112 protein-coding genes, 1 tRNA gene and 1 riboswitch (1 of these 114 cut by a window edge) are annotated in these 114,095 nt (G+C 68.5%); of the genes, 74 read left to right on the plus strand and 39 right to left on the minus strand.

Features of this window, described 5'->3' with window-relative positions; genetic code table 11:
• Window positions 1–270: 270 nt before the first annotated feature.
• Entirely contained in the window at window positions 271–2,667 is a 2,397-nt protein-coding gene (locus GLP40_RS05655; RefSeq protein WP_154786705.1) for a DEAD/DEAH box helicase, read from the minus strand.
• 435 nt (window positions 2,668–3,102) lie between these two features.
• Here GLP40_RS05655 and GLP40_RS05660 point away from each other — a divergent pair, with 435 nt between their 5' ends.
• From GLP40_RS05660 to GLP40_RS05680, 5 genes are all read left to right on the plus strand, one after another.
• Window positions 3,103–3,306, plus strand: coding sequence for a cold-shock protein (locus GLP40_RS05660; protein WP_033089373.1), 204 nt, complete (start codon window positions 3,103–3,105; stop codon window positions 3,304–3,306).
• A gap of 316 nt (window positions 3,307–3,622) precedes the next feature.
• Entirely contained in the window at window positions 3,623–6,499 is a 2,877-nt protein-coding gene (gene topA / locus GLP40_RS05665; protein WP_328289776.1) for a type I DNA topoisomerase, read from the plus strand.
• A gap of 117 nt (window positions 6,500–6,616) precedes the next feature.
• Window positions 6,617–7,123, plus strand: coding sequence for a DinB family protein (locus GLP40_RS05670; protein ID WP_154786706.1), 507 nt, complete (start codon window positions 6,617–6,619; stop codon window positions 7,121–7,123).
• A gap of 42 nt (window positions 7,124–7,165) precedes the next feature.
• Window positions 7,166–8,380 (plus strand): DNA polymerase III subunit delta', encoded by a 1,215-nt coding sequence (locus tag GLP40_RS05675; protein ID WP_328289732.1) that lies wholly within the window; start codon window positions 7,166–7,168, stop codon window positions 8,378–8,380.
• Between the two features lie 82 nt (window positions 8,381–8,462).
• Window positions 8,463–8,535, plus strand: a tRNA-Thr gene (locus tag GLP40_RS05680).
• Window positions 8,536–8,587: 52 nt separating this feature from the next.
• Here the strand turns inward: GLP40_RS05680 and GLP40_RS05685 are convergent.
• Complete coding sequence (locus GLP40_RS05685; protein ID WP_154786708.1) at window positions 8,588–9,652, minus strand: NAD(P)H-dependent amine dehydrogenase family protein; 1,065 nt, start codon at window positions 9,650–9,652, stop codon at window positions 8,588–8,590.
• A 23-nt stretch (window positions 9,653–9,675) separates the two neighbouring features.
• Window positions 9,676–10,464, minus strand: a complete 789-nt coding sequence (locus tag GLP40_RS05690) for an SDR family oxidoreductase (protein WP_154786709.1) — start codon at window positions 10,462–10,464, stop codon at window positions 9,676–9,678.
• Window positions 10,465–10,612: 148 nt separating this feature from the next.
• Between GLP40_RS05690 and GLP40_RS05695 the strand changes: the two genes are divergently transcribed.
• Window positions 10,613–11,242, plus strand: a complete 630-nt coding sequence (locus GLP40_RS05695; RefSeq protein ID WP_196054530.1) for a TetR family transcriptional regulator — start codon at window positions 10,613–10,615, stop codon at window positions 11,240–11,242.
• A 69-nt stretch (window positions 11,243–11,311) separates the two neighbouring features.
• On the opposite strand, the gene GLP40_RS05700 is transcribed toward GLP40_RS05695, so the two are convergent.
• Window positions 11,312–11,935, minus strand: coding sequence for a hypothetical protein (locus tag GLP40_RS05700; protein ID WP_154786711.1), 624 nt, complete (start codon window positions 11,933–11,935; stop codon window positions 11,312–11,314).
• 121 nt (window positions 11,936–12,056) lie between these two features.
• On the opposite strand from GLP40_RS05700, the gene GLP40_RS05705 reads away from it, so the two are divergent.
• Window positions 12,057–12,512, plus strand: a complete 456-nt coding sequence (locus GLP40_RS05705) for a DUF2752 domain-containing protein (protein ID WP_407671540.1) — start codon at window positions 12,057–12,059, stop codon at window positions 12,510–12,512.
• Window positions 12,513–12,530: 18 nt separating this feature from the next.
• Window positions 12,531–12,719 (plus strand): hypothetical protein, encoded by a 189-nt coding sequence (locus GLP40_RS05710; RefSeq protein WP_154786712.1) that lies wholly within the window; start codon window positions 12,531–12,533, stop codon window positions 12,717–12,719.
• 48 nt (window positions 12,720–12,767) lie between these two features.
• On the opposite strand, the gene GLP40_RS05715 is transcribed toward GLP40_RS05710, so the two are convergent.
• The gene (locus tag GLP40_RS05715) at window positions 12,768–14,081 is read right to left on the minus strand and encodes an aminotransferase class V-fold PLP-dependent enzyme (RefSeq protein WP_154786713.1); all 1,314 of its coding nucleotides are present in this window, start codon (window positions 14,079–14,081) and stop codon (window positions 12,768–12,770) included.
• 52 nt (window positions 14,082–14,133) lie between these two features.
• Window positions 14,134–14,247, minus strand: a riboswitch (SAM riboswitch).
• A 214-nt stretch (window positions 14,248–14,461) separates the two neighbouring features.
• Window positions 14,462–14,749 (minus strand): class I SAM-dependent methyltransferase, encoded by a 288-nt coding sequence (locus GLP40_RS05720; RefSeq protein WP_154786714.1) that lies wholly within the window; start codon window positions 14,747–14,749, stop codon window positions 14,462–14,464.
• 287 nt (window positions 14,750–15,036) lie between these two features.
• Between GLP40_RS05720 and GLP40_RS05725 the strand changes: the two genes are divergently transcribed.
• The gene (locus GLP40_RS05725) at window positions 15,037–15,705 is read left to right on the plus strand and encodes a biliverdin-producing heme oxygenase (protein WP_196054531.1); all 669 of its coding nucleotides are present in this window, start codon (window positions 15,037–15,039) and stop codon (window positions 15,703–15,705) included.
• Between the two features lie 233 nt (window positions 15,706–15,938).
• On the plus strand, window positions 15,939–16,577 hold the full coding sequence (locus tag GLP40_RS05730) for a LysE family translocator (protein WP_154786715.1): 639 nt from the start codon (window positions 15,939–15,941) through the stop codon (window positions 16,575–16,577).
• Window positions 16,578–16,583: 6 nt separating this feature from the next.
• Here the strand turns inward: GLP40_RS05730 and GLP40_RS05735 are convergent, their stop codons facing one another.
• The 3 genes from GLP40_RS05735 to GLP40_RS05745 form a co-directional block, all read right to left on the minus strand.
• Window positions 16,584–17,132: a flavin reductase family protein gene (locus GLP40_RS05735; RefSeq protein ID WP_328289734.1), complete on the minus strand. Its 549-nt coding sequence runs from the start codon at window positions 17,130–17,132 to the stop codon at window positions 16,584–16,586.
• 76 nt (window positions 17,133–17,208) lie between these two features.
• Window positions 17,209–17,682, minus strand: coding sequence for a YbaK/EbsC family protein (locus GLP40_RS05740; protein ID WP_154786716.1), 474 nt, complete (start codon window positions 17,680–17,682; stop codon window positions 17,209–17,211).
• Between the two features lie 41 nt (window positions 17,683–17,723).
• Window positions 17,724–18,038 (minus strand): 2-oxo-4-hydroxy-4-carboxy-5-ureidoimidazoline decarboxylase, encoded by a 315-nt coding sequence (locus GLP40_RS05745; protein WP_230329250.1) that lies wholly within the window; start codon window positions 18,036–18,038, stop codon window positions 17,724–17,726.
• Between the two features lie 152 nt (window positions 18,039–18,190).
• On the opposite strand from GLP40_RS05745, the gene GLP40_RS05750 reads away from it, so the two are divergent.
• From GLP40_RS05750 to GLP40_RS05760, 3 genes are all read left to right on the plus strand, one after another.
• A complete protein-coding gene (locus GLP40_RS05750; protein WP_154786718.1) occupies window positions 18,191–19,012 on the plus strand; it encodes a crotonase/enoyl-CoA hydratase family protein in 822 nt (273 codons plus the stop codon).
• A gap of 189 nt (window positions 19,013–19,201) precedes the next feature.
• The gene (locus GLP40_RS05755) at window positions 19,202–19,363 is read left to right on the plus strand and encodes a hypothetical protein (protein ID WP_154786719.1); all 162 of its coding nucleotides are present in this window, start codon (window positions 19,202–19,204) and stop codon (window positions 19,361–19,363) included.
• Between the two features lie 69 nt (window positions 19,364–19,432).
• Entirely contained in the window at window positions 19,433–19,603 is a 171-nt protein-coding gene (locus GLP40_RS05760) for a hypothetical protein (RefSeq protein ID WP_154786720.1), read from the plus strand.
• A 142-nt stretch (window positions 19,604–19,745) separates the two neighbouring features.
• On the opposite strand, the gene ppa is transcribed toward GLP40_RS05760, so the two are convergent.
• Complete coding sequence (ppa, locus tag GLP40_RS05765) at window positions 19,746–20,237, minus strand: inorganic diphosphatase (protein WP_328289735.1); 492 nt, start codon at window positions 20,235–20,237, stop codon at window positions 19,746–19,748.
• A 231-nt stretch (window positions 20,238–20,468) separates the two neighbouring features.
• Here ppa and dacB point away from each other — a divergent pair, with 231 nt between their 5' ends.
• The 5 genes from dacB to GLP40_RS05790 all read left to right on the plus strand — a co-directional run bounded on the left by dacB (window position 20,469) and on the right by GLP40_RS05790 (window position 25,924).
• Window positions 20,469–21,929 (plus strand): D-alanyl-D-alanine carboxypeptidase/D-alanyl-D-alanine endopeptidase, encoded by a 1,461-nt coding sequence (gene dacB / locus GLP40_RS05770; protein ID WP_328289736.1) that lies wholly within the window; start codon window positions 20,469–20,471, stop codon window positions 21,927–21,929.
• A gap of 12 nt (window positions 21,930–21,941) precedes the next feature.
• Window positions 21,942–23,015: a zinc-dependent metalloprotease gene (locus tag GLP40_RS05775; protein ID WP_154786722.1), complete on the plus strand. Its 1,074-nt coding sequence runs from the start codon at window positions 21,942–21,944 to the stop codon at window positions 23,013–23,015.
• A 47-nt stretch (window positions 23,016–23,062) separates the two neighbouring features.
• On the plus strand, window positions 23,063–24,037 hold the full coding sequence (gene tilS, locus GLP40_RS05780; protein ID WP_328289737.1) for a tRNA lysidine(34) synthetase TilS: 975 nt from the start codon (window positions 23,063–23,065) through the stop codon (window positions 24,035–24,037).
• Window positions 24,038–24,079: 42 nt separating this feature from the next.
• The gene (gene hpt / locus GLP40_RS05785; protein WP_328289738.1) at window positions 24,080–24,637 is read left to right on the plus strand and encodes a hypoxanthine phosphoribosyltransferase; all 558 of its coding nucleotides are present in this window, start codon (window positions 24,080–24,082) and stop codon (window positions 24,635–24,637) included.
• A 399-nt stretch (window positions 24,638–25,036) separates the two neighbouring features.
• Window positions 25,037–25,924, plus strand: a complete 888-nt coding sequence (locus GLP40_RS05790; RefSeq protein WP_154786723.1) for a LysR family transcriptional regulator — start codon at window positions 25,037–25,039, stop codon at window positions 25,922–25,924.
• 155 nt (window positions 25,925–26,079) lie between these two features.
• Here GLP40_RS05790 and GLP40_RS05795 read toward each other — a convergent pair whose 3' ends face one another.
• On the minus strand, window positions 26,080–27,531 hold the full coding sequence (locus tag GLP40_RS05795; RefSeq protein WP_154786724.1) for an amidase: 1,452 nt from the start codon (window positions 27,529–27,531) through the stop codon (window positions 26,080–26,082).
• A gap of 192 nt (window positions 27,532–27,723) precedes the next feature.
• On the opposite strand from GLP40_RS05795, the gene GLP40_RS05800 reads away from it, so the two are divergent.
• The 3 genes from GLP40_RS05800 to GLP40_RS05810 are packed head-to-tail and all read left to right on the plus strand — an operon-like array spanning window position 27,724 to window position 33,147.
• Window positions 27,724–30,237: a serine/threonine-protein kinase gene (locus GLP40_RS05800; protein WP_154786725.1), complete on the plus strand. Its 2,514-nt coding sequence runs from the start codon at window positions 27,724–27,726 to the stop codon at window positions 30,235–30,237.
• Complete coding sequence (locus tag GLP40_RS05805; RefSeq protein ID WP_328289739.1) at window positions 30,234–32,441, plus strand: protein kinase domain-containing protein; 2,208 nt, start codon at window positions 30,234–30,236, stop codon at window positions 32,439–32,441. The genes GLP40_RS05800 and GLP40_RS05805 overlap by 4 nt, the downstream gene beginning before the upstream one ends.
• A gap of 19 nt (window positions 32,442–32,460) precedes the next feature.
• Entirely contained in the window at window positions 32,461–33,147 is a 687-nt protein-coding gene (locus tag GLP40_RS05810) for a nucleoside/nucleotide kinase family protein (RefSeq protein ID WP_328289740.1), read from the plus strand.
• Here GLP40_RS05810 and GLP40_RS05815 read toward each other — a convergent pair.
• From GLP40_RS05815 to GLP40_RS05825, 3 genes are read right to left on the minus strand one after another with little or no spacing between them, the layout of a single operon-like run.
• Window positions 33,132–34,025: a PfkB family carbohydrate kinase gene (locus GLP40_RS05815; protein WP_154786726.1), complete on the minus strand. Its 894-nt coding sequence runs from the start codon at window positions 34,023–34,025 to the stop codon at window positions 33,132–33,134. The two genes, GLP40_RS05810 and GLP40_RS05815, sit on opposite strands and share 16 nt — an antisense overlap.
• A gap of 17 nt (window positions 34,026–34,042) precedes the next feature.
• Window positions 34,043–34,873 carry an SDR family oxidoreductase gene (locus GLP40_RS05820; protein WP_154786727.1) on the minus strand — a complete coding sequence of 277 codons (831 nt, stop codon included), beginning with the start codon at window positions 34,871–34,873 and terminating at the stop codon, window positions 34,043–34,045.
• Window positions 34,873–36,510 (minus strand): aldehyde dehydrogenase family protein, encoded by a 1,638-nt coding sequence (locus GLP40_RS05825; protein WP_407671535.1) that lies wholly within the window; start codon window positions 36,508–36,510, stop codon window positions 34,873–34,875. Before GLP40_RS05825 ends, GLP40_RS05820 begins: the two co-directional genes overlap by 1 nt.
• Before the next feature lie 154 nt (window positions 36,511–36,664).
• Between GLP40_RS05825 and GLP40_RS34700 the strand changes: the two genes are divergently transcribed.
• Entirely contained in the window at window positions 36,665–37,912 is a 1,248-nt protein-coding gene (locus GLP40_RS34700) for a PucR family transcriptional regulator (RefSeq protein ID WP_328289741.1), read from the plus strand.
• On the opposite strand, the gene GLP40_RS05835 is transcribed toward GLP40_RS34700, so the two are convergent.
• Window positions 37,855–38,193, minus strand: coding sequence for a DUF2277 domain-containing protein (locus GLP40_RS05835; protein WP_154786728.1), 339 nt, complete (start codon window positions 38,191–38,193; stop codon window positions 37,855–37,857). The genes GLP40_RS34700 and GLP40_RS05835 overlap by 58 nt on opposite strands.
• Before the next feature lie 322 nt (window positions 38,194–38,515).
• Between GLP40_RS05835 and GLP40_RS05840 the strand changes: the two genes are divergently transcribed.
• Entirely contained in the window at window positions 38,516–39,340 is an 825-nt protein-coding gene (locus GLP40_RS05840; protein WP_154786729.1) for a DUF1266 domain-containing protein, read from the plus strand.
• An 83-nt stretch (window positions 39,341–39,423) separates the two neighbouring features.
• Here the strand turns inward: GLP40_RS05840 and GLP40_RS05845 are convergent, their stop codons facing one another.
• On the minus strand, window positions 39,424–40,293 hold the full coding sequence (locus GLP40_RS05845; protein ID WP_230329251.1) for a hypothetical protein: 870 nt from the start codon (window positions 40,291–40,293) through the stop codon (window positions 39,424–39,426).
• Window positions 40,294–40,657: 364 nt separating this feature from the next.
• Here GLP40_RS05845 and ftsH point away from each other — a divergent pair, with 364 nt between their 5' ends.
• From ftsH to GLP40_RS05955, 21 genes are all read left to right on the plus strand, one after another.
• Entirely contained in the window at window positions 40,658–43,018 is a 2,361-nt protein-coding gene (ftsH, locus tag GLP40_RS05850) for an ATP-dependent zinc metalloprotease FtsH (protein WP_154786731.1), read from the plus strand.
• A 150-nt stretch (window positions 43,019–43,168) separates the two neighbouring features.
• Complete coding sequence (folE, locus tag GLP40_RS05855) at window positions 43,169–43,792, plus strand: GTP cyclohydrolase I FolE (protein WP_154786732.1); 624 nt, start codon at window positions 43,169–43,171, stop codon at window positions 43,790–43,792.
• 313 nt (window positions 43,793–44,105) lie between these two features.
• Window positions 44,106–44,966, plus strand: coding sequence for a dihydropteroate synthase (folP, locus tag GLP40_RS05860; RefSeq protein WP_154786897.1), 861 nt, complete (start codon window positions 44,106–44,108; stop codon window positions 44,964–44,966).
• Complete coding sequence (folB, locus tag GLP40_RS05865) at window positions 44,963–45,358, plus strand: dihydroneopterin aldolase (RefSeq protein WP_328289742.1); 396 nt, start codon at window positions 44,963–44,965, stop codon at window positions 45,356–45,358. Before folP ends, folB begins: the two co-directional genes overlap by 4 nt.
• 2 nt (window positions 45,359–45,360) lie before the next feature.
• A complete protein-coding gene (folK, locus tag GLP40_RS05870) occupies window positions 45,361–45,894 on the plus strand; it encodes a 2-amino-4-hydroxy-6-hydroxymethyldihydropteridine diphosphokinase (RefSeq protein ID WP_328289743.1) in 534 nt (177 codons plus the stop codon).
• Window positions 45,895–45,910: 16 nt separating this feature from the next.
• Window positions 45,911–46,381 carry a DUF3180 domain-containing protein gene (locus GLP40_RS05875; protein ID WP_328289744.1) on the plus strand — a complete coding sequence of 157 codons (471 nt, stop codon included), beginning with the start codon at window positions 45,911–45,913 and terminating at the stop codon, window positions 46,379–46,381.
• A gap of 69 nt (window positions 46,382–46,450) precedes the next feature.
• Entirely contained in the window at window positions 46,451–47,470 is a 1,020-nt protein-coding gene (locus GLP40_RS05880; RefSeq protein ID WP_154786733.1) for a DUF6779 domain-containing protein, read from the plus strand.
• A 410-nt stretch (window positions 47,471–47,880) separates the two neighbouring features.
• On the plus strand, window positions 47,881–48,810 hold the full coding sequence (locus tag GLP40_RS05885) for a Rossmann-like and DUF2520 domain-containing protein (protein ID WP_328289745.1): 930 nt from the start codon (window positions 47,881–47,883) through the stop codon (window positions 48,808–48,810).
• 5 nt (window positions 48,811–48,815) lie between these two features.
• The gene (gene panC, locus GLP40_RS05890; protein WP_154786735.1) at window positions 48,816–49,742 is read left to right on the plus strand and encodes a pantoate--beta-alanine ligase; all 927 of its coding nucleotides are present in this window, start codon (window positions 48,816–48,818) and stop codon (window positions 49,740–49,742) included.
• Between the two features lie 13 nt (window positions 49,743–49,755).
• Window positions 49,756–50,175, plus strand: a complete 420-nt coding sequence (gene panD, locus GLP40_RS05895) for an aspartate 1-decarboxylase (RefSeq protein WP_154786736.1) — start codon at window positions 49,756–49,758, stop codon at window positions 50,173–50,175.
• 10 nt (window positions 50,176–50,185) lie between these two features.
• A complete protein-coding gene (locus tag GLP40_RS05900) occupies window positions 50,186–51,010 on the plus strand; it encodes a type III pantothenate kinase (RefSeq protein ID WP_154786737.1) in 825 nt (274 codons plus the stop codon).
• A gap of 249 nt (window positions 51,011–51,259) precedes the next feature.
• The gene (locus GLP40_RS05910) at window positions 51,260–51,829 is read left to right on the plus strand and encodes a cysteine dioxygenase (RefSeq protein WP_154786739.1); all 570 of its coding nucleotides are present in this window, start codon (window positions 51,260–51,262) and stop codon (window positions 51,827–51,829) included.
• Window positions 51,826–52,257: a rhodanese-like domain-containing protein gene (locus tag GLP40_RS05915; protein ID WP_196054532.1), complete on the plus strand. Its 432-nt coding sequence runs from the start codon at window positions 51,826–51,828 to the stop codon at window positions 52,255–52,257. The genes GLP40_RS05910 and GLP40_RS05915 overlap by 4 nt, the downstream gene beginning before the upstream one ends.
• A 299-nt stretch (window positions 52,258–52,556) precedes the next feature.
• On the plus strand, window positions 52,557–54,023 hold the full coding sequence (lysS, locus tag GLP40_RS05920) for a lysine--tRNA ligase (RefSeq protein ID WP_154786902.1): 1,467 nt from the start codon (window positions 52,557–52,559) through the stop codon (window positions 54,021–54,023).
• A 116-nt stretch (window positions 54,024–54,139) separates the two neighbouring features.
• Window positions 54,140–54,502 carry a histone-like nucleoid-structuring protein Lsr2 gene (locus GLP40_RS05925; RefSeq protein WP_154786740.1) on the plus strand — a complete coding sequence of 121 codons (363 nt, stop codon included), beginning with the start codon at window positions 54,140–54,142 and terminating at the stop codon, window positions 54,500–54,502.
• Window positions 54,503–54,718: 216 nt separating this feature from the next.
• Window positions 54,719–55,342 (plus strand): FHA domain-containing protein, encoded by a 624-nt coding sequence (locus tag GLP40_RS05930; RefSeq protein WP_407671536.1) that lies wholly within the window; start codon window positions 54,719–54,721, stop codon window positions 55,340–55,342.
• 210 nt (window positions 55,343–55,552) lie between these two features.
• The gene (locus GLP40_RS05935; protein WP_154786742.1) at window positions 55,553–56,209 is read left to right on the plus strand and encodes an anthrone oxygenase family protein; all 657 of its coding nucleotides are present in this window, start codon (window positions 55,553–55,555) and stop codon (window positions 56,207–56,209) included.
• Between the two features lie 189 nt (window positions 56,210–56,398).
• On the plus strand, window positions 56,399–57,349 hold the full coding sequence (locus GLP40_RS05940) for an esterase/lipase family protein (RefSeq protein ID WP_230329252.1): 951 nt from the start codon (window positions 56,399–56,401) through the stop codon (window positions 57,347–57,349).
• Between the two features lie 448 nt (window positions 57,350–57,797).
• On the plus strand, window positions 57,798–60,353 hold the full coding sequence (locus GLP40_RS05945; RefSeq protein WP_154786743.1) for an ATP-dependent Clp protease ATP-binding subunit: 2,556 nt from the start codon (window positions 57,798–57,800) through the stop codon (window positions 60,351–60,353).
• A 128-nt stretch (window positions 60,354–60,481) separates the two neighbouring features.
• Window positions 60,482–61,270, plus strand: a complete 789-nt coding sequence (locus tag GLP40_RS05950) for a phytanoyl-CoA dioxygenase family protein (protein ID WP_154786744.1) — start codon at window positions 60,482–60,484, stop codon at window positions 61,268–61,270.
• Window positions 61,271–61,344: 74 nt separating this feature from the next.
• Window positions 61,345–62,253, plus strand: coding sequence for an LLM class flavin-dependent oxidoreductase (locus tag GLP40_RS05955; RefSeq protein WP_154786745.1), 909 nt, complete (start codon window positions 61,345–61,347; stop codon window positions 62,251–62,253).
• 175 nt (window positions 62,254–62,428) lie between these two features.
• On the opposite strand, the gene GLP40_RS05960 is transcribed toward GLP40_RS05955, so the two are convergent.
• Window positions 62,429–63,091 carry a response regulator transcription factor gene (locus GLP40_RS05960; protein ID WP_154786746.1) on the minus strand — a complete coding sequence of 221 codons (663 nt, stop codon included), beginning with the start codon at window positions 63,089–63,091 and terminating at the stop codon, window positions 62,429–62,431.
• A gap of 22 nt (window positions 63,092–63,113) precedes the next feature.
• A complete protein-coding gene (locus tag GLP40_RS05965) occupies window positions 63,114–64,340 on the minus strand; it encodes a sensor histidine kinase (protein WP_154786747.1) in 1,227 nt (408 codons plus the stop codon).
• A gap of 125 nt (window positions 64,341–64,465) precedes the next feature.
• Here GLP40_RS05965 and GLP40_RS05970 point away from each other — a divergent pair, with 125 nt between their 5' ends.
• The 4 genes from GLP40_RS05970 to GLP40_RS05985 all read left to right on the plus strand — a co-directional run bounded on the left by GLP40_RS05970 (window position 64,466) and on the right by GLP40_RS05985 (window position 67,324).
• Window positions 64,466–65,362: an ABC transporter ATP-binding protein gene (locus GLP40_RS05970; RefSeq protein WP_154786748.1), complete on the plus strand. Its 897-nt coding sequence runs from the start codon at window positions 64,466–64,468 to the stop codon at window positions 65,360–65,362.
• A complete protein-coding gene (locus GLP40_RS05975; RefSeq protein WP_154786749.1) occupies window positions 65,359–66,207 on the plus strand; it encodes an ABC transporter permease subunit in 849 nt (282 codons plus the stop codon). The genes GLP40_RS05970 and GLP40_RS05975 overlap by 4 nt, the downstream gene beginning before the upstream one ends.
• Before the next feature lie 44 nt (window positions 66,208–66,251).
• Window positions 66,252–66,692, plus strand: a complete 441-nt coding sequence (locus GLP40_RS05980) for an SRPBCC family protein (RefSeq protein ID WP_154786750.1) — start codon at window positions 66,252–66,254, stop codon at window positions 66,690–66,692.
• A gap of 188 nt (window positions 66,693–66,880) precedes the next feature.
• Window positions 66,881–67,324 (plus strand): OsmC family peroxiredoxin, encoded by a 444-nt coding sequence (locus tag GLP40_RS05985; protein WP_154786751.1) that lies wholly within the window; start codon window positions 66,881–66,883, stop codon window positions 67,322–67,324.
• A gap of 92 nt (window positions 67,325–67,416) precedes the next feature.
• Here GLP40_RS05985 and GLP40_RS05990 read toward each other — a convergent pair whose 3' ends face one another.
• The 3 genes from GLP40_RS05990 to GLP40_RS06000 form a co-directional block, all read right to left on the minus strand.
• Complete coding sequence (locus GLP40_RS05990) at window positions 67,417–68,169, minus strand: CbtA family protein (RefSeq protein ID WP_328289746.1); 753 nt, start codon at window positions 68,167–68,169, stop codon at window positions 67,417–67,419.
• Between the two features lie 38 nt (window positions 68,170–68,207).
• Entirely contained in the window at window positions 68,208–68,402 is a 195-nt protein-coding gene (locus tag GLP40_RS05995) for a CbtB domain-containing protein (RefSeq protein ID WP_154786752.1), read from the minus strand.
• Between the two features lie 224 nt (window positions 68,403–68,626).
• Window positions 68,627–68,938 carry an antibiotic biosynthesis monooxygenase family protein gene (locus GLP40_RS06000; protein WP_154786753.1) on the minus strand — a complete coding sequence of 104 codons (312 nt, stop codon included), beginning with the start codon at window positions 68,936–68,938 and terminating at the stop codon, window positions 68,627–68,629.
• 105 nt (window positions 68,939–69,043) lie between these two features.
• Between GLP40_RS06000 and GLP40_RS06005 the strand changes: the two genes are divergently transcribed.
• The 3 genes from GLP40_RS06005 (at window position 69,044) to GLP40_RS06015 (ending at window position 72,290) form a co-directional block, all read left to right on the plus strand.
• Window positions 69,044–69,784 carry an alpha/beta fold hydrolase gene (locus GLP40_RS06005; RefSeq protein ID WP_154786754.1) on the plus strand — a complete coding sequence of 247 codons (741 nt, stop codon included), beginning with the start codon at window positions 69,044–69,046 and terminating at the stop codon, window positions 69,782–69,784.
• A 146-nt stretch (window positions 69,785–69,930) separates the two neighbouring features.
• Window positions 69,931–71,103, plus strand: coding sequence for an acyl-CoA dehydrogenase family protein (locus GLP40_RS06010; RefSeq protein WP_154786755.1), 1,173 nt, complete (start codon window positions 69,931–69,933; stop codon window positions 71,101–71,103).
• A 374-nt stretch (window positions 71,104–71,477) separates the two neighbouring features.
• Window positions 71,478–72,290 carry an enoyl-CoA hydratase/isomerase family protein gene (locus tag GLP40_RS06015; protein ID WP_154786756.1) on the plus strand — a complete coding sequence of 271 codons (813 nt, stop codon included), beginning with the start codon at window positions 71,478–71,480 and terminating at the stop codon, window positions 72,288–72,290.
• A gap of 59 nt (window positions 72,291–72,349) precedes the next feature.
• On the opposite strand, the gene GLP40_RS06020 is transcribed toward GLP40_RS06015, so the two are convergent.
• From GLP40_RS06020 to carD, 6 genes are all read right to left on the minus strand, one after another.
• Window positions 72,350–72,628, minus strand: a complete 279-nt coding sequence (locus GLP40_RS06020) for a DUF4190 domain-containing protein (RefSeq protein ID WP_328289747.1) — start codon at window positions 72,626–72,628, stop codon at window positions 72,350–72,352.
• 135 nt (window positions 72,629–72,763) lie between these two features.
• Complete coding sequence (gene rlmB, locus GLP40_RS06025) at window positions 72,764–73,747, minus strand: 23S rRNA (guanosine(2251)-2'-O)-methyltransferase RlmB (RefSeq protein ID WP_154786757.1); 984 nt, start codon at window positions 73,745–73,747, stop codon at window positions 72,764–72,766.
• 318 nt (window positions 73,748–74,065) lie between these two features.
• The gene (gene cysS, locus GLP40_RS06030) at window positions 74,066–75,466 is read right to left on the minus strand and encodes a cysteine--tRNA ligase (RefSeq protein WP_328289748.1); all 1,401 of its coding nucleotides are present in this window, start codon (window positions 75,464–75,466) and stop codon (window positions 74,066–74,068) included.
• A 44-nt stretch (window positions 75,467–75,510) separates the two neighbouring features.
• Window positions 75,511–75,978: a 2-C-methyl-D-erythritol 2,4-cyclodiphosphate synthase gene (ispF, locus tag GLP40_RS06035; protein ID WP_154786907.1), complete on the minus strand. Its 468-nt coding sequence runs from the start codon at window positions 75,976–75,978 to the stop codon at window positions 75,511–75,513.
• A 14-nt stretch (window positions 75,979–75,992) separates the two neighbouring features.
• Window positions 75,993–76,715 carry a 2-C-methyl-D-erythritol 4-phosphate cytidylyltransferase gene (gene ispD / locus GLP40_RS06040; RefSeq protein ID WP_328289778.1) on the minus strand — a complete coding sequence of 241 codons (723 nt, stop codon included), beginning with the start codon at window positions 76,713–76,715 and terminating at the stop codon, window positions 75,993–75,995.
• Between the two features lie 26 nt (window positions 76,716–76,741).
• Complete coding sequence (gene carD, locus GLP40_RS06045; protein ID WP_019931623.1) at window positions 76,742–77,230, minus strand: RNA polymerase-binding transcription factor CarD; 489 nt, start codon at window positions 77,228–77,230, stop codon at window positions 76,742–76,744.
• A 478-nt stretch (window positions 77,231–77,708) separates the two neighbouring features.
• Between carD and GLP40_RS06050 the strand changes: the two genes are divergently transcribed.
• Both GLP40_RS06050 and radA read left to right on the plus strand, forming a co-directional pair.
• Window positions 77,709–78,332: a copper chaperone PCu(A)C gene (locus GLP40_RS06050; RefSeq protein WP_328289749.1), complete on the plus strand. Its 624-nt coding sequence runs from the start codon at window positions 77,709–77,711 to the stop codon at window positions 78,330–78,332.
• Window positions 78,333–78,653: 321 nt separating this feature from the next.
• Window positions 78,654–80,054, plus strand: coding sequence for a DNA repair protein RadA (gene radA, locus GLP40_RS06055; RefSeq protein ID WP_328289750.1), 1,401 nt, complete (start codon window positions 78,654–78,656; stop codon window positions 80,052–80,054).
• A 138-nt stretch (window positions 80,055–80,192) separates the two neighbouring features.
• Here the strand turns inward: radA and GLP40_RS06060 are convergent, their stop codons facing one another.
• Both GLP40_RS06060 and GLP40_RS06065 read right to left on the minus strand, forming a co-directional pair.
• The gene (locus tag GLP40_RS06060; protein WP_328289751.1) at window positions 80,193–80,846 is read right to left on the minus strand and encodes a hypothetical protein; all 654 of its coding nucleotides are present in this window, start codon (window positions 80,844–80,846) and stop codon (window positions 80,193–80,195) included.
• Window positions 80,847–80,967: 121 nt separating this feature from the next.
• Entirely contained in the window at window positions 80,968–81,591 is a 624-nt protein-coding gene (locus tag GLP40_RS06065; protein WP_154786758.1) for a carbonic anhydrase, read from the minus strand.
• A 177-nt stretch (window positions 81,592–81,768) separates the two neighbouring features.
• Between GLP40_RS06065 and GLP40_RS06070 the strand changes: the two genes are divergently transcribed.
• The gene (locus GLP40_RS06070; RefSeq protein WP_154786759.1) at window positions 81,769–82,635 is read left to right on the plus strand and encodes an HhH-GPD family protein; all 867 of its coding nucleotides are present in this window, start codon (window positions 81,769–81,771) and stop codon (window positions 82,633–82,635) included.
• Window positions 82,636–82,757: 122 nt separating this feature from the next.
• Here the strand turns inward: GLP40_RS06070 and GLP40_RS06075 are convergent, their stop codons facing one another.
• From GLP40_RS06075 to kstR, 5 genes are all read right to left on the minus strand, one after another.
• Window positions 82,758–83,636 (minus strand): metal ABC transporter permease, encoded by an 879-nt coding sequence (locus GLP40_RS06075; protein ID WP_154786760.1) that lies wholly within the window; start codon window positions 83,634–83,636, stop codon window positions 82,758–82,760.
• Window positions 83,633–84,502 (minus strand): metal ABC transporter ATP-binding protein, encoded by an 870-nt coding sequence (locus GLP40_RS06080; protein ID WP_328289779.1) that lies wholly within the window; start codon window positions 84,500–84,502, stop codon window positions 83,633–83,635. Before GLP40_RS06080 ends, GLP40_RS06075 begins: the two co-directional genes overlap by 4 nt.
• Window positions 84,503–84,954: 452 nt before the next feature.
• Complete coding sequence (locus tag GLP40_RS06085) at window positions 84,955–85,902, minus strand: metal ABC transporter solute-binding protein, Zn/Mn family (protein ID WP_328289752.1); 948 nt, start codon at window positions 85,900–85,902, stop codon at window positions 84,955–84,957.
• A 201-nt stretch (window positions 85,903–86,103) separates the two neighbouring features.
• Window positions 86,104–88,674 (minus strand): trehalose-phosphatase, encoded by a 2,571-nt coding sequence (gene otsB, locus GLP40_RS06090; RefSeq protein ID WP_328289753.1) that lies wholly within the window; start codon window positions 88,672–88,674, stop codon window positions 86,104–86,106.
• 271 nt (window positions 88,675–88,945) lie between these two features.
• Window positions 88,946–89,596 (minus strand): cholesterol catabolism transcriptional regulator KstR, encoded by a 651-nt coding sequence (kstR, locus tag GLP40_RS06095; RefSeq protein ID WP_154786761.1) that lies wholly within the window; start codon window positions 89,594–89,596, stop codon window positions 88,946–88,948.
• Between the two features lie 162 nt (window positions 89,597–89,758).
• Here kstR and GLP40_RS06100 point away from each other — a divergent pair, with 162 nt between their 5' ends.
• The 9 genes from GLP40_RS06100 (at window position 89,759) to GLP40_RS06140 (ending at window position 99,217) form a co-directional block, all read left to right on the plus strand.
• A complete protein-coding gene (locus tag GLP40_RS06100) occupies window positions 89,759–91,939 on the plus strand; it encodes an acyl-CoA dehydrogenase (RefSeq protein ID WP_328289754.1) in 2,181 nt (726 codons plus the stop codon).
• Between the two features lie 26 nt (window positions 91,940–91,965).
• Window positions 91,966–93,033 carry an acyl-CoA dehydrogenase family protein gene (locus tag GLP40_RS06105; protein WP_154786762.1) on the plus strand — a complete coding sequence of 356 codons (1,068 nt, stop codon included), beginning with the start codon at window positions 91,966–91,968 and terminating at the stop codon, window positions 93,031–93,033.
• Entirely contained in the window at window positions 93,018–94,187 is a 1,170-nt protein-coding gene (locus GLP40_RS06110) for an acyl-CoA dehydrogenase family protein (RefSeq protein WP_154786763.1), read from the plus strand. The genes GLP40_RS06105 and GLP40_RS06110 overlap by 16 nt, the downstream gene beginning before the upstream one ends.
• Window positions 94,188–94,204: 17 nt before the next feature.
• Window positions 94,205–95,170: a bifunctional MaoC family dehydratase N-terminal/OB-fold nucleic acid binding domain-containing protein gene (locus GLP40_RS06115; protein WP_328289755.1), complete on the plus strand. Its 966-nt coding sequence runs from the start codon at window positions 94,205–94,207 to the stop codon at window positions 95,168–95,170.
• Window positions 95,167–95,631: a MaoC family dehydratase gene (locus GLP40_RS06120; protein WP_230329253.1), complete on the plus strand. Its 465-nt coding sequence runs from the start codon at window positions 95,167–95,169 to the stop codon at window positions 95,629–95,631. Before GLP40_RS06115 ends, GLP40_RS06120 begins: the two co-directional genes overlap by 4 nt.
• On the plus strand, window positions 95,628–96,803 hold the full coding sequence (locus GLP40_RS06125) for a lipid-transfer protein (protein WP_328289756.1): 1,176 nt from the start codon (window positions 95,628–95,630) through the stop codon (window positions 96,801–96,803). Before GLP40_RS06120 ends, GLP40_RS06125 begins: the two co-directional genes overlap by 4 nt.
• Window positions 96,804–97,081: 278 nt before the next feature.
• Window positions 97,082–97,921, plus strand: coding sequence for an alpha/beta fold hydrolase (locus GLP40_RS06130; RefSeq protein WP_154786918.1), 840 nt, complete (start codon window positions 97,082–97,084; stop codon window positions 97,919–97,921).
• Between the two features lie 491 nt (window positions 97,922–98,412).
• Window positions 98,413–98,712 carry a hypothetical protein gene (locus tag GLP40_RS06135; protein ID WP_154786764.1) on the plus strand — a complete coding sequence of 100 codons (300 nt, stop codon included), beginning with the start codon at window positions 98,413–98,415 and terminating at the stop codon, window positions 98,710–98,712.
• A gap of 196 nt (window positions 98,713–98,908) precedes the next feature.
• Window positions 98,909–99,217, plus strand: coding sequence for a hypothetical protein (locus GLP40_RS06140; protein ID WP_154786765.1), 309 nt, complete (start codon window positions 98,909–98,911; stop codon window positions 99,215–99,217).
• Here the strand turns inward: GLP40_RS06140 and GLP40_RS06145 are convergent.
• A complete protein-coding gene (locus tag GLP40_RS06145) occupies window positions 99,195–99,380 on the minus strand; it encodes a hypothetical protein (RefSeq protein WP_196054534.1) in 186 nt (61 codons plus the stop codon). The two genes, GLP40_RS06140 and GLP40_RS06145, sit on opposite strands and share 23 nt — an antisense overlap.
• A gap of 116 nt (window positions 99,381–99,496) precedes the next feature.
• On the minus strand, window positions 99,497–99,751 hold the full coding sequence (locus GLP40_RS34705) for a hypothetical protein (protein ID WP_328289780.1): 255 nt from the start codon (window positions 99,749–99,751) through the stop codon (window positions 99,497–99,499).
• Between the two features lie 167 nt (window positions 99,752–99,918).
• Here GLP40_RS34705 and GLP40_RS06155 point away from each other — a divergent pair, with 167 nt between their 5' ends.
• The 8 genes from GLP40_RS06155 to GLP40_RS06190 all read left to right on the plus strand — a co-directional run bounded on the left by GLP40_RS06155 (window position 99,919) and on the right by GLP40_RS06190 (window position 107,608).
• A complete protein-coding gene (locus GLP40_RS06155; RefSeq protein ID WP_230329255.1) occupies window positions 99,919–101,067 on the plus strand; it encodes a glycosyltransferase family 4 protein in 1,149 nt (382 codons plus the stop codon).
• Window positions 101,067–102,512 carry a UDP-glucose dehydrogenase family protein gene (locus GLP40_RS06160; RefSeq protein ID WP_230329256.1) on the plus strand — a complete coding sequence of 482 codons (1,446 nt, stop codon included), beginning with the start codon at window positions 101,067–101,069 and terminating at the stop codon, window positions 102,510–102,512. The genes GLP40_RS06155 and GLP40_RS06160 overlap by 1 nt, the downstream gene beginning before the upstream one ends.
• A 312-nt stretch (window positions 102,513–102,824) precedes the next feature.
• Entirely contained in the window at window positions 102,825–103,766 is a 942-nt protein-coding gene (locus tag GLP40_RS06165) for a DUF4129 domain-containing protein (RefSeq protein WP_328289757.1), read from the plus strand.
• 49 nt (window positions 103,767–103,815) lie between these two features.
• Entirely contained in the window at window positions 103,816–104,319 is a 504-nt protein-coding gene (locus tag GLP40_RS06170) for a hypothetical protein (RefSeq protein ID WP_154786768.1), read from the plus strand.
• A gap of 20 nt (window positions 104,320–104,339) precedes the next feature.
• A complete protein-coding gene (locus GLP40_RS06175) occupies window positions 104,340–105,305 on the plus strand; it encodes an AAA family ATPase (protein ID WP_154786769.1) in 966 nt (321 codons plus the stop codon).
• Window positions 105,306–105,312: 7 nt separating this feature from the next.
• Window positions 105,313–106,587, plus strand: a complete 1,275-nt coding sequence (locus GLP40_RS06180) for a DUF58 domain-containing protein (protein WP_154786770.1) — start codon at window positions 105,313–105,315, stop codon at window positions 106,585–106,587.
• Window positions 106,584–107,015, plus strand: coding sequence for a hypothetical protein (locus GLP40_RS06185; protein WP_154786771.1), 432 nt, complete (start codon window positions 106,584–106,586; stop codon window positions 107,013–107,015). The genes GLP40_RS06180 and GLP40_RS06185 overlap by 4 nt, the downstream gene beginning before the upstream one ends.
• A gap of 47 nt (window positions 107,016–107,062) precedes the next feature.
• Window positions 107,063–107,608 carry an RNA 2'-phosphotransferase gene (locus GLP40_RS06190; protein ID WP_154786772.1) on the plus strand — a complete coding sequence of 182 codons (546 nt, stop codon included), beginning with the start codon at window positions 107,063–107,065 and terminating at the stop codon, window positions 107,606–107,608.
• A gap of 28 nt (window positions 107,609–107,636) precedes the next feature.
• Here the strand turns inward: GLP40_RS06190 and GLP40_RS06195 are convergent, their stop codons facing one another.
• The 3 genes from GLP40_RS06195 to kstD all read right to left on the minus strand — a co-directional run bounded on the left by GLP40_RS06195 (window position 107,637) and on the right by kstD (window position 111,304).
• On the minus strand, window positions 107,637–107,984 hold the full coding sequence (locus GLP40_RS06195; protein ID WP_154786773.1) for a hypothetical protein: 348 nt from the start codon (window positions 107,982–107,984) through the stop codon (window positions 107,637–107,639).
• A gap of 455 nt (window positions 107,985–108,439) precedes the next feature.
• Window positions 108,440–109,300 carry a MaoC family dehydratase gene (locus GLP40_RS06200; RefSeq protein ID WP_154786774.1) on the minus strand — a complete coding sequence of 287 codons (861 nt, stop codon included), beginning with the start codon at window positions 109,298–109,300 and terminating at the stop codon, window positions 108,440–108,442.
• 276 nt (window positions 109,301–109,576) lie between these two features.
• The gene (gene kstD, locus GLP40_RS06205) at window positions 109,577–111,304 is read right to left on the minus strand and encodes a 3-oxosteroid 1-dehydrogenase (RefSeq protein WP_328289758.1); all 1,728 of its coding nucleotides are present in this window, start codon (window positions 111,302–111,304) and stop codon (window positions 109,577–109,579) included.
• A 143-nt stretch (window positions 111,305–111,447) separates the two neighbouring features.
• Between kstD and GLP40_RS06210 the strand changes: the two genes are divergently transcribed.
• The 3 genes in view from GLP40_RS06210 to dmpG are tightly spaced (at most 58 nt apart) and all read left to right on the plus strand, a layout consistent with a single transcriptional unit that may run on beyond the window.
• Window positions 111,448–112,233 (plus strand): 2-keto-4-pentenoate hydratase, encoded by a 786-nt coding sequence (locus GLP40_RS06210; protein WP_328289759.1) that lies wholly within the window; start codon window positions 111,448–111,450, stop codon window positions 112,231–112,233.
• Window positions 112,234–112,291: 58 nt separating this feature from the next.
• The gene (locus tag GLP40_RS06215) at window positions 112,292–113,200 is read left to right on the plus strand and encodes an acetaldehyde dehydrogenase (acetylating) (protein ID WP_328289760.1); all 909 of its coding nucleotides are present in this window, start codon (window positions 112,292–112,294) and stop codon (window positions 113,198–113,200) included.
• Window positions 113,201–113,212: 12 nt separating this feature from the next.
• Window positions 113,213–114,095, plus strand: the 5' portion of a protein-coding gene (dmpG, locus tag GLP40_RS06220; RefSeq protein WP_328289761.1) for a 4-hydroxy-2-oxovalerate aldolase. 182 nt of this gene lie beyond the right edge of the window; 883 of the gene's 1,065 nt are visible here — the first part of the coding sequence; the start codon lies at window positions 113,213–113,215; its stop codon lies off the right edge, out of view.

The following is a 114,095-nucleotide window of genomic DNA, read 5'->3' on the forward strand; positions in this document are numbered from 1 at the left end:
ATGAAAGAGATCGGCGAATCGATTGCGTATCGATCGCTTTCCTATTCGTTCGGGAGCCTCATTCGAATGAATACACAGGTAAATCCGCCAGCGGCATTATCGATCAGAGCAATCTATCGGTTAACAGGATTGCATCCCTTTTTATTCGACGTGGGCTCTCGGCGTGTCGCCGCCAACCCTGGGCATCCGGATTCCGCCCGATATCAACCAGTTGACGACGCCGACCGGTTGGTCGGATGGCGCTCCGATGTCGTTGCGGCGACGGCGGCGTCACGGTTCGGAACGGTCGTCGTCACCTTCCCCGAGTTCGGCCAGCACGGCCCGCAAAAGCCGTGCGGCACCGGCCTTGTCCAGCGGGTTGTTGCCGTTCCCGCACTTGGGTGACTGCACGCAGGACGGGCATCCGTTCGCGCATGCGCACGAGTCGATGGCGCCCAGTGTGGCGGTCAACCAGTGCCGCAGCTGGAGGAAACCGCGCTCGGCGAAGCCCGCCCCGCCCGGATGCCCGTCGTAGACGAACACCGTGGGCAGCCCGGTATCGGTGTGCTCGGCGGTCGACACGCCGCCGATATCCCATCGATCGCAGGTCGCCACCAGCGGGAGCATGCCGATCGCCGCGTGTTCGGCCGCGTGCAGGGCGCCCCCGGCCCGTCCCGCGTCGATACCCGCTCGGGCCAGGAGATCCGGGGTGACCGTGTAGAAGACGGCCCGGGTGGGCAGGATCTGCGCCGGCAGGTCCAGCGGCACCATGTCCAGCACCTCGCCGCTGGGCAGTCGGCGCAGGTAGCCGACCACCTGGCGGGTGACCAGCACCTGCGCCAAAGCCGTCGTCACCGAGCCGTAACGGCGTTCCTCGGTCACCGCCTCGATTTCCAGCGAGGTGACCGCCCGCGCGCTGGTGCTCCACCCCGGTGTGTCGGCGTGCACCAGCGCGACGCCCTCCTCCAGATCCAGCTCGTCGACCACATAGCTCTCGCCCTGATGAAGGTGCACCGCGCCGGGATGCAGCGTGGCGGGGGCGCGCCCGGCATCGGTGGTGCCCAGCATGCGGCCCGACTCGCCGTCCACCACGGCCACCGCCGTGCCGATGCCGCCGCGCACGTCCACCGCGTCGTGCGGATGCGCGTCGGCGGTCACGAACCAGCGCGCCGACCCGTCCCGCGCCACGCCCGCGCGCCGCCGGATCAGACCCTGTTCGGCCAGGTCGGACAGCAGTTCCCAGGCTTGGAAGGCATGCACCTCGGTATCGCTGAGCGGCTGTTCCAGGGCCGCGCACAGCAGGTGTGGCCCGAGCACGTAGGGGTTGTGCGGGTCGGTGATGGTGGCCTCGAGCGGCCGCCCGAGCAGCGCCTCCGGATGGTGCACGAGGTAGGTGTCCAGCGGATCGTCCCGCGCGATGAGCAGCACCAACGATCCCTGCGTGCGTCGCCCGGCGCGCCCGGCCTGCTGCCAGAACGAGGCCACCGTCCCCGGATATCCCGCCACCACAACGGCATCCAGCCCCGCGATGTCCACGCCCAGCTCCAGGGCGTTCGTGGTGGCCGCGCCCAGCAGCGAGCCCTCCGACAGCGCCGCCTCCAGCGCCCTCCGGTCCTCGGCCAGATACCCGGCCCGATAGGCCGCGACACGCCCGGGCAGCTCGGTATTCACGTCCGCCAGCAGCCGCCGCGTGTCCATGGCGACCAGCTCGGCGCCGCGTCGCGACCGCACGAAGGTCAGCGTGCGGGCGCCCTGGACCACGAGATCCGCCATGACGGTAGCGGCCTCGGCCCCGGCCGAACGCCGCACGGCCGCACCGTTTTCCCCGGTCACGCCGCCGCCGAGGAGCGGCGGCTCCCATAGCGCCACGGTCCGCGCGCCCTGTGGCGACCCGTCGTCGGTGACCGCGATGCACGGCGCGCCGATCAGCTTTTCGGCGGTGGCGGCCGGTTCGGCCGTGGTCGCCGAGCACAGCACGAACACCGGATCCGCCCCGTACCGCTCGGCGAGTCGCCGTAGCCGTCGCAGTACCAGCGCCACGTGTGAGCCGAAAACACCGCGGTAGACATGACATTCGTCGACCACGACGTATTTGAGCTGCCGCAGCAGCCGTGCCCAGCGCTGATGCGACCGCAGCATTCCGACGTGCAGCATGTCCGGGTTGGTGAACACCCACCGTGCGTGCGCCCGCACCCACTGCCGGATCTCCGCCGGCGTGTCGCCGTCATAGGGCGCGGGATAAATATTGCGCAGCGGGTCCTCGCTGGTCAGCTCGTTGACCGTGCGCAGCTGATCGGCCCCGAGCGCCTTGGTCGGCGACAGATACAGCGCCGTGGCCCGCGGATCCGCTTGCAGCGCAGTCAAAACCGGCAGCTGATATGCCAGCGACTTCCCCGACGCCGTCCCCGTCGACACCACCACGTGCCGCCCCGCCGCGGCCAGGTCCGCGGCCCGGCTCTGGTGGCTCCAGGGCTCTGTGATTCCGGCCGCCTGAACTGCGGCGATGACATCCGGAGATGTCCATTCGGGCCATTTCGTGACCTGCGCCGCGCGGGGCGGTAGCTCGCTGACATGGGTGAGGCGGGAATCACCTGAAATAGGGCTGTTTAGGACACGATTCAGCAACGATCTCCCGTAGCGGATGTCGCTGTTGTCTCCGGATCGCCGCGCCGGATCTCCGCCATTCATCGAAGCGTCACCGCGACACGCCCAAGGGGTGCGAAACGTGTGTGCGCTTGGTGCTCTACCTGCCATTTCACTACCGAGTAGCGACCCGGCTCACACCCGGTTTGCCAGATGCTCGCTCTGTTATCTGGAAGCAAACCAACTTCAAGTACGGATTTGGGCATTATGCCCCTCACCTGCGCATTCGCAAGATCAAGTTTTTTGCAAATTGTGGGTAACTTCGCTGTTGAATTGCCGGAAGACATGGTTCACTGGTTCCTGGTCGCAAGCTTCTGTGTTCGAGGGAACGGATCGAAAGTCCAAACCATCAGCAGGATCGATGTTGCGAACGGTGTACTGGGTGCTTTCCTGCAGGGGGAACAGAGTACAGCGGTCGGAACGGACCCGGTGGACGAACCTCGTTGTCCGCCGTTCCGGTATGGAAAGAGAAGGAACAGAATGGCACAGGGAACTGTGAAGTGGTTCAACGCGGAGAAGGGGTTCGGCTTCATCGCGCCCGAGGACGGCTCCGCTGACGTCTTCGTCCACTACTCCGAGATCCAGGGCACGGGCTTCCGTACCCTCGAGGAGAACCAGAAGGTCGAGTTCGAGGTTGGCCAGGGCACCAAGGGCCCGCAGGCCACCGGTGTTCGGGCGCTCTGAGCGAGCCCTCCCGAAGGTATCCGTCCCCCACCGCCCATGGCGGTGGGGGACGACCCATATCTTGACCCATTACACTCGATCACGATCAGGGGCTACATCGTCGCCGCGCACGAGCCGCGGCCTTCGAACACGGTATAAACGTTGCTGGCAGCGATATCGGACATCGCAGCCGTTTGCCCCAGCCGCGTATAGCGCGTAACACCAGCGCCGACGCGGATCGAGACGAAAGGTGTGTTCGCCGGTGGCAACACGAGACCGCGGTGCAGCGCCGAACTCCCAGGCAGCGCCCGACCAGGGCCGTTCCCTGCGTCGTCTCGTGATTGTCGAGTCGCCGACGAAGGCCAAGAAGATCGCCCCTTACCTGGGCCGCGGCTATGTCGTGGAGGCGTCGGTCGGCCATATTCGGGACCTGCCGCGCGGCGCGGCGGATGTGCCCGCCAAATACAAAGGACAGCAGTGGGCCAGGCTCGGCGTGGATGTCGATCACGATTTCGAGCCCATCTATGTGGTCAGCCCCGATAAGAAGGGGAAGGTCAGCGAGCTGAAGACCCTGCTGGCCGACGCCGACGAGCTCTACCTCGCCACCGACCCCGACCGCGAGGGCGAGGCCATCGCCTGGCACCTGCTGGAAACGCTCAAGCCCAAGGTGCCGGTGCGGCGCATGGTGTTCCATGAGATCACCGAGCCCGCCATCCAGGCCGCCGCGGCCGATACCCGTGAGCTGGACAAGGACCTGGTCGATGCGCAGGAGACGCGGCGCATCCTGGACCGGCTCTACGGCTACGAGGTGTCGCCGGTGCTGTGGAAGAAGGTCATGCCGCGGCTGTCGGCGGGCCGGGTGCAGTCGGTCGCGACGCGCGTCATCGTGCAGCGGGAGCGGGAGCGCATGGCGTTCCGGTCCGCGGAGTACTGGGATATCGCGGCGAAGCTGGATGCCGGCGGTGAGGAGAACGGCGGGAATCCGCGGATTTTCGGTGCACGGCTGGTCAGCGTCGAGGGTGCTCGTGTCGCGACCGGTCGGGATTTCGGATCCGATGGCCAGCTGAAATCGCAGGGTGTTGTCGTACTGGATTCCGGATATGCGCAGCGGCTGGCGGAATCGCTGCACGGGGTGGATCTCACGGTTACCTCGGTGGAATCCAAGCCGTACACGCGAAAGCCGTACGCACCGTTCATGACCTCGACGCTGCAGCAGGAGGCGGGACGCAAGCTGCGTTTCACCTCCGAGCGCACCATGCGGGTGGCGCAGCGGTTGTACGAGAACGGCTACATCACTTATATGCGTACCGACTCCACGACCCTGTCGGAGTCGGCGATTCGCGCGGCGCGGGCGCAGGCCACGCAGTTGTACGGCGCGGAATATGTGAGCCCCACGCCACGGCAGTACAACCGCAAGGTCAAGAATGCGCAGGAGGCGCACGAGGCCATTCGTCCCGCGGGTGACACCTTCGCCACGCCGGGACAGTTGCATTCCAAGCTCGATGGCGACGAATTCCGTTTGTACGAGCTGATCTGGCAGCGCACGGTGGCCTCGCAGATGGCCGACGCCCGCGGCACCACGCTGACGGTGCGCATTACCGGTATCGCGAATACCGGTGAGGAATGTGTGTTCTCGGCATCGGGCCGGACCATCACCTTCGCGGGCTTTCTCAAGGCGTATGTGGAGAGTGTCGACGAGGAGGCGGGCGGCCAGTCCGATGACGCCGAATCGCGGCTGCCGGCGCTGACCGAGGGCCAGGGCGTGACGGCCATCGAACTGGCGCCGGATGGGCACACCACCAATCCGCCCGCGCGATTCACCGAAGCCTCGCTCATCAAGGCACTGGAAGACCTCGGCATCGGCCGTCCTTCCACCTACTCCTCGATCATCAAGACGATCCTCGACCGGGGATACGTGTACAAGCGCGGCAGTGCGCTGGTGCCATCGTGGGTGGCTTTCGCGGTGATCGGGCTGCTGGAGGACCACTTCGGGCGGCTGGTGGACTTCGACTTCACCGCGGCCATGGAGGACGACCTCGATGCCATCGCCGGTGGCCGCGAGCAGCGCGGAAACTGGCTGTCCTCCTTCTATTTCGGCGGCGATCACGGCGCCGAGGGTTCAGTGGCGCGATCGGGCGGCCTGAAAAGAATGGTGGGCGAACGGCTCGACGATATCGACGCGCGAGAAGTCAACTCCATCAAGCTGTTCAGCGATGCCGATGGTCGCGATGTGGTGGTGCGGGTCGGCAAGTTCGGGCCGTACCTGGAGCGCATGGTCGCCAATCCCGATGATCCGGAAGGCAATCCGGTATCGCAGCGTGCCAACCTGCCCGACGATCTGCCGCCGGATGAGCTGACCCCAGAGGTCGCGGAGAAGCTGTTCGCGACGCCGCAGGAGGGCCGCTCGCTGGGCATCGATCCGGCGACCGGACACGAAATCGTCGCCAAGGAAGGGCGTTTCGGGCCATACGTCACCGAGGTGCTGCCGGAGCCGGTGGAAGAGGTGGACACCGGCGCGAAGAAGACCACGAAGAAGGCGGCCGACAAGCCGAAGCCGCGCACGGGCTCGCTGTTCAAGTCCATGAGCGTGGAGTCGGTGACGCTCGAGGAGGCGCTGAGGCTGCTGTCGCTGCCGCGTGTGGTGGGTGTGGACCCCACCTCCGGGGACGAGATCACCGCGCAGAACGGGCGGTACGGGCCGTACCTGAAGAAGGGCACGGATTCGCGCTCGCTCGCCGACGAGGAGCAGATCTTCACGGTGTCGCTCGAGGACGCGCTCAAGATCTACGCCGAGCCCAAGCGGCGCGGCGGGCAGTCGGCGAGCGCGCCGCCGCTGCGCGAGCTGGGTGTGGACCCGGTGTCGGAGAAGCCGATGGTGATCAAGGATGGGCGGTTCGGCCCGTATGTCACCGACGGTGAGACCAATGCCAGCCTGCGCAAGGGTGACGAGGTCGAGTCCATCACCGATGCGCGGGCCTCGGAACTGCTGGCGGATCGGCGGGCGCGCGGGCCGGTGAAGAAGGCCGCGAAGAAGACGGCCAAGAAGGCCGCCGCGAAGAAGACCGCGGTGGCCAAGACCGTGGTCAAGAAGGCGGCCGCGAAGAAGGCGGCGGCAAAGACGGCCGACGGCGTCACGACCAAGAAGGCCGCGGCGAAGAAGACCCCGGTCAAGAAGACGGCGGCCAAGAAGTCCACCGCGTCGGCACAGTCCTGATCGACGCACGTGGAGCGCTCCCGCCGCGGCGGGAGCGCTCCACGTTTCAGGCAGTGTTCGTGTCGGTGCCCTGCCGTAGCGTGTAATCCGGAACACGCACCAGCGGAAGGACATTCGATGACCGTCGATCACGAGCGTGAAGAATTGATCAAGATCCTCGACAGCCAGCGCGAGCTCTTCCGGATCACCGTCCGCGGTATCGACGACGAGCAGGCGCGCCAGCGCACCACGGTCAGTGAACTCACCCTCGGCGGTCTGCTCAATCACGCCGTGAATGTCGAGCGGCACTGGACCACCATCCTCGTCGAGCGCGATCCGAACTCCGAATTCGATGTCTCCCGAATGGATTCGGAGTACCGGCTGGACCCCGAGCAGACGGTCGCGGGGCTGCTGGCCGAGTGGGAGACGGTGGCCGAGCACACCACCAAGCTGATCCGCGAGCTACCCAACCTGGAGGATTCGGTGCCGACACCGACCGCGCCGTGGGCGCCGGAGCGGCAGTGGCTGACCGTGCGCTACATCCTGCTGCACATCCTGCGGGAGATCGCGCACCACTCGGGGCACGCGGACATCATTCGCGAGGCTTTGGACGGCGCGAACACGACCTATCAGCGCGCGAACTGACTCTCGGCCGGGCTGTCGCGCCCGGCGGCTAAGGTGGTCGGCGTGGCGGGTGTCTTCGATCGGCTGGTCGGCCAGGGTGCGGTCGAGTCCGAGCTGACGGCTGCGGCGGTGGCGGCGCGGGGTGGGGCCGGGTCGTCGTCGGCCATGACGCATTCGTGGTTGTTCACCGGGCCGCCCGGATCGGGGCGGTCGGTGGCGGCGCTGTGCTTCGCGGCGGCCTTGCAGTGCACGGCCGAGGGGACGCCCGGGTGCGGGCGGTGTCACGCGTGCACGACCACCATGGCCGGGACGCACGGCGACGTGCGACGCGTGGTGCCGGAGGGGTTGAGCATCGGCACCAAGGAGATGCGTGAGATCGTGCAGGTGGCGTCGCGGCGACCCAGCACCGGGCGTTGGCAGGTGGTCGTGGTCGAGGACGCCGACCGGTTGACCGAGGCTGCGGGCAATGTGCTGCTCAAGGTGGTGGAGGAGCCGCCGGAACGGACCGTATTCCTGCTGTGCGCGCCCTCGGTGGATCCCGAGGATATCTCGGTGACGCTGCGATCGCGGTGCCGGCACGTGCACTTGGCGACGCCGTCGGTGGATTCCATTGCCCGGGTGCTGCATGAACGTGATGGGCTGGACCAGAAGACCGCGGGGTGGGCGGCTTCGATCAGCGGCGGACATGTCGGCCGGGCCCGGCGGCTGGCCACCGACGATCAGGCCCGGGCCCGGCGCAAGCGAGCGCTGGCACTGGTCGCGGCGACGGCACGGCCCGCGGCGGCCTACGCGGCCGCCGACGAATTGGTGAAGTCGGCCGATGACGAAGCCAAGCAGGTCAGCGCCGAGCGCGATGAAAAAGAACGCGAGGAACTGGCCACCGCGCTGGGCGCGGGCGGTACCGGTAAGGGCACCGCCTCGGCCACCCGTGGTTCCGCTGGTGCGCTGAAAGATCTGGAGAAACGCCAGAAGTCGCGAGCCACCCGCACCGGACGCGACGCCCTGGACCGGGCCTTGATCGATGTCGCGGGCCTGTACCGGGACGCGCTCGCGGTCCGCTTCGGCGCGGCCACCACGGATTCGTCGTCGGGTGTCCCCCTCACTCACCCGGATATGGCCGACCAGATCCGCGAACTCGCGAGCGACGTTCGCCCCGAAGGCCTGCTGCTCTCCATCCAAGCGGTCCTCGACTGCCGCGAGGCCCTCGAGACCAATGTGAAGCCCCGCTTCGCCCTGGCCGCCATGGTCGCGGCCCTGATGGCGGCCCGTTCCGCCTGACCACGGCGTGTCCCCGGTCACCGCGAGCTCCCGTTTTCGCGATTCGGGCGCGAGACGATAGACTCGCACCGCCGGAAGGCACGCCGCCTTAGCTCAGTCGGTAGAGCGCTTCACTCGTAATGAAAAGGTCGGGGGTTCGATTCCCCCAGGCGGCTCAAAGGGAAAGGTGAGGACCGTTGACGGTCCTCACCTTTTGTCGTCGCTGGATCAGGAGACCAGGCCGCGGCCGGTGGTCAGGGGGAGATCCATGGCGGTCAGGAGGCCGGGGCGGGATTGGACCACCGCGGGGATGGCGCTGACCAGGCGGGCGGCCGTGCCGACGACGCCGGCTTCGGCATGGTCGCCGTTGCTGTAGAGCTGGAGGTCGAGGAGGTAGTCGGGTTCGCCCTTGACTTCCACTCGGTAGCAACCCTTTCCGGCCGGTTGGGGCCAGTCGGGGGCCAGGTCGGGGTGCAGGCGGGTGACGTGTTCGAGGGTGAGGACCTCGCGGCCCGCGCTGATGCCGTGAACTTGGAAGCGCAGAGCCGCCGCGGTGCCCTCGGCGATGGTCCGGCTGCCGACGGTGAGCGGTCCGGGCGCCGGGAGTCGCTCGAAATGCTGTGTCACGGAGTCGAGCTCGATGTCGAGGGCCGCGGCCAGCTGGCGGATGACGCTGCCCCAGGCCAGGGTGAGGACGCCGGGCTGGAGCAGTAGCGGCAGGTCGTCGAGGGCGCTGCCGAAGCCCATGATGTCGAACAGGACCTTCGGATTGTCGTAGGTCGAGTAGTCCATGATCTCCGAGCAGACGATGGCGTCGATGCGCTCGGAGCCGCTGGACAGCAGCAGCGGCAGCCAATCATTGGCCCAGCCGGGGTCGATGCCGTTGACCCACAGGGAGGCTCCGCCCTCTTCGGCCGCCTCCACGATCGGGGCGATGGCCTCATCGGGGAGGGTGCCGTAGGGGTACTGCAGGAAGACGGGGCTGGAGGAGACGACATTGATGCCGGCGCGGAGGAATGTCTTCAGATCCTCCACCGCCTCCATCAGGCGGTCGTCGGCCATAGCGGTGTGGACGATGCAGTCGGGCTTCAGGGCCAGCAGCGCCTGGGCGTCCTGGGTTGCGGTGACGCCGATCTCGCGATCGAGACCGGCAAGCTCGCCCGCGTCCTTGCCCTCTTTCGCGGCGCTGGAAACCCAGACGCCGACCAGATCGAGCTCGGGGCGGGCGATGATGGAGCGCAGGGCGCGGCGGCCGACATTGCCGGTGCTCCACTGGACTACGCGGTATTTCATGGAAACTCCTGCGGCGTGGTGGATTACAGGTCGGGGATGGGCAGGTCCAGGTTGGGTGCGACGATGCCGCCGTCCACCTCGAGCACCTTGCCGGTGATGTAGCCGCCCGCGCGGGAGCTCAGATAGACGATGGCGGCGGCGATCTCCCAGGGCTCGCCGAGCCGGTGCAGGGGAGTGGCGTCCTCCATCTGCTTCTTCATCTCCGGTTGCTGCGCAACGACTTCCAGTGCGGAGGTGAGCACCGAGCCGACCGCGATGGCGTTCACCCGGATGCGCGGGGACAGATCGGCGGCGGCCAGCCGGGTCCAGTGCGCGAGGGCCGCCTTGGCGGTGCCGTAGGCGAGAAAGCCGCGGCCGGGAGAGCGGCCCATCATCGAGGAGATATTGACGACCGAGCCGCCGTCGTTCTTCAGCATGTGCGGCACCGCGGCCCGGGTGAGGACGTGTGCGGTGGAGACATTGAAGCGGAATGCCTCTTCGAGGAATTCGGGGGTGGTGGTGAGGAAGGTGTTCGGCATGGTGCCGCCGACATTGTTGACCACGATGTCGATGCGGCCGAGTTCGGCGGCGGCGGTCTCGGCCAGAGCGGTGACGGCGGAGAGGTCCGACAGGTCCGCCGGGACGGTGATGGCGCGGCGGCCCAGCGCGTGGATCTTGCCCGCCACCTCGTCGAGCTGGGCGGAGGTGCGGGCCGAGATGGCTACGTCCGCGCCTGCCTCGGCGAGGGCGAGCGCGGTGGCTGCGCCGATGCCGCGGCCCGCGCCGGTCACGACGGCGACGCGGCCGTCCAGTCGGAAGGTGTCCAGGATCATCGCGAATTCAGTCCTTCTGGGGTGATGGTAGTCACAAGCAGCTTTAAGCATTATTTCTTAACCGTCAAGGATTAGTTCTTTATCCGCTGGTGAGTGACTACAGTGCACACTGTGGCAAGGAGGAGCGGGTAGCGGTGACGGAGTGCGGGTGGCAGTGACGGACGCGCGCGAGCGCATCATTCTCGCGGCCGAACAGTTGATAGCCGAGCGCGGTCAGGCGGTGCCACTGCGCGATATCGCCGCGGCGGCGGGCCAGCGGAACAATTCGGCGATCCAGTACCACTTCGGCTCTCGCGACGGGCTCATCGAGGCTGTGGTCGAACACCGGCTGGCCACCCTGGAAGTGCGACGGCTGGAACTGCTGGCCGAACAGGCGGCCGCCGGCGCGACGAGCGTGCACGACCTGTTGGAGGCGCTGGTCATTCCGATGCTCGAACTCGGCGAACGGTACGGAATCAACCATTACGCACGGTTTCTCGAACAGATCCACACCCATAGGGCCGTCACCGACGCCGCCAATCTGGAATCCGAACGCCGCACCTCGGTGCGGGTGATCATGCAGCAGCTCGAACGGGAACTCACCGAGCTGCCGAAACGCTTGCGGCTGCGGCGGTTGCGCGCGCTGCCGACGGTGCTCTTCGCACTGCTCGCCGATCATGAGCGGGCTGTGGAGGCAGGGCGGGTGACCGCGGGGGATACGGTGGCGTGGGGAGAAATCGTGGACATGCTCGCGGGTGTACTCATCGCGCCGGCCGTGGAGCGCGCGCCGGTTCGCTGATGCCGGAACGCGCAGGGCCCGCGCCGGATCGAATCCGGAACGGGCCCTGCGACGAGCGAACGCGGTGGACTACCGCTGGTGGTAACCGCCCTGCTGCGGATAGCCCTGCTGCTGGTAGCCGCCCGACGGAGGCGGGTACCCCTGCGGCGCATATGGATTCGAGGGCCGGCCGTAACCCGGCTGGTTCGGTGCGGGGTGATCCTGCTGTGGCGCCGGATTGTTCGGCGCGGACGGGTAACCTTGAGGTGCGGGCGTGAAGCCCGGGACCATACCCGGTGTGATGCCGGAATGGCTTTGGGACGGAACGGTATTCGCTGCGGGCGGATAGGACAGCGGCGCCGCGTAGCCCGGCGCGGCGGGACCGCTCGGCGGCGGCAGGTAGTCGGGCCCGGGTGCACCCGCCGGCGGCGGGAAGGAGGCACTCGGGGCCGGGTAGGCCTGGCCAGGGCTGTTCGCCTGGTCGTAGGGGCTCGGCGCCGGCGTATAGGCGGGCGCGGCGGCCGGTGCGTTCTCCCGCTTCTTCCTGAGGGCGGCATAGACGCCGACGCCCACGAGAACGATGGCGAGCAGACCGACGAGGCCGAAGGCGTGATCGACGAGGCGGACGCCGACCCTGATGACGATGATCATCAGTATGGCGCCGACCACGGCCACCGCGCCGCGTGCCTTGCCGCCACCTTGCTGCTGTGACATGAGTGAATTCCCCCGAACTCGAAAACGATTGCCGGGGCAGCATACCCAAGCGCACAGGACTTCTCCCGGGGTGCGAAGTCCGATGCGACCTGGCAGGTGGGCGGTGGTGCGGCTACCGTTGATGGTCGTGGACACCACGGCAGCAGTCATGGAAACGCCCGCGCGCCCGCGGTGGCTCGGCGTCGGGCTACCGCTGCTGAGCGGTGGGGCGGTGGCCGGCGGGCTGGCCCTGCTGCATTTCCGGGATCCGCATGTGCAGGGTGCCTATGGAGTGTGTCCGTTCTATGAGCTGACCGGGTGGTGGTGTCCGGGCTGCGGTGGACTGCGCGGGCTGCACAACCTCACCGATGGCCGGATCCTCGACGCTGTGCACAGCAATGTGCTGTTGCTTCCGTTGACGCTGGGCTTCATCGCCTGGTGGGCCACGTGGCTGGTGCGCGGGTGGCGAGGCAATCCGGTGCCGCCGCGCCTACCGCAGGTGCTGCCCCGATATGCGCTGTGGGTGGCGCTGGCCTTTCTCGTCGTCTTCACGGTGGTGCGGAACACGCCGTGGGGTAGTTGGATCGCGCCGGTTTAGTCGGGGGATGCTCTGCATATGAGCGATTCGCTGAAGGAACGCGTGCGGGAGAAGCTGCTCCGGCAGCTCGAGGAGGACGGGCCCCTGGATCGGGAGCAGGAGGACACCCGGCAGCTCTCGGTCCAGGACGATCTGGACGCCCTCGACGCGGTGGCCGAGGACGATCCGCTCGTCGAGGAGCTCGCGGCCCGCTACCTGGTGCCCTGACCGACCAGGGATTCCCGGGTGCGTCGCCCTGAACTTCCGCGGGCCTGTTCAGAAACCGCAGGGCGCCGCGCCCTCGGCCGAGGTGCCGAAGGGGCGGGTTTCGGGAACCGGGTTCCAATGTCCTTCGGTGCGGGCGTAATTCCAGGCAGGGCCGCGCTCGACCAGGGTGGCGATGGCGTCGATGAGACGGTCCACATCGGCGGTGGTGGTGCCCAGTCCGATACTGGCGCGCAGGGCGGCGTCCACGCCGAGGCGGGCCAGCAGCGGGTGGGCGCAGAAGCGGCCGTCGCGCACCCCGATGCCGTGCTCGGCGGAGAGATAGGCGGCCACCTGACCGGGCTCGAAGCCGTCGACGGTGAAGGCGACAATGCCGACCGCGTCGGCGCTGTCCCGCCACACGCGCAGGAAGTGCACGCCCGGAACGGTTTTCAGGCCATAGCGCAGACGGTGCGTGAGGTACTGCTCATGCTCGATGAGGGTGGTCTCGTCCAGCTCGGCGAGCGCGTCGCAGGCGGCGGCCAAGGCGGCCACACCCAGCACGTTCGGGGATCCGGCCTCGTGGCGCTGCGGGGCGGGAGCCCACTCGACGCCGTCGGCGGCGACCGAGCGCACCGCGCCGCCGCCGGCCAGGTACGGCTCGGCCGCGTCCAGCCAGTCCAGGCGGCCGACCAGCACGCCCGCGCCGAACGGGGCGTACGCCTTGTGGCCGGAGAAGGCCAGATAGTCGATGCCGGTGGTACGCAGGTCGATGCGGCGGTGCGGGGCCAGCTGGGCGGCGTCCACCAGGATGCGGGTTCCGCACTGGTGCGCGATCCAGGCCAGCCGCTCCAGCGGCAGCAACTCACCGGTCACATTGGAGGCACCCGTAACCGCCAGCAGCGCAGCGGGTTTCGAGCACAGCTCGGCGACCACGCGCTGGATGGTCTCCTCGATGGTGTCCGCGATCGGCACCACCCGGCGGCCGTGCCGGGTCCAGGGCAGGAGGTTGGCGTGGTGCTCGACATCGAGCACCACGGTGTCGCCGGGCACGCAGGAGGCGAGCAGGTTCAGCGAGTCGGTGGTGTTGCGGGTGAAGACCACCACCTGGTCGTCGGCCGCGTTCAGGAAGCGGGCGACAGAGCCGCGGGCCGACTCGTAACAGTCGGTGGAGATCCGGGAGGCGTAGCCCGCGCCGCGGTGCACGCTGGCGTAGTACGGCAGCAGGTCCGCGACCCGGTCGGTGACCTGCTGCAATGCCGGTGCGCTGGCGGCGTAGTCGAAGTTGGCGTAGGTGGTGGTGCCGCCCTGGACCAGCGGGACCCGGAGGTCACAGCCGGACACGGTGGCGAACGGAGCGCAGGTCTGGTCGGCGAAAGCGGCCATCATGAAATCCCGTCAGAATCAAGGACACACGATCGGCAGAGAATCGATCGAGGGTCCGCGCTTGCCGGGCCCGGTTGGGCGTCGGCCTGGTAGTCACCCGGAGCACCCCGCCGCGGTGGAGGGTTGCCGACCAGCTAGCCGGGGCTTGACGCTGATACTCATTACCTGGTTGCAGAGATTGGCAGACGCATCGCGCGCTTGTCAAGCCTCCCGGACCGGACTGTCAGGCTCAGGCTTTCGTTGCCCGGACGCATCGTTCCAGGTCCGGGACCCGCTCGCCGCCTCGCGCCGCGGGTGCGAGGAAGCGCTCGGCGTACTGCGTGCCGCCGACCTTTTCCAGCGCGCGCCGGCCGTATTCGGCGAGCAGTCCGGACGCCTGATCAGGTGGAGCTTGAGGCGCCAGATGCTTTGCCCGGCAACGAATCTGCGGCGGGCAGACGGCAATCGTCCAGGTTCGAACCGTCGAGAAAGTCCGGCCGGACGTAGCAGATCACGGCGCCGGCGGGCGCGGTGGCGAGAGTTTCGAAGGTGGCGCGCACGGCCTGCTCGGTCGGGCGCCGGGGCACGACCTCCCAGAGGAACAGCGTCTTCGACTCGGCGCGGTAGCCGGATTCGGCCGGCGCGGTCGCGAGGTCTTCGCGCTCGAAGTCGATCGATGCCGGAATCACAATGCCGGGCAGCGAGATTCGAGGTTGCTCGAGGGCCGCGACAGCTCGAGGTGCTCTTCGACTACTTCGCCCGTGCCGCCGCCGCGCTGCGGCGGACCGCACACGATCTTCAGGGCCGCTGAGAGGGTGTGACGAACGGCACGACCGTATCGGAAAAATCGTCCGAAAGTTGGATCGGGTGGGCCGCAAAGTTGGAATCGCGAGATCGTTGCTGGGGCGTATGGTCGACGTCGAAGTTAGGGTAGCCAAAGTGGGGTGCCCCTGGAGTTGACCATGAGGAGCCGACCATGTTGGACACCAGCGCCCCGTTCTCGACGCTCATTCGCGCCGCGACCGAGCAGCAGCACAACGAGGCGGAACACTCCACGTTCATGCGTGACCTGCTGACCGGGCAACTCGGCGTCGAGGCCTTCTATCGGTACACCGCCCAGCTCTGGTTCGTCTATGCCGCCCTCGAAAAGCACTCCGCCGCACTGGCTTCCGACGCCATCGCGGGTCCGTTCGTCAAGCCCGAGCTGGCCCGGCTGGCCTCGCTCGAGGCCGACCTGGCTCACCTCGGCGGTGAGAACTGGCGCGATGAACTGACCGCGTTGCCCGCCACCGCCGCCTACGCCGCCCGCATCGAGGAGTGCGCCGGCGACTGGCCGGCCGGCTACGTCGTCCACCATTACACCCGCTACCTGGGCGATCTCTCCGGCGGCCAGGTCATTCGCGGCACCGCCGAGAAACTGTGGAATCTGCCCAAGAAAGGCGATGGCGTCCGGTTCTACGTCTTCGAGGGCATCGCCAATCCGGCCGCGTTCAAGCGCGAGTACCGCGCGGCCCTCGACCAGCTTCCTCTCGACGGCCCCGAGGTCGATCGCGTGCTCGATGAGGCGCGACGGGCCTTCACCATGAACACCGACATGTTCCGTGAGCTGGCTGCGGAGCACTCTCCCGCCTCCTCGCGTACTTAGCGGGCGGCGCAGAGCCGTCGGTGTTGGCCACCCGTGCCGCCGATTGGGTGCCGAAACGCTTTCGGACCTACCCGGTGAGTTTGCCCGGGCCGCGCGAAATCATTTGTCACCTTGGGGTATGTGGGCGGCGTCGGACGCCGCGGTCCTGACCTGTCTGTCGGGGGCTGGTCAGCGGCCTTGCTCACGGCAATCGGGCTTGCGCCGATGTAGCGCCGTGGGTTGCCATGGAGGGTATGAGTTTTCCGCTGCTGTTGAGTTTCGTGGGGTTGTGTGTGCTGCTCGCACTCACGCCGGGGCCGGATACCTTTCTGGTGCTGCGCTTCTCGATGGCCGGATCCCGGCCCGGGATCGCGGCGGCGGTGGGATCGGCGTTCGGCGGGATCGTGTGGGCGACCGTGGTCGCGGCCGGAGTCGCGGCGCTGCTGGAGCAGTCGGCGACCGCGTATCGCACACTGAAGGTGATCGGCGGAATCTACCTGATGTACCTGGGGGTTCGAGCGCTGCTGGCGCATCGGCGCGGGCGGGCCGAGGCGGCTGACGAGGCGGATGCCGCGGTGGTGCAGGGCAAGGCGGCGTCCATTCGCTCCGCGTTCGCTGCCGGATTGCTGTCATGTGTCTTCAACCCGAAGGTGGGGTTGTTCTATCTCGCGGTGCTACCCCAGTTCCTGACCCAGGTGACGTTCCTGAACACGCTCACGCTCGGGGCCATCGAATCCAGTGTCGCGGCAATCGAAATGATCCTGCTGGCGCTGGCGGCCGCGCGGGCGGTGGCGCTGCTGCGACGGCCGCGCATTCGGGCGCGGATGGAACAGGCCAGCGCGGCGATCCTGGCGGCACTGGGCATCGGCACCGCGGCTTCCGCGGCGGCCTGAGCGCTGTCAGTCAGCGATCTCGGCGCGGTGGTAGGCGCCGTTGTAGTAGACCAGCGGGCCGACCGCGGGGGAGTTCTCCGTGTTGTCGTGCACCTGGGTGACCAGGCCGATGACCAGGGTGTGATCCCCGATCGGAATGAGCTGGTGGACCGTGGCGCGGACCCAGATGGGGGTGCCGTGCAGGACGGGCTCGCCGCTGCCGAGGGTCGTCCACAGCGACCGATCCGTGAAGCGCTCCTCGGCCGTCCTGCTGAAACGCTGCGCCAGATGCTTCTGATGCTCGCCCAGGAAATGCACGACCAGCGATTCGGCCCGCAGCATGGGCTCGATGCTGGACGAGGTCTCGGCGATATTGAACGAGATGAGCGGCGGCTGCGCCGAGAGCGAGGCGAACGAGGTGGCGGTGAAACCGACGGGACCCTGCTCGGAGTTCAGCGTGACGATGGTGACGCCGGCCGGATAGTGCCGCATGGCGGCGCGATACTGCTGTGCGGTAATGCCGCTCAGATCGTCGGGCACATGCAACTCCGTGCCGGGAGTCGGGGAATCGCTCACCTCACGAACCTACGTGGTCGGGCGCCCGGTTATTCCGCCCGGCAAGAAATCGCTCGATCCATGTGAATCCCGCTGCTCAATCCACATCGATGGCGAGGCCCGCGGTGATTCGCACCAGTTCCCCGAAGGTCGTGCGGAACAGCGTGTTCGGATGTCCGGCCGCCGCCCACAGCTCCTGATACTGCGCCAGCGCCCGGTCGACGAAGGTGGGCAGGTTGGTGGGATGGCCGAGCGGGGCGATGCCGCCGATGGGCTGACCCGTCACCTCCCGGACCATGTCCGCCGGCGCGCGGGTGAGGGTGCCTTCGAGGCGTTCGCCGGTGCGGTTCACGTGCACCTGGTGCGCTCCGGACACCAGCAGCAGGACCGGGTCGTCGTCGAGCAGGAACACCAGCGACTTCGTGATGGCGCCGACCGTGACGCCGAGGGCGTCGGCGGCTTCCTGCGCGGTGTGGGTGGGACTGGGCTGAGTGATGATCACTCCGTGATGGCCGCGCGCGATCAAGGTGTCGGAAACCTTCGACGCGACCGGTGGCAGGGACCTGCGCATGGCAACCAGGGTAGAGCGATCGCGGTCGATGTGCGGGGGGATCAGTAATCGGGGTAACCCTCCTCCGGGCCCAGCATGTCGGTCAGGCGGGCGCGCACGATCGGGGCGAGCTCCTCGACGGTGCGCGGTGAAACCCACTGGTGCGCACAGGAATCGAAGACCCGCTCCAGATCGATGGCGGACAGGGCGTGCAACTCGGCGGCGGCGGCCGTCTGCAATGCGGAGTGGCCCGGGTACGGGCGGCCGTCGGCGATCTTCTGGGCCCAGGTGACATTGCAGCAGCATTCGTACAGGGCGTGAATCGCGCGGCGGCGCGGAAGTGTGTTGAAGCGGTCGAGGCCGATTCCGTGATGCATCAACATCGTGACCTCACACACGGGACGAGCGGGTTGTGCGGACCCGTCCATCGTGCGTCCGCAAGCGGTTCGAAAACACTGGGACGCAGCAGATTTAGCACAGGGTTTACACCGCCCTGCCGGGCCCTCGGCACCCCCGTTACGCTGGACCGATGACCGATTGGAAGGCTTTCGAGGTCGAAAGCAAGGACCACATCGCCCAGGTGACGCTCACCGGTCCCGGCAAGGGCAATGCCATGGGCCCCGACTTCTGGCGCGAGCTGCCGCTCATCTTCGGCGAACTCGACGCCGACCCGGACGTTCGCGCCATCGTGCTCACCGGATCCGGCAAGCATTTCTCCTACGGCCTCGACCTCCCGGCCATGAGCCCGCTGTTCGGGCCGCTGCTGGCCGATAAGGCACTGGCCGGGCCGCGCACCGACTTCCTCAAGCACGTGCGCAGCATGCAGGACTCGGTCACCGCGGTCGCCGACTGCGTCAAGCCGGTCATCGCGGCCATCTCGGGCTGGTGCATCGGCGGCGGGCTGGACCTCGTCGCCGCCGCCGACGTCCGCCTGGCCAGCGCCGACGCCAAGTTCAGCCTGCGCGAGGCCAAGGTGGCCATCGTCGCCGACATCGGCTCGCTGCACCGCCTGCCCGGCATCATCGGCGAGGGGCACGTGCGTGAGCTCGCCTTCACCGGCAAGGACATCGACGCGACCCGCGCCGAGAAGATCGGGCTGATCAACGACGTGTACGCCGACCAGCAGGCCGTGCTGGACGCCGCCCATGCCATGGCTCGCGAGATCGCCGCCAACCCGCCGCTGGTGGTGCAGGGCATCAAGGATGTGCTGGACCAGCCCAAGCGCGGCAAGATCGCCGACGGGTTGCGGTACGTGTCGGCGTGGAACTCCGCGTTCCTGCCGTCCGAGGACCTCACCGAGGCCATCCAGGCCGTCTTCGAGAAGCGGCCGCCCGAGTTCAAGGGGAAGTAGCCCCCGCGGGCTTCGGCCCCGAAAGAGGACCGCAAGCCTCCGGTTTCCCGGTCTATCGGTTTGGACGGGGACCCGGAGGTTCGGCCATGGCTACATCCGAGTCGACCGGCGAGGGCGGCTTCACCCCCCGGGCTGTTCGCGGGGCAGCACAGCATTCTCGGGATCGCGGGCGGGCGGTGGGTGTTCCTGGTGAACGCGCCCATCGGACCGTCCACCCTGATCGTGGTGACGCGGGTGCTGCACCTGCCTCTGCGCGAGAAAACCCGTGACCGCGTGGACTATTGGGGCGCGCCGGCGCTCATCGTCGCCATGAGCCCGCTACTGATCGTGGCCCAGCAGGATCACGAATGAAACTGGGACAGTTCGAGATCCATCGCCTGCTATCTCATCGGTGCGCTCGGGGCGATCGCCGTCGTACTGGTGGAGGCGGCGCTGGGGGAGGCCGCGCCGATACCGCTGCGCATCTTCGCCAACCGCACCCTCACGCTGGGTGTGGTCATCTCGTTCGTGGTGGGCGCGGGCATGTTCGGCGAAATCCTGCTGCTGCCACAATATTTGCAGCGAGCCCGATGCTGGGCGGTCTGCAGCTGACCCCCGTGATGCTGAGGACGATGACCGGATCCGTACTGTCCGGCGGCCGAATGAGAGGACACGGCACAGCGAGGACGCGCAGGGCCGGGCGAAAGCGAAAGGGGCGACACGGAATCCGTGCCGCCCCTCACCGGAGGGAAGCTCAGTGGCCGCCCTGCTCCTTCAGCCGGGCGTAGGCCTCGTCGACCAGCTTCTCGGCCTTCTCGCGGCCCTCCCAGCCCTCGACCTTGACCCACTTGCCGGGCTCCAGGTCCTTGTAGCGCTCGAAGAAGTGCGCGATCTCCTTGCGCTGGAACTCCGGGATGTCCTCGACGTCCTGGATGTGGGCCCAGCGCTTGTCGGAGGCGGGCACCGCCACGACCTTCTCGTCGCCGCCGGCCTCGTCGGACATGATCAGCACCCCGACCGGGCGGGCCTCCACCAGAACGCCCGGGAACACCGGCTCGGGCAGCAGCACCATGCAGTCCAGCGGATCGCCGTCGGAGCCCAGGGTGTCCTCGATGTAGCCGTAGTCGGCCGGGTACATCATCGGCGTGTACAGGTAGCGGTCCAGCCGCACGCGCCCGGTCTTGTGATCTACCTCGTACTTGTTGCGCTGACCCCGGGGGATCTCGATGGTGACGTCGAACTCCACGTCATCTCCTTCTTCGGTAGGCGGTATGACTGCCGACTCGCCAGCTCGTTCGGGGGAACGACTGCGCAACGAGGATAGTGTGTGAACGCGGGGCGGTTCGCGGCCCGGCTCGGTTCCACGGCGACTGAGCGCAGGAGCGAAGAACCGAGCTTCCGGCTCCGTCGGCTCGCGCCTCGGCCTCGAACCCGCGACGCCGGAGGCGGCGCAACCAGATACAGGAGACAGCGGCAGGTGTTTGGTCGGAACAAGCAGAGCATCGGTGGTCTGGAGGCCAAGCGGCGGCGCAGAACCTGGATCGTGGTGTCATCCTTGCTGGTCGTCGTGCTGGCGGCGGCCGCGACGGTGGCGGTGATCCTGAAACCGTGGACTGAGGAATTTCGGCACGGGGGCTTGACGATCGCCGACCCGCCCGCACCCGTCAAGCCGATTCCACAGGTCGCACCCGCGCCGGTGACCGCCCCCGCAGCCACCGCCGCCGGGCTGGCCGCCGCGCTCGCGCCCGTGGTCGGCAACCCGGACCTGGGGATATTCGCCGCCTCGGTCTCCGACGGGGACACCGGCAAGGTGCTGTGGACCATGGACCCGGACAAGGGCATGATCCCGTCCTCCACCGCCAAGATCCTCACCACCGCGGCCGGACTGCTGGCCCTGCCCGACGACCACCGGATCACCACCAAGGTGGTGGCGGGCTCGGCGCCGGGGGAGATCGTGCTGGTCGGCGGCGGCGACCCGACCATCACCGCGCAGCCCGACGGCAAGGGCTACTACCCGGACGCGCCGAAGCTGCAGGACCTGGTCGCGCAGATCAAGGTGTCCGGGCAGCGGGTGGACTCCATCGTGGTCGACACCTCCGCCTACGCCGGTCCGAACTTCGCGCCCGGCTGGGACAACGCCGACATCGCGGGCGGCTCCATCGCACCGTTGGACCCCGTGATGATCGATGGTGGCCGGCTGGATCCACTGGTCGAATACTCGCCGCGCACCCCCACACCCGCTCTCGACGCGGGCAAGCGGCTGGCCATCGAACTGGGCGCGGATCCCGCGAAGGTGCGGATCGGTACCGCCCCGGCGGGCGCGAATCAGCTGGCCGCCGTGCAGTCCGCGCCGCTGCGCGAACGCATGCTGCAGGCCATGGTGCATTCCGACAATGTGCTGGCCGAGGCCATCGGGCGCGAGGTCGCCGTGGCCAGCGGGCAGGAAGCCTCCTTCACGGGCGCGGTGACCGCCATGTCGACCGTGCTGCAAGCCGCCGGATTCGACCTGACCGGCCTGAAGATGGCCGACAACAGCGGACTCTCGACCGACGACCACATTCCCCCGCGCCTGCTCAACCGGGTGCTGACCGTGGCCACGCTGTCCAACGACGCCGGTTCGCAAACCAATTCGACCGCCGAACCGGCCTCGGCTACCACCGCCGGATCCCCGCTCGCGCCGCTGCTGGACTTCCTGCCGGTGGCGGGCGGCACCGGCTCGCTGGTGAGCCGTTATGTCGACCGGGATCGCGAAGGAGCGGGTTGGATTCGGGCCAAAACAGGAACTCTGTCCGTATCGAGTGCGTTGGTGGGTTATGTGCTGGACCGCGACGGACGGGTCCTGACGTTCGCACTGATGTCGAACGATCGGCCGCCGGAGGTGAGCCGACCCGCGCTGGATGCCGTCGCCAACGCACTGCGCAACTGTGGCTGCTCCTGACGGGTGGATGAAATGACCGGATCCGAAACCGCTTCGGCCCCTGCTCGCGCCCGGACCACTCTGGCCGGTGTGGTCGACTGGAACGTGGCCGCCCGCACGGGCGCCGCGCTGGTGCCCGCGGGGCCGCGCACCTCCCGGTACTCGGCCGAGCACGCGGTAGCCGAACTCGCCGCCGCTTCGATGCGCGCCGAGGGACCGGTCCGCGAGGTCAGCGGTCTCGACGACGGTTCGGTGGTGCCGGACGCGCTGATCGTGGACCGCCCGGGCTGGATCCGCGCCGCCGCCGACTCCATGGCCCAGCTCACCGGCAGCGGTGTCGGGCCCGGGGAGAAGGGCAAGTTCGTCGGCAAACCGGCCGGATTGCAGGCCGGGGCCATGCTGGCCTTCCTGTCCACGGCCATCCTCGGCCAGTACGACCCGTTCAGCGGGCCCGACGGTACCCTGCTGCTGGTCGCGCCCAACATCATGGCGGTGGAACGCGCACTCAATGTGCCGCCCAGCGACTTCCGGCTTTGGGTATGCCTGCACGAGGTCACCCATCGCGTCCAATTCTCTTCCGCCCCTTGGATCGCCGATTACATGCGCCGCAATGTCAAGGTGCTCGGCGAGGCCGGCGACGAACCCTTGGCCGACATGCTGGCCCGGCTCGTCGCCGCGGTGAAGGAGCGCCGCCGCGGCGTCGAGGACCCCGCGGGCGGCGTGATCGGGCTGCTGCGGGCCACCCAGGCCGCACCGCAGCGAGAGGCGCTCGACCGCCTGCTCATGCTCGGCACCCTGCTGGAGGGCCATGCGGACCACGTCATGGACGCCGTCGGACCGGCCGTGGTGCCCTCGGTGGCCCAGATCCGTGCCGCCTTCGATCAGCGTCGCAAGCGCCCCGCCAATCCGATCCAGCGGCTGCTGCGCGCCTTGCTGGGCATGGACGCCAAGGTGGCACAGTACGTACGCGGCAAGGCGTTCGTCGACGAGGTCGTCGAGACCGTCGGCATGGAACACTTCAACACCGTCTGGACCGACGCCGAAACCCTGCCCCGCACAGACGAAATCGGCGAACCGCGGCGCTGGGTGGCGCGCGTCCTCGGCTGATCGGCCTGCCCCGCCGCCGGATCGCCGGTCCGTGCGACGATCAGGACGTGAACGATCGGCCTCGGCTGCCCGAGACGCGTGCCGCACTGGAGCTGCGGCATGCGGTACGGGAGTGGCTGGGCCGGTACGCGCCCGCGGGCGTGATCGCGGTGGCCCTGTCGGGCGGGGCGGACTCGCTGGCGCTGACCGCCGCCGCGTGCGCCGAGGCGGATGTGGTCGACGCGCTGATCGTGGATCACGGCTTGCAGGCCGGGTCGGGCGACGTGGCCGCCGAGGCGGCGGCTCTGGCCAAGCGGTTGGGGTGCCGGTCGGCTCGGGTGCTGACGGTATCGGTCGGTAGCGAGGGCGGGCTCGAGGCCGCCGCGCGGCGGGCCCGATATGCCGCCCTGGCCGAGGCCCGCGCGGGGTCGCCGGTGCTGCTCGGGCACACGCTCGACGATCAAGCCGAGACCGTGCTGCTCGGACTGGGCCGCGGCTCGGGGGCCCGATCGATCTGGGGGATGGCGGAATTCGACGACCCGTGGGGGCGGCCGCTACTCGGAGTACGGCGGAGCGTCACCCGGGAGCTGTGCGCGGACCTGAGCATCACGGCCTGGGAGGATCCACACAATAGCGCGCCGGAATTCACCCGGGTACGGCTGCGGAACGAAGTGCTGCCGTTGCTCGAGGACGTGCTCGGCGGCGGGGTGGCGCCCGCGCTGGCCCGTACCGCCGCGCAGTTGCGCGAGGACGGGGCGGTGCTGGACGCGCTCGCCGGTGAGTTGCTGGCGGTTGCCCGGGACGGCGCCGCGCTGCGAATCGAGATACTCGCCACTGCCGCGCCCGCCGTCCGCCGCCGCGTCATTCGTGCGTGGTTGCTCGAGCGTGGCGCGAAATCGTTGACGGACAACAACTTACGGGCCGCCGAAGCGCTGGTCACACGGTGGCGCGGGCAGGGCGGTGTCGCGGTGGGCGGTTCGCCCGGTGGGACCAGGTTGGTTGCCGCGCGTGAACATGGCAGGCTCATACTCAGTTCTGAGTGAACCCGATTCGGGTCGAACATCACTGAAGGGAAACCAGCGGACGTGTACGGGGACGACATCGCGTCGGTGCTGATCAGCGAGGAACAGATCGCCGAAAAGGTCGAGGAACTGGCCGAACTGGTCGCCAAGCGGTATCCGGCCGATGCCCCCGAGGGCGACCTGCTGCTGGTGGGCGTGCTCAAGGGCGCGATCTTCTTCATGACCGACCTGGCCAAGAAGCTCACCGTGCCGACGCAGATGGAGTTCATGGCCGTCTCGTCCTACGGCTCCTCCACCTCGTCCTCCGGCGTCGTGCGCATCATGAAGGACCTGGACAAGGACATCGCCGGCCGCAATGTGCTGATCGTCGAGGACATCATCGACTCCGGCCTGACCCTGTCGTGGCTGCTGCGCAACCTGTCCAGCCGCAACCCGGCCTCGCTCGAGGTGGTGACGCTGCTGCGCAAGCCCGATGCGCTGCGCACCCAGGTGGACGTGATGGGCGTCGGCTTCGACATCCCGAACGAATTCGTGGTCGGCTACGGCCTCGACTACGACGAGCGCTACCGCGATCTGCCCTATATCGGCACTCTCAACCCGAAGGTGTACGGCGGGAAGTAACCGCCCGCGGAGTCCTCAGGGGCGCCGCGCAATGACGAAACGAAGGCCGCTGCCCGGTGACCGGGGGCGGCTTTCGGCCTTGATGTGACCAAAATCACTCAATCCGTTGGCGTGGGGCTTCAGGCGAGGGAGGTGTCTGTTGCTGGGTTTCCGCGCCCGGCGCGTGCGCGGATCGGGCGTGTGGGCGGAGTTTGGTGTAACTGCTGGTCAACTGTCTGGGTGGGCGCGAGTGGGGGAGTGTCGGTGAATGGCCGAGAATTCGCGGATCCGGTTAACAGAATGTTTCGGTGGCGTCTTATGCTGTCTGTAACAAACCTGACGGCTGTTTTCTGATCCAGTTGCAAACTTTTGGATCGGATACGGCTGGAAAATCAAGACCGATTCTGATAGCAAGGGGCTATGGACCCGCATTTGCGCGACCTGCGGTATTTCGTCGCCGTCGCTGAGGAACTGCACTTCACCAACGCCGCTCAACGGCTGCACATTGCTCAACCCACCCTGTCACGACAGATCCGTCAGCTGGAGCGCCAGCTCGACGTCGTGCTGTTCGACCGCAACCAGCGCAGCGTGGCCCTGACCGTCGCCGGCAAGGAACTCCTCGAAGGCGCGCGGAAGATCCTGGAACTGTGGGAAGTCACCAACGTCGCCCTGCAGGAGGCCGGTGAGGTGCTGCGCGTCGGCATCCAGTCCTCCATCGGCCGCGGCCTGATCACCGACCTGGAGAGCGCCAGCGGCCATCGCCTCGCCCTGCACTCCGCCTCCTGGACCGACCCGTCCAGCGGTCTCGCGGGCCGCCAGGCCGACCTCGCACTCATGTGGCTGCCGGTGCCCGACACCAGCCGCTACCGCTGGCAGGTGCTGCGCACCGAACCGCGCTGGGTGCTGCTGCCGGAGAACCACGCCCTGGCCAACCAGGAGAGCATCGACTTCGCCGACCTGATCGACGAACCCTTCATCGCCATGCCCGCCGAGGCCGGCGCGGCCCGCGACTTCTGGCTCGGCGCCGACGCCCGCGGCGGCCGGCAGGCCAAGATCGGCGCGGAGGCGGCCACCGCCGAGGAACGCCTCGAAGCGGTCAGCCTCGGCCTGGGCGTCTGCCTGCTCGCTGAGAACAATGTCCCCATGTACCGCTGGCCCGGCCTCACCGCCCGCCCGATCACCGGCCTGGCCCCCTGCGAGCTCGCGGTGGCCTGGCGCGCGGACGACGACCGCCCGACCATCCTCGAGTTCGCCGCCCGCGTACTCGAAGGCGGCTTCGCCGAGAAGGAACCCGTCGCGGCCCAGTAGGCCCGGACACGGCCCGGTCCATCGGGCGGCGGCAGTGGGTCGGAGGTTGCCGCCGTCTGTCGGGCACGCTTGAACGGATGTGTGGGATCGACACTACGCACAGCGCCGCGTCACCGAGTGACGCGGCGCTGTCGTGTATCCCGGCCCCGACACGGTCACGGGGCGACGCGCTGCCAGGGGTGGGTGGCTTCGATCTGAGCGGCCAGCCGGAGGATGGTCGATTCGCTGCCGGGCGGGCCCGCGATCTGGGCCGCCACCGGGGTGCCCGAGCGCGGGTGCAGACCCATGGGAATCGACAGCGCAGGCCAGCCGACCAGATTCCACAGCGGCGTGAACGGTGAGAACTTCACGTTCGCAAGGACATTCGCCAGCCAGGGGCGGGAGTGCCAGCGCCGGGCGCGCGGGGCCGGGGTCGCCAGGGTCGGGGTGATGACCACGTCGTAGCGCTCGAAATAGTCGAGCAGCCGCGCCTCCACGCGGTCGACCTGGCTGGGACGCAGCAGACCGGACTTCAGGACCGCCTTGCCGAGCGCGACGTGGATGCGGGTCCGGCGTTGCAGGCGATCCGGATGCGGGACGGTCGCGGCCTCGCGGGCGGCATTGCCGAGCCAGCGCAGCAGCAACGCGAAAGTCGCGCCCTGGTAAGGAAGTTCGGCCACACCGACGATATGACCCGCCCGGGAGGCGGACGCGGCGGCCTTGTCGGCCGCGGCCGTCCAGGCCAGGTCGACATAGGTCAGCGGCGTCGGGGCACCGGTCGCGAGGCCGATGCGCAGGGTCTGCGGGGTCTCCAGATCGGCCAGGTCGGGCCGGTCCGCGAGCACCGACAGCATGAGCGCGGTATCCGCGACAGTCGTTGCGAGGACCCCGTTCTCGGTCATCCCGCCCCATGAGTCCAGCCCCACCTCGGCGGGCACCAGGCCGCGGCCGGGCTTGAGGCCGACCACGCCGGAGCAGGCGGCCGGAATGCGGACCGAGCCCAGCCCGTCATTACCGTGCGCGATCGGGACCATGCCGGAGCCGACGGCCGCCCCGGAACCACCCGACGATCCGCCCGCGGAGTAGCGGGTGTTCCACGGGCTACGAGTGATGCTGCCCGGGCCGTCGGTCACGCCCCAGAGCCCGAATTCGGGGACGGTGGTAAGGCCGACGACGACCGCGCCCGCGGCCCGCAGCCGCCGCACCACCGGATGATCGTCGCGGGCGGGCACGTCGGAGCCCGACAGCGAGCCGCCCCGGGTCACCTCGCCGGCGACGTCGATATTGTTCTTCACCGCGATCGGCACCCCGGCCAGCGGCAGCATGTCCAGATCGGCCCGCTCGGCCACCATGCGTGCCTCGGCGCGGGCCGCCTCCTCACGAACGAGACTGAAGGCGTTCAATTTCCGGTCGCGCGCACGGATCCGGTCCAGTGCCGCGCCGACCGCTTCCTCGGGGGAGATCGAACCGTTCTGGACGGCCGCGGCGATGCCGGTGGCCGTGGTCAGGTCCACGGGGGGAGAGTCGGAATGAGTGTCGGAATCGGCCGTGGTGTGTGCCACCGCTACCTCCTCGGTGGTGGCGGCTGTGGCGATCTCAGCCGCTAGCGCCGTGCCCTCGTCGTGCATGCTGGTCTTCCCCCGTCGCCTCGTGTCGAAATCGGGTGATCCGCTCGTGAGCCGCAAGTTATCATTCCCGCTAGTGGTCGGGGATGATGGTGTCGGGTGTGGCGGGTTCTTTGTCCGAATCTCAGAATTCACGACATCCCCGGATCGACAGTGCGGATCGACAAAATCCGTGCCAGCCAGATGGGTGCGGACATGGCTTCTGGTTCCGACCACCGTTCCGGCGGTTACGCGGCCGGAACGGAATCGAGTGCGGTGGCGGCCTTCGCGGCGGCCTGGGACTCCGCTGTGGCACCGCCCCGAATCGCCGACTATCTGCCCGATGCCGGCACCTTGCGACGTGGCGCGCTGATCGAGCTCATCCGGGTGGACATCCGCCATCGCTGGTTGCGCGGCCCGGCCCGGGCCGAGGTGTCCCCGCCCAAACGGCTGCGCGAATACTGCGCCGAATTCCCCGAACTCAGCGCCCGGGACCTGCCCGCCGGGCTGGTATACGAGGAGTTCGTCATCCGCCGGCACAGCGGCGAGCGCGTGGATCCGCGCGACTGCCTGTCCGAATACCCGCATCAGGCGGCCGAGCTGCGGGAACTGCTGAACGCCGACGACGAGGACCAGAGCACGCGCCGGGCCGGGCTGGAGGAGTCCACGCGCGCTGATCTCGGGCTCGACGCCTCCGAACGGCCGCGGCTCGACGCGACCACCCGCACCGGACTGCTGTTCGACGGCGACAGCACCCGGGTGCCCGATCCGGGTGAGATGACGCTGTACGAGGATCGCTCGCAGCCGGTCGGCATGACGCTCGAGCACACCAGGGCCACCGGCGGGGTCACCACGCCCGAAACCGGGGAGTTGCTCGATCGCATCGAAATCGGCCAGCGCATCGATGATTTCGATCTGCTGACCAATCTCGGTTCCGGGGCCTTCGCCCGGGTCTTCCTGGCCCGCCAGCGCTCCCTCCAGCGGCTGGTAGCGGTCAAGATCTCCGCCGACCACGGCACCGAGCCGCAGACCCTGGCCCAGCTCGACCACGACTACATCGTGCGTGTCTTCGATCAGCGGCTGATGTCGGACCTGCGCACCGAATCCGGGCGCCGGCTGCGACTGCTCTACATGCAGTTCCTGCCCGGCGGCACCCTGCTCGGCGTGCTGCGCTGGGTGCGGGCCACCCCGCCCGCGGAACGCAGCGGGCAGCTGTTGCTGGACGCGGTGGACGCCGCCATGGAGGAGAAGGGCGAGATCCGGCCCACCGACTCCAGCGTGCGCGCCGAACTGGCCGGGCTGAACTGGCCCGAAACCGTGGCGTGGCTGGGTCGCCGATTGGCCGAGGCGCTGGACTACGCGGATGGGCACGGCGTGCTGCACCGGGATGTGAAGCCCGCGAACGTGCTGCTCACCGCCGAGGCGGTACCGAAGCTGGCCGATTTCAATATCAGTTTCAGCCGGAATCTCGACAGCTCCAGCCCGGTCTCGTACTTCGGTGGTTCGCTGTCCTACATGTCCCCCGAACAGCTGGAGGCCTGCCACCCCGGCACCGCCACCAGCGCCGCCGACCTGGACACCCGCGCCGACATCTTTTCCCTCGGCGTGGTGCTGTGGGAGCTGCTCACCGGCGCCAAGCCCTTCGACGACACCACGGCCGGGCCCGGCGACCACGGCGACCGCACCACCCTCGAGGCCATGCTGGCCCGGCGGCGCGGCGGAGTCGACACCGCGGCCCTGGACCGGGTGCCGCCCGACTGCCCGGCCGCGCTGCGCCGGGTCCTGCTCACCTGCCTGGCGCCGGACCGTGACCAGCGCTGGAGCAGCGGCGCGATCCTGGCCAAACAGCTCGAGATGTGCCTGGACGAGCGCGCCCGCGACCTGGTCGACCCGCCCCCGCACAGCTGGCGGATGCGGTTGCGGCCCTGGCTGATCCCGCTGGTCACGCTGGCCGTGGCGATCCCGAACACGCTCGCCTCGCTGTACAACATCGCCCACAACCGGGCCTTCATCATCAGCCACCTGTCCGCATCGGCCATGCACACTTTCATGCTCACCACCGCGATGGTGAACCTGGTGTTCTTCCCCCTCGGGGCGGCCGTCATCGTCTACCTGTGCAGGTACGTGATCGTGGTGCCGCGCGGACTACACAAGGGCCGCGAATACGAGCCGGAGACGCTACGCCGGGCGCGCGCGGACGTGCTGCTGGCGGGGGAACGCATTTCCTCGGTGGTGTTCGCGCTGTGGGTGACCGCGAGCGTCACCTTCCCGTTGGTGTTGCGGATCACGGCCACCGACCTACCGGTCCGCGGGGTCGTGCATTTCCTGGTGTCGCTGGTGGTGTGCGGGGCGATCGCGGTGGCCTATCCGTTCTTCCTGGTCGCCTTCTATCTGGTGCGGTGCATCTATCCGATGTTCTTGCGGCACGGGTACATCAGCGCCGAGGACGCGGTGTGGCTGCACCGGCTGGGCCGCCGCTGCACCACCTATCTGGCGGTGGCGGCGTCGGTGCCGCTGCTGGCGGTCGCGGGCGTGACCTTCCTACCGCCGGAGGACATTCCGCAGGTGATCGTGGCGGTGCGGGTGCTCAGCGTCGGCGGGATCGCCGCATTCGTCCTGGTGTACGCCATCTTCCGGGCCTTGGAGGCCGACCTGGCGGCGCTGGAGCGGGTGGTGTCGCCCACGCGGCCGTCGGGGGAGTCCGGCAACGATACGGGCGCCGAACCGTGAGCGAACTACCGGCGCAGGCCCTCGCCCGTTTCGCCGCCGACTGGGAGTCCACCTTGCGCGGCGAGCGCCGCGAGCCGCCGCGGCTGGCCGGCTACCTGCCAGACGGGCACGAGGTGCGCCTGGCCGTTCTCACCGATCTGGTGCGGGTGGACATGCGGCAGCGCTGGCGGCGGGCCGGGATGGAGAAGCGGATCGCCGAGTACCGCAAGGAATTCCCGGAAGTGGAGACCAGTCCGGACTTCGCCGATCTGGTGTGCGAGGAGTACGTGGCCCGCAGCCGCTTCCGGTCCCTGGACGTCGACAGTTTCACCGCCGAATACCCGGAGGTCGCCGCCGAGGTCCGGCGGCGCTTCACCGGCGAGACCCCGCCGTCCCCGCCGCCCGCCCTCCCCGCGAGCATCGGAATCGGCCGCCGCCTCGACGATTTCGACCTGCTCACCGACCTCGGCGGCCATGCCCACCGCCGCATGTTCCTGGCCCGGCAGCGGTCCATGCAGCGGTTGGTCGCGGTGCGGGTGGAGGCGGGCGTGGACGCCGACGCCGACGCCGTCGCCCAACTCGACCATGAGCACATCGTGCGGGTCTTCGACCAGCGTCTGATCGCCGACGGCAGCAGCGGCAGACCCTTGCGACTGCTGTACATGCAGTATCTGCCCGGTGGGACCGGCGAGGGCGTGCTGGCGCGGCTGCGGACCGAGAGGGCCGCGAACGAGGGCGTAGTGGCGCCCGGGCTACTGCTGCGCGCGATCGATTCCGCGATGGAAGCCAGGGGTGAGAGCAGTCCATCCGGGTCACCGGTGCGGGCGGAGATCGCCGGGCTGACCGTGCCGGAAACCGTTGCGTGGGTGGGCCGACGGCTGGCGGAGGCGCTCGAGTACGGGATGCGGCACGGGGTGCTGCACCACGACATCCGGCCCGCCAATGTGCTTTTCACCGCGGAGGGTGTGCCCAAGCTCGCGGATTTCGCGCTGGGGCCGGTGTATTGGAGCGCAAGCTTCATCGGGGCGCGCGGGGCGGACACGAATGACGCTGAGGCGCTGCGCTATCGGTCGCCGGAAGCGCTTGCGGCGTTACTGGATCCGACCGCGCCGCCGCCGGATACCCGCAGCGACATCTATTCGCTCGGCCTGGTGCTGTGGGAAATGCTCACCGGCGCAGTGCCATTCGACGACCCGGAGACGGGAGCAGGACCGGACGTCGTGAAGGACATGCTGGCCCGCCGCATCGACGGCGTGTCCGCGGCGGCGCTCGCCACCCTGCCCCTCGACACCCCGGCCGCGTTGCGACGCGTACTGCTGGAATGCCTGCGACCCGAACCCGCCCGCCGCTGGCAGACCGGCGGGCAGCTCGCCGGTCAACTCGACCTGTGCCTCGACCCGCGAGCGCGGGATCTGGTGGATCCGCCCCCGCACACGCTGCGGTCGCGGCTGCGTGGCTGGCCGGTGCCCATCGCGGTGCTGTGCGTGGGTCTGCCGAACGCGATCGCCAGCTGGTACAACGTCCGGATCAACAAGAGCCTCATCGTGAATGAGCTGCCGACTGTGGATCAGCATCGGTTCGAGCAGGTGGCGCTGGTGAACAATCTGGTCGCCTTCCCCTTGGCCGCGGCGTTGCTGCTGTGGCTGGCGCGGCGGCCGCTGACCGTCTCCTACCGGCTGGCGCACGGCCACGAGTACACCCCGGCCCAGCTCGCCCGCGCCCGCGCCGACACGCTGTTGATGGGCGAGCGGGCGGTGTGGGTGCCGTTCGCCATGTGGCTGATCGCCGGCATCGCCTGGCCGCTGGCCCTGTCGGGGACCGGAGCGCGGTTGCCGCACAATGCCTTCACGCATTTCTTCACCGCGCAGGTGGTGTGCGCGACCATCGCGCTGGCCTATCCGTTCTTCCCGATCATGGTGTACGCGGTGCGGTCGCTGTATCCGCAGCTGCTGGCGCGCGGCTCGGTGGGGCCCGCTGACCGGCGGCAGCTGTCGGCGCTGGCCCGGCGCAGCAATTTCTACCTCGCCGCGGCCGCCTCGGTGCCGCTGCTGGCGGTGGCCAGCGTGACCTTCGTGTCCACCGCGGACCTGTCGCTGGTGATCGTGCCACTGCGGCTGATCAGCGTCGGCGGCGTGCTGGCGTTCGTGGTCACCTATTGGTTGTCGCGGCTGTTGGAGGGGGACCTGATGGCGCTGGTGCGCGCCATTCCCGAAGGCCGCAACTGATTCCCCGTAGGCTCGGGGGGTGGCGGTACGCGGCAGTGTCGAAACCTCCTTGGCGGAGTTGGCGGCTCGCGTGCGCCGCCGCTCCGAAGGGCATCCCGGTCGGTTTCTGCTCGGTATCGCGGGCCCGCCCGGCGCGGGCAAATCCACCTTGGCCCGCGGCATCCGCGACGAACTGAACCTGGCCGCCGGCGCCACGATCGCCGACGTCGCACCCATGGACGGCTTCCACCTCACCAGCGCGCAAATGCGCGCCGCCGGCATCCTCGACCGCAAGGGCGAACCCGACACCTTCGACGCGGACGGCTACGTCGCCCTGCTGCGCACCCTCCGCGACACCGCTCTCGGCACCCCGGTCTCCTGGCCCACCTACGACCGCGACATCCACGAACCCGTCCCCGGCGGAGTCGTCTTCGACCGTCAATCGATCGTGGTCACCGAGGGCAACTACCTGCTTTTGGACGACCGCGCCCACCCGGCCTGGGCCCCCGTGCGCCCCCTGCTCGACGAGACCTGGTACCTGGACGCGCCGCGCCGGATCATCGAACAGCGCCTGCTGCGACGCCACATTCGCGGCGGCCGGACTCCCGAGGCCGCCCGCACCAAGGTGGCGCACAGCGACCTCCGCAACGCCGCCCTCGTCGAATCCACCCGCACCCGCGCCGATCTCGTGTTGCGCAAGGCGGGACGCGGCTACCGGTTCGACTGAGAGTCGAAGTGCCGCATCCATTCCCGGGTGCCCACGAATCCGCAGGAGGCCGTGGCGACCACCGCCGCCCGCCGCAGCGCCAGCGGGAAATCCGCGCCGCGCTCATGAAAGTGGCAGAACGCGCCGTGCAGGATGTCGCCCGCACCAAGGGTGTCGACCGCGGATTCCGCGGGGACGGGGATCTCGCCGCGTCCGTCCGGCATCGAGTAACGGATGGGACCGCCGCCACCGGTGATCGCCGCATACCTCGGTCCTGCCGAGTGCAGATGGTCGAACACCTCGGCGGCCGAATCGGCCTGTACCCCAGGCGGAGTGAACGCACTCGAACAGATGGCGATATCGACGACCGGCAGCAGGTCGGTGTGCACCGGCCGCCAGCGCCCGGCATCGAGCACCACGGGCACGCCCATGGCCCGCGCCGCCCTCGCCAGCCGCACGGCGGGCTCGGGATAGTGCCCGTCGACCAGCAGCACCGTGGCGGATTCGAGCGTTTCGGCCACCGTGTCGTCGAGGCGGGGGTGAATCCGAGACCCATCCAGCGACACGATGGTCCGGGTTGCCGCCGCGGTCGCGACGATGATCGACGACACCGGCGGCTGCTGATCACCGTCGGGGGTCAGATCCACGGTGGCGACCCCGTGCCCGTGCAGATCGCCGCGCATCAGTTCGGCCAGTGGATGTTTGCCCAGCGCCGTGACCAGGGTCGGCGTCGTGCCGGACAGGAACGCGTAGGTCACCGCCGCATTGGCGGCCGGTCCGCCCGCGCCCAGGAACAGGTCGGCGGCCTGGGTCTTGGAGTCCTCGGCGGGATACCGGTCGACGGCATAGGCGAGATCCAATGTCGACAATCCGGCGAAAACCGCACTCCTGCTACCCATGCCGCCGACCCTACGAGCTACTCGCGCACCCGGTTCTCATAGGCCTTGCGCGCGTCGGAGTCCACATCGTCCAGGAACGCGGACTGCGCGCCCAGCGCGCGCCCGATGGCATCGCCGACCGACTGCGGCAGCAATCCCACCACCTGCGAGATGATCCCCGCCACCGCCGTGACGCGGACCTTGGAGCGCGGCTCCACGATCAGCTTGGCGATGGCGTCGGCGATCTCCTCCGGTTCGGCCGGCCGCATCAATTTGGGAGCCGTAACCCCGGATCCCAGTTCGGTTTTGGTGAGCGTCGGCAGCACCGAGGAGAACCGCAGGCCGGTGCCCCGGTACTCCTCGCGCAGGGTATCGGTGAAGCCGAGTACCGCGTGCTTGCTGGCGTTGTAGGTGGCCAGGCCCGGGATGTGGGTCTCGCCCGCGAGCGAGGCGATATTGATGACGTGCCCGCGCCCGCGCGGCAGCATGCGCCCGATGGCCAGCTTGGAGCCGAGGATCACGCCGTACACATTGATGTCGAGAATGCGGCGGGTGATCTGATCCGGCTCGTCCACGACGCGCCCGGTGGGCATGATCCCGGCATTGTTGATCAGCACGTCGATCGGGCCGAGCTGGCGCTCCACCTCGTCGAGGAAGGACTCGAAGGACTGGTGATCGGTGACGTCCAGCCTGCCGTAGACGTCGAAATCCCTTGCCGCACCGGACTCTTTGACAGTGGCCTCGTCGATATCGCCGATGGCGATCTTCGCGCCGAGCGCCTGCAAGGCGGTCGCGCTGGCCAGGCCTATGCCGCGCGCACCGCCGGTGATCACGACGACCTTGCCCGCGATCATGCCGAAGTCGGTCATCACAGCCCCCGCACGGTCTTGATGATGGAGGGCAGGTCGATCCGCCGCAGCCCGCGCGTGCCCGCGGCCCGCATGGCGCCGATGGCGAACATCAGCTTGGGCGGCGAATACGGGAACCATAGCGGTTCTTTGGTCTGCGTCGGCAGGATCGGCTTGGTGATGGCCTGCTGACGGCAGTACTTGCGCACGCCGTTGGGCCCGCCCCAGCGCGCGCCGGTGCCCGATAGGCCCCAGCCGCCCATGGGCAGCGCGAAGCTGAACATATTGGCGAACACGTCATTGATGTTGACCGCGCCCGCGTTCAACTGTCGCGCAACGCGTTCGGCGCGATCCTTGTCGCCGGACCAGACCGAGGCGGACAGGCCGTAGATCGAATCATTGGCCAGCCGAATGGCTTCCGCCTCGTCGGCCACCTTCATGACCGGCAGCGTGGGACCGAAGGTCTCCTCGGTCATGCAGGTCATGGTGTGGTCCACGTCGGCGAGCACGGTCGGTTCGAAAAGCGTTCCGACACCGGTGCGCTTGCCGCCGGTCATGACGCGCGCGCCCGCCTCGACGGCCTCCTCGACGTGCCGCTGCACGATCTGCGCCTGGTTCTCGTTGGCCAGCGCGCCCATGTCGTACTGGGGCCGGCGGCCGTCGACTCCCTGGCGGACCTCCTTGACGGCGGCGGTCAGCTTCCGCAGGAATTCGTCGTACACCGGCGCTTCCACGTACACGCGCTCGACCGAGATGCACACCTGCCCGGCATTGAACAGCCCGCCGAAGGCGATGCCGTGCGCCGCGCGGTCCAGGTCGGCGTCGGCCAGCACGATGGCGGGGTCCTTGCCGCCCAGTTCCAGGCTGAACGGGATCATGCGCTCGGTGCAGGCCGCGGCGATCTTGCGGCCGGTGGCGGTGGAGCCGGTGAACTGGATGTAGTCGACGTTGCCGACCACCGCAGCGCCCGTCTCACCCGCGCCGGTGACCACCTCGAACACCGGCGGCGCGCCGATTTCCCGCCAGCCGCGCGCCAGTTCGACGGCCGACAGCGGTGTCACCTCGGAGGGTTTCAGGATGACCGCCGCGCCCGCGGCCAGCGCCGGGATCACATCGATGACGGGCATGGCCAGCGGGAAGTTCCACGGGGTGATCACTCCGACGACCTGGTACGGCCGGAACACGGTGGTCAGCTCCTTGACCCGGGCCAGCGGGCTGTGCGGCGACGGGTGTTCGTCGGCGAGGAATTTCGCGGCGCGCCGGGCATAGTAGCCGGTGAGGTCGACCGAGAACGCCGGGTCGATGAGCGCGTCCACGCGGGCCTTGCCCGTCTCGGACTGCAGTACGTCGGCGAGATGATCGGTATTGTCCACCAGCCAGTCCTGCAGCTTCAGCAGCCACTGCTTGCGCCCCTCGGGGCCCAGGGCCTCCCAGGCGGGCTGATGGGCGCGCAGTTCGCGGACCTTGTCGGCGACCGTCTCGGCCGAATCGATCGGCACCGTCCCTGCCAGCGCGCCGGTGGCCGGATTGCGGACCTCGAGTTCGGTGGCCGGCACCGGGGCGGCCTCCGGTTTCCGGCCGGCCTTGACGGCGGTTCCGGCCGACTTGCGGGCCCCGGTCTTGCGGGCGGTGCCCGCGGCGGATTCGGTATTGGTCACGGTCTGCCTTTCCCCTGCGCTTCATTGCGGCGGTGAGCTGTGCGCCAGCTCACTGGACTATGATCGTGACACAATTTCGTGAGCCCATGCTTGGCCAATCGGGTCAATTGTTCCGGCCGATTCTGTGCTCTGAGTACAACCCGGAGGTGTGTCCGTGGCGACGACCGCGAACCCGGAGGAGATCCGCCAGTGGATCGCGGATTTCGTCGCCGAGACCCTCCCCGCCGAAACCCTCGAACAGGTCGTCACCCGGCTCGACAACGCCATCATCACCCGCATTCCGGAGCTGCGGGACCGCGATATGCGGCGCGACCTGGCCGCCAGCAGCCGGGCCCATGCCGTCGCCGTGCTCAGCGGCCTCACCCAGGACCGCTTCGAATATCCGGTCCCCGAGCAGGCGCACGCCTTCGCCCGCACCGTCGCCCGCCGCGGCTACGACGTGCGGCTGCTGCTGCGCGTCTACCACCTCGGCCAGGAGGCCGTCATCGACTACATGACCGAGGTGCTCGAGCAGCGGCAGCTGCCGCGGGACATCGAACGATCGGTGCTGCTACGGCTTTTCGACCGCACCACGCGATGGGTGAGCACCTCGGTCGAGGCGCTCACCGACACCTATATGGCCGAACGCGAACGTGGGCTGCGCGCCGCGCTCACCCAGCGCGCCGAGATCGTGCGCAGCCTGCTCGATGGCGCCGAACTGGATATCGAAAGCGCTTCGGGCAAGCTCGGATACCGGCTGGCGCAGCGGCACCTGGCGTTGGTGCTGTGGACCGACGAGGACGCCGCGCCGCTGCCGTCGGACGGCGCCGGTGAGGCCGTTGGGCGGCTCGACCGGATCGTGGCCCGCTACGCGGGCGCGCTGGGCAACGGCAGCCTGCTCACCGTGCCCTCGGGCGCCACCGCGCTGTGGGCCTGGATCGGCCTGGACGCCGAGCTGCCCGAACCGGATGATCCGGTGTGGTCGGTGGAGGCGCCCGCGCGGGTCGCGGTCGGCTTCTCCGCCGCGCACACCACCGGCTTCCGCGACAGCCACCGCGAAGCGGTCGCCGCCCGGCAGGTCGCCGAGCGGGCACGCCCGGGCGCCCCGCGCGTGGTGCACTACGCGGAGGTCGAGGTCGCCTATCTGGCGGGGACCGACGAGGTCGCCATGCGGTCACTCATCGACAGGGAACTGGGCGCGCTCGCCGCACCCGACGGTCAGTCGGCACGATTACGGGAAACCCTGCATGCCTACCTGCGAGCCCGCCGCAGTCCGGACGCGGCCGCGAAACTGCTCGGCGTGCACAAGAACACGGTGCGATACCGGATTCAGCGCATAGAAGAACTACTCGGTCACCCTCTCGATCAGCGCGGATCGCGACTGGAGGTCGCGCTCGACTGCGTGGCGGTATACGGCGTGTGAGCCTGCGAGCCGGAGCCCGCTTCTTCCGTGACGGTGTGCCGGACAGCTCGTCTGCGGCTCGGCGGCTCGCCCTCCGAGGCCGGGCGCTCCGGCAATTCCGCCAGCAGCTGTGTGGTGGCCGCGGCAATGGTCGCGACCGCCTTGTCCACGGCCGCCTTGGTGGCCGTCGTCAATCCCGACACCCCGCCGACTTTGCGCACGTATTCCTGTGCGGCGGCGTAGATTTCTTGCTCCGTGGCTGCCGGGGTCAGCCCGCGCAGGAGGGTGATGTTCCCACTCATGCCCCCAGAGGTTAGCGGCCGATTACCCGCTGTGACAGGGCAAAATTCAGACAATTGCGCAAAGGTGCGATGTATCCGCCGCAAAAGTGCGATGTATCCGAAATGAGACGCGCGGGGTTCGTGGCCGAGCGCGGGGAGGCGGACCGCTCGATTCCGGATTGCGGCTCGAAAACCACCGCCTCCGCTCGATAGACCTCCGTCTTGAAGTTGGGGTAGCGAACGGCTTGCTGGGCCTGCTCTCGGAGAAGCGGAGGACGGAAGAATCGAGACCCAGGAGTCGTGAACCGGCCGGAGCGAAGCGCAGGCAAATTAGACTCTGCTTATGCCCGCCCGCGACGTGCCCACGCTGACGACATTCCCCTACCCGGAGCTCGACCAGCGCGAGGACGATCACTGGTCCGGTGCGCAGGTCTCCGACGACGAACTGCGCGCCTTGTCGCTCGGGGGTTTCTACTCCTCGCGCTGGGATGCCTTCCACGACGCCCTGCTGCTCGGGCCCGAACGCGAGCATCCGCTCGGCGATCGCCGAGAGCTCGCGATCGACACCCTGACCGGGGCGTGGGGCATCACCGACGGCACCGAAGCCATGGCCTCCATGGAACAACTGCTCGACGGCATGCACGGCCCGCTCTACGCGCTCGTGCACCCGCTCGTCATGGCCGCCATCAACTCCCCTGAACGCGATCGCTTCGGTGAGCGCGCCGATCGGCACCGCGCGTTCCTGCGCCAGGTCGGCTCGTTCCGCGGCATGGATAATCCTGAGGCCCTGGTCCGTGATTACGACATCTGGTCGCAGGCCATCAAACTCGGCCTCACCGACCATTTGGTCCGCCCGCTGCCCACGGACATTCAGGCGTGGGACCTGGCCCGCGTGGTCGCCGTCGCCCGCATGGCCTACACCGCGGGCTATCTCGACGCGGATGTCGCATGGGATTACCTCATGCGCGCGCTGCCCCCGGCCCAGCGGAAATACCGGAACTGGCGGCAATTCGGCGACGCCTACCTGGCCGGGTGGACATACTGGCAGGCCTGTGAGGACCTCGCGGAACTGAAATCCGGTGGCGTGGACCGCCGCATGGAATTGTTGCGCCTGTGGATGCGTCCCACCAGCCCGTGGCGGCGTGTCACATTGCAGAAGAACGAGTAGCGGTAGCCGCCGACGAATAAGCCTGTGCGACAGCGCGAATGAATCGTGCGGGGTTCGGGGGCCTTGCCCCCGAACCTTGTCGCTCAATCCGGCAGGGACCGGAGAATTCCGCGTCCGTAGCGCTGGAACTGCGCGTCGTCGACCATGCCGAGCGAATGGCGCTCGACCAGCAATTCCCATTCCGAGTACAGCTTCGCCACGCCCGGATCCGCCGGACCGGCCGCGCCGTCGGCCACCTCGCGCTGGATGGCGAAATTCGATGCGCCCGTGACCCGATCGGTGTCGGCCCGGTCGGTGCCGGTGAAGTGCCAGGTCAGATTGCCGTCGCTGAACTCGACCCCGTATTCGCCGGGTGTGGCGCCGGGCGCCTCGGCCTCGTCGGTGGTGCGCGACCACAGCAGGGTCGCCACCGGTAGCTCATGGGCGAAGCGCTTGCCCGAGCCCAGCGAGATGAAGATCAGCCGCGTGGTGGTGACCGCCAGCAGGCCGGTGGCCCGGGGCGCGGGCGGCTGCGCGGTGACAATGGCGGTCTCCAGCACGTATTCGTCCGGCGTGACATAGCGCTGCAGCGCCGCGACGGCCGGCTTGGCGTCCCGTGTGGGCGTCATGCGCCGCACCGCCCGGTCCACGTCGGCGCGGGTGGGCCCGGTGCGGCCCCAGGAGGGCACGGGCGGGGTCAGATCGGGGGCGGCCACGTCCAGTCGCTGGGTGGCCAGGATCTGATTGTTGATGCGCTCGACGATGACGGTGGCGGCGGGCACATCGTGCTCGGCGATGAGGACCGGCAGCGGGGTGCGGTCGGCGGGGACTCCGGTCAGGACCGGCGTGGGATAGCGCAGATATATTTCGATGACGACGGCGTCATCGGCGCGCCGGTTCAAACGTACCTTGAGCAGGTCGCTGACCGGCACGTCGAGCACGCGCTCGCCGTCGGTTCCGGGTCGTAGCACCATCAAACGCCCGTTGCCGTGACGCACGATCGCTGTGGGTGTCCGTAGCTCGACTATGTCCATACCCCCTGCGCTCTGTTGTGTCGTCACTCACGATAAGACGACCATGCCATGATTGTGACCACTCGGTCCGACACCAGGGGGTGATCGATCCGACGTGTTGCCGCAGATGGTCGGGGAACCACCCGCGTTCTCCAGCCGTTTACCTGTTGAACTGCACTAGCTGCCGAACTGCGCGATGTAACGACTAGACCGTACGCGGTAACGTGGCATGTCCGCATCCGTTCGCCGGAACGGGCGTGCCCCGAAGCATCGCAGGCAAACCGGATACACCCCCCGGAAAGGACTGGCCGCCGGCCGACGCTCTATGAACCGCAAGACTGTGTTCCGCAACCTGGCCATAGTCGCGGGCTTCCTGCTCGTGATCTGGTTGGTCAGCTATTTCAGCAACGACACGCGCGGCTGGCATAGCGTCGATACCTCGGTGGCGCTGTCCCAGCTCCAGGACAAGTCCAATGTCGAATCGGTCCAGATCGACGACAAAGAACAGCAGCTGCGCATCACGCTGAAGAACGGCAATGATGCGACCAAGGGCGAGACCAAACTCATCGCCAAATACCCGGGCGGCGGCGAGGTCTCCGCGCAGGTCTTCAAGGCCGCGCAGGATTCCGGCGCCAAGGTCAACACCGCCGTCAAGCAGGATTCCTGGCTGAGCCAGATTCTGCTGTTCATGCTGCCCATGGTGATTCTGCTGGGCCTGTTCATCTTCGTGATGGCGCGCATGCAGGGCGGCGGCCGCGGCGGCATGATGGGCTTCGGCAAGTCCAAGGCCAAGCTGCTGTCGAAGGACATGCCCAAGACCACCTTCCAGGATGTGGCGGGCGCCGACGAGGCCATCGAAGAGCTCTACGAGATCAAGGACTTCCTGCAGAACCCGGCGCGCTATCAGGCGCTGGGCGCGAAGATCCCCAAGGGCGTGCTGCTCTACGGCCCGCCCGGCACCGGAAAGACGTTGCTGGCCAAGGCCGTTGCCGGTGAGGCCGGGGTGCCGTTCTTCACCATCTCGGGTTCGGACTTCGTCGAGATGTTCGTCGGTGTCGGCGCGTCCCGCGTGCGTGATCTGTTCGATCAGGCCAAGCAGAACAGCCCCTGCATCATCTTCGTGGACGAGATCGACGCGGTCGGCCGCCAGCGCGGCGCCGGCCTGGGCGGCGGCCACGACGAGCGCGAGCAGACCCTGAACCAGCTGCTGGTGGAGATGGACGGCTTCGGTGAGCGCACCGGCGTCATCATCATGGCGGCCACCAACCGGCCCGACATCCTGGACCCGGCGCTGCTGCGCCCGGGGCGTTTCGACCGGCAGATCCCGGTCGGCAACCCGGACCTGAACGGTCGCCGCGCCATTCTGCAGGTGCACTCCAAGGGCAAGCCGATCGCGCCCGACGCCGACCTGGACGGTCTGGCCAAGCGCACCGTCGGCATGTCGGGTGCGGACCTGGCGAACGTCATCAACGAGGCCGCGCTGCTCACCGCGCGTGAACACGGCAATGTGATCACCGGCGCGGCGCTGGAAGAGTCGGTCGACCGCGTCATCGGCGGTCCGCGCCGCAAGTCGCGCGTGATCAGCGAGCACGAGAAGAAGATCACCGCCTACCACGAGGCCGGTCACACCCTGGCCGCCTGGGCGATGCCCGATATCGAGCCCGTCTACAAGGTCACCATCCTGGCCCGCGGCCGCACCGGCGGTCACGCCATGACCGTGCCGGAGGACGACAAGGGCCTGATGACCCGCTCGGAGATGATCGCCCGCCTGGTCATGGCCATGGGCGGCCGCGCGGCCGAGGAGCTGGTGTTCCACGAGCCGACCACGGGCGCCTCGTCCGATATCGACCAGGCCACCAAGATCGCGCGCGCCATGGTCACCGAGTACGGCATGAGCGCCCGCCTGGGCGCGGTCCGTTACGGCCAGGAACAGGGTGACCCCTTCCTGGGCCGGTCGATGGGCATGGCCTCGGACTACTCGCACGAGGTGGCCCGCGAGATCGACGAGGAGGTGCGCAACCTCATCGAGGCCGCGCACACCGAGGCGTGGGCGGTGCTCAACGAGTACCGCGATGAGCTGGACTCGCTGGCCACCGCGTTGCTGGAGCGCGAGACCCTGCATCGCAAGGACCTCGAGGGAGTGCTGGTCACCGTCGAGAAGCGGCCGCGCATCACGGCTTTCAACGATTTCGGTGATCGCACCCCGTCCGACCGTCCGCCGGTGAAGACTCCGCGCGAGCTGGCCGCCGAGCGCGGCGAGCCGTGGCCGGAGGAGATTTCGCGGCCGTCGCGTCCGGTGGCGCAGCCCACCAACGGGTATCCGGAACCGGCCTACGGTGCTTCGCAGCCGCAGTACGGCGGCTACCCGGCGCCGGCGCCGCAGGGCTACCCGCTACCGCAGGCTCCGGCCTATCCGCGGCACGGTTCCCCGACCCACGGTTCCCGCCCGGATTACGGCGCCCCTGCCGGTTGGTCCGCGCCGGGCTGGCCGCCGCAGGAGGACGAGCCGCAGGCCCCGCAGCCGCGCGGTGCGTACGGCGGCTGGGCGCCCGCGGGCAATCAGCGTTACCAGCCGGGCCAGTACCAGCCGGGCCACGCGCAGCCCGAGCATCCGGCCGCGCAGCAGGCGTCCGGGAATGACGAGGGCGAGAAGAACGGTTGGGACGGACCGAACGGTCGTCGCTGACCGCGGTCCCGATAGGCTCAGTGGGTTCGCGGCCCGGCTCGGGCGGGGTTCGGACGGGGTGAACGCCCGGCGGCCGACCCGTCCGAGGGGTTCGGCGACCGCGCCCAGGCCGCGTCTGCATGTGCGGCAAGTCAACACAGGAGGTGTCGATTGTCGGCCACCAACAACCGTGTCGTGTCCGGCTCGATCGCGCTCGACACCGGTCGGCCGTTCGATCAGGAGCGCGCGGAGGCTGCCGTGCGCGAATTGCTGATCGCGGTCGGCGAGGATCCGGATCGTCCCGGGCTCGCCGACACCCCGGGCCGGGTGGCGCGGGCCTACCGCGAGATGTTCGCCGGGCTGTTCACCGATCCGTCCGAGGTGCTCAACACCACCTTCGACGAGGGACACCAGGAGTTGGTGCTGGTTCGCGACATCCCGATGTACTCGACCTGTGAACACCACCTGGTGGCGTTCCACGGTGTCGCGCACGTGGGCTACATACCCGGCCCGCACGGCCGGGTAACCGGTCTGTCCAAGCTGGCCCGCCTGGTGGATCTGTACGCCAAGCGCCCGCAGGTGCAGGAGCGGCTCACCAGCCAGATCGCCGACGCGGTGATGGCCAAGCTGGATCCGCGCGGCGCCATCGTGGTGGTCGAGGCCGAGCACCTGTGCATGGCCATGCGCGGCATCCGCAAGCCGGGCGCCTCCACCACCACCTCGGCGGTGCGCGGCTTGCTGCAGTCCAATGCCGCCTCGCGCGCCGAGGCCCTGGACCTGATTCTGCGAAAGTGAGCTGTGTTGAATTTGCCCTCCGCTTCGCTCCGGGCGGGTTCGCGGCCCCGAGGTCTCGATTCTTCCCTCCTCCGCTCCTCCAAGGCGCGGGTCTGTGGAGCCGTTCGCTCCCCCGCGCTTGGCCGCGAACCTTGGAGGATTCTTTGAGCGAGTCAGGGTTGGGATTGGCCTCGGCTTCGCTCCCGCGCTCCGAGCGCGGGAAGGCGGATCGCAGTCGCGAAGCGAGACCGGCCACGAACCTCGGGTGCGGGTGCTTGGAGGCGCTGTGACAACACGCCTGTTGGAGCCGCGTGGGGGGCGTTCCTGTGTGGTGATGGGCGTGGTCAATGTCACCAGCGATTCCTTCTCCGACGGTGGCCGCTACCTCGATCCGGGGCTGGCGGTGGCGCGTGGCATGGAGCTATACGAGATGGGCGCGGACATCGTGGATGTCGGCGGTGAGTCCACTCGCCCGGGCGCTATCCGCATCGACCCGGAAACCGAAGCGGCACGGGTGGTTCCGGTGATCCGGCGGCTGGCCGCGGCCGGGGTGCCGACCAGCGTGGATACCATGCGGGCCGGGGTGGCCGAGGCCGCCATCGCGGCGGGCGTGACGATGGTCAATGACGTCTCGGGCGGTCGCGCCGACCCGAATATGGTGAAAGTGGTTGCCGAGACCAAGGTTCCGTGGATCCTCATGCATTGGCGCGCCGAGGCGGACTACCGCCATGCCGGTCCGGCCGAGCAGTATGACGATGTGGTGTCCAAGGTCTGGGAGGAGCTGTACGCGCAGGTGGAGTTCGCCCTCGCCGGCGGCGTCGAGTTCGGGCAGCTGGTGCTGGATCCCGGCCTGGGTTTCGCCAAGAACGCCGACCACAACTGGGAGTTGCTGGGCGGCCTGTTCTATCGCATGACGGAGATGATGGACGCGGGCCTGCCGATTCTGATCGGGGCCTCCCGCAAGCGTTTTCTCGGCGGGCTGCTGGCCGATGCCGAGGGTCCGCGCCCGCCGGATGGCCGCGAGGTCGCCACCGCCACGATTTCGGCGCTGGCGGCCGAGCACGGCGCCTGGGGCGTGCGGGTCCACGATGTCCGGTCGTCGCTGGACGCCATCGCGGTCGTCGACGCGACCACCAATGCCGCGCGGCGGCTGCGGGAGCGGTACCGGCGCGAGCGGGGAGCGGTGCAGCGGTGAGCATCGACCGTGCCGGATTGCCCGGTGACCGAATCGAATTGCGCGGCCTGCGCGTGTTCGGCCATCACGGTGTCTTCGACTTCGAGAAGCGGGACGGCCAGGAGTTCGTCGTGGACCTGACGCTGTGGACGGATTTCACGGCCGCCGCGAAGTCCGACGACATCGCCGACACCGTCCACTATGGCGAACTCGCCGAGCAGGTGGTGCGGATCGTGGCCGGTGAGTCGAAGGATCTGATCGAGACTGTGGTCTCCGACATCGCCGACGAGGTGATGGCCGATGCCCGCGTCCAGGCCGTGGAAGTGGTGCTGCACAAGCCTTTCGCGCCGATTCCGCATAGTTTCGAAGACGTCCGAGTAGTCACGTCCCGCCGTCGCGAACCAGAGGAGTAGCGGTGACCCGCGTAGTCCTGTCGATCGGATCGAACATGGGTGACCGGCTGGCGCATCTACGCAGTGTCGTAAAGGCGCTGGGCCCGCGCCTGGTGGCGGTCTCGTCGGTGTACTCGACTCCGCCCTGGGGCGGGGTGCCACAGCAGGACTACCTGAATGCCGTGCTGGTGGCCGAGGATCCGGCCATGGAGCCTTCGGACTGGCTACGGCTGGGCCAGGAGTTGGAGCAGGCCGCGGGCCGGATGCGGGAGGTCCGCTGGGGTGCGCGCACTCTGGACGTGGATGTGGTGCAGGCCGAGCGGCGCCGCCGTGACCGCCGGGTGGTGGTGCGCAGTCTGGATCCGGTGCTCACGCTGCCGCATCCGCAGGCCCACAATCGGGCGTTCGTGCTGGTGCCGTGGCTGGAGGTGGAGCCGGACGCCGAGTTGGAGGTGGCCGGTGCGCCGCGTTCGCTGCGAGAGTGGTTGTCCGCCTTGGATTCCGCCGAGGTGCGGGGTGTGCGCCGCACCGAGCTGACGCTGGGTTGGTCACGGTGACGCGGGAGTTGCTGCGGTGAAGCCGACCCGCATTCTCGATCTGTGTGCGAATGTGCTGCTGGCGGCGATTGTGGCCTGGGTCGCCACCAATATGGCGTATTCGAGTTTCCCGCCCATCTCGGTGTTCTCCGGCGCCTCGCTGCTGCCGGTGGCGCTGCTGGAGGCGGTGCTTGCCTTCGTGATTCGGCAGCGCAAGGACAATCACGGCATCGGGCCCGGCTCCGGGCAGTTGCATCCGATCACGGCGGCCCGGGCGGTGGCGCTGGCCAAGGCATCGGCGCAGGTGGGGTCGCTGGTGGGCGGTATCTGGCTGGGTTTTCTGGTGTGGCTGCTCATGCAGCGCTCTGATCTGCGTGCGGCGGCGGCGGATACGCCGGGCGCGGTGGTGGGTCTGCTGGGCGGGGTGGCCTTGGTGGCGGCGGCGTTGTGGCTGGAGTATTGCTGCCGGGCTCCCATCGAGCCGCCCGACGAGGCGGCTACTTCATAGTTAACTAATTGGCGCTGATGATCACCAAGGTGGGGGCCGCACTCCCGATATCAAGCTACGCTGGCTGACATGGTTTCACCCTCCCGTAGCAGTGCTTCCCGTCGTCGGCGGGAGGATGCGGGAAAGTTCTTCACCGGCTTTCTGCTTCTCCTCGGACTGGTTGCCAGCGTTTTCCTGGTGTTCAGCGACAACCTCCACCTGATCCGGGTGGGCCTGGTCGCGGCCCTGTGGGCGGCCGCCATCGGCGCGCTCGCGGCCACGCGTTATCGCAGGGAAGCGGCCATCGACAAGGCGAAAGTGGGTGACCTCCAGAAGGTCTACCAACTTCAGCTGGAGCGCGAGGTTGCTGCCCGCCGCGAATACGAGCTGGGTGTGGAGACCCGGGTCCGTCATGAGGTCGGCGCCGACGCCGCGGAGATGGCCGCGCTGCGCGCCGAACTCACGGTCCTGCGCGAGAGCCTGCAGCGCCTGTTCGACGGCGACCTGCCCTCCGAGCGTCCGGCCCTGCGCGCGGATGCCGTTCGGGTCCAAGAACTTCCGAGCAGCGACGTCGATTCGGCCCCCGAGGCGGCGAACGATAACTGGACGGACGCGGACCCCTGGGATCCGTGGTCGTCCCCCGACCAGGCCGAGGACGACGAGGACCCCCGCTCCCGCATGGCCCCCAAGATCGATCCCTCCCACCCCGAACCGCCGGCCTTCGCCACCCCCTTCGACGACCCGGTCACCGCCGAGACCTCGATCATCACCGACGCCATGCGCCAGGACTACGAGGCCGAACGCGCCAATGCCGAGCCGGGTTCACCGGGCCCCGCCTCGAGCCCCGAGGCCGCCAACGTATCCGCCGACCTCGCAGAGAGCGACACCCTCGCCGCCGGCCACCCCACCCGCAATGGCCACGCCGCCGCCAATGACAACGGCAGCGCCTCCATCCCGCGCCTGACCTCCGAGCCCACCCCATCGTCCCCGGTCGGCCGTGCCACGACCCGCCGTCGCCGTCGTTCCGACGAGGGTGCCGACAGCGAAGGCACCCACCGCCTCTCGGTCGCCGAGATCATGGCCAACCTCAGGTCCGAGAACAGCAACTGACCGCCACCGCCCGCATACTGCGGCGGTTCGTGCTGAAAACGGAAGCCCGCCGGGTTCAGGGCGGCGCCCCGCAGTTCCGTCGGGGTTCGCACGGGAGATCGTGGAGTTCGGTGGCGGTTCGCACGCGGAGGACCGCAGAGTTTCGTCGGGGTTCGCCCGCGAAGTTCCGCGGGGTTCGAGCGGGGAACGCGGAATTCCCCAGTGGTTCGGGCGCGGGGGACGCGGATTTCCCCGGTGGTTCGGGGGCAGCGCCCCCGGGAATCTCTGGGGGTTCGGGGGCGAAGCCCTCGAGAATCGCGAGAGTTGCCTATCCCACACTGGGTAGCTCTGGCGAATCGGCGGCGATATTCTCGCTCGAGTAACGTCCGGTACCCGCATGGCGGGACTGGAACGACTTTCGAGAGGACAAAGTGACCTCGGACAAGGATGTCTGCGGGACCGATCCTGCGCCTGCACGCTTGACGGTGGGAATCGTCTCGGCGGGACGCGTCGGATCCGCGCTGGGTGTGGCGCTGGAGCGTGCCGGTCATGTCGTATTCGGGGTGTCCGCGATCTCGGATGCCTCGGTGCGCCGTGCCGCCACGCGCCTGCCGGATTCCCGGATCCTGCCCGCCGAGGAGGTCGCCGCCCGCAGCGAGCTGCTGATTCTGTCGGTGCCGGACAGCGAATTGCCGGGTTTGGTCTCGGGTTTGGCGGCCGCGAACGCGGTCCGTGCGGGCACCATCGTGGCGCACACCTCGGGTGCGAGCGGGGTAGGCGTGCTCGCGCCGCTGACCGCGCTGGGCGCGCTGCCGCTGGCGATTCATCCGGCCATGACGTTCACCGGGCATGACGAGGATGTGGCCCGCCTGGCCAATGCCTGCTTCGGCGTGACCGCCGCGGATGACATCGGCTACGCCATCGGGCAGTCGCTGGTGATCGAGATGGGCGGCGAGCCGGTGCGGGTCGCGGAGGAGAACCGCACCCTCTATCACGCGGCGCTCGCGCATGGCAGCAACCATCTGGTGACCTTGATCGTGGATGCGGTGGAGGCCTTGCGCGCGGCGCTGGTCGGCCCGGGTCTGCTGGGTCAGCAGACGGTCGACGATCAGCCGGGCGGCCTGGCCGAGCGCATGCTGGCCCCGCTGGCCTCGGCCGCGCTCGACAATGCCCTGCGCCGTGGCCCGGCCGCATTGACCGGCCCGGTGGCGCGCGGGGACGTGGCTGCGGTGGCCGCGCATCTGGAGGCCCTCGAGGCCCGCAATCCCCGTCTGGCCGCGGGCTACCGCGCCCTGTCGCTGCGCTCGGCCGAGCGCGCCCGGACAAATCCCGCCCTGATCGATCTGCTGGAAGGACGCTGACGTCGATGGACCCCAAGCTGATTGGCACGTACAAGCGCGGCGAGCTGACCGTGCTGCACGAGCCGGCGGTCATGACCAAGGTCGTCAAGGCGTTGCGGTCGGTGGGCCGTCGGGTCGCGCTGGTGCCGACTATGGGCGCGCTGCACGAGGGCCATCTCGAGCTGGTGCGGCTGGCCAAGCTGACCAACACCACCGTGATCGTGTCGATCTTCGTGAACCCGCTGCAGTTCGGCGCGAACGAGGATCTCGACAAATACCCGCGCACCCTGGACGCGGATGTGGAACTGCTGCGTGGTGAGGGCGTCGAGCTGGTGTTCGCGCCGAGCGCGCAGGACATGTACCCGTTCGGTCCGCGCACCACCGTGCAGGCCGGTCCCTACGGCGACATCCTCGAGGGCGCGACCCGCCCGGGCCACTTCTCCGGCGTGCTGACCGTGGTGTCGAAGCTCCTCAATATCTGCCAACCGCATGAGGCGTTCTTCGGCGAGAAGGATTATCAGCAGCTGGCTTTGATCCGGCAGATGGTCGTCGATCTGAATATGGACGTGAAGGTTGTGCCGGCGGCGACCGTGCGCGAGCAGGACGGTCTGGCCAAGTCTTCCCGCAACCGCTACCTGAGCCCCGAGGAGCGCGAGCTGGCCACGACCCTGTCCGCGGCGCTGCTGGCCGGTCGGCACGCGGCCGGGCGCGGTCCCGAGGCCGTATTGGAGGCGGCGCGGTCCGTGCTGGATGTAGCGCCGGACATTCAGCTCGACTATCTGGCCCTGCGGGGCGCCGACTTCTCCGAACAGTGGCCGACCGGCAATGCCCGGCTGCTGGTCGCGGCCCGGGTGGGAACCACCCGCCTGATCGACAACATGCCCGTCTCCATCGGCAAGCCGCTCGATGGCCATCCCACTGCTCCCGATCAGCCTGCCCAGGCAGCTCTCTAGGAAGGCGACGACGATGTTGCGCACCATGATGACGTCGAAGATCCACCGCGCCACGGTGACTCACGCCGATCTGCACTATGTGGGCTCGGTGACGGTGGACCAGGACCTGCTCGATGCCGCCGACCTGCTCGAGGGCGAGAAGGTCAGCATTGTCGACATCACCAACGGCGCTCGCCTCGAGACCTATGTGATCGCGGGCGAGCGCGGTTCCGGCGTGATCGGAATCAATGGCGCCGCAGCGCATCTCGTGCATCCCGGCGACCTGGTCATCCTGATCGCCTACGGCATGCTGGACGAGCGGGAGTTGAAGGACTACGCCCCGCACGTGGTCTTCGTCGACGAACGCAATCGCCCGATCGAGCTGGGCGCCGATCCGGCGCACGCCCCCGAGGGGTCGGGCCTGATCTCGCCGCGTTCGCTCTCGCTGGCCTGAGCGGCGGGCCATGCTGCTGACCATCGACGTCCGCAATACCAGCATCGAGCTCGGGCTGTTCTCGGGCAGCGGGGAGCACGCGAAACTGGTGCGCCACTGGCGGATGCACACCAATCCGCTGCTGACCGCGGACGAATTCGCGCTCCAGGTGCGCGGCCTGATCGGCGCGGACGCCGATCAGGTGGTGGGTGTTTCGGCGCTGTCCACGGTGCCGCCGGTTTTGCGCGAACTCCGTGAGATGTTGTCCCGTTATTGGGGTCATGTGCCGCACGTGCTCGTGGAACCCGGTGTGCGCACGGGTATTCCGCTGCTGGTGGACAATCCCAAGGAGGTCGGCGCGGATCGCATTGTGAATTGTCTTGCGGCATATCACCGTTTCCGTTCGCCGGCCGTCGTGGTGGATTTCGGCACGGCGATCTGTGTGGATCTGGTGTCGGCCAAGGGAGAATTCCTGGGCGGCAGTATCGCGCCGGGTGTGGAGATTTCCACCGAGGCGCTGATCGCTCGCAGTGCGCTACGCCGCGCGGAGTTGACCCGCCCGCGCTCGGTGGTGGGCAAGAACAGTATGGAATGCCTGCAGTCGGGCGCCATCTTCGGTTTCGCGGGCCTGGTGGACGGCCTGATCGACCGTATTCGCGACATCGAGGCCTTCTCCGGCGACGATGTGGCGGTGGTGGCCACGGGGGCGACCGCGCCGCTGATCGTGCCCGAGTCGGAGACCATCGAGCATCACGAGCCGCATCTGACGCTGGACGGCCTACGTCTGGTCTATGAGCGCAATCAACAGCGCTCCTCCGCCTCTGCGAGACCTCAGCGCCCGGCTGGGAGCCGTTGACCGCTGTGCACGCGTGCCGCGGTCGGGTGGTGAATCCATTCTGGGCGTGCTCCACGAGTTGCCCCGACCTTGTCGCGTTCCGCGGTGTGACGTGTTCGGCTCTTTGCGCTCACGCTGCCTGCTGTTAGACTCGCGGGCGTGTATTTCCGCGTGAGCACCCAGGAGTGTTGTCGAGGCTGATTCGCCTCGACGGTCGTCGAGGCTGCGTATAGCCCCCCGACCACAGACACACTTCTTGGAGTTTCGCTCATGCGTTCCTCTGCTCTTTCCCTACCTGCCGACACCCGCGCCGTCTCCGCCCTGCCGACCCGGCTGCGTCCGGCCGATCTGCTGCGCTTGACCGACGAGGGCGCCCAGGGCGTGCTGGAGGGCCGCTACGACCACCTGCTGCCCGCCGACGGCCTCTGGCCCACCGAAAAACGCTGGGCCGCAAGGCTTATGGCCGACGACGAGGTGGATCTCTGGCTGATCAGCTGGGTCGAGGGCAAGTACACCGAATTGCACGACCACGCCGGCTCGCTGGGAGCGCTGACCGTGCTCTCGGGCGCGCTGTCGGAATACCGCTGGAACGGCCGGGAACTGCGCCGCCGCACCCTCGCCGCGGGTGATCAGGCCTCCTTCCCGCTCGGCTGGGTGCACGACGTGGTGCGGGCCCCGGAGGCGGAGGCCGGGCTCACCGGCCCGCTGAATCCGACGCTGAGCGTGCACGCCTATTCCCCGCCGCTCACGGCCATGTCCTATTACGAGGTCACCGGCCACGGCACCCTGCGGCGCACCCGTTCCGTCCTCACCGACCAGCCCGAAGGTGAAATCGAATGACCCACTTGACGATCGACGGCATGCTCGCCCAGGCCCGGCAGCAGCTGCGCCGCCTGCTCCCGATCGAATTGCCGCAGGCCATCGCGCGCGGCGCGATTCTGGTGGATATTCGCCCGCAGGCCCAGCGGCTGCGTGAGGGCACGCTGCCGGGTGCACTGGTGATCGAGCGGAATGTGCTGGAATGGCGTTTGGACCCGTCCAGTTCGGCGCGTTTGGCCATGGCCGAGCACCACGATGTGGAATGGATCATCGTGTGCTCGGAGGGTTACACCTCGAGCCTGGCGGCGGCCTCGTTGCAGCAATTGGGCCTGCGGCGCGCCACCGACCTCGAGGGCGGATATCAGGCGCTCAAAGCGGCGGGCCTGCTGACCGCCGCGGCCTCGGCCCCGCACTTCGAGCGCGAAGTCGCCACCCTGGCCTGGCTGTAGGGGATCCCGGCTGTCGAGGTGACGACGGATTTCGTGCCGATTGGGGCACTCGTCGGGTTGGCCGATATCGGATCGGCGGCCAGCCGCCGGCACGCGTGCGCGAAGGTCGCTGTCACCTGGGCTGTGCGCTGAAGTCTCGGGGAGGCGGGAGTCGAGGCGGCGGATAAAACGGTTTTCGCCGCAGGATAGGCTATGCCCCCGTGAGCATCCCCAACCCCTCTTCTCCCGCAAGCAAACCCGTTCCTGCTGGGCAAAAGCGTGCCGTGGCGGCCGCTGTGGAGCATGACGTCCCCGAGCAGATGCGGATTCGCCGCGAGAAGCGTGAGCGGTTGCTGAAGGCGGGACGCGAGGCGTATCCGGTGTTGGTGGACCGCACCCACGCCCTCGCCGAAATTCGCGCGGCCTACCCGGATCTGGCGGCCGACACCCAGACCGGTCAGACGGTCGGGATTGCGGGGCGGGTCATTTTCGTCCGGAATACCGGCAAACTGTGTTTCGCCACCCTTCAAGAGGGCGACGGCACCAAGCTGCAGGCCATGATCAGCCTCAACGGGGTCGGCGCGGATTCGCTCGCGGCCTGGAAGGCCGATGTGGACCTCGGTGACTTCGTGTACGTGCATGGCGAGGTGATCGCCTCGCGCACAGGCGAATTGAGCGTCATGGCCGATGCGTGGGAGATGGCGGCGAAGTCGCTGCGCCCACTGCCGGTGGCGCACAAGGAGATGAACGAGGAGTCCCGGGTCCGGCAGCGCTATGTCGACCTGATCGTGCGCCCGGAAGCCCGCGAGATGGCCCGCACCCGCGTGGCCGTGGTGCGCGCGCTGCGAAACGCGTTGGAGCGCAGGGGTTTCCTGGAGGTCGAGACCCCGATGCTGCAGACCATCCACGGCGGCGCGGCGGCGCGGCCGTTCGCCACCCACTCCAATGCGCTCGATATGGAGCTGTTCCTGCGCATCGCGCCCGAGCTGTTTCTGAAGCGTTGCGTGGTGGGCGGCATCGAGAAGGTCTTCGAGATCAACCGGAACTTCCGCAACGAGGGCGCGGACTCCACCCATTCGCCCGAGTTCGCAATGCTGGAAACCTACGAGGCGTACGGCACCTACGACGATTCCGCGAAGATGATGCGGGAATTGATCCAGGAAGTCGCGCAGGAGGTCTTCGGCACGCAGGTTGTGAGACTCGCCGACGGAACCGAATACGATCTGGCCGGCGAGTGGGCGACGGTGGAGATGTACCCGTCGCTGTCGGAGTCGATCGGCGTGGAGGTCACGCCGGAAACTACGGTCGAGGAATTGCTGGCACTCGCGGATCGGGTCGGTCTGGAAATTCCGCAGGACAAGGGCTACGGTCACGGCAAACTGGTCGAGGAACTGTGGGAGCACGTCTACGGCGACAAGCTCTACGCACCGACTTTCGTCCGCGACTTCCCGGTTGAGACATCGCCGCTGACGCGTGAGCATCGGAGCAAGCCCGGGGTTACCGAGAAGTGGGACCTGTACGTGCGCGGCTTCGAACTGGCCACCGGCTATTCGGAACTCGTGGATCCGGTGATCCAGCGGGAACGTTTCATGGATCAGGCTCGTTTGGCCGCAGCCGGTGACGAGGAGGCCATGCGCCTGGACGAGGACTTCCTCACCGCGATGGAGCACGGCATGCCCCCCACAACCGGAACGGGTATGGGTATCGATCGTTTGCTGATGGCCCTGACTGGCCATGGAATCCGGGAAACGATACTCTTTCCAATTGTGCGTCCGGTTGCCCGATAGTTCTCCGGATTGCATTTCCGGGGCCTGTTCTGGGACTATCGGAATTAGCGGTATTCTGGCGTCGGGTAATCGACCTGACTATGCGGGTCGCACGATTTCGAGAGGACGTTCATCTCATGGCAAAGAAGGTCACCGTTAGCTTGATCGACGATGTCGACGGTGAGTCCATCGCGGACGAGACCATCGAGTTCGCAATCGATGGCGTCTCGTACGAGATCGACTTGTCGACGGAGAATGCGGCCAAGCTGCGGGACGGTATGGAGGCTTGGGTTTCCGCCGCTCGGCGCGTCAGTGGCCGGCGTCGTACCAAGGTGGCCGGCGCTCCGGCCGCGGGCCCGAAGAACCGGGTGTCGATCGATCGCGAACAAAGCGCGGCCATTCGCGAATGGGCGCGCCGGAATGGTCACAAGGTGTCCGCTCGTGGTCGTATCTCCGCTGACATCACCGAGGCTTACAACAAGGCCGCTGCTAAGAACTAGTTGTCCGACTAGTCGCCGATTCGACTGCCGTCCGGGTGTTTCGCGCGCGCCTGGGCGGCAGTGGTTTATTCATGCGCTTTGCGCATAATGCCAAGATCGACTCTCGAACTCGTCGGTACCCGCCCGGCGCGATCTTGCTAGTGCAGGGGTGGCCAGGCACCATTGAAACGTGTGGACGATGTCACTGGCTGGATGTAGAGAAGAGGTATCGGCGCAGTGACCGCATTCCACGGTTCCTTCCTCAGGGTCAAGGATCAAGAGGGACGCCAGCATGAGCTGATGCTGTCGCCTGACCAGCCCCGGATCACCATCGGGCGCTCGCCGCAGGCCGACCTTTCGCTGTTCTGGGACGCCGAGGTGTCGCGGCTGCACGCCACCGCAGAGTATCTGGGCGCGCACTGGACCATCGTCGACGACGGCCTTTCCCGCAACGGCACTTTCGTCAACGGGGATCGCCTGGTCGGCCGCCATCGCCTGCAGCCGGGTGATGTCATCCGGATGGGCACCTCGCGGGTCACCTTCCACGACTTCAGCGGCGCCGCAGGCGATATCACGCAGACCTCCACCGGAGGGCTGCCGACCCTGCGCTCACTCACTGAAACCCAGCGGTCGGTACTGATCGCGCTGTGCCGCCCCCTGCGCGGCAACGACGGCTTCGCCTCGCCCGCCTCGAATCAGCAGATCGCCGCCGAACTCTTCCTCAGCGTCGACGCCATCAAGACCCATCTGCGCGCCTTGTTCGCGAAGTTCGGCGTCGAGGATCTTCCGCAGAACCAGAAGCGGGTCCGCCTCGCCAACTTGGCCATGCAATCCGGCGTCATCTCCGAACGCGACCTCTGACCGACGTCCCATCGGATGCGGGGCCGGCGAGCCTCGAGGGGTTTCAGCGCGCGAAGCCCTACGAGCGTTGTTCGATCCTGGTACCGCTGTTGGACCTCTGCGCATGCGTGCGAGCTTCTGAGCCATGGGTTTCCGTGCCCGTCGGCGATTGACTGGATGTAGTCGATCACCCGGGAGAACACGGGTGGCAGATCCAGTCAGGAGAGAACGATGTTCGCATTTCGCACGGCCGCGCTGGTGGCGGCGACGCTGAGTACCGGGCTGATCGCCGGCGTGTTCTACGCGTACGCGACCTCGGTGATGACTGCCCTGGGCCAGTCCGACGACCGGACCTTCATCGACGTCATGCAGAAGATCAACGTGGTCATCATCAACCCGTGGTTCATGATCGGGTTCATGGGCACGGTCGGCTTCACCGTGCTGGCCGCGGCCCTGCATCTGGGCAAGGACACCCGCACCACCCTGTTCTGGATCGGGGTCGCGCTGGTGCTGAACATGATCGCCTTCGGCGTCACCTCGGGCCTGAACGTGCCGCTCAACAACCAGCTGGCCAATGCCGGTGACGTCGGGCGGATCGGGGATCTGGCGACGGTGCGCTCGCAGTTCGAAAGCTCGTGGGTGGCTTGGAATATCGTCCGCGCGGTGATCCACACGCTGGCCTTCCTGGTACTGATGGGCGCGCTGTTCGTGGCGGGCGTCCAGCACGCCCGGGCGACCGCGACCGCCGCGACGGCCGTGACCGCGGCCTCGGACGGGCCGGGCTTCCCGCAGTCCCCCGGCGCCTTCTCGGCTCCGGTCGCGACGTGGTCCGCCCCGGCGCGGCAGCAGTTCGCTCCACAGTCCGGATTCACTTCCGGCCGGCAGTAGTTCGATCCGATTCCGGCGGAGGCCGGGACCCGCTGTGCGGTAGCGCAAGCCGCCTGCGGATCCCGGCCTCCGCTGTTCTCCTCCACTGGAACAGGTGTCAGAACTTACCCGCCGGTAATCCATCCTCCGTGCTTGTTTACTGGCTAGGTTGACGGAACGCGTTCTAATTTGGGAGGGAACATGAGAGGGATGCCCAGGCCTGGAATGCCGGCATCGCTGCTGATCATGGCGGTTCTGGCGGTCTTGTGGATCGGTGCGAGCGGGGCTGCCCGAGCGGAATATCCGGTCACTTTCAACTTCTTCGCGGGCATCCCTTACGAGCTCGCCAATCCGGGTGGCTCCCTCCCGGGCGCCAATGACTGGTCCTGCAAACCCACGGCCGCGCACCCGGATCCGGTGGTGCTCATCCACGGCACCGCGGGCGGCGCGCAGACCAACTGGGGCGCCTACGCGCCATTGCTCGCCAACGAGGGCTACTGCGTTTACGCACTCACCTACGGCAACCTGGACGTGCCCTGGCCGCTCTCGGCGCTGGGCGGTATGAAGCCGATTCCCGGGAGCGCCGCGCAGTTGGGCGTTTTCGTGGATCGAGTGCTGGCCGCGACCGGTGCGGCCAAGGTGGACTTCATCGCCCATTCCCAGGGCAATATCGTCGGTGACTACTACATCAAGCGGCTCGGCGGTTCCGGCAAGGTGGACAGGTTCGTCGGCATCGCACCGCCGTGGCTGGGCATCTTCGGCGACCAGATGACCGTGATCCGAGCGTTCGGCAGTCGGCTCGGTGTGGATGCGGACACAGTCGACGGCGTCTCCGCCCTGGGCGCCATCTGCCAGGCATGCCCCGAGATGCTCGGCAACTCGTCGTTCATGAATGCCCTGAACGCCGACGGCGTTTACGATCCGTCGGTCACCTACATCAACCTGGCCTCGAATTTCGACGAGGCGGTGTGGCCGTCCATCGCGCTGGTGCCTGCCGCCAACGTGACCAACGTCCGGATGCAGGACGGTTGCCCCACCGATTTCTCCGATCACATGGCCATCGCCGGCAGTCACCGCGCCGCCATGGTCGCCCTCAACGCCCTCGACCCAGACCATGTGCGCCCGGTCCCCTGCGAGTTCGTACCGCCGTTCACCGGTTAGGGATCGAACCGGCCCGGGAGCGAAGCGGAGGGCAATAAGGCGTTCGTTCCGCCGTTCACCGGTTAGGGATCGACCCGCAGGTTCGCGGCGCGTCTCGTTCTGGACTGACGGAGCGGGGGAGCGAAGCGGAGGAGCGGAGGAGGGAAGAACGAGACCTCCAGCGCCGCGAACCCGCCCGGAGCGAAGCGGAGGGCAATTGAACACAGCTTGTTCGCTGTGGGCGTAGCCGATCTGGAAACGGACCGCGCAACTGCCCCGTTATGACTGAATGAGTCGTACTGTCGCCGGTTCGCAATAGGGTGGACGGACGACGTGCGTGACCCCCGGCAACTAGAGTGGAGTCGGGGATGCAACCCCAAGGCTTCATGGCAGGCTGGCGACCAGAAGGGCAGCACAGGGTCTGAAGCGCCGGATGCCAGTGATGGCGGAGCAGGAGAGTGAGGGAGCGATGTTCGAGAGGTTCACCGACCGCGCGCGGCGGGTCGTTGTCCTGGCCCAAGAAGAGGCCCGGATGCTCAACCACAACTACATCGGCACCGAGCACATCCTGCTGGGCCTGATTCACGAGGGCGAGGGCGTCGCGGCGAAGTCGCTGGAGTCCCTTGGCATCTCGCTGGAGGGTGTGCGGTCGCAGGTCGAGGAGATCATCGGCCAGGGCCAGCAGGCGCCGTCCGGCCACATTCCGTTCACCCCGCGCGCCAAGAAGGTGCTGGAGCTGTCGCTCCGCGAGGCGCTGCAGTTGGGTCACAACTACATCGGCACCGAGCACATCCTGCTGGGCCTGATCCGCGAGGGTGAGGGCGTCGCGGCGCAGGTGCTGGTCAAGCTGGGCGCGGATCTCAACCGCGTGCGTCAGCAGGTCATCCAGCTGCTGTCGGGCTACCAGGGCAAGGAGCCGGTGGAGTCCGGTTCGCGCGGCGAGCAGGGCACCCCGTCCACCTCGCTGGTGCTGGACCAGTTCGGCCGCAACCTGACCCAGGCCGCCCTCGAGGGCAAGCTCGACCCGGTCATCGGCCGCTCGAAGGAAATCGAGCGCGTGATGCAGGTGCTGAGTCGCCGTACCAAGAACAACCCGGTCCTGATCGGTGAGCCCGGCGTCGGTAAGACCGCCGTCGTGGAGGGCCTCGCTCAGGCCATCGTCAACGGCGAGGTGCCGGAGACGCTGAAGGACAAGCAGCTGTACACCCTGGACCTGGGCTCCCTGGTCGCGGGCAGCCGCTACCGCGGTGATTTCGAGGAGCGCCTGAAGAAGGTGCTCAAGGAGATCAACACCCGCGGCGACATCATCCTGTTCATCGACGAGCTGCACACCCTGGTGGGTGCGGGCGCGGCCGAGGGCGCGATCGACGCGGCCTCGATCCTGAAGCCCAAGCTGGCTCGCGGTGAGCTGCAGACCATCGGCGCCACCACCCTCGACGAGTACCGCAAGTACATCGAGAAGGACGCCGCCCTGGAGCGCCGGTTCCAGCCGGTCCAGGTGGGCGAGCCGACGGTCGAGCACACCATCAACATCCTCAAGGGTCTGCGTGACCGTTACGAGGCACACCACCGGGTTTCCATCACCGATGGCGCTCTCGTTGCCGCGGCTACTCTCGCCGACCGCTACATCAACGACCGCTTCTTGCCGGACAAGGCGATCGACCTCATCGACGAGGCCGGTGCGCGCATGCGCATCCGCCGGATGACCGCGCCGCCGGACCTCCGCGAGTTCGACGACAAGATCGCCGAGGCACGCCGGGAGAAGGAGTCCGCGATCGACGCGCAGGACTTCGAGAAGGCCGCGCGTCTGCGCGACAAGGAGAAGCAGCTGGTCGCCAAGCGCGCTGAACGCGAAAAGCAGTGGCGCTCGGGCGATCTGGATGTCGTGGCCGAGGTCGACGACGAGCAGATCGCGGAGGTGCTGGCCAACTGGACCGGTATCCCGGTGTTCAAGCTCACCGAGGAGGAGACCACCCGTCTGCTCCGCATGGAGGACGAGCTGCACAAGCGGATCATCGGCCAGGAGGACGCGGTCAAGGCCGTGTCCAAGGCCATCCGCCGCACCCGTGCCGGTCTGAAGGACCCGAAGCGTCCGTCGGGCTCGTTCATCTTCGCCGGTCCGTCCGGTGTCGGTAAGACCGAGCTGTCGAAGGCGCTGGCCAACTTCCTGTTCGGCGAGGACGACGCGCTCATCCAGATCGACATGGGCGAGTTCCACGACCGCTTCACCGCGTCTCGTCTCTTCGGTGCCCCTCCGGGCTACGTGGGTTACGAGGAGGGCGGCCAGCTCACCGAGAAGGTGCGCCGCAAGCCGTTCTCGGTGGTGCTGTTCGACGAGATCGAGAAGGCGCACCAGGAGATCTACAACACCCTGTTGCAGGTGCTCGAGGACGGCCGCCTGACCGATGGTCAGGGTCGCACGGTCGACTTCAAGAACACGGTGCTGATCTTCACCTCGAACCTGGGTACTTCGGACATCTCGAAGGCCGTCGGCCTGGGCTTCACCCAGTCCAATGCCGAGGGCTCGAACTACGAGCGGATGAAGCTCAAGGTCAACGACGAGCTGAAGAAGCACTTCCGTCCCGAGTTCCTCAACCGCATCGACGACGTGATCGTCTTCCACCAGCTGACTCAGGACCAGATCATCCAGATGGTGGACCTGATGATCGGCCGTGTCGCGAACCAGCTGAAGAACAAGGACATGGAGATCGAGCTGACCGAACAGGCCAAGAGTCTGCTGGCCAAGCGCGGTTTCGACCCGGTCCTGGGCGCGCGCCCGCTGCGTCGCACCATTCAGCGCGAGATCGAGGACCAGCTGTCGGAGAAGATCCTCTTCGGCGAACTGGGCCCCGGCCAGGTCGTGATGGTGGATGTCGAGGGCTGGGACGGCGAGGGCCAGGGCGAGAACGCCAAGTTCACCTTCACCCCCAAGGCCAAGCTGACCAAGAAGTCGGACTCGGCCGTCGAGGACAAGCCGGTCGCCGCCCTCGCGGGCGAGGCTCCGGGCGCCGCCTCGGGCGAGTAAGGCTCAGCGAGACGACGGAAGCCCCGTTCTCCCTCGGGAGGGCGGGGCTTCGGCCTGTCCGGAGCGAAATTCGGTGGCGGCGCGATCCCGGTATCGCTCATGCTCGGATAGCCGACTGGAAGGATCGCATGCTCACCGACGCTCAGATCGCCGCCTTCGTGGCCGATGGGTTCGTGAAGGTCGATGGTGTTTTCTCCGCCGAGACCGCCGCTGACGGGCGTGAGATCCTCTGGCGCGCAACCGGTTGCGATCCCGATGATCCATCGACGTGGACCAGTCCGGTCATCCGGCTCTGGGACCACTCCGAGGAGCCCTTCGCGCGCGCGGTCACCGCGCCGCCCCTGCTCGAAGCTTTCGACCAACTTGTCGTACCCGGACGCTGGGTCCCCCGAATAACGCTGGGCAGCTGGCCGATTCGCTTCCCCAGCCCGGAGCCGCCCGGCGACGACGGCTGGCATGTCGATGTGAGCTTCCCCGGCGATGCCGCGCGCGACGACTATCTGAGCTGGCGGGTGAACATCCACTCGAAGGGGCGCGCCCTGCTGATGTTGTTCCTGTTCTCCGATGTCGGCGCCGATGACGCCCCGACTCGCATCCGCGTCGGCTCGCACCTGCGGCTGGCCCCGGTGCTGGAACCGCTCGGCGAGGAGGGCGCCACCGTGTTCGACCTCCACGACTTCTATACGGCCACGGCCGATCTCCCCGAGGCGCTCGCGACCGGCGAGGCGGGCGATGTCTACCTCTGCCACCCCTTCCTGGTGCACGCCGCCCAGCCCAACCGCACCGGCCGCCCGAAATTCATGGCCCAGCCGCCGCTGCTGCTGCGCGAACCATGCTCGCTGGATCGGCCCGACGGCGCGTATTCGCCGGTGGAGCAGGCGATTCGGCAGGGTCTCGGACTCGGCGCCGCGCGCTGACTACGCGTCGGGACGTACGCGGGATGTGTTCTCCGGACGGATGATTCGCGCTGCCGGGAGGCAGAGGGTGAGCCATGTACATCGGATTGCATCTGACGAACTTCGCGCTGGACACTCCCTCGGAATGGATCGGATCGAGTCTGGCCGAGGTGGTCCGCACGGCAGAGGGCAGCGGGTTCTCGGTCATCGCCGTTGCTGATCATCTCTGGCAGAGCCCGTGGCTGGGGCGGGTGGAACAGAATGTGCTGGAGGCGTATTCGACGCTGTCGTTCATCGCGGCGCACACGTCGCGGGTGGAGCTGACCGCGTTGGTGTCGGGGGTGCACTATCGGCATCCGGCCATGCTCGGGAAGCTGGTCACCACCCTGGATGTGCTGTCCGGCGGCCGGGCCTGGCTGGGTATCGGTTCGGGCACCTCCACCGGCGATGTGGAGGGCTACGGCCTGCCGTTCCCGCCGCTGCGCGACCGCTACGACATGCTGGAGGAGACATTGCGGATCTGCCGTGCCATGTGGACCGATGAGAGGGGCGATTCGGAACCCGTGCACGGCAGGCACTTTCACGTCGAGCGTCCGCTGAACGCCCCGCAGGCGGTGCGGAATTCGCCACATGGTGGCTATCGTCCGCATCCGCCCGTGCTCATCGCCGGGGACGGGGAGCGACGTACCTTGCCGTTGGTGGCGCGGTACGCGGATGTGGCGAGCCTGCGGCCGGGCCCGGAGCTACCGAGCAAGATCGAACTGTTGGACCGGCTGTCCGCGGAGATCGGCCGCGATCCGCGCGAGATCCGCAAGAGCTGTGTCTTCGCCTTCGACCTCGGGCCGAGCGGGGGCGGCGTCGGCCGGGCACTGGAGCAGCTGAAGTGGCTGGCGGATAGGGGGATCGATCTGGTGATCGGTCGGGTGGCGGGCGTCGACGAGCTCACGCCCCTGGAGGTGCTGGGGCGCGAGGTGATTCCGGTGGCCGCGGAATTCGGTCCCTGACCAGTGTCGATATGCCCCGCTGCGTCGGGCCCGCGGCGGAAGAGCCATGGGCGCGGCACGGATGGCGCGCGCGTTGGGTGGCAGTCCTCGGCGACAGGCTGCGCCGGGGTGGTTTCACCGACGAGAACGACGCCGGTCGAACTCCGGCAGCTGAGCCGCCGCGCCCGCGGCCGGATTATTGCCAGCCGGGGCGGACCAGGCCGGATTCGTAGGCCATGACCACGAGCTGGGTACGGTCGCGGGCGCCCAGCTTCAACAGGATTCGGCCGACGTGGGTGCGCGCGGTGGCGGGACTCATCGAGAGGCGGACGGCGATCTCGGCATTGGTGAGGCCCTCGGCGATCAGGGTCATGACCTCGCGTTCGCGATCGGTGAGTTCGGAGAATTGGGCCGCGGGCGCGGGTTTGGCGTGCGAGGCGAATTCGGCGACCAGGCGTTTGGTGACGCTGGGGGAGAGCAGGGCGTCGCCATCGGCGACCACGCGCACGGCCTTGATCAGGTCGGCGGGTTCGGTGTGTTTGACGAGGAAGCCGGTGGCGCCGGAACGCATGGCCTCGAAGACGTATTCATCGAGTTCGAAGGTGGTCAGGACGACGACCTTCACCGCGGCCAGGGCCGGATCGGCGGCGATCGCGCGGGTGGCGGCGAGGCCGTCCAGGACCGGCATGCGGATGTCCATGAGCACGACGTCGGGCACGAGGGCGCGGGCCAGCTCGAGGGCCTGCTCGCCGGTATCGGCTTCGCCTACCACCTCGACGTCCTCCTGCGCGCCGAGCAGCGCCGCGAAGCCCGCGCGCACCAGCGCCTGATCGTCGGCGATCACCACCCGGATGGGCATGGCACCTCCTCCAATTCCATGCTTACGCAACCGGTTCGGGTCGGGCCAGGTGGGTGGGCAGCCGGGCCTTCACCCGGAAGCCGCCGTCGGCCTTGGGTTCGGCGGAGAGCTGGCCGCCGAGGGCGTTGGCGCGTTCGGTCATGCCGGTGATGCCGTGGCCGCCGGTCGGCGGCTGCGGCGCGGGCCGGCGGGTGGGCCGGGTGTTGTCGATGGTGAGCTGGAGCCGCTCGGCCGCGTAATGCACGGTGACGAGCACACTCGCACCGGGCGCGTGCCGCACCACATTGGTGAGCGATTCTTGCACGATGCGGGCGGCGGCCACATCGACCACGGCGGGCAGCCGCCGCGGTCCGCCGGTCACCATGGTGTGCACTTCCAGCCCGGCGGCGCGGGCCGGGGCGGTGAGCTTGTCGAGGTCGGTGATGCCGATGGTGGGCGCGGTGGGCGCGGCCACGGTGGCGGTGCCGCCGCGGATGGACCGCAGCAGTGCGTTCACCTCGCCGAGCGCGTCCTTGCTGGCGGTCTTGATGGCGGCCAGCGCGGTGGCGGCCTGCTCGGGTTTGCGGTCGATCAGTTCCAGCGCGACCGAGGACTGGACATTGATCAGTGACAGGCTGTGCGCGAGCACGTCGTGCAATTCGCGCGCGATGGCCAACCGCTCCTCGGTGACGCGCTGCTCGCGTTCGGCCGATTCCAGTGCTTGCTGGGCGTATTCGCGTTCGCGCTCGGCCTGCTCCTTGCGGCGGGCCGCCTCGGCGCGCTGCCGCCGAGCGGTGATGGCGGCGCGGCGCTGCCGAATGCCCTCGGCCGCGGCCGCGAGCACGAAAAGCCAGGCGAGCAAACCGAATTCCTGCCAGGCGCTGGTGTGGTATCCGCGCCAGCCGGGAACCGGCCACACCATGAGCAGGTAGCCCGCGGCCACGAACGGATAGGTGTACCAACGGGATCCGAGAACAGCGGCGGTCATGAAGGCCACGACGAGCGAGACGAAGGCCGGCCCGTAGCCATAACCGAGCAGTAGGTACGCGACGCTGACGGTCAGCGTCCCGTAGAACACCTCCAGCGGGTACCGTCGCCGCAGTACCAGCAGCGCCGGACCGGCTATGAGCAGCACATATCCGAAGACATCGAGCTGTCGCTCCACGGTCTGGTGATGATTGGCGAGGGTCCCGAAACCGAGCTGTATCGCCCCCACCACCAATGCTGGGAGCACGTCGCGCCGCCCGAGCCTTCCCCCTCGTGTGTCCATAGCTGCACCGTAGCGTCGTCTGTGGGCGGCGGCATCGTGTCGCGCCGAAATACGCATGCATACGTACGCCGGATCGCGCGCTGCGGCGGATTCCTTCCCGTGCTCCGCGGCGGAGGGTGGACTCCATGAACGAAGCGATTGTCGTCACCGACCGGTTGACCAAGCGCTACGGCTCCCACACCGCCGTGGACGCCGTGAGCATGAGTGTCCGCCGCGGTGAAATCTACGGTTTCCTGGGCCCCAACGGCGCGGGCAAGACCACCACGCTGCGCATGCTGGTCGGCCTGATCCGCCCGTCTTCGGGCACCGCGACCGTGCTCGGCCGGCCGCCCGGCGATCCGGAAACGTTGCGCCGCATGGGTGTTCTGATCGAGGGTCCCGGTTTCTACCCCTACCTCTCGGGCCGGGACAACCTGCGCGTCCTGGCCCGCTACCGGGGCGTCGGCGACGACGCGGTCGCCGACGCCCTGGACCGGGTGGCCCTCAGCGCCCGCGGCAAGGACGCATTCCGCACCTACTCGCTCGGCATGAAGCAGCGCCTGGGTGTCGCGGCCGCCCTGCTCGGCCATCCTGACCTGCTGATTCTTGACGAACCCACCAATGGTCTGGATCCGGCCGGTATGGCCGAGATGCGGGAGCTCATCACCGGCCTCGCCGCCGACGGGCACACCGTCGTGCTGTCCAGCCACCTGCTCAGTGAAGTGCAGGAGATCTGTGATCGCGTCGGCGTCATCTCCGGTGGGCGGCTGCTCGCCGAGTCGACGGTGCGCGAATTGCGTGGTGCGGCTTCGCTGTTGGTGCGCGCAGAGCCGGTGGAGGTGGCCTTCCTCGCGGTGCGCGCGGCGGTGGGTGTGCGGTCGGCGCTGATGACCGCCAAGGGAATTCGCGTCGACGCCGCAGCGGCCGGCGCCCCCATGGTGGCACGCGCGGTCATCGACGCGGGCGCGGAGCTGTTCGAGCTGCGCAGTGATGAAAAGTCCTTGGAGGAAGTGTTTTTCGAGATGACGGAGACGGCGAAATGACCGACGTGATGGCCAGTGCCCGGGCCGAACTGCTGCGACTGCGCAAGTGGCCCGCCTTCTGGATCGTGCTCGGCACCTGGATCCTGCTGAACCTCACCTTCGCCTATCTGTTCAATTACCTGGCCTACACCACCGGCAGCGCCACCCGCATGTCCAACGGGCTGCCGCGGGAGCTGCTCATGCAGCAGATGATGCCCGCGGCGGTGCCGGAGGTCTTCACCCAGGGCATGGCCATGTTCGGTGGCGCGCTCATGCTGGTGCTGGGCGCGCTGGCGGTGGGCAGCGGTTACGGCTGGGGCAGCTGGAAAACCGCGCTCACCCAGGGGCCTTCGCGGGTGCACGTGATCGGTGCGGTGGTGCTGAGCCTGGTGTTGACGGTGGTCGCGCTGGTGCTGGTCGCCTTCGTGGTCGACACCGGGGTGGCCGCGTTCATCGCCGGTACGCAGGGGCAGTCCCTGGCGCTGCCTACGGCGGGCCGGATGCTGCTCGGAATCGGTTCGGGCACAGCCATTCTGGGAATGTGGACACTGGCGGGCGCGCTGATCGGCGCGGTCGCTCGGGGTCCGGCGCCGGCGGTCGGCCTGGGCCTGGTGTGGGTGCTGGTCGTGGAGAATCTGCTCCGCGGGGTGGCCGCGATCTTCGCGCCCATCAGGGCGATCACCGATCACCTGCCCGGCACGGCCGCCGGTTCCCTGGCGGGTTCGCTACGCACGGTGGGCGGACCGGCCACACCCGGGGTGCTCGACATTCTGAGCCGCGGCGAATCCCTGATCGCCCTGACCGCCTATGCGATTCTCTTCGCGACCGGCACGGTGTGGCTGATCCGTCGCCGCGACATGGTCTGAATCATCCCGAGTGAGCGCGGGCCGGGGCGGTATCGTCGCGCCCCATGGACGTTGCGCCCCTGCGGCCACCCGACCTCGCCGCGCGACCGTTCTTCCTGGTCGCCGAACGCATCATGGCCGCCTCGCCCGCCGAGCTCTACCGCCAGTGCACCCGGCAGTTCGGACTCTGGTTCGCCGACCCGGGTTCGATCCGCATGCGCCCCGTGGTGAACGAACCGTTCTTCTTCACCGCGGGCGGCGGCCACCCGCACTACGGCAGATTCCTGCGCCTCGAACCCGATCGCCTGGTCGAGCTGACCTGGGTCACCGACGGCACCGAGGGCGCGGAAACCATGGTCACCTTGGAACTTTCGGCGCACGGCGCGGGCACCGCCCTGCTCCTCACCCACGCAGGCTTCCCGGGCGCCGCCGCGCGTGACCGGCACGAGAAATCCTGGCCAAATGTATTGCGGCAGTGGGATCAGCGGACCGCGGCCGAGGTATAGGGTTTGCACGTATCCGGCGAGTTCATCACTGGATGAACCTCACCCGAAGGTTCGCGGCCGTCTCGATTCAGGACTGAGTGGAGCGGGGAGCGAAGCGGAGGAGCGGAGGGAGGAAGAATCGAGACCTCCAGGGCCGCGACCCGCCCGCAGCGAAGCGGAGGGCACATCAAACACCGAAAGGACGAAGGATGCCTACACGTACCGCGCGCACCAGCTGGTCCGGCGGCCTGCAGGACGGTTCCGGTCAGGTCGAGCTGACCAGCTCGGGCGTCGGCAAGTACGACGTCTCGTTCCCGAAGCGCGCCGCCGACACGGCCGACGGCACCACCAGCCCCGAGGAACTCATCGCGGCCGCGCACTCCTCCTGCTACGCCATGGCCCTGTCGGGTCAGATCGGCAATGCCGGCGGCACCGTGCAGAGCCTGGACATCACCGCCGACGTGACGCTGGGCCCGGACCCGGCCGGCGGCTTCCGGATCTCCAAGATCAAGCTGACCCTGGTCGGCAAGGCGTCGGGCATCGACGAGGCCGGTTTCCTGGCCGCGGCCGAGGCCGCCAAGGCGGGTTGCCCGGTGTCCAAGGCGCTGTCCGGTGTCGACACCATCGAGCTGGACGCCACTTTCGAGGCATAGCTCCCGAGTTCCCGGCTGACGTCTCCGTCGGCCGGGAACCGGCGCGCGCGATCATCGACTTCGGTTCGGCCGGATCATCGGGCGCCCGGGACTTACGAAACCGCTGACACCCGAACGCGATCCGCGTACTCGGTGAGCGCCGCGAAGGCCAGCCCCAGGGTCAGCCACAGTGTGCCGGTCTCGGCCAGCGAGGTGGCCCGGAACTGCCACAGCAGGGTCGCCGGGAAGTCCGACGGCACCTCGTCGATGCCGGGCAGCGCGATATAGCCGATCGCGGCCACCAGCACGAACACCGCCGTCGCCCCGATCATGCGCACCGAGTCCAATCGGTTGCGCAGCACCTTGTGGACGTAGACGCCGGCGCCCACGGCCGCGAAGCCGAGCAGCACGGACGCGAACCACAGCCAGGTGCGTTCGTTGATGGTGTCCGGCTGACCCACCGCGGGCGGGTTGGCCGGGTACTTGAAGAAGGGCACCGCCACGATGGCCAGCCACCCGCCGCCCGCGAGGAGCAGGCCCAGCCGCGGTCCGGGCAGCCTGGTGAAGCGGCGCGCGATATTCGCGGCCGTGGCGAGAATGGCTCCGATGGCCGGCCCGAACAGTCCGAGCGCCAGGAACTGACCGGCTTTCTGCCCGGTCCGGCTCACCAGCGGTTCGTCCTCGTCCCCATGCGAATGCCCGGAGCCCCCGGCCTGTTCGTGCGCATGTCCGTCGCCGGAAGTCTCGGCCTTGGAATGGGATTCCTCGAGGCTGATCGCCGCGTCGAGCTTGGGCTCACCGACGAAATAGCCGACGGTGGCCGCGAGCAGGCCGGCGATCAAGCCGGCCAGCAAGCCACGCAACACGAGCGTAGTGAGCGAACCCTGGAGTGATCGGGATTCGCTCAGTGACACGGGACGCCCAGCAGGTGCCGTCCGTCATGCGTGAGCTCGTGCATGTACATACCGGTGCGCGAAATGGCACCCTGATCGAAGCCGACCAGGTACAGCGTGAGCAGTGCGAGCAGAACGACGCCCGCGGAGACGAGCAACGCGGTGAGCGCGTCGCCGCCGCGGCTGGGGTTGTGGACGATGGCCATTCGAGTCCTCCCGGGGGATTTCGCGTCCCCGTCGAAACGGATACGACGGTGCCGGTGTCTGGCTTTCCCGGCGCCCGCCGGACTCGGCTGATGCTGGGAATACAGTGGCGCGACCGCCCCGGAATCACACCGGGTTACGCGTCACCGTCGCTTATTGCACTTCGAAGGGTGACATCCCATTCGGCCCTGCGTCAACACGTGCCCCGCTGCCGGACACGCGTTGATCAGGCCTTCTTCGCCGCCACATCCATGACGACCTCGAACTCGAGCAGCGACGCGCCCGTGGCGACCGGCTTGCGCGCCTCGCCCGCGTGCGCCTGTCGCGCCGGGCCGTCCCGCCACGCCGCGAAGGACTCCTCCGAATCCCATTGCGTGACAACGAAATACCGGTTGTCTCCGGCGACCGGGCGGAGCAGCTGGAAGCCCAGGAAACCGGGCGAGTTCTCCACCGCGTGCGCGCGGTGCGCGAAACGCTGTTCCAGTTCCGGGCCCGCGCCCTCGGGGACCTCGATTGCATTGATCTTGACGACTGCCATAGATGCGAATGTACTCCGCGGCCGCGCACGTATCGTTCGAGGTGACAACCAACTCTCGGGACTCTCGGGGGTTCACCCTGAAACCCAGAACACATGGTCGAGGCGATGTTGTACGACGAAGGCGGCGCGGGCGCGCCGATCCTCCTGCTGCACGGACTGATGGGCAGCGCCCGGACCTGGCGGGCGCAGCTGCCCTGGCTGCGCGAATTCGGACACGTGTACACGTTCGACGCGGCCGGGCACGGGCGGCCCGCGCCGGACGAATTGACCACCGAGGCGTTCGTGGCGGATCTGGCCGAGACGACCTCGGATATCACCGAACCCATGGTGGTGGTGGGGCATTCGATGGGCGGGCTGCACGGGTGGATGTTCACCGCGGCACATCCGGAACGGGTACGCGCGCTGGTCGTCGAGGACATGGCGCCGGACTTCCAGGGTCGCACCGCCGAGAACTGGGCGGCGGTGATTTCCGCTTGGCCGCAACCGTTTCCGGACGAGCGGGCCGTGCTGGAATTCTTCGGCCCGGTGGCGGGTCGCTACTTCCTCGACTCCTTCCTCCACGGCCCGGACGGGTACCGCCTGCACGGTCCGGTCCCGACCTTCCGGGACATCTCCGAGGAGTGGGGTACACGCGACTTCTGGGCGCAGTGGAAATCCATCACCGTCCCGGCCCTGTTGATCGAGGGCGAGCACACCATCACCCCGCCGGGGCAGATGCGTGAGATGGCCGACCTGCACCCGGATGCCCGGTACGTCGTCATCGACAACGCGGGCCATCTCGTCCACGACGATCAACCGGCCGCCTACCGGGCCGAAGTCGAGGGCTTCCTGCGCAGGGTGCTGTAACCCGCATGTCTCTCACCTGCCCTTACCTGCTGCGGCGAGCGGCGGGCGAGGGCGATTTCAAATTCTGAAGGCGGGTGCCTTCAGTCTCCATGGCGATGCATCGTATGCTCGGCTCGACTGTGACCCACGACGGATGGTGACCAACCATGATCGACTTCTCGATTCCCGCCGACCTTGCTGCCGAACGCGATCGGGTTCGCCAGTTCGTCATCGACAAGATCGTGCCCTTCGAGCGTGATCCGCGGCTGACCGCGCACGGCCCCAACGACGACCTGCGGCAGGAAATGGTCGAGCTGGCCCGCGCCGAGAAGCTGCTCACCATCCAGGCTCCGGTGGAGCTGGGCGGCCGCGGCCTGACCCATGTCGAGCAGGCCGTGCTGTACGAGGCCGCCGGGTGGTCCACCCTCGGCCCGGTCGCCATGAACTGCGCCGCGCCCGACGAGGGCAATATGTTCCTGCTCTCCAAGATCGCGAATCCGGAACAGACACAACGCTTCCTGCAGCCGGTGATCGACGGCCACCAGCGCAGCGTCTTCGCCATGACCGAGCCGGGCGGCGCGGGCTCCGACCCCAACCAGCTCGCCACCGAAGCCACCTTCGACGGCGAGAACTTCACCATCAACGGCCGCAAGTGGCTGATCACCGGCGCCGACGGCGCCAAGACCTGGATCATCATGGCGCGCCTGGCCGCCAACCCGCACCTGCCCGAGGGCCCGACCCTGTTCCTCACCGAGGGCGACGCCGACGGCATCGTGATCGAGCGTGTCATGAACACCATGGACCGCAACTACGTCGGCGGCCACGCGGTGGTGCGCTTCGAGAACCTGGTGCTGCCCAGGGAATCCGTCCTCGGCGAGACCGGCCAGGCGCTGCGCTACGCCCAGTTGCGGCTGGCCCCGGCCCGTCTCACCCACTGCATGCGCTGGCTGGGCGCGGCAGAGCGGGCCCAGGCCATCGCGGTCGACTACGCCAAGACCCGCACCGCCTTCGGCAAGCCCATCGGTGAGCACCAGGGCGTGTCGTTCATGTTGGCGGACAACGAGATCGCGCTGCACCAGTGTCGGCTCACCATCTGGCATGCCTGCTGGCTGATGGATCAGGGGCATAAGGCGCGTCACGAGTCCTCGGTCGCCAAGTCCTTCGTGTCCGAGGAGCTGTTCAAGGTCACCGACCGCTGCGTCCAGGTGCTCGGCGGCATCGGCATCTCCGACGAGACCGTGGTGGAGATGATCTTCCGCGACATGCGCGCCTTCCGGCTCTACGACGGCCCGACCGAGGTGCACAAGTACGCCATCGGGCGGCAGATCCTGCGTGCCTGAAAAGCGCTGTCTGCCCGAATGAAACGTTCTGGACGGCTGCCCGGCGAAGGCATCGACCACATCGACGTACGCGCCGGGACCGCCGACGCCCATCACCAGCCCGTCGGCGGTGACGGCGAAGCCGAAACTGAAGAACGAGTGTGTGCGGCCGGACTCCTCGTACCGCGAGACATGACATGGTCGCGGCGCACACGCGGCGCGGCGGAGCGCTCGTTCTGGACCGCGGCTCGACAGACCTCCGCCGTGGAGCCGGGGATGAAACGGCCCCATGAACCTGCGCCTTGGGGGAGGGGAGAACGAGACCTCCGCTCCACCTCCCCGCGCTTGCGCCGCGAACCCCGCCCGCAGCGAAGCGGAGGGCATAATGTTCCAGCATGAGTTCGGAATTGCACGTGGACGTCTCCGGCGGCGTCGCCGTGCTCACGCTCAACCGTCCCGCCCAGCAGAACGCACTGACTCCGGGCATGGCGTCGGATCTCGGTGCGGCGCTGCGCCGCTGCGACAATGACGACGCCATCGGCGCGGTCGTCATCACCGGGACCCCGCCCGCGTTCTGCGCGGGCGCGGATCTGTCGCTGAAGGTCGGCGAGGTCAACGGTCTCATCGACCCGCCACCCTTCCGCATCAGAAAACCGGTGATCGCCGCGGTGAACGGGCACGCCGTGGGCATCGGCCTGGAGATCGCGCTGCAGTGCGACCTGCGTTATGTCGCCCGCGACGCGGTGTACGCCGTCAATCAGGTTCGGCGCGGCGCGCTCGCCGACGGTTTCGCGCACTGGACCCTGCCCCGGCTGATCGGCAGCGCCCGCGCCGCCGACCTGCTGCTCACCGGCCGCACCTTCGACGGCGACGAAGCGTACTCGCTCGGCATCGCCAATGCCTGCCTGCACGCCGCCGAGGTCCTGCCCACCGCCCTCGAGGTGGCGCACGACATCGCCCACGGCTCGGCCCCGCTTCCGGTAGCCCTGTCCAAGCGTCTGCTCTGGGAGGCCCCGACCATGGCCCCGGAAACCGTGGGCCGCTTGGAAACCGAACTCAACGACTACCTGGCCAAGAGCACCGACGGCGGCGAAGGCGTCGCCGCGCTCAAGGACCGCCGCCCGCCCAAGTGGACCGGCAGTGTCAGCGGCGAATGGCCCGCCTGGGACGCGGTGACAGGCGGCGAGCAGCGCCCGGGCCTGGACTGATCGGGGCTCGGGCGACCCCCGGGGATTCGGGGCGGAGAGCCCCGGCGCTCCGAGAGCTTCTACGCTCGCCCGCTGATGGCCATCAGCAGGAAGATGCCGCCGAACACGACCATGAGGAAGGTCCCGATGACCCCGAGGACATAGCCCACCAGGACCTGGATCCGGCCGCCCAATCGGCCGCCGCCCGCCTCGATCTCGTTGAGCGCCCGGCGGCCGAGCGCCCAGGCGATCGGCCCCAGTGCGCCGCAGCAGAATACGCTGAGCGCACCCAGCAGCAACACCGCCGTCGCATGCTCATGCTCGACGGGGGATCCGATGGGCGGCTGATCGAAGACCACCGCCCGAGTTTACGGGCGGAAGCGCCGTGACGGCAGGCTGACGCGCGGTGTTCGCTTGCGCCACTTCGTTATCGAGGCGAGAAGAACCTCGGAAGAGGGCGGATGTGCGAGGGATTCGGTCCGGTACCCGTGTATTCAGGACCGGCGCTGCCGGGCGACCTCGGCCAGCACCACGCCCGCCGCCACCGAGGCGTTGAGCGACTCCACCGGGCCCGCCATCGGAATGCTCAGGATGGCGTCACAGGTCTCGCGCACCAGCCGCGACAGCCCCTTGCCCTCCGAGCCCACCACGATGACCGTCGGTGCGCTGCCGTCGAATTCGTCGAGAGTGGTGTCGCCGCCCGCGTCGAGCCCGACGATCTGATAGCCCTTGTTCGCCCAATCCTTCAGCGTGCGAGTCAGATTCGTGGCCCGCGCGACCGGAAGCCGCGCCGCCGCACCGGCACTGGTGCGCCACGCCACCGCCGTGACACTGGCGCTGCGCCGCTGCGGGATCACCACGCCCTGCCCGCCGAAGGCCGCCACCGAGCGGATGACCGCACCCAGGTTGCGCGGATCGGAGATATTGTCCAGTGCCACCAGCAGCGCCGGCTCACCCGAGTTGTGCACCCGGTCGACCAGATCGTCCGGATGGGCGTACCGGTACGGCGGCACCTGCAGCGCCAGGCCCTGGTGCATGCCATTGCTGCTCATTCGGTCCAGATCGGTGCGCGGCACCTCCAGAATCGAGATGCCCAGGTCGGCGGCCGTCTGCACGGCCTCGGTGAGCCGATCGTCGTTCTCGGTGCCATTGGCGACGTACAGCGCGGTGGCGGGCACGCCCGCGCGCAGGCATTCCACCACCGGGTTGCGGCCCAGCACCAGCTCCGGACCCTCACTGTCCTTGCGGCCCGCGATGGGCCGGGCGGCATTGCGGGACCGGGTGGTGGCGGTCGCCGCCTGGGCCTTGGCCTTCGCCTTGGCGCGCTTCGCGGCTGGGTGGTAGGTGCGGTCCTCGGCCTTGGGAGTCGCCCCTCTGCCCTCGAGCCCGCGGCGGCGCTGCCCGCCGGAACCGACGGTCTGCCCCTTCTTACTGCCGGTCTTGCGCGTCGCCCCGCGTCGCTGGGAATTGCCTGCCATCACTTCGCCTTCCGTGTCTGTTGAGTGCACACAGCACGCGGGTAACCCGCCTCGAGCCGGTCGCGGGACGAACCCGCTCACGGTCATGCGGGAAACCTGCCTCCGGTCGGCGCAGCGAAGGGCTGCGCCCTGTCAATCTTCGCGCTGCTCCACAGCAGCGCCCCCGGACCGGCCACGAGTCACGCGGCATTGCCGGAGGGACGCTACGAATTGTGCCCCACGCTGGGCCGTCACCCCGAATTCGGTGTGCTCCGCCACACCACGCGGGCTAGCTCACGCGGTATTCGGGCGAGCCAGGTTCCGTGGGCGCGGAACCGCTCACTTCTTTTCCTTGGCCAAGGCCCACTCCGCGCCTTGCGGCGTGTCGGTGACCTCGATGCCCGCGGCCTTGAGCCGGTCGCGGACTGCGTCGGCGGTGACCCAATCCTTGTCGGTGCGGGCCTGCTGCCGCCGCTGCAGCTCCGCGCCGATGAGCACGTCGAGCGCGGCGATGGCCGCGGAGTTGTCGGCGGGCGCGGCCCAGCGCTCGTCGAGCGGATCCACGCCGAGAATGCCCAGCATGGCCCGGACCTGAGCGGCCAGCAGCCGCGCGCCCGAGAGATCACCCGCGTCGAGGGCCTTGTTGCCCTCGCTCACCACGCCGTGAACCTCGGCCAGCGCCTGCGGAACTCCGAGGTCGTCGTTCAGCGCGTCGGCGAAGGCCGGGGTCCAGGTGCCGATCGGCACCTCGCCGGTGCGCTCGGCCACCCGCAGCACGAAGGCCTCGAGCCGCTGGTATCCGGCGGCGGCCTCGGCCAGCGCCTGATCGGAGTACTCGACCATGGACCGGTAGGTCACGCTGCCCAGGTAGTAACGCAGTTCGACGGCCCGCACGCCGACCCGTTCCAGCACATTCGGAATGGACAGCACATTGCCCAGCGATTTGGACATCTTCTCGCCGCCCATGGTCACCCAGCCGTTGTGCAGCCAGTAGCGGGCGAACCCGTCCCCGGCCGCGCGCGACTGCGCGATCTCGTTCTCGTGGTGCGGGAAAACCAGATCCATTCCGCCGCAGTGAATATCGAATTCCGGTCCGAGATAGAACTCGGCCATGGCGGAGCATTCCAAATGCCAGCCGGGCCGGCCCGGACCCCACGGCGAAGGCCAGCTCGGCTCACCGGGCTTGGCGGCCTTCCACAGCGTGAAATCACGCGGGTCCTTCTTACCCTGGCCCGCACTCTCACCCTGGTGCACGTCATCGAGCTTGTGCCCGGACAGTTTTCCGTAGTCCGGATAGCTCAACACGTCGAAATAGACATTGCCCTCGGAGGCGTAGGCGTGGCCGCGCTCGATGAGCCGCTCCATCATCTGCACCATCTGGGTGATGTGCCCGGTGGCCCGCGGCTCACCGGACGGCGGCAGCACGCCGAGCGTCTCGTAGGCGCGGTCGAAGGCGCGCTCGTGGGTTGCGGCCCATTCCCACCACGGACGGCCGTGCTCGGCGGCCTTGTTCAGAATCTTGTCGTCGATATCGGTGACATTGCGAATGAAGGCGACATCGAAACCGTTGGCGGCCAGCCACCGTCGCAGCACATCGAAGGCGACGCCGCTGCGCACATGCCCGATGTGGGGTTCCCCCTGAACGGTCGCGCCGCACAGGTACACCGAGGCTTTGCCAGGGACCAGCGGCGTGAATTCACGCAGGGTCCGCGTCTCGGTGTCGAAAAGGCGCAGAGTCACGACAGAGCATCCTAGCTGTTGGGATTTGGCGGATTACCGGTGCGTCAGGCCCGACAACACAGCAGCGCGGTGGCGACCGCCGCCACCCCCTCGCCGCGGCCGGTCAGGCCCAATCCGTCGGTAGTGGTGCCGGACACCGAGACCAGCGCGCCCAGAATCTCGCCGAGCACCTGCTGCGCCTCAGCCCGTCGCGGACCTATTTTGGGGCGATTCCCGATTACCTGTACAGCCGCATTGACAATGGTGAATCCAGCCTCGTCCAGCAGCCGCCGGACTTCCTTCAGCATCGCCGCCCCGGACACCCCCGCCCATTCCGGGCGGCCGGTGCCGAAAACCGCGCCCACATCGCCGAGTCCAGCGGCGGAGAGCAGCGCGTCGCACAGCGCGTGCGCGGCGACATCGCCGTCGGAATGTCCCGCGCAGCCGCTATCGCCCTCGAACAGCAGACCCGCCATCCAGCAGGGCCGACCGGGTTCGACCGGATGCACATCGCTGCCGATACCGGTGCGCAGCGCCATGGGATCGATCACGGGGCGATCACCGCCTGGCGTGTCGTGTCCAGCCCGCCTGCGGTGTCGGGCGTATCACGGCGGGCGGCAAGCGTATTGGCGAGGACCAGATCCAGCGGTGTGGTGATCTTGAAAGCCAGGGCGTCACCGAGCACCGTATGAACGGTCGCACCAAGCATTTCCACCAACCCCGCGTCATCCGTCGCCTGTGTACCCACAGCGTAGGCGGCGCGCAGCAGCTCGGCGTCGAAGCCCTGCGGAGTCTGAATGGCGCGCAGCCCCGAGCGGTCCGGCGTGCCCGTCACCGCGCCCGTCGCGTCGACGGATTTGATGGTGTCGGTCACCGGCAGCGCGGGCACCACGGCCTGCGCACCTGCGCGCAACTCGTCCACCACGCGGGAGATGAGGGCCGGGGGAGTCAGGGCCCGGGCCGCGTCGTGCACCAAGACCAGGGTGGCGTCGGGCGCGGCCGCGAGACCGGCCCGCACCGAATCGGTGCGCTCGGCCCCGCCGGCGACCACGCGCACGGGCACGGAGGAGACGGGCAGCAGGGCGCGGGTCTCGGCGACGAGTTCGGCGGGCACCATAACCACAACGTCGTCGACCGATCCGGAGTCGATCAGGCCCTGAACCGCCCTGGTGAGCATGGGACTGCCGCCGACGTGGACGAATGCCTTCGGCTTGTTCTCGCCGAGACGCACGCCCATGCCGGCGGCAGGAACCAGAGCGACGACACGGATGCCGTCGCCGGGTGTTGTTTTCACGGTCAGGAGGCCGCTGCGAGAACCTCGTCGAGCAGGGTCTCGGCCTTGACGTCGTCGGTGCCTTCCGCGAGCGCGAGCTCACCGACGAGAATCTGGCGGGCCTTGGCCAGCATCCGCTTCTCACCGGCGGACAGGCCCCTGTCCTGCTCACGACGCCACAGGTCGCGGACGACCTCGGCCACCTTGTTCACATCGCCGGAGGCGAGCTTCTCGAGGTTGGCCTTGTAGCGGCGGGACCAGTTGGTCGGCTCCTCGGTGTGCGGAGCCCGCAGCACCTGGAAGACCCGGTCCAGGCCTTCCTGCCCAACGACATCGCGGACGCCGACATACTCGGCATTCTCCGCGGGAACCCGAACGGTCAGGTCGCCCTGTGCGACCTTCAGGACCAGATACTCCTTTTGTACACCCTTGATGGTGCGGGTTTCGATAGCTTCGATCAGCGCCGCTCCGTGGTGGGGGTAAACGACGGTGTCTCCGACCTTAAAAATCATGTGTCCCGTGCCCCTTTCGATGTTCACAGTTTAACATGCGACTCGGTAACGGCGCGATCAACGGCGCAGGTCAGGGCCACAACGGAGCGGCGGCGGGGGTTGACAGAACGCGAATCGTGTGCATCCCGTTGTGGCATAAGGGGATAGCGCATCGCACCGTTCGCGTGCATATACGAGTGCGTACTTCGCATACGCGACCGGGCACGGTCGGATAAACGACAATGCGTCACTCTGGAAGTCGTCGCCGAATCTCTGTCAGGGCCCCCTGACGCATCCCGCCGACGCGACGGCCCTGTCACGTTCGGGGCGGCGCCGCCGGATCGACAGGTGGTTCTCGCGCTCGGTCGGCGGGGCCGCTCTCGACTCCTCGCCACGCGCACGCGACACCGCCCGCGTGTAGGGCGGGGGAGGGGACGCATTACTCTCTTTGACTACTACTCTCCATAGTGGAGTTAGCCCGGTCGACATGGAGGACCCCGTGACTGCCCTGAAAGCCACCACTGCGTCGAAGTCGCGGCGGCGTGCCGTGACAGTTGCTGCACTCGCTGCGGGTGCGGTGCTCGCGCTGTCGGGTTGCGGCGCCGGTCAGGTCTCGCAGACCGCCACCCAGGTCGCCGCCATCAACGGCAACGCTGCCAATGTCGGTTCCATCGCACTGCGCGACGTGCGCTTCCTGCTCCCGCAGACCGAGGAGTACAACAACGCCAAGGGCGGCAAGGCCGTGCTGGCCTTCAGCGCCGTCAACCTGAGCGACAGCAAGCCCGACGAGCTGGTCAGCATCGGCACCGACCTGGGCCAGGTCAAGATCGCCGACAAGATCGAGATCAAGCCGTCCACCACCGTGGTCGCCAACAAGCCGACCGCCAAGGACGCCACCGCGGCCGCCGCGCACGAGCAGAACGCCGGCGAGCCCGCCGCCGACCCGAACGCCAAGCCCGTCCTGATCGAGGTCACCGGCCTCACCAAGGACGTCACCCCGGGCCTGACCTACCCGCTGACCTTCGTCTTCAAGCAGGCCGGCACCGTCGTCGTCAACGTTCCGGTCGACGCCGGCTCGAACAACCCGCGCCAGGAGCCCCCGAAGCAGGGCGGCGAGCACTGAGTCTGATTGCCCTCCGCTTCGCTCCGGGCGGGTTCGCGGCCCTGGGGGTCTCGTTCTTCCCCCTCCGCTCCTCCGCTGAGCTCCCCCGCTCCAAGCGCGGGGAGGCGGAGCGCAGTCCAGAACGAGACGGGCCGCGAACCTGAGAGTGGACACCGGTGTGTGGATTCTGGGGCTGGGCCGGCAGCGGGTCGGGTCCGAGAGTTGACCAGCGTGTGGAGTGATGACTCTGTCCTGCGCCCGCTTCGGTTTGCCGAAGCGGGCGCAGGCTTTTCCTGAGCGGGGTTGCCGGGACTTGTCGGCGTGGCTGATTAGGCTGCCCGCGTGGCCAAGGTGAAATCGCTGTACCGGTGCGCGGACTGCTCGCATGAGGTCGCCAAATGGGTTGGGCGCTGCCCGGATTGCGGCGGGTGGGGCACTATCGAGGAGATGGCGGCCTCCTCGTCCGCGGTGGCGGTGGGGCGACGGGCGATGCTGCCGAGCACGGCGGCGGCGCCGATCTCGAGCATCGACTCCAACAAGACGCAGGCCCGCTCGACCGGTGTGTCCGAACTGGATCGGGTGCTGGGCGGCGGAATCGTTCCCGGGTCGGTGGTGCTGTTGTCGGGGGAGCCGGGGGTCGGCAAGTCGACGCTGCTGCTCGAGGTGGCGCACCGGTGGGCGCGGGCACGCGATGAGATCGCGCTGTATGTGACCGCGGAGGAGTCGGCGGGCCAGGTGCGGCTGCGGGCGGACCGGACGGGGGCGGTGCACGACAAGGTGTACCTGGCCGCGGAATCCGATCTGGCTACCATTCTCGGGCACGTGGAGCAGGTGAAACCCTCACTGCTGGTAGTGGACTCGGTGCAGACCATGCTGGCCGCCGACGCGGACGGCGTGATCGGCGGTGTCACCCAGGTGCGCTCGGTGACTGCGGCGCTCACTTCCCTGGCCAAGGCCAGCGGGATCGCGGTGCTGCTGGTCGGGCACGTCACCAAGGACGGGGCGGTGGCCGGTCCGCGCACGCTCGAACACCTGGTGGACGTGGTGCTGCAGTTCGAGGGCGACAAGCACTCCTCGTTGCGCATGGTGCGCGGCATCAAGAACCGTTTCGGCAGCACCGACGAGGTCGGCTGCTTCGAGATGCGGGAGGCGGGAATCCATTGCGTGGACGACCCTTCGGGGCTGTTCCTGCACCATCGGGGCGCCTCGGTGCCGGGGACCGCGGTGACGGTCGCCATGGACGGCAAGCGGCCGATGCTGGGCGAGGTGCAGGGCCTCACGGTGGACACCCAGGTGCCCGCGCCGCGCCGCGCGGTGAGCGGGCTGGACTACAACCGCGTTTCCATGGTCCTGGCGGTCCTGCAGAGCCGCGGGGGCGTGTATGTGGGCAAGCAGGACGTCTACGCGGCCACGGTGGGCGGTATGCGGCTCACCGAGCCCGCCGCGGATCTGGCTGTCGCGCTTGCCATTGCGAGCGCCAGCCAGGATCAGGCGCTGCCCAGCGGCCTGGTGGTGCTGGGTGAGGTGGGCCTGGCGGGCGAGGTGCGGCAGGTGGCCGGGTTGACCCGTCGGTTGGCGGAGGCGGAGCGGCTGGGCTTCACCGAGGCCCTGGTGCCGCCGGGCGTGGACCGCACCGGGCGGACCATGACTTTGCGTGAAGTCGCCGATATCCGTGCCGCCCTTGCCATTACCGGACTGCGTCGACGACGCGGCGCGCAGGCCCCGGCGGAAATGGCGGAGTGACAGTCGAAATCGATTGACGATGCCGCATCGAATTCGATTGGACATGGAATTCGGTTGGCAATTACCGAAATTCTGGGAAATGTGTGGAGGCCGGGATCCGATCGATGGATCCCGGCCTCCACCGGTGTGTGCTGGATTTCAGAAGATATTGAAAGGCTCCGGCGCGCTGCGCACCGAACCGAGTTGCGCCACAACGGTGTAGGGGCCCGCCGGGACCTGGACGCGATCGCCCGCGCAGTTGGGCTGTGAGGTGGCGCCGGACCAGGTGACGGTGAAGGCGGCCTGCTGGCCGGGGGCCAGGGCGCGCATGTCGGGGGTGCCGTCCGGGTAGCAGTCGGTGCTGGACCACAGCCTGCGCTGGCCGTCCAGGGACTGCACCTGGACCAGCTGCAGCCCGGAACCCATGTCGCGTTCGCAGGCGGCGCTGGAGATATTGGTGATGACGATGCCGAACTGCGGCTGTTCGCCGACCTTGTAGGTGGGCTGCCCGACGGTCACCTTCACGGCCAGCGACTGGTCGGAGCACAGGCCCAGCGCGGCCGGGGCGGCGCCGGAAGGCTTGGCCGAGCTCGAATCCGGGGCGCTCGAGGTGGAGCTGCCGGTGGGCTTGGTGGTGGCCACGGCGCTCGAGGTGGAGGTCGCCTTGGCGTCCGTCCTGTGGTCCCCGCCGCCCTTCAACAGCGCGAACGCCACCCAGATCACCAGTGCGAGGCCGAGCACCATCGCGCCGATCGCGACCGCGCGACGGCGCCAGTAGATTTCGGGTGGCAGTGGTCCGTTCGGTTCCAGCACGCTGACAACGGTAAGGGTACCGTCCGTATCACCCCGAGCAGGGTCTCGGCGTGTCGGACGTGAAAGCGCCTACGGGGGCGGTAAATTCCGCCGCCCGCTCCGGCGATCCGTGTAGATCGGGCTAGACGACCTCGCCGATGTTCCCGATCACGCGGTGCAGCTTGATCTCACCGTCGCCGAGGTTGTAGGTGACGCAGGCGATGGCGCATTCGCCGGTGGCCACGCGCTGGGAGATGATCATCGACCGCTGCATGAGCAGGCGGGCGGTCTCCTCGACGTGGCGGGCTTCGAGCTCGTCGACCGATTCCAGGCCCTCGCGGCGGCCGATGAGGATGGACGGGGTGACCCGTTCGACGACCGAGCGGATGAACCCGCCGGGGACATTGCCGTGGTCGAGGGCGTCGATGGTGGCGCGGACCGCACCGCAGCTGTCGTGGCCGAGCACGACGATGAGCGGCACCGACAGCACCTGCACGCCATATTCGATGGAGCCCAGCACCGAGGCGTCGATGACGTGGCCTGCGGTGCGGACCACGAACATGTCGCCGAGGCCCTGGTCGAAGATGATCTCGGCGGCGACGCGGGAATCGCCGCAGCCGAACAGGACGGCCGAGGGCTGCTGACCGGCGACGAGCTTGGCCCGGTCGGCGGCGCCCTGGCTAGGGTGCTGCAACGTGCCGTTGACGAAGCGCTCGTTGCCTTCGCGCAGGGCTTTCCAGGCACTGATCGGGTTGGTATGCGGCATGTGTCCCATTTTCCATAGCCCTCTGGTTACCGGCGAGTCTTCAGCGTTACGGTCGGGCAAAGACGCGCCGACCATACCGCCGCGCGCCCGGTGAGCCGCCGGGTAGGCGGAAACCGGCCTCGCCGACATGGATACCATCGCGCGTGGCGGCGTGCGGGATTTCGGGAGGAAGCGGAGTTGGACAGCGACGCGCTCATCGACTGGTATCGCGAGACCGCGCGGGATCTGCCGTGGCGGCGGCCCGGCGTCACCGCGTGGCAGATCCTCATGAGCGAGATCATGCTGCAGCAGACACCCGTGGTGCGGGTCGAACCCATCTGGCGGGAGTGGGTGGCCCGCTGGCCCGTGCCCTCGGCCATGGCCGCCGCGCCGCAGGGCGAGGTGCTGCGCGCCTGGGGCAAACTCGGCTATCCGCGGCGCGCGCTGCGTCTGCACGAGTGCGCCAGGGTGCTGGCCGAGGTACACGGCGACGAGGTGCCGACCGATGTGGACGTGCTGCTGAGCCTGCCCGGCATCGGGGCGTACACCGCGCGTGCCGTGGCGTGTTTCGCGTATGGGCAGCGAGTTCCCGTGGTGGACACCAATGTTCGCCGGGTGGTGGCGCGCGCCGTGCACGGGCGGGCCGAGGCCGGTAATCCCGCGAACCGCGATCTCACGGAGACCGAGGCGCTGTTGCCCGCCCGGGTCGATCGGGCCGCGGTCATGTCCGCCGCGCTGATGGAACTGGGCGCGCTGATATGCACTGCGCGGACCCCGGATTGCGAGCGCTGCCCGCTTCCCCGGTGTGCCTGGATTTCCGCGGGCCGCCCGGCCTCCGATGTAGTGCGCCGGGTGCAGAAGTACGAGGGCACCGACCGTCAGGCCCGTGGCCGCCTGCTCGACGTCCTGCGCGACGCGTCGGGTCCGGTGGAGCGGGTGCGGTTGGATCTGGCCTGGACTCGCGATCCGGGGCAGCGTGACCGCGCCCTGGATTCGCTGCTGGTCGACGGTCTCATCGAGCAAACCCCCGATGGGCTGTTCGCGCTGGCGGGCGAGGGCAGCTGACCCACGCGCGCCCCGCCCGGGCGAGGGGTGGTTGTCCGGGCGGGGCGTGCCGGGGCGATCTGCCGCCCCTCATGCGGTAGATCGCGGTGTCGCAGCCGTTTTCGCGGGATCGGCCGCGAAGCTCAGGCGGCGACGAGAACGGTGCGGCGGTTGCGGGTGCGGCTGCCCACCACCCGGCAGATCAGGTAGATCGTGAACGAGATGCTGGTGACGAAGGTCGAGATCGGGAGGCCGGGGGCCAGCGACAGCAGAATGCCTCCGACGGCGGCGATCTCGGCGAAGACGATCGACAGGATCGCGACCCGGGCCGGGCTGGCGGTGAGCTGGGCGGCCGCCGCGGCAGGAGTGATGAGCAGCGACAGCACCAGCAGCGCGCCGACGATCTGGACGCCGAAGGCCGCGGTCACGCCGAGCAGGACGGCGAACACGATGGACAGCGCTCGCACCGGAACACCGCGCGCCACCGCCACTTCCGGATCGGCGCTGGCGAACAGCAGCGGGCGATAGACGGCGGCCAGCACCACCAGCACGGCCGCGGTGCAGGTGGCCAGCAGGCCGAGACCGGAGTTGCCGACGCTGACGACCTGGCCGGTCAGCAGCGAGAACTTGGAACCCGCGCGCTCGGGGCCGAGCCACAGGAACAGCACCGATAGGCCGAGGCCGAACGACAGCACCACGGCGATCACCGAATCACGTTCGCGGGCACGGGAACCCAGCACGCCGAACAGCACGGCCGCCACCACCGAGCCGATGATGGCGCCCACGCCGACGCCGATCCCGGCCAGCAGCGCGGCGGCCGCGCCGGTCAGTGACAGCTCGCTGGTGCCGTGCACGGCGAAGGACATCTGGCGGCTGATGATGAGCGGGCCGATGGCCCCGGCCAGCAGGCCGAGCAGGGCGGCGGCCAGCACCGCCTGCTGCACGAAGTCGTAGGACAGCAGGTGCGCGGTGGTGGAGACGTCGAGCAGCTGCGAGAACAACGTGGACAGTTTGTCGATCATGCACGCGCCTCCTGCGCCTGGCCGCCCCGCCGGTTTTCGCTGTGGCCGTGTCGTTCTCCGCCGTGGCAGTGCGCCGCGCCAGACTCGCCCAGCGCATCCATGGCGTCGCCGGTGCCGACCACGACCAGGCGGCCGCGCACACGCAGCACATCCACCTCGGTGCCGTAGAGCTCGGAGAGCGTCTCGGAGGTCATGACCTCGTCCGGAGCACCGATCCGGAAGTGCCCGTCGACCAGATACAGCACCCGATCCACCAGCGGCAGAATGGGATTGATCTCGTGGGTCACGAACAGCACCGCGGTGTCGTGGGTGCGCCGCCGCCGGTCGATGAGCTCCGACACCAGCCACTGATTCGCCAGATCCAGAGACAGCAGCGGTTCGTCGCACAGCAGCACCCTGGGGTCCCCGGCCAACGCCTGGGCGACCCGCAGCCGCTGCTGCTCACCCCCGGACAGCGCGTCCAGCGGCGCGTAGGCGAACTTCTCCGCCCCGACGGCCGAGATCGCCGCGGCCACTTTCCGTTTGCGCTCCCTGCGCCCGCGCAGCCCGAGCCCCCATCGGTGCCCGTCCACCCCGAGCCCCACCAGGTCGACGCCGCGCAGCGCGGAGCCGCCCTCGATGGTCTTCTGCTGCGGCACGTACCCGATATCCGGATTCCCCACCCGCACCGGCGAACCCGCCACCTCCGCGATGCCCTCGGTCAGCCCCAACTGCCCGAGCAGCATCCGCATGAGCGAGGTCTTTCCGGACCCATTGGGCCCCAGGACCGCGATGAACTCACCCGGCGCCACTTCGAGATCCAGCCCCCGCCACAGCGTCCGATCCCCGAACGAGAGTCCCGCGTTCGACAGCCGCACCGCGGGTATCGGAGCCGGGGCCTCGATCGGAAGGGCGGCCCGCGCCGCGCCGTTGATCGCCGCGCCGGAGTTGGGTTGTGCCGGAGGTCGCTCACCGTCGGCCGGCGAGATCGTGGCCGAGGCGCCGTCCGGAATCGCCGCGCCGGATTCGTCCGGCCGCGTGGTTGCGGGGCCGGCGGACGTGTTTGTCGGCGTGTCGGCTTGGCCCGCAACGGCATTCGGATCGGCGACGCCGGGCGCCCCGGTCGCCGGATGGGAAGTCTCCGCGCGGGACGAGCAGCCGGAGGGGGTGCGGGGGCGCGCTCCGGTGAGGGCGCAACCGGGCTTGGGCGCGCTTACGCCGGTGTCGGTGGCCTGCGCGGGGTTCGCGGTCATGGTGGTACTCCCGGATGCGGCGGTGGTGGTGCGGGTGGCGAGTACGGGATCGGGGTCGGAGGTTGCGGTGGAACGGGTCTCGGGTGTCAGGCCAGGGCCTTGGCCAGCGATTGGGCGTTTTCGGTCATCCAGGTGACGTAGTCCAGGCCCTGGGGGAGGGTTTCGGTGACGTCGACGACGGCGACGCCGGATTTGGCGGCGGTGGCGCGCAGGTCCCCGGTGAGCTTGTCCTCGGTCTGGATGTTGTAGACCAGGGCGCGGACCTGCTTGGCGCTCAACAGGTCCCGGACCGTGGCCACGTCCTGAGGCGCGGGATCGGTGCCCTGCTCGATGGCCTCTTGGAAGGCGTGCGGGGTCTTGTCGTCGGCCTCGGCGGCGGTCAGCAGGTACGCGGCCAGCGGCTCGGTCTGGAGGATCGGCTGGTGGGGATGCTCGGCGGCGATCTTGGCTGTCACGGCCTCGATGGGCGCCAGTTCGGCGGCGAACGCCGCGGCGCGGTCGGTGTAGGCCTGCTTGTGCTCGGGATCGATCTCTGCCAGGGCTTCGGCGATGTGCTCGGCGATGTGGCCGACCTGGTGCACGTCGTACCAGACGTGCTCATTGGCCTCGTGATCGTGCCCGGCGGCCTCGGTCTTCACGGAGGTCGGTGCGGCCGAGGCGCTCCGGTGGGCGTGCTCGCCCTCGGTGGCGATGTCGAAGGCGTTGACGGTCTTCGTGTTCCGGCCCGCGATGGCCTTGTCGATGAACTCGTCGTAGTGGCCGCCGTTGTAGACGACGAGCTTGGCGTCGGTGATCTTCGCGGCGTCGGCGGGTGAGACCTCGAACGAGTGCGGGTCCACCTTCGGGTCGTCGATGATCGACTCGACTTTCACATCCGGCCCGGCGACGGCCTTGGTGATATCGCCCCAGACATTGGTGGAGGCGACAATGGTGAGCCGATCGGAATTCTGGGACCTGCCGCAGGCGGTCAGGGTGGCGACCGTCGCAAGTCCGGCGGCGAACACGGCGAATCCTCGGGCAAGGCTTTTGGTCACGCGGGGTACTCCTGGCACTGCGGGCTTACTAGTAACGAAAACGATTGCCATTTGAATGTAGCGCAAACGACCGTTAGGTCCCTAGTCCCAGGTTGGAAGATGTGGTCCGCGACACTGCGGGCGACCTCGGGGCAAGCGAGAAAGCGGCCCCCGCGAACCGATGTTCGCGGGGGCCGCTGCGATTTCTGCGTGTGGTTCGGCCTAGGTCATCACCGCGACCGGCTGGCTGAGCAATTGCGCGCAGCGCAGCAGGCCGAGATGGCTATAGGCCTGCGGGTGGTTGCCGAGCGAGCGTTCGGCAACCGGGTCGTACTCCTCGGAGAGCAGACCGGTCGGTCCCGCCACGTCGACCAGCTGGGCGAACAGCGCCTCGGCGTCCTCCCGTTTGCCGATGAGCAGGTACGCCTCCACCAGCCAGGCGGCGCACAGGTGGAACCCGCCCTCGCCGCCGGGCAGGCCGTCGTCGTGGTGGTACCGGTACACGGTCGACCCGCTGCGCAGCTCGGCCTCGGTCGCCACCACGGTGGCCGCGAAGCGCGGATCCGAGGGGTCGATCAGGCCGCTGAGCCCGATATGCAGGGTGGCGGCGTCCAGGTCGGTGCCGTCGTAAGCCGCTGTGTAGGACTGGACGTCGTCGTTCCAGCCCTTCGCCTTGACCTCGTCGGCGATGGTGTCGCGCAGCGTCTCCCACTCCACATCCACCGGCCGCCCGAACTGCTGGGCCAGGGTGAGCGCCCGGTCCACGGTGAGCCAGCCCATGACCTTGGAGTACACGTGGTGACGCGGATTGCCGCGGATCTCCCAGATACCGTGGTCCGCCTCGCGCCAGCGGCGCTGCACGGCGCGGACCATGGCGTGCACCAGTTCCCAGTCGGCATCCGGCAGCGCCTTCTGCGGATCGTCGATGCCCTTGCGTTCCCGCGCGTGCGCGAGCTGGGAGATGAGGTCCACGATGGGGCCGAACACGTCCAGCTGCACCTGCATGTTCGCCGCGTTGCCGACGCGCACCGGCCGCGAGCCGGCGTAGCCGGGCAGCTGGTCGATGACGGCCTCGGGCGGCAGGGTTTCGCCGTAGAGCGTGTACAGCGGGTGCAGGCGTTCGGGTCCGGGCAGGGTCTCCAGCACCCGATGCACCCAGGCCAGCAGGTCCTCGGCCTCGCTGAGCGAGCCCAGCGACACCAGCGCGGACGCGGTGAGCGAGGCGTCGCGCAGCCAGCAGTAGCGGTAGTCCCAGTTGCGCACGCCGCCGAGGTCCTCGGGCAGCGAGGTGGTGGCCGCGGCCAGGATGGATCCCGACGGCGCGTGCACCAGTCCGCGCAGGGTGAGCGCGGAACGCTTCATGAGATCCGGCTTGAGGGGCGGCAGTTCCAGCGTGCCGACCCATTCCGACCAGTAGCGTTCGGCGTCCCGGCGGCGGTCCACCTCGGGCCGCATGGCGGGCGCGAGATCGGAGGTGCCGCAGCGCATTTCGAGCACGATGGGACCCTGGCGCGGGTCGACCACGGCGCGGGCGGTGTGGTGGTTGCCCTCGTCGATGATCTCCCACTCGACGCCCGGCGAGCGCAGCACTATCGGATCGTTGGTGCCCTCCACCTTCAGGCCACCGGTCGCGTGCAGCAGCCGCACCGGCACCTGCCCGAATTCGGGGCGCGGCGCGAAGGTGATGACCGCCTTGGCGTCACCGGTGATGACGCGGGTCAGATCGGTGCGCTCGGATACCACGTCGTGGGGCAGGTAGTCGACGACCTGCAAACTGGACCAACGAGTTTCGACGGTCATGGTGCCGTCGACGTAGCGCTGCGACAGCGGCAGGCCCGTGCGCTCCGGCTGAATGGTGAAGTGTCCCGCGCCCGGCCCGCCCAGCAGGTGGGCGAATACGGCGGCGGAGTCCGGTTCGGGATGGCTCAGCCAGGTGATGGTGCCGTCCGGGGTGACCAGGGCCTTGGAACGCGGGCTGGCCAGCATGGTCAGCCGCTCGATTCGAGGGGCGGAGGCACCTGCCAACCACGTGCGGCGCTCCTCGAGCAGGAACGCCAGCGCCTTCGACACCTCCTCGGTGCTGGCGACGCGGTACTTGGCCAGGGATTCGCCCTCGCCGACCTTGATGCCGACATCGGGTCCCGAGAGGCGTGTGAATGCCTTCTCGTCGGTGACGTCGTCGCCGATGAACAGCGCGGCCGAGGCGCCCTGCTGATGCCGGACGATGTCGAGTGCCGCGCCCTTGTCGGTCTCGACCACCGCGAGTTCGATGACCTCCTTGCCCTCGGTGGTCTGCACGCCGACCCAGCTGGCCGGGCCCTGACGCACGGCAACCAGTGCGCGACGGCCGATTTCGGGGCTGGCGTTGCGGACGTGCAGGGCCACACTGGCCGGTTTGATCTCGACGGAAGCGCCCGGATTGTCCTGAGCGATCTGCGTCAGGGTCGTAGTGACCTCCTGAAGCAACTGTTTCGCGTCGTTGTCGATGGCGTGCACGAAGCCGACATCGAATTCCGAACCGTGGCTTCCGATCAGCTGCACCTCGACGGGCAACCGGGACAGGGCCGCCAGGTCGCGCAGCGCGCGACCGGAGATCACGGCGGCGGTGGTGCCGGTGAGCCCGGCGAGGGCCCGCAGGGCGCTCACCGACTCCCGATGGGGATAGGCCTTGGCCGGGTCGGAGACGATGGGCGCGATAGTCCCGTCGTAGTCCGAAGCGACCAGTAACCGTGGCACGCGGGCGATGGCCGACAACGCACGGCGAAGTTCCAGTGACAATTCCTGTGCGGTCACGCATCCAACCTAGTGATCGGAGGAGATTTTTCAGGGCGCGAGTGATGCTACTGGGTCCTGATTGCTCACTCGTGTGGGCGGTGATACATAGCGTTTACAAGAGACTTCCGGGTCGTTCACGCTTTTTGTGAGACACGCCCGGGTTACTCACCGTTCACCGGCGCTGACCGGCGCGTTTCCCCGCAAACGCAGCACGGGCTGCCCGGCTCTCCGGACCGGGCAGCCCGTCGCGCATTCGGGCGAAAGCACGGTGTGCGTTCGCTCACTCGCGCTAGTCCTTGTCGCCGCCGATGAGTAGATCGACGGTCAGCTCGAGGCGCTCGGTCACATCGGTGGCCGAGGCCCGGCGGGTCAGCCAGGCGACCAGATTCGACAGCCACACATCGGAGATGACGCGGGCGATGGCGAGCTGGCGATCGCTGGGGGTGTCGTCCGACAGCGCCCGGGCGAAGAACCGGTCCATCACCTTGCCGACCCGATCGACCTCGGCGGCCGCGGAGGCGTCGGCGAACATGAAGGCGCGGGTCATGGCCTCGGTGAGCAGCGGGTCGCGCTGCATGGCCCGGGTGACCTGGGTGAGCAGCAGGTGCATGCGCTCCTGCGGGGTGGCTCCGGCCAGCGGCTTGCGCCGGCCCTCGAACTGCTCGAATTCACGGGCCAGGGCGGATACCAGCAGGTGCACCTTGGACGGGAAGTACCGGTAGAGCGTGCCGACGGCGACATCCGCGCGTTCGGCGACCGCTCGCATCTGGACCGCGTCGTAGCCGCCCTTGGACGCCAGCGCGAGCGTGGCGTCGAGGATGCGCTTGCGTCGGTCGCGCTGCGCCGCCGAGCTCAGATCCTCCTCGCTGAGGGTGGTGACGGGCGCGGTGCGTCCACCGGGCACCCCGTCGGCGGCCTGCGATCGGGAGGGACTGGCCATCGGTTGAAAGTCCTTTCCTGCACGAATCGTTCGGTTCATCTCACCCAGCGTCGGCTGGGCACGAGTTCGTACCGCGACCGGGACGGCGCTTGACTTCCGCCCGGCTTGAACATTAGAACATGTTCTAGGAGCGGAAGTCACGCCGGAAAGGCGGTATGGAGTGTGACCATAGCCACCACTGACGAGCATAAAGCCGTCCAGGAGTCGATGCGCGGATGGGCCGCAGCGGTGCGCCCAATTGCAACAATGCGTTCCAGCGCACATTCGGAACTGCGTTCCGGCGCCTCCGATTTCTGGCGCGAGTACTGGCCGCGCCTGGCCGATCTCGGAATTTTCCGGGTCGCGGTACCGGAGGAGGCCGGGGGCGCGGGTGGGTCCGTCGGAGATCTGGCCGTGCTGGTGGAGCAGGCGGCACATGACCTGGTCGGCGGACCGGTGCTCTCGACGGCGCTGGCGGGACTCGTCGCCGGCGAGGCGCTCGACGAGACTACGCCATGCGGCGTCGCGCTCGAGGGCGAAATCGCGATATCGGTGGGCGAATCAGGGGCCACGGTGTCCGGTGAGTGGGACTCGGTTCCGGGCGCCGCGCCGGGGACCGCGGTGCTGGTCCCGCTGCGCGACGGTGAGCGTCACCTGTGGGCGCTGATCGACCCCGGCGCCGGCGGGCTGACGGTGGAGCCGCTGGCCGGAATCGACAAGACCGTGCCGGTGGCGCGCGTGGTGTGCACGGACGTCGCGGTGGCCGCCGATCGTCTGTTCGAGCCCGGCTTCTCGGTGCTGGACCTGGCCGCCACGCTGGTCGCCGCGGAGGCCGCGGGCATCGCCGGCTGGTGTCTGGAGACCGCCACCGAATATGCGAAGGTGCGCGAACAATTCGGGCGCAAGATCGGCGAATTCCAAGCGGTCAAACATATTTGCGCGTGGATGCTGTGCCGGGCCGAACAGATTCGCGCCGTGGCCGCCGACGCGGCCGCCGCGGTGGATACCGGCAGCGCGGAACTGCGGTTGGCCGCCGCGGTCGCCCTGTCCATGTCCCTGGACGCCGCAGTGGACAATGCCAAGGACTGCATTCAGGTTCTGGGTGGAATCGGTTTCACTTGGGAACACGACGCGCATCTGTATTTGCGCCGGGCCACCGCGCTGCGGCAGCTGCTGGGCGGCACCGCGCGCTGGCGGGCCCGGGTCGCCGAGCTGACCCTGGCCGGTATGCGCCGCACGGTCGGTATCGACCTGGGTGCCGACGGCGAGTCCGGATCCGCCTGGGAGGCAGCCGGTTCGGACGCCGCCGAGGCGGCAGTGCTGGCGGCGGACCTGGCCAAGATCGCGGCCCTGCCGGAGGCGGAGCAGCGGGTGGCGCTGGCCGAGGCCGGGCTTTTGGCCTCGCACTGGCCCGCGCCCTACGGTCGCGGTGCCGGATCCATCCTGCGCACCCGCATCGAGGATCAGATCCGCAAGGCGGGTATCACGCTGCCGGACATCGCGATTGCCAACTGGGCGATCCCGACGCTGCTGCAGTGGGGCACCCCCGAGCAGATCGAGCGCTACGCACTGCCGACGCTGACCGGTGAGGTCATCTGGTGCCAGCTGTTCTCCGAACCGGGCGCCGGGTCGGACCTGGCGGCGCTGCGCACGGTGGCCGAGCGGGTCGAGGGTGGCTGGAAGCTGCGCGGTCAGAAGGTGTGGACCTCGCTGGCGGATCGCGCCACCTGGGGCATCTGCCTGGCGCGCACCGACGCGGCCGCGCCGAAGCACAAGGGCATCAGCTACTTCCTGGTCGATATGAAGAGCCCCGGGCTGGACATCCGGCCGCTGGTGGAGATCACCGGTGAGGCGCGCTTCAACGAGGTGTTCCTCGACGATGTCTTCGTACCGGACGACTGCCTGGTCGGCGAACTGGGCAATGGCTGGAAGATCGCGCGTTCCACCCTGTCGGCCGAGCGGGTCGCCATGGGCGGCAAGGGGATCGGTGATGAGCTGGAGGCGTTGATCGCCGCCGCGCCGGCCTCGGGCCCGGGCGCGGAACTGGTCGCGGACCGGCTCGGCGGACTCATCTCGGAATCGGTTGCCGGAACATTGTTGGAAGCCCGTGCGGCGCAGAAGCTGCTGTCCGGCGGGGACCCCGCCGCGCAGAGCAGCGTGCGCAAACTGGTCGGTGTGAGACACCGGCAGGCGGTAGCTGAATTCGCCGTCGAACTGTCTGGTGCCGCGGGCGCTCTGGAAACCGACGCGGTGAAAGAATTCCTGCTCACACGCTGTTTGTCGATTGCCGGCGGTACCGAGCAGATCCTGTTGACCGTCGCCGGTGAACGGATCCTCGGGCTGCCCCGCGAATCGCACGGCTAGTCCACACCTGAACCGGGAGCATTGCATTGGACTTCACCAGGGACGAGAGCCAGGACGCTGTCGCCGAGGTTGTCGTAAGTTTGCTGGAGCGCGACAGCGCGCGTGATATCGCGCTGTGGCCGATCATCGCGGACAGCGGTCTGCTGGCCGTGCCGTTGCCCGAGCGCTTCGGCGGCGACGATATGGGCCTGCTCGAGGTCGCGGCCATGCTCACCGAGTTGGCCCGCGCCGCCGCGCAGACGCCCGCACTGGTCACCCTCGGCTTCGGCGTACTGCCGCTGAAGGCGATCGGCCTGCCGGACGCCCTGGCGGAGAAGGTGTTTCCCGCCGTGGCCGAGGGAGCGGTGCTGACCGCCGCCCTGCACGAGACCGGTTCGCCGTTCACCGTGAAGCCGGAGACCACCGCGGTGACCGACGGTGCCACCGTGCGCGTCAGCGGCCGCAAGGTGGCCGTGCCCTACGCCGACACCGCACGCTGGATCCTGGTGCCCACCGACAACGGCATCGCCGTGGTGGACGGTGACGCCGCGGGCATCACCCGGATCGCGAGCCCGACTTCCGATGGCGTGCCGGAGTTTTCGCTGCAGCTCGACCAGGTGGTGATTCCGGCCGAGCAGCTGCTGCCCGGCGGGCTGACCGAACTGCACCGATTCGCGCTGGCGAGCCTCGGCGCGGTGGCCGACGGGCTGCTCGCGGGGGTGGTGTCGTTGACCGCCGAGCACGTGCGGACCCGTCAGCAGTTCGGCCGTCCGCTGGCCGAATTCCAGGCTGTCGCACAGCAGATCGCGGATGTCTACGTGGTCTCGCGGACGCTGCACGCGGCCGCCTGCTCGGCCACCTGGGCGCTGGCTCAGCAGGAGCAGAGCGCCGGGCATCTGGAGCGCATCGACGACGATCTCGACGTGCTGGCGTACACGGTGGCGGCGGAACTGCCCGCGGCCATGCAGAAGTGCCATCACCTGCACGGTGGTCTCGGGGTGGATATCACCCATCCGCTGCACCGCTACTACTCACAGGCCAAGGACATCGCCCGCTGGCTCGGCGGCGAATCGTTCCGGCTGGACCGTTTGGGAGCCAGATGTTCATCGAACTGACCGCGGAGCAGCGCAAGCTGCGCGACGAACTGCGCACGTACTTCACCGGTCTCGTGACTCCCGAAGAGGAGGCCGAGATGCTGGTCAACCGGCACGGCGACGCCTACCGCGCGGTGGTCAAGCGCATGGGCCGCGACGGCAAGCTCGGCGTCGGCTGGCCCAAGGAATACGGCGGGCAGGGTTTCGGGCCGCTGGAACAGCAGATCTTCTACAACGAGGCGGTTCGGGCCGATGTGCCGGTGCCGCTGGTGACGTTGCTGACCGTCGGCCCGGCGCTGCAGTCGTTCGGCACCGACGAGCAGAAGCAGAAGTTCCTGCCCGGGATCCTCACCGGTGACGTGCATTTCGCCATCGGCTACTCCGAGCCGGACGCCGGCACCGATCTGGCCGCGCTGCGCACCTCTGCGGTGCGCGACGCCAACGGCGACTGGATCGTCAACGGGCAGAAGATCTTCACCACCGGCGCGCACGAGGCCGACTACGTCTGGCTGGCCTGCCGCACCGGATCGCCCGAGTCCCGGCACAAGGGCATCACGATCCTGATCGTGGACACCAAGGACCCGGGCTACTCGTGGACGCCGATCATCACCGCAGACGGCGCGCACCACACCAACGCCACCTACTTCGACAACGTCCGCGTGCCCGCGAACATGATGGTCGGCGAGGAGAACGGCGGCTGGAAGCTGATCACCACCCAGCTCAACCACGAGCGGGTGAGCCTGGGCCCGTCCGGCAAGATCGAGCAGCTCTACGAGCGGGTGCGGGAGTGGGCGCAGGCCCAAGGCGTGCTCGGCGAGGCCGAGGTGCGGCGCTCGCTCGGCCGCCTGCACGCCATGGTGCGCCTGAACGAACTGCTGAACTGGCAGGTGGCCTCCAATATGGAACGCCCGGACGCCGACCAGCGCGATGTGATCGCGGACGCCTCGGCGACCAAGGTGTACTCCACCGAGGCGCTGCAGCAGGCGGGCCGCCTGGCCGAGGAGATCGTGGGCCGCTTCGGCGATCCCGCCGACCCGGCCACCGCGGAACTGCTGACCTGGCTGGACAAGCGCACCAAGCAGAACCTGGTGGTGACCTTCGGCGGCGGCGTCAACGAAGTCATGCGAGAGCTGATCGCCCAGATGGGCCTGCGGCTGCCGCGGGTCCCGCGCTAGATCGCAGAGGAGAGAGCGTGACGAAGAGTTTCACGGCCGACGAGATCCGCGAGGGTCTGGAGAAGATCAAGGCGGACGGTGAATCCGCCCCCCGCGCGGGGCGCGATCCCATCAACCAGCCCATGATCAACAACTGGGTCGAGGCCCTCGGCGACGCCAACCCGATCTACGTGGACGAGGCCGCCGCCCAGGCGGCCGGGCACCCCGGCATCGTCGCCCCGCCGGCCATGGCGCAGGTGTGGACAATGCTGGGGCTGGGCGGGGTCCGCGCCGACGACGACCCCATGACCCGCACCAACGAGCTGTTCGACGCGGCCGGGTTCACCTCGGTGGTCGCCACCAACTGCGAGCAGGTCTACCACCGCTACCTGCAGCTCGGCGAGCAGGTGACGGTGCGGTCCAGCATCGGCGAGATCGTGGGCCCCAAGCGGACCGGGCTCGGCGAGGGCTGGTTCACCACCTACCTCACCAACTGGTACGTCGGCGACGAGCTGGTCACCGAAATGAAGTTCCGGATGCTGAAATTCGCTCCCGGCACCGGAAAGACGGCCGCTCCCAAGGAGTCCGGCGAGGTGTCCGCAGAAGATCTGGTCAAGCGCGTCCGCCCGACAGTCTCGAAGGACACCGAGTTCTTCTGGGAGGGCGTCAAACTCGGTGAGCTGCGTATCCAGCAGCGGCCCGACGGTTCGCTCCAGCACCCGCCGGTTCCGGCGCTGTGGAAGGACCACTCGGAGCAGACCGACTATGTTGTCGCCTCCGGCCGCGGCGCCGTCTTCAGCTTCGTGGTGCACCACGCGCCCAAGGTGCCGGGACGGCAGCTGCCGTATGTGATCGCCCTGGTCGAGCTGGAGGAGGGCGTGCGCATGCTCGGTGAGCTGCGCGGCATCGAGCCGGCCGAGGTCGAGGTCGGTCTGCCCGTCGAGGTGGGCTTCCTGAAGCTCGACGACGACAACACCGTGCCCTACTGGAAGGCCGTGCAATGACCACAGCATCGCGGAACGATTCCGTCAGGGGCAACGGCGGGGTGACGGGTGGGCCGGTCGAGCTCTCGGCCGTATCGGTCGGAACCACGTTGCCGGAGTTGGTGATTCACGCCGACACCACGTTCATCGTCTCGACGGCGCTGGCCACCCGCGACTTCCAGGACGTGCACCACGACCGCGACAAGGCGGTCGCACGGGGGTCCAAGGACATCTTCGTCAACATCCTCACCGATACCGGTCTGGTGCAGCGGTTCGTGACGGACTGGGCGGGGCCGCGGGCCATCGTCAAGTCCCTCGCGCTGCGCCTGGGCGTGCCGTTGTACGCGGGTGACACCCTCACCCTGACCGGCACCGTGGCGGCCGTGGACGGCGCGGACATCACCATCGATGTGGTCGGCAAGGACTCGCTCGGCGACCACATCACGGCGAAAGCCGTTATCTCCCTGCAGGAGGCACAGTGAGTGGGCTGAGCCGTAGCGCCGCCATCGTCGGCATCGGCGCGACCGACTTCTCCAAGGACTCCGGCCGCAGCGAACTGCGCCTGGCCGCCGAGGCAGTCACCGCCGCGCTGGCCGACGCGGGGCTCACGCCCGCCGATGTGGACGGCCTGACGACCTTCACCATGGACACCAATACCCAGGCCGCCGTGGCGCGCGCCGCAGGTATCCCGTCCCTGAAGTTCTTCAGCAACATCCCCTTCGGCGGTGGCGCGGCCGCCGCGACCGTGCAGCAGGCGGCCATGGCGGTCGCCACCGGGATCGCGGATGTCGTGGTGGCGTACCGGGCTTTCAACGAGCGCTCCGGAAACCGCTTCGGGCAGTTCGCGACTCACCTCGCGACCGGCAACCCCAGCTCCTCGGGCGTGGACAACGCGTTCTCCTACACCCACGGCCTCGGCACCCCGGCCGCGCAGGTGGCCATGGTGGCGCGGCGCTACATGCACGTCTACGGCGCGCGCAGCGAGGATTTCGGCCGCGTGGCCGTGGCCGATCGCAAGCACGCGGCGGTGAACCCGGCGGCGCACTTCTACGGAAAGCCCATCACCCTCGAGGAACACCAGGCCTCGCGCTGGATCGCGGAGCCGCTGCATCTGCTGGACTGCTGCCAGGAGACCGACGGCGGCGTGGCCATCGTGGTGACCAGTGCGGAGCGGGCCAAGGATCTGCCCAACAAGCCCGCGCTGATCGCCGGCGCCGCACAGGGTTCCGGCGCGGATCAGTACGTCATGACCAGCTACTACCGCGACGCCATGACCGGGCTGCCCGAGATGGGCCTGGTCGGCGACCAGCTCTGGGCGCAGAGCGGGCTGCGGCCGGAGGACATGCAGGCCGGCATCCTCTACGACCACTTCACCCCGTTCGTGCTGATGCAGCTGGAGGAGCTGGGCTTCTGCGGCCGCGGCGAGGCCAAGGACTTCATCGCCGACGGCGCCATCGAGATCGGCGGCCGGCTGCCGCTGAACACGCACGGCGGACAGCTCGGCGAGGCGTACATCCACGGGATGAACGGCATTGCCGAAGGCGTGCGCCAGATTCGCGGCACCTCCGTGAATCAGGTGCGGGGCCTGGAGAACATCGTGGTCACCGCCGGCACCGGCGTTCCGACCTCGGGTCTGGTGCTCACCGCCAACTGAGCAGTCGCGAAGGCCCGGACGATCACCGTGATCGTCCGGGCCTTCCGTATATGCGGCTGCGGTCCGGCCATCGCTTCGAGGACCCGGAGCTGCTTGGTGCCGAAGTAGTACTGCACCAACCGAACCGAGATCCCCGCCGCGGCGGCGACCGTTTGAAAGGTCACCCTTTCCAGGCCGCCGGCTACACCGATGACTTTCGGGTGAATCTGTCGTCGATACCTCTGGGTATACCGACAGACAGGAGTCCAGGCATGACGAGAAGACCGTTTCGATCGGGCATGGCCTCGGTGCGGGCGAACGGTGTGGATCTCGGCATCGAGAGCTTCGGCCGCGACGACGATCCGCTGGTCCTGCTGGTCGGCGGCACAACGATGTTGTCCTGGCCCGACGCGCTGTGCGAGCGGCTCGCGTCGGGCGGGCGGCGCGTGGTCCGCTACGACCTGCGCGACTCCGGCGCGTCGACGACCCTCGACCCGGAGAATCCGGCCTACGACCTGCGGGATCTCGTCGCCGACACGGCCGCGCTCGTCGAGGTGCTCGGTGCCGGGACCGCCCATCTCGGTGGAGTCGGCGTCGGTGGGATGGTCGCTCAGGTCGCCGCGCTGGACCACCCGGAGGTGTTCTGCGCACTGACCCTCGTCGGCACTCGGCCGGTGGCGCCGGGCCCGGTCGACGAGGACCTGCCGGACCACGACCTCGCGGTCATGGGCGCGCTGTTCTCCCGCCCGCTGCCGGACTGGACCGACCGGGACGCTGTCGCGGCGTTCGCCGCCTCGGGGGCCGAGCCGATGGGCAACGATCCGGACGACGCGCGGGCGACGGCGGCCCGAATCTGGGACCGGACGCCGTCGAGCGATCCCGCGGTGCACCAGGCGAATCAGCTCGGGATGGTGTTCTCCCGGATCGACTGCGCCCCGCGCTGGCGGGGCCGGCTCGGTGAGCTCGACGTGCCCACGCTCGTGGTGCACGGTCGCGCCGACCCGTTCTTCCCGGTCGGCAACGGCGAGGTCCTCGCCGCCGAAATCCCCGGGGCGCGACTGCTCGTCCTCGACGACATGGGTACCGCTCTGCGCCACGCCGCGGCCGACCGGGTCGCTGCCGCCATGCTCGCCCTGTAGCCGCCCGGTTGGGAGGCATCCTGAGCCGGCGGCGCACCATAATGCCGCGTGGCGCGCTGACCGAACCGGCCGACGCGGGGCATCGGAAGATCAACCGGCAGAGCGTCGTACGGCCGCCGGCAGTGCGGGCTCATGCCGAGTCGCGGACGATTATCGCTGTGCCCCGCACTATCCGCCGCCGAAGGGTACGTAACTGCCTGGGGCGCTGCGGAATCAGAGGAAGTCCACACCGACAGCGACGGTGGAGTCCGTCGACAAGGACGCGCGTCGGTGTGCCCGCCTCCGACCGCGAACGCCGCTTCCGCCCGCCCTATGCGGTCGACGGCGCAGCCGCTATTCGACGACTACCGGATCGGCTCGCCGCGCAGGGTCCCGCCGTGTGCGGCCGACGCTTTTGCGGCTCTTGACCGGGCCTGCGAACTTTGTCGGGTCCATGCGCGATACTGCCGGGAATGGGCACGGCCCAAGGCGTTCGACAAGGTTGGGTTGTAATGAGCGTTGTGTTGTGGATCGGCTTCGGGTTCTGGTTTCTCGGTGTCGGTGCTCTTTTCGCTTCGCGCTGGTTCAAGCGTTGGGGGAGAGAGGGGCAGGTGATGGAGGTAGCCGCCCTGGTCTCCGTGATCGGAGCGGTGCTCCTCGCGATCGCGACGCCCGTGATTTCCGACGATCCGGTATGGAAGAAGGTTCTGTACGACGTGACGCTCGTCGGATGGACGGTGATGGGTATCGGATTCATCGCCTTCATCAGGCAGGCCAGGGTCGTGGAGCGGCTGGCTACGCCGAAGTCCTGATGGGAGTAGTGGTGTAGCCGCCAGGAATCCGGCTGACCGCAGCTTCCCGACACCACATCCGACCAGCGAGACCGGGCCAAGCAGGACCGCGCCCGTGTACGCGCCGATTCCACCGCCCACCAGTGGAAGCTGCACGGCGGGGGTAGCTTGATGGGTGGCGCTTGATGGGTGGATCGACGCGGGGAAGGGGATCGGAATGACGGTGCGGGAACGGTTGGGACTGCCGGTTTTCGGGGGTGGGCTCAATTACGGGGAGCCGTATGAGACCTCGGATGGCGCGACCATCATCACCGTGACCGGGACCGGCGGGTTGCTGGGACCCAGGCCATTGGGGATCTTCGTGGTGCGCGCCGACAAGGTGAAATGGGAGCCCGCCGTCGATATGAGCCGGATCGCGCTGCTCGGCGTGCTGACCGGGCTGATCTCGGCCGTACTGGGCACCGCCGCGGTGCTGCGACGGCCGCCCTGGCCGGACACGGCGATCAGGATCGTGCGGCGCTCCTGAGCTGGGTGGCCAGTACGCCCGCGAGCTGACGCACGCTCGCGGCGTTTCCGGGGGCCAGCGTGGTTCTGGCGCCGGCGAAACGGTCGAAGACCAGGCCCTCGATGACCGCGATGAAATCGGCGGCCGCGGTAGCCGGATCGGTCGCGCCGCGCGGGTGGGGCACCGATGGCGGCGACCGCGCGGGCTCTACCCGTATGGCGGGCCAGGGCGCGGCAAGACCATGCTCATGAACCGCTTCTTCGCGTCGGTGTCCTCGAATCGCAAGCGGCGATACCACTTTCACGCCTTCTTCGCGAGGTTGAACGCCGGCATCCACGAGTACGGGAGTATCGACGCCTCGGTGAGGCGCTGCTCGGCGACGCCGCTCTGATCTGCTTCGACGAATTCCACGTGGGTGAAATCGAGCGTGTCCCTGATCTTTATCGCACCCTGAGCCGCCTCGGCGAGCTGCGCGAACCGGTAAACCTCGAGTCTCGATAGCCGTTCGGCGAAGCCCCGGTGAACTGGCCGACTTGATCGACGCGCACGGTTCACGTGCCGTCAACGCGGAGGGGGTCTGGCGTTGCGGGCCGCTTCCTACCGTGGCGTCAGGAGCAGCACCGAACCGGAGGGGAACGATGCGAATCCGCGAGCAGGCAAGGGATTCCGCGCCGCGGAACCCGAGCATACCGAGTAGCCCCCATATCCGGAAAAGCGCCCGATTGCGGGTGCTGGTCGTCGCCGAGTCCTTTCTTCCCCAGGTCAACGGCGTCACCAACTCCGTCCGCCGAGTACTGGATCACCTGGCCGCCAAGGGACACGAGGCCGCGCTGGTGGCCCCGACCGGCCCGCGCGAATACGCCGGGTTCCGTGTACACGTGGTGCGCGGGGCCCGGCTGCCCTTCTACCGGGACTTCCGGATCGGGCTGGAGACCCGCCGCCGGTTGCGCAAGATCATGCGCGAATTCCGGCCCGACGTGGTGCATATCGCCTCGCCGGCGACGCTCGGTTATCAGGCGGCCAAGGTCGCGAACGAGCTCGGGATCCCGACCGTGGCCATCTATCAGACCGATCTGGTGGGTTTCGCCTTGCGTTACGACCTCCCCGGCGGCGTCCGTGCCATGACCGCGCTGACCCGCCGCATCCACCTGCGGGTGGACCGCACCCTCGCGCCCTCCACCGCCAGCCTGCGCCAGCTGGAATTGATGGGCGTTCCGGGGCTGGGCCGCTGGCCGCGCGGGGTCGACCTGCAGCAGTTCGGGCCCTCCCGGCGGTCGGAGCGCCTGCGCAAGCGACTGGCTCCCAATGGCGAAACGCTGGTCGGGTATGTCGGGCGGCTCGCGCCGGAGAAGGAGCTCGAGCTGCTCGCCGCTCTGCGCCCGCTGCCGGGCGTGCGGCTGGTTGTGGTGGGCGGCGGCCCGGAGGAGAAGCGGCTGCGAAAGTTGTTGCCGGACGCGGAGTTCCTGGGCGTGCTGCACGGTGCGGAACTCGCCGCGGCCTACGCCTCGCTGGATGTGTTCGTGCATACCGGCCGCCATGAGACCTACTGCCAGGCCGCGCAGGAGGCGCTGGCCTCCGGCGTGCCCGTGGTCGCGCCCAAGTCGGGCGGCCCCATCGATGTGATCACGCCCGGCGCCGGTTTCCTCTACCCGCCCGGCGACGCCGACGCCATGACCGAACTGGTGCGCCGCCTGGTCGAGGACCCGCAGCTGCGCGAACAGACCGCGGAGATCGCGGTGCGCAGCGTGCGCGACCGGTCCTGGGCGGCAGTCAACGATCTGCTCATCCGCCACTACCGCGAGGTGATCGCGGAACGCCTGCGGCCCGATTCGGCGCGGGGCGAGGTCCCGGCCACCAAGGAGGCATCCTGATGCTCCGCATCTCCGTCATCGGCACCGGCTACCTGGGTGCCACCCATGCCGCGGGCATGGCCGAACTCGGCTTCGAAGTGCTGGGCGTGGACAACAATCCGGCAAAGGCCGCGTCGCTGTCCGCCGGGCGGGTGCCCTTCCACGAGCCCGGGCTGCCGGAACTGCTGGCCGGGCATGTGGCGGACGGGCGGCTGCGCTTCGGCACGTCGCTGGTCGAGGCCGCCGAGTTCGCCGATGTCCACTTCCTGTGTGTCGGAACGCCTCCCGGCGTGAACGGCGCCGCCGACCTGTCGCAGTTGTACTCCGCGCTGGATGGACTGGTGCCGCACCTGACCCGCAACTGCCTGATCGTCGGCAAGTCCACGGTGCCGGTGGGCACCGCCGAGGCTCTGACCTCGCGCATCGCCGAGCTCGCGCCGGATGGGATTTCGGTGGACCTGGCCTGGAACCCGGAGTTCCTGCGCGAGGGCCACGCGGTCTACGACACCCTGCGCCCGAACCGGCTGGTCTTCGGCGTGACCACCCCGGACGCGGAATGGGCGCTGCGGCAGGTCTACGCCACGCCCATCGCCGCGGGCTCACCGGTGGTGATCACCAACCTGCCGACCGCCGAACTGATCAAGGTCTCCGCCAATGCCTTTCTGGCGACCAAGATCTCGTTCATCAATGCCATGGCCGAGCTGTGCGACCTCACCGGCGCGGACGTGACCCTGCTGGCCGACGCTCTCGGCCACGACGACCGGATCGGCCGCAAGTTCCTGGGCGCGGGCCTCGGCTACGGCGGCGGCTGTCTGCCGAAGGACGTGCGTGCGCTGATCGCGCGCGCGACCGAACTCGGCGCGGGGGAGTCGGTCGAGTTCCTGCGCGATATCGACGCGGTCAACCTGCGTCGGCGGGAGCGCGTGGTGCGGGAGACGCTGGGTCTGCTCGGCGGTGCGCTGCGGCCGTCGGGCCGGGTCGGCATCCTGGGCGCGGCCTTCAAGCCGCTGTCGGACGACGTGCGCGATTCACCGGCGCTCGATGTGGCGGTGCAGCTGCACGCGGCGGGCGTCGACGTGACCGTATTCGACCCTGCCGCAACGGGTCCGGCCCGCGCGGTGGCGCCGCAGCTGGTCTTCGCGGCCACCGCGGCGGCCGCGCTGCACGAGGCGGATGTGGTGCTGCATCTGACCGAGTGGCGCGAATTCCAGGAGCTGGACCCGGCTTTCCTGCGCACGGTGGTCCGGGGCCGGGTCATCATCGATGCCCGCAACACCCTCGACCCGGAGCCCTGGCTCGCGGCCGGCTGGGACTTCCGCGCCCTCGGCCGCTTGGTCGAGCCCCGGACCGCGCCCCGCGTCGTCCCGGTGGTCACCCCCTACCCGACGCCGTCGGTCACGGCTCGCGACCTTGCCGCTCCCTCGCCGCTGACCCGTCTGCGCGCCAGGGTGCGCCGCACCGCCTGACCGGCTCCCGATCCACGATCAGGGAGCTCCGAGTGTGCCGCATCGTCTTGCCACGCACACCCGGAGCTCCCTGATCCCGTTGTATGGTCGCGAGCACGGGGACCGTTCGCGGATGGTGATAAGTGGGGTTGCGCGGGCGGGGGCGGGGTTGAGCGGGATGACCTGGGTTTTCGGGACTGCCGCAGGTCGTCGTGCTGGTGGGGGATTTATGCACGGCGGGTATGTGATCCCAGCTTCTCGATTTTGGTCCTGACGAACCGCTTGGCATGTAACTATGTGCCTGTTTCTGCTGGACTCTGGTTAGGAGTGTTCGTGACTGGGGTGGGGACGGTGGCAACGCGGGCGATCGCACTGATCGGGCTCGTGGTGCTGGCTGTCGTCGCACTGCGCGGGTACATTCCGGGGACCGGAGGACCCGCCGCGCCGCATCCGTCGTCGGCGGTGTCACTGGCGTTGATGCCGGTGCTGCTGCTGGTGTCGATGGTGATTTTGGTGGCGGGTGTGATCAATAGCCAGCATCGGCTCCCGCTGTCCATGCCCGAACCCGATCGCGAGAGCGCGGTCCGGGTTCCGGGCCTGCGGCGGCTCGGGCTCATGGTGCTGATCGTGATCGCGGGCCTCGCGCTGGTCGTGACCGCGGTGCTGTCGGTGTATCTGGTGGCGCCGGGCCGACAGAGCGAGACCGGTTCCCAGCCTTCCGCGACGGCCACCGGGGCCACCCGGCAACCCGTGGAAACCGTGACGCCTCCGGCGGACTCGGTGCCCGAGCCGACGCTGACCGGAACCGCGCTGCTGCTGGTCGGGATCACCGCGAGCGTGCTGGTGCTGATCGCCATGACCGGCTTGGTCGTGGTGGCGGTGAGCTCGAATCGCCGGCCCGCGCTGGAGCGCACGCCGCTGCCGGAGCCCACCGCCGCCGAGGCCGTCTCGCTGGCCAAGGTGGCGGAGATGGGCCTGGCGGCCATGATCGCGCCGGGCCAGGATCCGCGCACCGCCATCATCGCCTGCTACGTCGCGATGGAACGAGGTCTGGCGCAGGCGCGGGAGGTCGCGCCGCTGGCCTCCGACACCCCGTCCGAGGTGCTGGCGCGAGCCTTCGATCGCGGCTTCCTGCACGACGCGTCGGCGCGGGAACTGGTGGCGCTGTTCGAGGAGGCGCGGTTCAGCCCGCACGCCATGCTGGAGTGGCAGCGCATGCGGGCCGAGCAGCTGCTGCGCATCGTGCTGGCCGATCTACAGGGGCAAGCGGTATGAAAAACTGTGTCGCAGTGCGGCTCCCGCGGGACCGAACGGGGGGCCGCCCATGAACCGGGGCGCGATCACGGTGGGCGCGGTGGCGCTGGCCATCCTGTTCGAACTGCTCGCGCTCGGCGATCAGCGCGAACATCTGGTGGCCCTCACCGGGATTCCGGTGGCCGCGGCGCTGGGACTGCTGGTGTGGTCGCTGGTGGAGCGGTCGCGCCGGCTCGCCCCGCCCGAACCGGACGACAACGACATCGACAACGGCCCCGTCGAGATGCTGCGCCGCTGGCAGGCGCGCGCGCAGATGCTGGCCGACCGATCCGAGGGCTCGCGTGCCGACTGGGATCGGCACCTGCGGCCGCTGCTGGCCAAGGAATTCGAACTGACCAGCGGGCACCGGATGGCCAAGAACCGGCGTGCGCTGGAAGTGGCGGGGCAGCTGCAGTTCGGGCCCGAACTGTGGCGCTGGGTGGACCCGGCGAACTCGGCGCTGCGCGATCAGGTCAATCGCGCACCCGGCCGCGCCGCCCTGGACGAAATCCTGCGCCGACTGCAGGACATGTGAGATGAGATGCGAGACATGCGATGACATCACCGATGGACGTGACCATCAAGCGCACCGACGCGGTGCTGCGTGAAGTATCCCGGGTCGTGGTCGGCAAGCGGGATGAGCTGCAGCTGATCATGATCGCGGTGCTGTCCGGGGGCCATATCCTGATCGAGGATCTGCCCGGGCTGGGCAAGACCCTCATCGCGCGCTCCTTCGCGACCGCGCTCGGGCTGAACTTCACCCGCGTCCAGTTCACCCCGGACCTGCTGCCCGCCGATCTCATCGGCTCCACCATCTACGACATGCATTCGGGCCGTTTCAGTTTCCGGCGCGGCCCGGTGTTCACCAATATGCTGCTGGCCGACGAGGTGAACCGCACCCCGCCCAAGACGCAGGCCGCGCTGCTGGAGGCCATGGCCGAGGGGCAGGTCTCCATCGACGGCGAAACCTTCCCGCTGCCACAGCCTTTCATCGTCTTCGCGACCGACAATCCGATCGAGTACGAGGGCACCTATCCGCTGCCCGAGGCCCAGCTCGACCGCTTCGCCATGCAGTTGCGGCTGGGCTACCTGTCGGAGAGCGACGAGATGAACATGATCCGCCGTCGCCTCGAACGCGGCTCGCAACCGGCCCAGATCGGGCAGGTGGTGGACGCCGACGGTCTGCTGGAGATGCGGCAGTCGGTGGAATTCGTGACGGTGCACCCGGATGTGGTCGGCTACGTGGTCTCACTGGCCTCGGCCACCCGCGGGCATCCGCAGGTGGAGGTCGGCGCGAGCCCCCGCGCCGAACTGGACCTGGTCCAGATGGCCCGGGCCCGGGCGCTGCTGCACGGGCGGGACTACGTGGTGCCCGAAGACGTGAAGGCTCTGGCCATTCCGGCCATGGCCCACCGGATCACCCTGCGCCCCGAGATGTGGGTACGCCGCATCCGCGGCGAGGACGTGATCTCCGAACTGCTGCGCCGCCTGCCGGTTCCGCGCGCCACCGCCCAAGCCTGAGGCACGGATGAAGCATCGCGACACGAGTACGACCGTCGAGGCCGAATTGCGCTGGCGGCCGGCGCCGTTGGTGTTCATGCTCGCCGCGGTGTCCGCGCCCGCGCTGGTCCTGGCGGTGGTGCTGGGGAAGTGGCAGCTGGTGGTGTTCGCGGCGCCCATGCTCGGGGTGCTGGCCACCGCGCCGCTGCAGCAGTCGCGCACCCGCATCCAGGTGGACGGGGCGGGGGTGCTGCGCTGTTTCGAGACCGAGGAGGTGGTGCTGACCGCCGGCGCGTTCGTGGAGAGCGGGCACGCGCTGCTGCGGCTGCATCCGGAACCATTGCCGAGCATGGAGATCCATGTCGAGGAGACAGTGGACTCCGGGACCGCGCCGGCCGGGCTGCGGCTGGCGCTGTCGGCGCCGCGCTGGGGGCGGTATCCGGTGCCGATGCGGGTGAGCGCGCTGAGCCCGGCCGGTCTGGCGGTGGCCTCGGTGCGGCTGCCCGCCGGTGAGGTGTACGTCTACCCGATCACCGATCCGCAGCGCATGCGGTTGCCGCGCACGGAACTTCCCGAACGCATGGGCACTCATCTGACCCGGCGGCACGGCCCGGGTGTGGAATACGCCGATATCCGGGCATATACGCCGGGCGATCAGCTGCGCACGGTGAACTGGCCGGTGAGCGCGCGGCGCGGGCAGCTGTTCGTGACCGAGCGCTTCACCAACCGCGCCGCGGATGTCGTTGTGCTGGTGGACACTTCGATGCAGGCCCCAGGGCCCGCCTCGGACTCGCTGGAGCTGTCCGTGCGCGGCGCGGCCCAGGTCGCCCAGTCCGCGCTCCAGGCCGGTGACCGCACCGCCGTGGTGTGCCTCGGCCGCAGTCCGCGCTGGCTGCGACCGGATATCGGCCGGCGGCAGTTCTACCGCATCGTGGACGCCGTGCTCGATGTCGGCGACGAGCACATCCTCACCGAGGGCACGCTGGCCCCGCACGCCGCGGTCCCCATCGGCGCGGTGATCGTCGCCTTCTCCACCCTGCTGGACACCCAATTCGCGCTGGCCCTCATCGATCTGCGCAAGCGCGGGCATGTCGTGGTGGTAGTGGACGTGCTGCGCGGCCCGCCTTTCGGTGACGGCCTGGACCCCACCCTCGCGCGCATGTGGCAGCTGGAACGCACGTCCATGTACCGCGATATGGGCACCGTGGGCGTCGATATCGTGCCCTGGCCGGAGGACACCCGCCTCGATCAGGTCATGCGCATGTTGCCGGAACACCGCCGCACCGTGAGGGTCCGCCGATGACCAAGTTCCTGGCGGTGCTGTCCGGGGTGCTGCTCGCGGGCGCGGTGGCCATCGTGCTGCCGTGGGCGGTGATTCCGGTGATCGTGCTTGCGGTGGCCGGGTGGCGCTGGCGGGTGTGCGCGGTGCTGGCCGTACTGGCCGCCATGGCGGCCGTGGCCTGGATCGGGACCGGGGCGCTGGTGGCGGGCGGCATCGGGCTGGTCGCGACCACCTACCTGCTGAACACCGCCACCGTGTCGGCCCCGGTGGGCGTGGTGCCGACCACGATTCCGTCGGTGGCGGGCGCGCTGGTCTTCACGGTGGCCGCGGGGGCCGCGAGTGTGCTGCCCGCCGGACTGACCTGGGTGCCGATTCTCGCGCCGTTCACCGTGATCATGTTGTACGCCCTGCTGGTTCGCGGCTTGGCGGACGACCGGACCGGCGGCTGAGGCGAAATTCGCTTCGAATCGGGCCGCGGGGCTGGTTCACTCGCGCCATGGAAGAACAGCGACTGGTCAAGACCTCCAAACGGCTGTCGAGGCATTTACGGCACGCCCCGGAGGCGATCGGCATCGAGCTGGACTCGGCAGGGTGGGTGGACGTCGCCCTCCTACTGGAGGCGCTCGGCCGGCACGGGCGCGCGATCTCGCGGCCCGAGCTGGACGAGGTGGTGGCGCGGAACAACAAGCGCCGCTTCGAATTCGATGCGACGGGGACCCGGATTCGCGCGAGTCAGGGGCACAGTGTCGACGTTGACCTGGAGTATCGGGCGACCACGCCGCCCGATGTGCTCTACCACGGCACCGTTGCCGCGGCCCTGCCCGGAATTCGCGCCGAGGGGCTGAAGCCCATGCGCCGCCACGACGTTCATCTGTCGGCGGACACGGAGACCGCCGTCAAAGTCGGGGCGCGACGTGGCAGGCCCGTGGTGCTGACGGTGGATGCCGCGGGCATGCACCGCGACGGGTACGAATTCCGGGTCAGCACCAATGGGGTCTGGCTGGTGACCGCCGTCCCGCCCGGATACCTGTCCGGGGTCTGAGCGGGACGGATGCGGCCGCCGCGGGCGATTACTGGAGGGCGGGGGGCATGCGGGTCGGCTTGATGCGACCCGCGTCGACGAGCGCACGGAATGCCGCGGCTTTGCGCGCGCATTCCGCAACCGGGCAGCGGCGGTGCTGCTGCATGGTGCGATGGGCTTCCTGGACGCCCAGGGGGTGATCCGGGGCGAGGTGCGACCAGGCGGAGGTGTCGCGGGGTGTCAATGCTAATGCGTTGTGCTCCTTGATGATTCGCTCACGGATCCGATCGACGGAGAGTCTGTTCGGATCTTGATGGGGGTGGTGCAGGCTCATGATGGTGATCGTCATGATCACCAGCGTTGCGAGAGTGGCTGTGAACACTTGCCAGGCGGCCATTTGTTCACCTTCTCCATGGGTATCGGTTGTAGTCAGCTAGGTATTCAGTTGGTTAGCTAAATGTTTACCGTATGCCTGAAGAGGTTACGCCTTCAGTGCGTCCCGGGGGCAGGGGCAATCGAATTTCGGCCGCTTTCAGCAACTTCCCCGATCGTCGATCCCATTGGCGCGCTGAAAGTTTGCGTCTGACGTTATATCCGGTTTGGGGCTTATGGCCGGATTGTTGTGCCACCCAGCGGGTCTCGGTCCGGGCCGAATCCGGTCCGCCTCGCAGTGCGACCGCTCGAATCCACAGAGCCGAGTCGCCACTGGCTCAGAGTTCGATTACATCCCGCCGTAGCCCCCCGACCCGTGCCCCGCACACCGGGTGCCCAACGCGATCAGGGAGCTCCCGCCGGGGAAATCTGTCCGATTTCCCGCGGTGAGAGCTCCCTGATCGCGAAGCCCGTGTCGAGTTATGAGTGGGTGAGGACCACGTCGGCGAGGACGGGGGCGTCGTCGCGCTCGACGACGGTGACCGCGATGACGAGTTCGCCGTCCTGCTGCCAGATCCGGGAGCGCAGGGTCTCACCGGGGTACATGACGCCGGCGAAGCGGGCGCGGAAACCCTTGACCCGGGCCACATCCGAGGCCAGCACCGTGTCGGTGGCGGCCTTCAGGACCAAACCGTAGGTGCACAAACCGTGCAGGATCGGGTTCGGGAATCCGGCGTTGCGGGCGAATTCGGGGGCTGAATGCAGCGGGTTGCGGTCGCCGCACATGCGGTAGAGCAGGGCCTGCTGGGGCAGGGTGGGGGTCAGGACCTCGAAATCCGGTGCGCGGTCGGGGAGTTCGGTCTTGGCGCTGGGGCCGCGGTCGCCTCCGAAGCCGCCCTCGCCCTTGGCGAAGATGGAGGAGCGGGAGGTCCACAGGGGCTCGCCGTCGCTGCCGGTGGCGACATCCTCGCGCCAGATGACGGCATTGCTGCCCTTGTCCCAGATCTCGCTGATGCGGCCGACCGTGGTCGCCTTGCCCGAGGCGGGGATCGGCCGGTGCACGATGATCTCCTGGCTGCCGTGCACGACCTTCGCCAGATCGATGTCGATGCCGTCGAATTTCACCTTCGGCGGCTCGGTCTCGTGGAAGGACGGCGCGACGGTCGCGAAGGAGGGCAGCACTGCGGGCTCGCGGTCGTCGACGTAGCGCAGCTCGGCCGGGTCGGTCCAGCGGTTGCCCGCGCCCAGCGCCAGGTTGTATGTCTGCACATCGCCGGCCGACCAGCTGAATTCGCGCGCCGGGATCTGCGCGCCGAGCGCGACGTTCAAATCGATGGGCATGAAGGGTTCTCCTCGTCACTCGCGTCCGATGGTCCGGCGCGGCTCGCCTCCCCGCAAGCCGCCGGCCCGCTGACCGGGTAGCGCGCCGGGCGCGCTCGAAAGTCTGGGTTCCCGGCCCGCCGCCGGAAAGAGCGTTCGGGCGGCGGGCGCGGGCTGTTCAGTTGTCCGCGCCCCGCCGGGATAGAGCGGTACGACGGGGCATGCGGGGTGGGTTGGGCGCGGACTCGACGTGACCCGACTCGCGCCCAACCCGATCCTGAACCGGGTTGGGACGGTTCAGGACGCTTCTTTGGATGACACCGTTCCGGCCACCGGAGCGCCGTTCTTCGCCTTGGCGGCGATATCGAGGGCCGCCAGATAACCGAAGGTGATGGCGGGGCCGATGGTCGCGCCGGGACCGGCGTAGGTGTGGCCCATGACCGGGGAGGAGGTGTTGCCCGCGGCGTACAGCCCTTCGATGACGGTGCCGTCCTCGCGCAGTACGCGGGCGTCGTTGTCGGTGACCAGGCCGCCCTTGGTGCCCAGGTCGCCGGGGACCATCTTGACCGCGTAGAACGGGCCGACCTCGAGCTTGTTCAGGCAGGGGTTCGGCTTGATGGTCTGGTCGCCGTAGTAGCGGTCGTAGGCGCTGTCGCCGCGGTTGTAGTCGAGGTCCTTGCCGGTCTCGGCGAAACCGTTGAAGCGCTCGATGGTGGCGGCCAGCTGATCGGCGGGTACGCCGATCTTCTCGGCCAGCTCGGCCACCGTGGGCGCGACGACGATCAGGTCGTTTTCCATCCAGCGGGACGGAATCCGCTGGCCAGGCTGCAATCCGGCGAAGATGTAGCGGGACCGGTAGCGCTGATCGAACACCAGCCAGCACGGCACGTTCTCGCCCGGCCCCTCACCCTGCCCGTATTCGCCGCCGTACATGGTGTGCACAGCCTCGACGTAAGGAGCGGACTCATTACCGAAGCGCTTACCTTGCGTGTTGATCATGATGCTGCCGGGCAGATTCCGCTCTGCGAGGCAGAACCAGGGCTTGCCTTCACCACGGAAGGTGGTCGGCCCCCACCAGGCGTCGTCCATGAAGGCGATGTCCGCGCCCGCCGCGATGCCCGCCCGGATGCCGTCGCCGGTATTGGCGGCCGCACCGGTGGTCCACTCGGTGGTGATGGGTTCACGCTGGTACTTGTGCCGCATATCGGCGTTGTGCTCGAAGCCGCCGCTGGCCAGGATGACGCCGAATTTGGCGTTGAACCGGACGCTCTCGCCGTTCTGCTCGGCGTCGACGCCGGTGACCACGCCGTTCTCGATCACCAGTCCGGTGAGCGGAGTGTTCAGCAGCACCGGCACATTCGCGTCCATCAGGCCCTTGCGCAGGCCCGCGATGATGGCCTGGCCCATGCCGACCAGCGCCTTGCCGGTGACCTTGCCCCACGCCCAGCGGGTGCCGACGCGCAGCACGCGCGCGATGCCGCTCGGGTGTCGGCGAATCAGGTTGAGCTTCTTGTAATCCGCCTGCATGACGACGACGTTGAGCGGCGCCTTGCTGTAGGCGGGCTCCAGGTTGAAGCGCTCCGCGCCCAGGACCTTGAGGTTGAACGGCTTGGGCTCGCAGGAGCGGCCGTCCGCCTTGCCGCCCGGTGCCTCCGGGTAGTAGTCGGAGTAGCCGGGCACCCAGGTCATCTTCAGGGCCGAGTGGTCGAGCACGTAGTCGAAGGCTTCCGCGCCGCGATCGATGTAGGTGTCGATCTTCTCCTTCGGCACCACGTCGCCGATGATGCTGTACAGATAGGTGCGCGCCTCGTCGAGGTCGTTCCCGCGGCCCGCGGCCTTGAGTACCTTGTTTCCGGGAATCCAGACGCCACCGCCCGATCGCGCGGTAGAACCACCGTAATGAGCGGCTTTTTCGATGAGCACCGTGCGCAGACCGTGGTGCGCAGCGGTGAGGGCGGCGGACATACCGGCGGCACCGCTGCCGACCACCACCACGTCGTAATCCCGATCAGTCATGTAGAACACGTTATAGAATCGATCCTGGTTTGGTCTATGTTGGTCTGGCAGATGGGACTGCTGAAGCGACGTTATTCACAAAAACTCGTTTCAGTTTCTAGTCTCTTCACCGGATGGCCACCGGCCGGTACCCCCGATGGAAGGAACACAGCGTGCTGACCGACGCGCTACGCAAGGAACTTGCCGATGAGCTCGAGGCGGCGGAGCGGACGCGGGTTCCGATCGATCCGCTGGCCCTGCGCCACCCCGAGATCGACGTGGTCGACGCCTACGAGATCCAGCTCATCAACATGCGCCGGCGCTTCGACGGCGGCGCGAAGGTGGTCGGGCACAAGGTGGGCCTGTCGTCCAAGGCCATGCAGCAGATGATGGGCGTGGACGAACCCGACTACGGGCACCTGCTCGCGGAAATGGAAGTCTTCGAGGACATTCCGGTCGACACCTCCAAGTACCTGTACCCGCGCGTGGAGGTCGAGGTCGGCTTCATCCTGGGCGCCGACCTGCCCGGTGCGGACTGCACCGAGGAGGACGTGCGCAAGGCCACCGTCGCCTATGCGCCCTCCATCGAGCTCATCGACACCCGCATCAAGGACTGGAAGATCGCCCTGTGCGACACCATCGCCGACAATGCGTCGTCGGCCGGATACGTGCTCGGCAAGCAGCGCGTCTCGCCGGATCAGCTGGATATCAAGAACATCGACGCCGTGCTGACCCGCAATGGCGAGGTCATCGCCGAGGGCCGCTCGGACGCGGTGCTGGGTGACCCGACCATCGCGGTGGCGTGGTTGGCGCGCAAGGTCGCCTCCTTCGGGGTGCGCCTGAAGGCGGGCGACATCGTGCTGCCCGGCTCCTGCACCCGCGCCATCGACGCCCGCCCGGGCGACGAGTTCATCGCCGAGTTCGCCGGACTCGGCTCCGTCCATCTGGGATTCGCGTAAGCGATCCCCGAACAGACCGCGTCGCAACGACACTGACCTCACCGAGTAGGAGAAAGCCGTGACTGCAAGCAAAGTCACCGCCGCGATCGTCGGGTCCGGCAATATCAGCACCGACCTGCTGTACAAGCTGCTGCGTTCGGAGAAGATCGAGCCGCGCTGGATGATCGGCATCGACCCGGAGTCCGAGGGCCTCAAGCGTGCCCGCGGTCTGGGCCTGGAGACCTCAGCCGAGGGCGCGGACTGGCTGCTGGCGCTGCCGGAGAAGCCGGACCTGCTGTTCGAGGCCACCTCCGCGTACGTGCACCGGGCCTACGCGCCCAAATACGCCGAGGCGGGCATCCGCGCCGTCGACCTCACCCCGGCCGCCGTCGGCCCCGCCGTGATTCCGCCGGTCAACCTGGACTCGCTGCGTGACGAGCTGAACGTCAACATGATCACCTGTGGTGGCCAGGCGACCATTCCCATGGTGCACGCGGTCTCGCGCGTGGTGCCGGTGGAGTACGCCGAGATCGTGGCCTCGGTGTCGTCGGTGTCGGCCGGTCCGGGCACCCGCGCGAACATCGACGAGTTCACCAAGACCACCTCGGCCGGCGTGGAGAGCATCGGCGGCGCCAAGCGCGGCAAGGCGATCATCATCCTGAATCCGGCCGAGCCACCGATGATCATGCGCGACACCATCTTCTGCGCCATCCCCGAGGACGCCGACCGCGACGCCATCACCGAATCGGTGCACCGGATGGAGAAGTCCATCCAGGAGTATGTCCCCGGCTACCGGCTGCTCAACGAGCCGCAGTTCGACGAGCCGTCGCTGGTTTCCGGTGGCATGGCGAAGGTCTCGATCTTCGTCGAGGTCGAGGGCGCGGGCGACTTCCTGCCGCCGTATTCGGGCAACCTCGACATCATGACCGCCGCCGCGACCCGCGTCGGCGAGGTCCTCGCTGACCAGATCATCTCGGCTCGGGTGTAAGGAGTTCCGACAGTGAGCAATTCAAACATCCTCAAGCCGTTTTCCGCGGATCTGGATGTCCGGGTCACCGACACCAGCCTGCGCGACGGCTCGCACCACAAGCGCCACCAGTTCACCGTGCAGGAAGTGCGCGATATCGTCGCCGCCCTCGACGCGTCCGGTGTCCCGGTGCTCGAGGTCACCCACGGCGACGGGCTGGGCGGCTCCTCGTTCAACTACGGTTTCTCGAAAACCCCTGAGCAGGAACTGATCAAGGCCGCCGCGGAGACCGCCAAGCGGGCCAAGATCGCCTTCCTCATGCTGCCGGGCGTCGGCGTCAAGGAAGACATCAAGATCTCGCAGGACAATGGCGCGAGCATCTGCCGCATCGCCACCCACTGCACCGAGGCGGATGTCTCCATCCAGCATTTCACCATGGCGCGCGATCTCGGCCTCGAGACCGTCGGCTTCCTGATGATGGCGCACTCCACCACGCCGGAGAACCTGGCCAAGCAGGCCCGCATCATGGCCGACGCGGGCTGTCAGTGCGTCTATGTCGTCGACTCAGCCGGTGCCCTCGTTCTCGAGCAGGTCACCGACCGCGTCTCCGCCCTGGTCGCCGAACTCGGCGACGACGCCCAGGTCGGCTTCCACGGCCATGAGAACCTGGGCCTCGCCGTCGCCAACTCGGTCTACGCCGTCCGCGCCGGCGCGACCCAGATCGACGGCAGCGCTCGCCGTTTCGGCGCGGGCGCGGGCAACCTCCCGGTCGAGGCCTTCATCGGCGTCTGCGACAAGCTCGGCATCAAGACCGGCGTCGACTTCTTCGCCGTCACGGATGCCGCCGAAGATGTCGTCCGCCCGGCCATGCCGAGCGAATGCCTCCTCGACCGCCAGGCTCTCATGATGGGCTACG

The organism is Nocardia aurantiaca (assembly GCF_009708175.1).
Classification (GTDB): domain Bacteria; phylum Actinomycetota; class Actinomycetes; order Mycobacteriales; family Mycobacteriaceae; genus Nocardia; species Nocardia aurantiaca.

Coding starts and splice junctions, on each gene's coding strand:
- GLP40_RS05655 (WP_154786705.1), bottom strand. CDS start 2,667: ATGAATGGCGGAGATCCGGCGCGGCGATCCGGAGACAACAGCGACATC.
- GLP40_RS05660 (WP_033089373.1), top strand. CDS start 3,103: ATGGCACAGGGAACTGTGAAGTGGTTCAACGCGGAGAAGGGGTTCGGC.
- GLP40_RS05670 (WP_154786706.1), top strand. CDS start 6,617: ATGACCGTCGATCACGAGCGTGAAGAATTGATCAAGATCCTCGACAGC.
- GLP40_RS05685 (WP_154786708.1), bottom strand. CDS start 9,652: ATGAAATACCGCGTAGTCCAGTGGAGCACCGGCAATGTCGGCCGCCGC.
- GLP40_RS05690 (WP_154786709.1), bottom strand. CDS start 10,464: ATGATCCTGGACACCTTCCGACTGGACGGCCGCGTCGCCGTCGTGACC.
- GLP40_RS05700 (WP_154786711.1), bottom strand. CDS start 11,935: ATGTCACAGCAGCAAGGTGGCGGCAAGGCACGCGGCGCGGTGGCCGTG.
- GLP40_RS05705 (WP_407671540.1), top strand. CDS start 12,057: ATGGTCGTGGACACCACGGCAGCAGTCATGGAAACGCCCGCGCGCCCG.
- GLP40_RS05710 (WP_154786712.1), top strand. CDS start 12,531: ATGAGCGATTCGCTGAAGGAACGCGTGCGGGAGAAGCTGCTCCGGCAG.
- GLP40_RS05715 (WP_154786713.1), bottom strand. CDS start 14,081: ATGGCCGCTTTCGCCGACCAGACCTGCGCTCCGTTCGCCACCGTGTCC.
- GLP40_RS05725 (WP_196054531.1), top strand. CDS start 15,037: ATGTTGGACACCAGCGCCCCGTTCTCGACGCTCATTCGCGCCGCGACC.
- GLP40_RS05730 (WP_154786715.1), top strand. CDS start 15,939: ATGAGTTTTCCGCTGCTGTTGAGTTTCGTGGGGTTGTGTGTGCTGCTC.
- GLP40_RS05740 (WP_154786716.1), bottom strand. CDS start 17,682: ATGCGCAGGTCCCTGCCACCGGTCGCGTCGAAGGTTTCCGACACCTTG.
- GLP40_RS05745 (WP_230329250.1), bottom strand. CDS start 18,038: ATGCATCACGGAATCGGCCTCGACCGCTTCAACACACTTCCGCGCCGC.
- GLP40_RS05750 (WP_154786718.1), top strand. CDS start 18,191: ATGACCGATTGGAAGGCTTTCGAGGTCGAAAGCAAGGACCACATCGCC.
- GLP40_RS05775 (WP_154786722.1), top strand. CDS start 21,942: ATGACCGGATCCGAAACCGCTTCGGCCCCTGCTCGCGCCCGGACCACT.
- GLP40_RS05790 (WP_154786723.1), top strand. CDS start 25,037: ATGGACCCGCATTTGCGCGACCTGCGGTATTTCGTCGCCGTCGCTGAG.
- GLP40_RS05795 (WP_154786724.1), bottom strand. CDS start 27,531: ATGCACGACGAGGGCACGGCGCTAGCGGCTGAGATCGCCACAGCCGCC.
- GLP40_RS05800 (WP_154786725.1), top strand. CDS start 27,724: ATGGCTTCTGGTTCCGACCACCGTTCCGGCGGTTACGCGGCCGGAACG.
- GLP40_RS05815 (WP_154786726.1), bottom strand. CDS start 34,025: ATGGGTAGCAGGAGTGCGGTTTTCGCCGGATTGTCGACATTGGATCTC.
- GLP40_RS05820 (WP_154786727.1), bottom strand. CDS start 34,873: ATGACCGACTTCGGCATGATCGCGGGCAAGGTCGTCGTGATCACCGGC.
- GLP40_RS05835 (WP_154786728.1), bottom strand. CDS start 38,193: ATGAGTGGGAACATCACCCTCCTGCGCGGGCTGACCCCGGCAGCCACG.
- GLP40_RS05840 (WP_154786729.1), top strand. CDS start 38,516: ATGCCCGCCCGCGACGTGCCCACGCTGACGACATTCCCCTACCCGGAG.
- GLP40_RS05845 (WP_230329251.1), bottom strand. CDS start 40,293: ATGGTGCTACGACCCGGAACCGACGGCGAGCGCGTGCTCGACGTGCCG.
- ftsH (WP_154786731.1), top strand. CDS start 40,658: ATGAACCGCAAGACTGTGTTCCGCAACCTGGCCATAGTCGCGGGCTTC.
- folP (WP_154786897.1), top strand. CDS start 44,106: ATGGGCGTGGTCAATGTCACCAGCGATTCCTTCTCCGACGGTGGCCGC.
- GLP40_RS05880 (WP_154786733.1), top strand. CDS start 46,451: ATGGTTTCACCCTCCCGTAGCAGTGCTTCCCGTCGTCGGCGGGAGGAT.
- panC (WP_154786735.1), top strand. CDS start 48,816: ATGGACCCCAAGCTGATTGGCACGTACAAGCGCGGCGAGCTGACCGTG.
- panD (WP_154786736.1), top strand. CDS start 49,756: ATGTTGCGCACCATGATGACGTCGAAGATCCACCGCGCCACGGTGACT.
- GLP40_RS05900 (WP_154786737.1), top strand. CDS start 50,186: ATGCTGCTGACCATCGACGTCCGCAATACCAGCATCGAGCTCGGGCTG.
- GLP40_RS05910 (WP_154786739.1), top strand. CDS start 51,260: ATGCGTTCCTCTGCTCTTTCCCTACCTGCCGACACCCGCGCCGTCTCC.
- GLP40_RS05915 (WP_196054532.1), top strand. CDS start 51,826: ATGACCCACTTGACGATCGACGGCATGCTCGCCCAGGCCCGGCAGCAG.
- lysS (WP_154786902.1), top strand. CDS start 52,557: ATGCGGATTCGCCGCGAGAAGCGTGAGCGGTTGCTGAAGGCGGGACGC.
- GLP40_RS05925 (WP_154786740.1), top strand. CDS start 54,140: ATGGCAAAGAAGGTCACCGTTAGCTTGATCGACGATGTCGACGGTGAG.
- GLP40_RS05935 (WP_154786742.1), top strand. CDS start 55,553: ATGTTCGCATTTCGCACGGCCGCGCTGGTGGCGGCGACGCTGAGTACC.
- GLP40_RS05940 (WP_230329252.1), top strand. CDS start 56,399: ATGCCCAGGCCTGGAATGCCGGCATCGCTGCTGATCATGGCGGTTCTG.
- GLP40_RS05945 (WP_154786743.1), top strand. CDS start 57,798: ATGTTCGAGAGGTTCACCGACCGCGCGCGGCGGGTCGTTGTCCTGGCC.
- GLP40_RS05950 (WP_154786744.1), top strand. CDS start 60,482: ATGCTCACCGACGCTCAGATCGCCGCCTTCGTGGCCGATGGGTTCGTG.
- GLP40_RS05955 (WP_154786745.1), top strand. CDS start 61,345: ATGTACATCGGATTGCATCTGACGAACTTCGCGCTGGACACTCCCTCG.
- GLP40_RS05960 (WP_154786746.1), bottom strand. CDS start 63,091: ATGCCCATCCGGGTGGTGATCGCCGACGATCAGGCGCTGGTGCGCGCG.
- GLP40_RS05965 (WP_154786747.1), bottom strand. CDS start 64,340: ATGGACACACGAGGGGGAAGGCTCGGGCGGCGCGACGTGCTCCCAGCA.
- GLP40_RS05970 (WP_154786748.1), top strand. CDS start 64,466: ATGAACGAAGCGATTGTCGTCACCGACCGGTTGACCAAGCGCTACGGC.
- GLP40_RS05975 (WP_154786749.1), top strand. CDS start 65,359: ATGACCGACGTGATGGCCAGTGCCCGGGCCGAACTGCTGCGACTGCGC.
- GLP40_RS05980 (WP_154786750.1), top strand. CDS start 66,252: ATGGACGTTGCGCCCCTGCGGCCACCCGACCTCGCCGCGCGACCGTTC.
- GLP40_RS05985 (WP_154786751.1), top strand. CDS start 66,881: ATGCCTACACGTACCGCGCGCACCAGCTGGTCCGGCGGCCTGCAGGAC.
- GLP40_RS05995 (WP_154786752.1), bottom strand. CDS start 68,402: ATGGCCATCGTCCACAACCCCAGCCGCGGCGGCGACGCGCTCACCGCG.
- GLP40_RS06000 (WP_154786753.1), bottom strand. CDS start 68,938: ATGGCAGTCGTCAAGATCAATGCAATCGAGGTCCCCGAGGGCGCGGGC.
- GLP40_RS06005 (WP_154786754.1), top strand. CDS start 69,044: ATGTTGTACGACGAAGGCGGCGCGGGCGCGCCGATCCTCCTGCTGCAC.
- GLP40_RS06010 (WP_154786755.1), top strand. CDS start 69,931: ATGATCGACTTCTCGATTCCCGCCGACCTTGCTGCCGAACGCGATCGG.
- GLP40_RS06015 (WP_154786756.1), top strand. CDS start 71,478: ATGAGTTCGGAATTGCACGTGGACGTCTCCGGCGGCGTCGCCGTGCTC.
- rlmB (WP_154786757.1), bottom strand. CDS start 73,747: ATGGCAGGCAATTCCCAGCGACGCGGGGCGACGCGCAAGACCGGCAGT.
- carD (WP_019931623.1), bottom strand. CDS start 77,230: ATGATTTTTAAGGTCGGAGACACCGTCGTTTACCCCCACCACGGAGCG.
- GLP40_RS06065 (WP_154786758.1), bottom strand. CDS start 81,591: ATGCCGCATACCAACCCGATCAGTGCCTGGAAAGCCCTGCGCGAAGGC.
- GLP40_RS06075 (WP_154786760.1), bottom strand. CDS start 83,636: ATGATCGACAAACTGTCCACGTTGTTCTCGCAGCTGCTCGACGTCTCC.
- kstR (WP_154786761.1), bottom strand. CDS start 89,596: ATGGCCAGTCCCTCCCGATCGCAGGCCGCCGACGGGGTGCCCGGTGGA.
- GLP40_RS06110 (WP_154786763.1), top strand. CDS start 93,018: ATGTTCATCGAACTGACCGCGGAGCAGCGCAAGCTGCGCGACGAACTG.
- GLP40_RS06120 (WP_230329253.1), top strand. CDS start 95,167: ATGACCACAGCATCGCGGAACGATTCCGTCAGGGGCAACGGCGGGGTG.
- GLP40_RS06130 (WP_154786918.1), top strand. CDS start 97,082: ATGGCCTCGGTGCGGGCGAACGGTGTGGATCTCGGCATCGAGAGCTTC.
- GLP40_RS06135 (WP_154786764.1), top strand. CDS start 98,413: ATGAGCGTTGTGTTGTGGATCGGCTTCGGGTTCTGGTTTCTCGGTGTC.
- GLP40_RS06140 (WP_154786765.1), top strand. CDS start 98,909: ATGACGGTGCGGGAACGGTTGGGACTGCCGGTTTTCGGGGGTGGGCTC.
- GLP40_RS06160 (WP_230329256.1), top strand. CDS start 101,067: ATGCTCCGCATCTCCGTCATCGGCACCGGCTACCTGGGTGCCACCCAT.
- GLP40_RS06170 (WP_154786768.1), top strand. CDS start 103,816: ATGAACCGGGGCGCGATCACGGTGGGCGCGGTGGCGCTGGCCATCCTG.
- GLP40_RS06175 (WP_154786769.1), top strand. CDS start 104,340: ATGACATCACCGATGGACGTGACCATCAAGCGCACCGACGCGGTGCTG.
- GLP40_RS06180 (WP_154786770.1), top strand. CDS start 105,313: ATGAAGCATCGCGACACGAGTACGACCGTCGAGGCCGAATTGCGCTGG.
- GLP40_RS06185 (WP_154786771.1), top strand. CDS start 106,584: ATGACCAAGTTCCTGGCGGTGCTGTCCGGGGTGCTGCTCGCGGGCGCG.
- GLP40_RS06190 (WP_154786772.1), top strand. CDS start 107,063: ATGGAAGAACAGCGACTGGTCAAGACCTCCAAACGGCTGTCGAGGCAT.
- GLP40_RS06195 (WP_154786773.1), bottom strand. CDS start 107,984: ATGGCCGCCTGGCAAGTGTTCACAGCCACTCTCGCAACGCTGGTGATC.
- GLP40_RS06200 (WP_154786774.1), bottom strand. CDS start 109,300: ATGCCCATCGATTTGAACGTCGCGCTCGGCGCGCAGATCCCGGCGCGC.